This is a genomic window from Pseudomonas syringae group sp. J254-4 (assembly GCF_032586855.1).
Taxonomy (GTDB): domain Bacteria; phylum Pseudomonadota; class Gammaproteobacteria; order Pseudomonadales; family Pseudomonadaceae; genus Aquipseudomonas; species Aquipseudomonas amygdali.
Genome location: NZ_JAWHOO010000005.1, coordinates 56824 through 171212 on the forward strand (window position 1 = coordinate 56824; position 114389 = coordinate 171212).

Sequence of the window (114389 nt, forward strand, 5' to 3'; positions counted from 1 at the left end):
GCGCAAGGTGCTCGACCTGCTGCTGGAGATCATGACCAGAACCGAGCTCAGCCAGGCACGACTGGACGGCGTCAAACGCGTTGTAGAGCGCGAAGACGGCGGGCACTTTTCACATTTGCAGCGCCTGCTCGACCGGCGTGACTCGGGGCGCAGCGCCAGCAGTCAACTGGCGGTGGAGCTGGGCCTCAAATGCGCCGAGCGTCCTGAAGTGGATGGTATCAAGCTGGGCCATATCGAAGACGTATTTGCCAACTGGTACGCGCCCAATAACATGACGCTGATCGTGGTTGGCGATCTGGACAAGCTGCTGCCGGCCTATCTGGAGCGCACTTACGGCAAACTGGCACCCACCGACCCGATCGATCACCCGCCGCTGGCGCAAAGCTCGGGTTCAGCCGAGCCGCGACGCGAGCTTGAGCGCGGCGGGCTGGGCGAGAGTGCCAGGCTGCACCTGATCTACCCCGAGCCACAGCTCGACGACCAGCACGACGAAACCTGGGAGCTGGTCAAAGCCTATCTTGACTGGACGCTCTACACCGAGCTGCGTCTGAAACACAGTTTGTCGTACGGTCCTTCTGCCGAGCGGGAAGTGTTCGGCGATGTCGGGTTTTTGAGCCTGAATGCCGATGTCGAACGTGACGATGCCGATGAAGCCGAGCGGGACATCCGCAATATGGTCGAGCGCCTGCAAAAAGAAGGCATGCAGCCCGCTACATTTGCGCGGTTGCAACAGCTCGCCATCGACCGGCAATCGTGGGCCACACAGGGCAATAGTGCGCTGGCCGACTATTATTGGAGCGCGCTCAATGATTACGAAAACGGGCGCTTTGAGGACCCGGCCAAACGCATCAAGGCGGTGAAACTGGAGACAGCCAGTCAGGCCATGCGCCAGCTGCTCGCCCAGCCGGGCTACATGCGAATTGAAAAGCCTCTGTTCAGTTATGACGGCCTGTATTGGCTGATTGGCGGGGTGCTGGGCCTGATAGCCTTGTTGGCCATGTGGCGCTGGCGTGTACGCAATAAATAGAATTCTGACGCCGAACTACATTGGTGGTGTTGGCTGCGCGCCGCGCTTGTTACGCTGCGCGGTTTTTTGTATGAACAGAACCGAGTGAACCCCCGAATGTTTGACGTGAACCGCTATGTGACGCCCGTGCTCAACTTGATGCAGCGCTATCCGGGGCTCATTGCGGCGTTTGGTTTTGTTTCAGGTATCGCCAGTTTTATCCTGGTCGACCGCCAGGCAGGGCTGGCCACCTGGATCGCCGTGGTAATGCTGATCAGCTGGCTGTGGCTGATGGTCGAAAACACTATGGTCGGGTTGCTCAACAAGGCGCTGGGCCGCGAGATTCCGCAGGGCTTGCTGCGCTACGGCACGCAGATGATCCATCAGGAAAGCCTGTTCTTCGTGCTGCCGTTCTTTTTCATTACCACCACCTGGAACAGTGGTCAGGCGGTATTCACTGCGGTGCTCGGCGCCGCCGGGCTGATCTCAATCATCGACCCTCTCTACTACAAGTGGCTGGCGCCCAGACGCTGGCTGTTCATGACGTTGCACACTCTTACGCTGTTCGCGGCACTGCTGACCGCGCTGCCGATCATCCTGCACCTGACCACCGCCGAGAGTTACAAACTGGCGCTGGGCGTGGCGATGCTGCTGTCGGCGCCCAGCCTGATGTCCAACTTCCCGCTCAACACCTGGCGCAGCGCACTGGCCGTGATCAGCATCATCCTGGCCATCGGCGCGGCGGGCTGGTTGCTACGCTCCTGGGTGCCGCCTGCGACGCTGTGGTTGACTGAAGTGGCGGTGAGCCCGGACTTCGATAACAAGAACCGTACGCCGGGCGACAGTATTTCGCTGATCAGCGCCAAGCAGCTGCGCAACGGCGGCCTGTATGCATACACCGCCATCAATGCGCCGCGCGGGCTGGACGAGCGTATCTACCATGTGTGGTGGCATGAAGGCGAAGAGATGGACCGCATCGCGCTGGATATCCACGGCGGCCGCAAGGAAGGCTATCGCGCCTGGACGCGCAAGCAAAACTTCCCGGAGGACGTGACAGGACGCTGGCAGGTGAGGGTGCTGACCGAGGACGGCCAGATGATCGGCGTGCTGCGTTTTGTCGTCACTGACAATGACCAGCCAGCAGTCAAGCGACCTACCGGGCGGATAATCAAGCTCAAGCCGGGCGGCGACTCGGCCGAAGAGACTACGCCTGAGTCCGCACCGGCTGATGAGCCGAAGCAGGAGAAGCAGGAGGCTGCGCCTGCCGAAGCAGCCCCCGCGGAGTCTGCGCCTCAGGCTCCGGCGCAGTAATGTTTCAGGTCGCGGTCGCGCCGAAGAACCAGTAGCAGACGAAGATCGCGGCCACGACACCGGAAAACTCGGCCAGCAGCGCGCAGCCCACCGCATGGCGAGCGCGCTGAATGCCCACGGCGCCGAAGTACACGGCAAGGACGTAGAACGTGGTCTCGGTGCTGCCCTGAATCGTGGCAGCGGCCAATGCAGCGAAGCTGTCCACGCCCTGGGTCTGCATGGTTTCGATCAACAGGGCACGGGCGGCGCTGCCCGAGAAGGGTTTGACCAGCGCGGTCGGCAACGCATCGACGAAGCGCGTGTCCAGCCCCAGCCACTGCACCAGATGCCGAATGCCTTCCAGGCCGAAGTCCAGCGCGCCGGATGCGCGCAGCACGCCCACCGCACAGAGCATGGCGACCAGATAAGGCAGCAGGCTCTTGGCGACGTCGAAACCTTCCTTCGCACCTTCGACGAAGGCCTCGTAGACCAGCACCTTGCGTAGCGTGCCGATGATCAGAAACATCATGATCAGGCCGAACAGCGTGAGGTTGCCCAGAATCGACGACAGACCCGCCAGCGCAGCCGCCGACAGCGTGCCGAGAAAAGCCATGAAGGTGCCCAGCAACAGGGCGCCGGGGATGAGGTAGGCGAGCACCACCGGGTCCCACAAGCGCAGACGCTGCATGAACGCGACCGACAGCAGGCCGACGATGGTCGAGACACTGGTGGCCAGCAGGATCGGCAGGAATACCAGGGTCGGGTCAGGCGCACCTTGCTGGGCGCGGTACATGAAGATCGTCACCGGCAGCAGGGTCAGGGATGAGGCGTTGAGCACCAGAAACAGGATCTGCGCGTTACTGGCGGCGGTCTTGCTCGGGTTGAGTTCCTGTAGCGAGCGCATGGCCTTCAGGCCAATCGGCGTGGCGGCGTTGTCGAGACCCAGCGCGTTGGCGGCGAAGTTGAGGGTGATCAGCCCCAGCGCAGGGTGGCCGGGCGGCACCTCCGGCATCAGGCGCAGAAACAGCGGCCCGAGAACCTTGGCCAGCCAGTCGACGATGCCGGCCTTCTCGGCGATGCGCAAAAAGCCCAACCACAGGGTCAGTGTGCCGAACAGTAGCACCATGACCTCGACCGACAGCTTGGCCATGGCAAAGATACTTTCGACCATCGCCGCAAAAATGCCGGCGTTGCCGCCCACCAGCCACTGCACCAGCGCGGAAATCGTCGCCACGACAAAAAAACCAAGCCACAGGCCATTGAGCATCGGATAAGTCCCTCACAAGATGCGGCGATGATAGCGGCGGGGTGCGCTGGAGGGAAATCGGCGGAGGCCGTACGGCGCAATCAAGAGCGGACGCAGAGCGTCCAGAACGGCATGCGACGCAGAGCGTCGCACGATAGTTGCGATTATCGTTCCTCACGCTCCAGCGTGGGAATGCCGTGGGTGACGCTCCGCGTCACAAATCTGAGAGACGCCGCATACTCAAGATCGGACGCGGATCGTCCAGAACGGCATGCGACGCGGAGCGTCGCACGGTAGTTGAATGGTCGTTCCTCACGCTCCAGCGTGGGAATGCAGTGGGTGACGCTCTGCGTCACAAATCTGCGCTGCGCCGCACACTCAAGAGCGGACGCGGAGCGTCCAGAACGGCATGCGACGCAGAGCGTCGCACGATAGTTGAATGGTCGTTCCTCAGGCTAAAGGAATGCCTTGGTTGTATTCAGCGCCCGGCCAGCAGTTCCTGACCGCGGACCACGGCGGTGCGGACCTGTTCGGGTGCGGTGCCGCCGATGTGGTTACGGGCGTTGACCGAGCCTTCCAGGGTCAGCACGGCAAACACGTCCTGCTCGATCTGATTGCTGAACTGACGCAGTTCTTCCAGGCTCATTTCTGCCAGGTCCTTGCCGGTTTCCACACCATATTTCACGGCATGGCCGACGATTTCGTGGCAGTCACGGAACGGCAGACCACGACGGACCAAATAGTCGGCCAGATCGGTCGCGGTCGAGAACCCGCGCAGCGCCGCTTCACGCATGATGGCGTGCTTCGGTTTGATTGCCGGGATCATGTCGGCGAACGCACGCAACGAGTCACGCAGGGTGTCGGCGGCATCGAACAGCGGTTCCTTGTCTTCCTGATTGTCCTTGTTGTAGGCCAGAGGCTGGCCTTTCATCAGGGTCAGCAGGCCCATCAGGGCACCGAACACGCGGCCGCTCTTGCCGCGTACCAGCTCAGGCACATCGGGGTTTTTCTTCTGCGGCATGATCGAGCTGCCGGTACAGAAGCGATCCGGCAGATCAATGAACTGGAACTGCGCACTGGTCCAGAGCACCAGCTCTTCGGAGAAGCGCGACAAGTGCATCATCGCGATGGACGCCGCCGAGCAGAATTCGATAGCGAAGTCGCGATCCGAGACGCCGTCCAGCGAGTTACCGCCCACGACGTCGAAGCCCAGCAGTTTGCAGGTCAGTTCGCGGTCGATCGGGTAGGTGGTGCCTGCCAGCGCAGCGCTGCCCAGAGGCATGCGGTTGAGACGCTTGCGGCAGTCGACCAGACGCTCGTAGTCGCGGCTGAGCATTTCGAACCATGCCAGCATATGATGACCGAATGTAACGGGCTGGGCGGTCTGCAAATGGGTGAAACCGGGCATGATGGTTTCAGCTTCGCGCTCGGCCTGGCCCAGCAGGCCTTGCTGCAGACGCGTGATTTCGCTCAGGATCAGGTCGATTTCGTCGCGCAGCCACAGACGGATATCGGTGGCGACCTGATCGTTGCGGCTGCGACCGGTGTGCAGCTTCTTGCCGGTGATACCGATGCGATCGGTCAGGCGTGCTTCAATGTTCATGTGCACGTCTTCCAGATCGACGCGCCACTCGAACTGGCCGGCCTCGATCTCGGCCTGGATGGTGTTCAGGCCGTCAACGATGGTGTCACGCTCGGCGTCGGTCAGAACGCCCACCTTGGCCAGCATCGTGGCGTGGGCAATGGAGCCCATGATGTCGTGGCGATACAGACGTTGATCGAAGGTGACGGAGGCAGTGAAACGCGCGACAAACGCGTCGACGGGTTCACTGAAGCGGCCGCCCCAGGACTGATTGGTCTTGTCGGTGCTCATGGATTCGCTCGTTGCTAACAGAAAGTGGCGTGCCCGTTACCTGGCACAAGGGCGATTGCGATGATAACAGGGTTGATGCATTTTTATCCCCGGACAGCTTGCCGCTGACGAGGCCAGGGCAGAGACTGGAGGCATGCGAATCGAACCTGTGAAACACGATGCCCGGCCTGTGCCCGGCAAAGACTTTTTCCTCCCCGAACTGTGCCTGCCGCAGGCATTGCTGGTGCTTGTCGTTCTGGCGGAGCTGCTGGTGCTGGTTCTGGTGCTGGTAGAACCGATGCGTACCGGCTTCGACTGGGTACGTCTGGCGCTGATGTCGCTGTTCGTGCAATGGATCGTACTGCTCTCCGCAGCGCTGCTGTGTGGTTTGCGACCCTGGCTGGCGCGCCTGACACCGGGGCTGGCAGGCATGCTCAGCTGCCTGCTGGTGGTCGGCCTGACGTTGCTGTGCACAGCCGTCACCGATGTCTGTCAGCTCACCGGACGGATCTCGATCGGCGGGATGGTCGAGCGCTACCTGCGCTACTCGACCATCGCGTTGATCATGTCCGCCCTGATGCTGCGCTATTTCTATCTGCAGAGTCAGTGGCGCAAGCAGCAACAAGGCGAGCTGCGCGCCAGGATCGAATCGCTGCAGGCGCGGATCCGCCCGCACTTTCTGTTCAATACCCTCAACAGCATTGCCAGCCTGGTTGCCAGCAACCCGGTCAAGGCAGAGCAGGCGGTACTCGACCTTTCAGACCTGTTTCGCGCCAGTCTGGCCAAGCCCGGCAGCCTGGTAACGTGGGGCGAGGAGCTGGCATTGGCAAAACGATATTTATCGATTGAGCAATATCGTCTTGGCGAGCGTCTACAGTTGGACTGGAGGGTGAGTGCAATTCCCGATGACTTGCCGATTCCCCAGCTAACCTTGCAGCCATTACTTGAAAACGCTTTGATTTATGGCATTGCTCCGCGAGTCGAGGGGGGCGTTGTAACGGTCGAAGCGAACTATGAAGGGGGAGAGTTCATATTGAGCGTCAGTAATCCCTATGAAGAAGTTGCCAATCGGCAGACTTCCAACGGTACTCAGCAGGCTCTGACGAATATAGGCGCACGTATTGCGGCACTTTTTGGCCCGCATGCCAGTCTGAGCGTGGAGCGCCGTGACGGTCGTCACTACACCTGTCTACGCTATCCTTGTGCGAGACTCACGCAGGAAGCCAGAGCTATATGAATGTCCTGATCGTTGATGACGAACCCCTGGCCCGCGAGCGATTGAGCCGCATGGTCAATGAGATTGAGGGTTATCGAGTACTGGAACCCAGCGCCTCCAATGGTGAAGAAGCCTTGGCGCTGATTGAAACTCACAAACCGGACGTGGTGCTGCTCGATATCCGCATGCCGGGTCTCGATGGCCTGCAGGTTGCAGCGCGCCTGTGCGAGCGGGAAGCGCCGCCTGCGGTCGTGTTTTGCACTGCCCACGATGAATTCGCCCTGGAAGCTTTCCAGGTCAGTGCAGTCGGCTATCTGGTCAAGCCTGTGCGCTCCGAGCACCTCGTCGAAGCATTGAGGAAAGCCGAGCGGCCAAACCGCGTGCAACTGGCGGCGTTGACCCGTCCGGCTGCAGAAAGCGGATCGGGCCCGCGCAGCCATATCAGCGCGCGGACCCGCAAAGGTATCGAGCTGATTCCACTTGACCAGGTTATCTACTTCATCGCCGATCATAAGTACGTGACCTTGCGTCATGAGGGTGGCGAAGTGCTGCTGGACGAGCCGCTCAAGGCGCTGGAAGACGAATTCGGCGACCGTTTCGTGCGCATTCACCGCAATGCACTGGTGGCCCGCGAGCGAATAGAACGGTTGCAGCGCACGCCGCTGGGGCATTTTCAGCTGTTTCTCAGAGGGCTTAATGGCGATGCGTTGATCGTCAGTCGCCGCCATGTAGCCGGTGTACGCAAGATGATGCAGCAGCTCTAGAGCTCCCCGCTCTGGAGCCTGGGCATCAAAACCGAGTCACGGAACTGGTCGGTTTTTCAGATCTGTGTGTTCTCCGGTTTGTCTGCGGGGCACCGTCCTGCCCCCTCAGCCGCTGGCCGATTCGGTGATCGAAGTCAGTGGGCTGACGCAAGTTTTCAGTCGGCGCTGAAGCCACCCTGGCTGAGCTGTTATTATCCGTCGCATTCACTCAGTACGGATTGTTCAATGTCCTCTCGCGAAATCCGCATCGCCACGCGCAAAAGTGCGCTGGCACTCTGGCAGGCAGAATACGTAAAGGCCCGTCTCGAACAGGCTCATCCCGGCCTGCTCGTGACGCTGGTGCCCATGGTCAGCCGTGGTGACAAGCTGCTCGACTCCCCACTGTCGAAAATCGGCGGCAAGGGTCTGTTCGTCAAGGAGCTGGAAACAGCGCTTCTGGAAGACAACGCCGATATCGCCGTGCATTCGATGAAAGACGTGCCGATGGATTTTCCACAAGGCCTGGGCCTGTTCTGCATCTGCGAGCGTGAAGACCCACGCGATGCGTTCGTGTCCAACACCTTTGCCAGCCTGGACGAACTGCCAGCCGGCAGCATCGTCGGCACCTCCAGCCTGCGCCGTCAGGCGCAATTGCTGGCGCGTCGTCCCGATCTGCAGATCCGCTTCCTGCGTGGCAACGTCAATACGCGCCTGGCCAAGCTCGATGCCGGCGAGTACGACGCCATCATTCTTGCCGCCGCGGGCCTGATCCGCCTGGGCTTTGAAAATCGTATCACCTCGGCAATCAGCGTTGACGACAGCCTGCCAGCGGGCGGCCAGGGTGCGGTGGGTATCGAATGCCGCAGCGTTGATGCCGAAATTCATGCCTTGCTTGCCCCCCTGCATCACGAAGACACCGCCGTGCGCGTGATTGCCGAACGCTCGCTGAACAAGCACCTCAACGGTGGCTGCCAGGTGCCTATCGCCTGTTATGCCGTGCTGGAAGGCGATGACGTCTGGTTGCGCGGGCTGGTGGGCGACCCGTCCGGTAGTGTATTGCTGCACGCCGAAGCCCGCGCGCCACAGACATCCGCCCAGGCGCTGGGTGTGCAGGTGGCCGAAGCACTGCTGGCGCAGGGTGCCGCCGACATTCTGAAAGCGGTGTATGGCGAGGCCAACAACGAATGAACACCTGGCGCCTGTTGCTGACCCGCCCGGCCGAAGAATCGGCAGCGCTGGCAAACGTGCTGGCCGAGGCCGGTATCTTCAGCAGCAGCCTGCCTTTGCTCGAGACAGAGCCATTGCCCTTGACGCCTGCACAGCGTTCGATCATTTTCGAGCTGCTCAATTATTGTGCAGTGATCGTGGTCAGCAAACCTGCGGCGCGGCTGGCCATCGAGCTGATCGACGAAGTGTGGCCACAGCCACCCATGCAACCCTGGTTCAGTGTGGGTTCAGCAACCGGGCAGATACTGCTTGATTACGGGCTCGATGCGAGCTGGCCGGAGCAGGGCGATGACAGCGAAGCCTTGCTTGAGCTGCCACGTTTGAAACAGGCGATTGCCGTACCGGGAAGCCGTGTGCTGATCATGCGCGGTGACGAAGGACGCGAACTGTTGGCCGAGCAATTGCGCGAGTTGGGGGTGGGAGTTGATTACCTGCCGTTGTATCGTCGCTACCTGCCGCAGCATGCCCCCGACGCCCTGCCGCAACGTGTTGCGGTGGAACGCTTGAACGGGCTGGTGGTCAGCAGTGGGCAGGGTTTTGAACATTTGCTTCAGCTGGCGGGTGATTCATGGCCGGACCTGGCCGATTTGCCACTGTTCGTACCAAGCCCCCGGGTTGCCAGCATTGCGCAGGCAGCTGGAGCCCGGACCGTTATTGATTGTCGTGGCGCCAGCGCCACGGCATTGCTGGCAGCGTTGCGGGATCAACCTCAGCCTGCCGTCAAGGCGTAATGATCGACACTTGTCGTTTACGCTATTACGCCAAAATGCAAAGGATGGGATACGTGAGCGAAACAGCCTTGCCTAAAGACGATGAATCGGTGTTGAAAACGCCTGCACCCAAGCCTGACCCAGTACGTGCCGAGCGCACCGGCAGCCGCAGCAGTGGCCTGGTATTCCTGGCCTTGCTGCTGGGTATCGCGGGTGTCGCGGTCGCAGGCTGGGGGGTCTGGCAACTGCGCATGCTGCAAGCCGGCCACCAACAGCAGCGCGGCCAGGTTGAAGACATCGCCGAGCAGACGCTGGTACTGGCTCAGAATGATCAGCAGCTGAGCGCACGCCTTGCGCAATTCCCGCCTGCCGATCAGTTGGCAGACAGCAGACGTCTGGTCGCGCAATTGCAGGGCGATCAGCAGCGTCTCAGCCAGCGACTCGAAACCGTGCTGGGCGCGAGCCGCAAGGACTGGCGCCTGGCCGAGGCCGAGCATTTGCTGCGTCTGGCCAGCCTGCGTCTTTCAGCGCTGCAGGACATCAACAGTGCTCAGGCGCTGGTTCAGGGTGCCGACGAAATTCTGCGTGAGCAGGACGATCCCGGCTCCTTTGCGGCCCGCGAGCAACTGGCCAAGAGCCTTGCCGCCTTGCGCAGCGTTGAGCAGCCAGACCGCACCGGACTGTTCCTGCAACTGGCCGCCCTCCGCGAACAGGCTGAGCAGCTCAACAAGCTGGCACCTGAATACGAAGACAAGGGCGAGTCTCTTCTGGGCCTGACCGCCGACAAGACTGAACAAAGCCGGTGGACGCAGTGGTGGGACGAAATTTCCCACTACTTCCGTATCGATTTCAACGCCGACAAGGATATCCGCCCGGTATTGGCAGGCCAGAGCCTTTCCCAAGTGCGCCTTGCCCTGAGCCTGGCGCTGGAGCAAGCGCAATGGGCGGCGCTCAACGGTGAGCCGCAGGTCTACACCAAGGCCATCACCGAAGCACAGAGCGTTCTGAAGGCCAACTTCGATCAGGACGACCCACAGAGCAAAGTGCTCGGCCAAGGGCTTGAGGCTCTGGCCAAACAGCCCGTATCGGTCAAAACCCCTGATCTGGCGCAGAGCCTTAGCTCGGTGCAGGCCTACCTTGAACGCCGTCATGCCGCGGGCCAGCCAGCCGAGGCGCAACAGGGGACCAGCCGATGAAGCGCTTTTATGTGCTGTTATTCATCGCTATCGCCGCCGCGGCGCTGATTGGTGTCGCCATCGCCGAGCATTCCGGCTACGTGCTTATCGCCTATCAGAACTTCCGCTATGAATCGAGCCTGTGGGCAACGCTGGCGCTGCTGGTCGCAGTTCTGCTGGTGATCGCCCTTCTGCGGCTGGTCATCACGCTGCTGACGACGTCAGGCCGCGTGGTCAACCCATGGTCGCGCCGTAACCGCCGTCGCCGTGTGCAACTGGCTATCGAGCATGGCCAGATGGACCTTGCCGAGGGACGCTGGGCCAGCGCACAACGTCATCTGCAACGGGCGGCCGAAGCCGATGCCCATCCACTGCTTTACTACATTGGTGCCGCCCGCGCGGCCAATGAGCAGGGGCGTTACGAAGACTGCGATGCCTTGCTGGAGCGTGCGCTGGAGCGTCAGCCACAAGCCGAACTGGCAATTGCCCTGAATCACGCTCAACTGCAACAGGATCGTGGCGACACCGAAGGTGCGCTCACCACGCTGCTGGCAATGAAAGAGCGTCATCCACATAACCCTCAGGTGCTTCGCCAGTTGCAGCGTCTGTATCAGCAACGTGGCGACTGGTCCGATGTTGTTCGTCTGATGCCGGAGCTGCGCAAGGACAAGGTCCTGCCAGCCAAGGAGCTTGCCGAGCTGGAACGCCGCGCCTGGGGCGAGAACCTGACCCTGGCGGCGTACCGCGATGGTATCGAAGGCTCACCCACCGGGCTGCCATCGCTGGAAAGCGCCTGGCAAGGACTCGCCTCCGCACAGCGTCAGGAGCCGCAACTGGTGCTGGCGTATGCCGATCAATTGCGTCGTCTGGGCGCCGAAGCACAGGCTGAAGAAGTGCTGCGTAGCGCCCTCAAGCGCGAATACAACAGCCATCTGGCGCGTCTGTATGGCTTGGTGCGCGGCAGCGATCCGCTGAAACAACTGCAAACGGCAGAAGGCTGGCTCAAGCACCATCCTGCCGATCCAAGCCTGTTGCTGAGCCTGGGGCGTATCTGCCTGCAAGGCCGACTGTGGGGCAAGGCGCGGGATTATCTGGAGAGCAGCCTGCGTCTGGAACGCAACCCCGAGACCTGCGCAGAGCTGGCTCGTCTGCTGGCCCAACTGGGTGAGACGGATCGCAGCAATACGCTGTTTCAGGAAGGCCTGGGCCTGCTCGACGAGCGCTTCCTGTCGCGCCCTGTGCCTACGCTGACCAAAGCATAAAGCTGTCGGAGAGCCCCATGAGAGGGCTCTCCATGCTGTCTCGGCGACAGCAGAAACCAGTGCGTGAGAATCTTCCTACGCCAATGTGTAAAAGAACCACGTAGTAGTGTGTTTGTTTTCCCAGATAAACAGCGAAGTATCCGCACGCCGCCACCTTGAATGCGCCGCACCCTTTCCTCTACCGTAATCGCCTCGTCCTTTGTTACGGATTTGCCATGTATCTGGCTCGCACACGCTTCCTGTTTTTCCTGGCATCGCTGGCCTGTGCATCAATCATTGGCACCGCCTTTTATCTGCAGCAAACCTTCGGCCTCGACCCTTGCGTCCTTTGCCTGATACAACGCGCGGCAATCATCGCCTGCGGTGTGTTGGCATTGTGCGCTGCCTGCCAAGCTCCCGGCCCGACAGGCATGCGGCGCTACAGCCTGGGCTTTCTGCTGATCGCGCTGACAGGGCTTGTTACGGCAGGCGCTCAGGTATGGCTGCAAACCGCCTCGGCAGATCAATTGATACCTTTCATTACCAGACTGGAGCATCTGTTAAGCCTGCTCTCACTGGACATGTGCATTGACCGGCTGCGAAGCGATGCAATGTTTTGCGCAGAAATCACCTGGACCCTGTTCGGTATAAGCCTGCCGGAGTGGAGTCTGCTGGCATTTACCGGCCTTGCGCTGTTACCCCTGTATCCTCTTTTCAGCGAATTCAGCCACTGGCTGGCGACCAAAGATCGGGCCAGGTATTAAACGCTTGTATGAACTTTATCTCCTGCGTACCTTGAAGGCCTTGTCGAGCGGGCATAATCTGGCCCGCACGCGTCACTGGAAATATGCTGTCCTGGCGCATCTATCAGGCCAGGTACAGGCTAACCGCCAGGACCGGCCCAGGACTGCATGCCCCTGAAGGGAAGAGAGAAGACCATGCTGGAAAGTTGTCAGAATGCTCAGGAACGCTGGGGCGGAGTCAATAAGCTGATTGATCGCTGGCTTCAAAGCCGCCTCGAACTGGTCGAAGCCTACGATGCGCTGGGCGACACGCCCCAGGCTTTGGCAGCCGACCTTGAAGGCTTGCAGAACTTCTGTGGAGTTCTTGTCGATTACGTCTCGGCCGGACACTTTGAGGTCTATGAACAGCTGGGTGATGAAGCCCGCGCGTTCAACGACGAGCGTGGGCTTGAGCTGGCTGACACGATCTACCCGCGCCTGGACGTCATTACCAAGTTTGCGTTGACGTTCAATGATCGCTGCGACAAGGGCGACTGCTCGGACGCTACGGTGGTGGCTAAGGAATTCAACCAGCTGGGGCAACTGCTGCACGAGCGCTTCGAGCTGGAAGACTGCCTGATTGAAGTGCTGCACAACTCCCACAAGGAAGAGATCGCCGCGCAGGTGTGACCGCTCGCGTGCAAAGGCTACAAACCGCCAAGGGTGCTTTTGCACCCTTTCGCGTTTCTGAATTCCGGATTTACATCCGCTTACTGTGAAACGGCAATCAGCTCGATTTCAAATACCAGCGGAGTGAACGGATCGATCAGGTCGCCAGCACCCTCGGCGCCGTAGGCTTGATCCGAAGGAATCACCAGTCGCCATTTCGCGCCAGTCGGCATGGTCTGCAATGCGCTGGTCCAGCCGCTGATCACGCTGTCGAGCCGGAACCATTGCGGCTGAGTGCTCTGATCGAAGATCGTGCCGTCCGGCAAGCGCCCCACATAGCGTACTTCAACCCTGCCATTGGCATCAGGTTTGGGGCCCGTGCCGGGTGTCAGCTCGGTCATGAGAATCCCGTCAGCCAATACCTTCACACCCGGCTTGGCCTTCTCGCTGTCCATGAACGTGCGCTCGGCCTTCAGGGCTGCCTCGGTAGGCGCGTCTGTGCCTGCGGTCTCGGCCTGCGCGATTGCCGCGTCATGCTCACGCAGGACCTGGTCGATACGTTCCTGCTTGAGTGCCAGCGGCTTGCCCTGATAAGCCTGCTTCAGACCGTCGACAAGCGCCTTGAGGTCAAGGTCAGGGACTTCCTGATGCAAGCGTTCACCAAGGCTTGCACCCAGGCTGTAGGCGAGATCGTGACCATCATCGGCCGCCGCAGGTGGTGCTTCGGCAGCTTGAGCCAGGGGTAGCAAGAGGAACAACGACGTTAACAGGTAGCGCGACATTAATGCTCTCCGGCCTGGGAAGGCAGCGATTATGCCAGCGCCAGCGCGTGTAGTGACGAGTCTTGCGAAGTGAATTTCACAATGCCTGTGCATCGTGTCGGGCAATCATTTTTTGCAGTATGCAACAGCGCCCCTTGGATGCTGTCAAGATGCGCTAGCGGCGATGCGCGCAGAAGCCTAGTATGAGCCGCAATTTCGTCACCCAGGAGGTAAGTCATGTCGGCCAAAAAGAAGCCAGTAAATACTCCGTTGCATTTGCTCCAACAATTATCGGGCAGCTTGCTTGAACATCTGGAAGACGCCTGTTCCCAAGCCTTGGCTGATGCCGAGAAACTGCTCGCCAAGCTTGAGAAACAACGCGGCAAGGCGCAGGAAAAACTGCACAACTCCCGCATCAAACTGCAGGACGCTGCCACCGCCGGAAAATCCAAGGCACAGGCCAAGGCCAAAGACGCCGTTTCCGAGCTGGAAGAGTTGCTCGATGCCCTCAAGGATCGCCAGACCGAAACCCGCACCTACATTCTGCACCTCAAGCGCGATGCCCAGGAGAGCCTGAAGCTGGCCCAGGGTATCGGTCGCGTGAAAGAGGCGGTCGGCAAGATCCTGACCACTCGCAATGCCAAGCCTGCTGCCCCTAAAGCCGCCGCCAAAGCAGCGAATGCCGCTACAGCAAAAGCACCTGCAAAAACCGCAGTGAAAGCGGCCGCTGCCAAGCCTGCCGCCAAAACTGCTGCCAAGCCTTCGACGGTCGCCAAGCCTGCAGCCAAACCTGCGGCAACCAAGGCCCCGGTCAAAGCTGCTGCCACCCGGGCAGCGGCAGCAGCGAAGCCTGCCGCGGCAAAAACAGCCGCCGCCAAGCCGGTTACGGCTAAACCTGCTGCCACCCGGCCGGCTGCCAAAGCGGCTGCGGCCAAGGCACCTGTCGCCAAAACGACGGCAAGCAGCGCTGCCAAACCAGCAGCAGCAAAAACACCGGTAGCCAAACCAGCGGCGAAAGCCCCGGTGAAAGCGCCCGCGAAGGCCGCGACCAAAGCACCAGTCAAGGCACCTGTGAAAGCAGCAGCCAAGCCTGTCGCCAAACCTGCGGCCAAGCCAGCAGCGAAGCCGACCGCCGCCAAACCGGCTACGCCAGCGCCTGCTGCCGCTGCCAAGCCGACGACGCCTGCACCTGCCGCGCCATCTGCTGCACCGGCAACACCTGCCAATGGCGCAACGCCAACCAGCGCTTCCTAAGTCTGGTCGACGGCAAGATCAACCGCGATGCGCAGCAACTGCAGCGCATCGCGGTTTTTTTCTGCCTCTCCGTCAGCGAGCTCGATCAGCCATTCCTCTGCATTTCTCGCCTCACCCGCTGGCCAGTCTCCAGTCAGTGCCTCAAGCTTCAGCATCAGACTCTGTTCGGCCTCCAGCTCCAGCGTCTTGACCTTCATTCGCAACGTCATCAGCACCGCGTCCTCAAGCGCTGCATTGCGCCATTGATTACGCAAATCCCGCAGCGGACGCACCACTTCATCGTGCCAGGGGGTCGCCAATTGCCTTATTTGCGCTAATCGCTGCGCATTGCACGCCACGTCGCGCGTGCCGAGCCATACCCCGCAAAGCACCATGCACACGTTGGCCCCGTTGGCTTGCAGCGTCAGACAAGCCTGCTCTACACCCGGACGGGCATAGAAATCGAGGGTGAAACTCCAGAGCGCTGAAGGCATAGTGATCCACCTGTTCAGGACGAAGCTGGTAGACTCCGCCGCCATTATGATTCGACTTCAAAGCCTTACCTTACAGCGTGGTCCGCAACGTCTGCTAGAAGACGCCGAGCTGACCCTGCACGCCGGCCATAAAGCCGGTCTGATCGGTGCCAATGGCGCCGGTAAATCCAGCCTGTTCGCCTTGCTGCGTGGCGAGCTGACGCCCGACGCCGGTGACTGCCTGCTGCCCGCCGACTGGCGTATCGCGCATATGCGTCAGGAGGTCGACACCCTTGAGCGCCTGGGCGTGGACTACGTGCTCGACGGCGACGAGCGCCTGCGCGAGGTTCAGCGTCTGCTGGCCGAAGCGGAAGCCGCGCAGGACGGCGCTGCTCAGGCGCGTCTGCATTCGGAGCTCGACAGCGCCGACGGTTATACCGCAGACGCGCGGGCGCGCAAGCTGCTGGCCGGGCTGGGTTTCACCAACGAACAGATGGAACGTCAGGTCGGCAGTTTCTCCGGCGGCTGGCGTATGCGCCTGAACCTCGCGCAGGCGCTGATGTGCCCGTCCGACCTGTTGCTGCTCGACGAACCGACCAACCACTTGGACCTCGACGCCATTCTATGGCTTGAAGACTGGCTCAAAAGCTACCCCGGCACCTTGCTGCTGATTTCCCACGACCGGGATTTTCTGGACGCTGTGGTCGATCACATCGCTCACGTCGAGCAACGCAAGATCACCCTCTATCGTGGCGGCTACAGCGCGTTCGAGCGCGCTCGTGCTGAACGTCTGGCCCAGCAGCAACAGGCCTACGAGAAGCAGCAGGCGCAACGCGCGCACATGGAAAAGTACATCGCGCGCTTCAAGGCCCAGGCCACCAAGGCCCGTCAGGCACAAAGCCGGATCAAGGCACTGGAGCGCATGGAAGAGCTGTCCGCCGCGCACGTCGATTCGCCGTTCAACTTCGTTTTCCGTGAATCCGACAAGATCTCCAGCCCGTTGCTGGATCTGTCAGACGCGCGTCTGGGTTACGGCGACAAGACCATCCTCGAGAAGGTCAAGCTGCAACTCACGCCGGGCGCGCGCATCGGCCTGCTGGGCCCCAACGGCGCGGGCAAGTCGACGTTGATCAAAAATCTGGCTGGCGAGCTTGAGCCGCAGAGCGGTCGACTGGTTCGAGGTGAAAACCTCACCGTCGGCTACTTCGCCCAGCATCAGCTTGACTCACTGGATGCCAAGGCCACGCCATTGCTGCACTTGCAGCGTCTGGCACCGACTGAACGTGAACAGACACTGCGCGACTTCCTCGGCGGCTTCGATTTCCGTGGCGCGCGTCTGGATGAGCCGGTGCTGAATTTCTCCGGTGGCGAGAAAGCGCGTCTGGCGCTGGCGCTGATCGCCTGGGAAAAGCCCAACCTGTTGCTGCTCGATGAACCGACCAACCACCTGGACCTGGAGATGCGCCTGGCGCTGACCATGGCCTTGCAGGAGTTCGGTGGCGCGGTACTGGTGGTGTCTCACGATCGGCACTTGCTCAAGAGCACCACCGATGACTTCCTGCTGGTGGCTGACGGCCGCGTACAGGAGTTCGACGGCGATCTGGATGACTACACGCGCTGGCTGGCCGATTACCGCCTGCGCAACGCCCCGGTCAGCACCACGCCAGTCAACGCCGACAAGACTGACAAGAAAGCCCAGCGTCAGCAGGCAGCGGCCTTGCGTCAGCAACTGGCACCGCACAAGCGTGAAGCCGACAAACTGGAGCGTGACCTTGGGCTGGTGAATGAAAAACTCGCCAAGGTCGAGGAAGCGCTGGCGGACAGCACCAACTACGAGGCGGCCAACAAGGACAAACTGCGCGACCTGCTGGCCGAGCAGGCAAAGTTGAAAGTACGTGAGTCCGAGCTGGAAGACGCCTGGATGCAGGCACTGGAACTGCTGGAGTCCATGCAAGCCGAACTGGAAGCATTGTCGTGAGTGGGGCGGGAAAGTGATGGATATGTTGGGCTTGCCGGTATCCGCGTACTGGCTTGAACCGTTGCTGATCGGTGTGCAGATTCTGCTGATCCTGTTGGCCGGTTATGTATTGCAGCGCATCGTGGGCGGTTTTCTGACCGGTCTGGGCGAGCGCTACCCATTGCCGCCAGAGCTGCTGGTGCCGGTGCGTGGCGGCTTGCGCTGGTTGATCATGGGCAGCGCTTTCGTCTTCGTCCTCGGCCGGCTCGGGGTATCGGCTACGGTGCTGTGGACGGCCCTGTCCGGCTTTGTCGCCGTCGCGGCGGTAGCATTCTTCGCGATGTGGAGCGTGCTGTCGAACCTGCTCTGCGCCATTTTGATCTTCACCATCGGCCCGTTCCGCATCGGTGACATGGTCGAGCTGGTCGATACGCTGGACAAGCCCGGCGTAAAGGGTCGCGTGGTCGCCATCAATCTGATGTTCACCACCCTGATCGAGACCCCGGAAGCCGGTGGCGCGCTGGTTCAGGTGCCCAATAGCCAGTTTTTTCAGAAGTCGGTCCGGCGCTGGCGTGGCAGTGATCTGTTTCCACAGATGGTGGTTGCTAAGCAGCCTGACGAGCAGGATTAAAAATAGTTAGCCTTCCAAAGCGTTAACCACTAATTTATCGGGCATTCGACTTTGCTTGAGGTGTGTGATGGCGCTTGAAACGTGGCTGGGCTTCTTTGCGGCCTGCTGGATTATCAGCCTTTCCCCCGGTGCAGGCGCTATCGCCTCGATGTCCTGCGGCCTGCAATACGGTTTCCTGCGCGGCTACTGGAATGCCCTGGGGCTGCAAATTGCGTTGGTGGCGCAGATCGCGATTGTTGCTGCCGGGCTCGGCGCGGTATTGGCAGCTTCCGAGATGGCCTTCACGTTGATCAAGTGGTTCGGCGTGGCATACCTGGTCTATCTCGGCATCAAGCAATGGCGTGCATTGCCTACTGACCTTGGCGACGAGTCTGCCGTGCGTCCTGTCGGCAAACCGATGACACTGGTGATCCGCGGTTTTCTGGTCAATATCAGCAACCCCAAAGCCCTGATCTTCATGCTGGCGATTTTGCCGCAATTCATCGAACCGGCTGCTCCGCTGCTCATCCAGTACGTCATCATCGCGGCGACCATGGTTGTGGTCGATCTGATCGTGATGGCGGGCTACACCGGGCTGGCGTCGAAGGTGCTGCGCATGCTCAAGACGCCTCGCCAGCAGCGCCGCCTGAACCGTACGTTTGCCAGCCTGTTCGTAGGGGCGGCGGGGTTTCTGGCCACGCTGCATCGCGGTACAGCGTAAACCTGCCTACCTCTTCAAGCCTTTGAACGGGCAAGCGTCCTGTTCAAAGGCTATATGAAGGCCGAACGTAAGATTCTGTAACAAAAACAGACCTCGACTCTTGAGTAGTGCTCTTGCGGCGTTAACAATGCACCGCATCGCATTCCTGTCGAGATTCTGCAATGCCCCTCCGTTCTCGTTTCCTTGCCTGGCTGCTGATGCCGCTACTGGTGCTGTGCAGCGGCGTCACGCTGGCTGATCCTGTCGAGGGCGCAGCCCAGGCGTTGCATCTGCTGGATTATCTGGGTGCCGACTATCCGGCCACTGTGGCGGATGGCAAGGTCGTGAATACCGCGGAGTATCAGCAGCAGGTCGACAACCTGGCAGCGCTGCAAAGCCTCGTCGTGGCCCTGCCGCAACGCGCAGAGCGTGCTGATCTGGAGCAGGCCGTCACGCAGCTGAAAAACGCCGTGGCGAGTCGACAGGACGGCGTACAGGTAGCTCGTCAGGCGCGGCAGTTGAGTGCGAAGCTGGCACTTGCCTACGAAGTCAGCCAGGCCCCGGCCATTACGCCGGACCCGGCCCGTGGTGCGCCCCTTTACGCTCAGCATTGCTCGGTCTGTCATGGCGATAGCGGCGCAGGTGATGGCCCGGCAGGCATCGGCCTGGAACCGCCTCCCTCAAACCTGCGTGACACGGCACGGCTGGATCGCCTGAGTCTTTATGATCTCTACAACGCGACCGGGCTGGGCATCGCCGGTACCGATATGCCCGCATTTGCCGACCAGCTGGACGACCGCCAGCGCTGGGACATCGCGACCTATATCGCCAGTTTCAGTGCACAACCGGTTGCCAACCCGGCCAAGACCTTCAACATCGCCGACCTGGCTCGTCAGACACCTGCCGAAGTTCAGGCAGCCGAGGGTGCGGATGCCAGCGCAACCTTCCGTGTCCAGCGCGCGCAGCCGCCACAGGTGCAGCGCGGCCCGGCGCAACTGCTGGATTACACCAGTGTAACGCTGGACAAAAGCCTGGCTGCCTACAAGGCCGGTGATCGCGAGCAGGCCTATGACTTGTCGGTGGCAGCGTATCTGGAAGGTTTCGAACTGGTCGAAAGCTCGCTGGATAACGTAGACGCCAATGTGCGCAAGGACACTGAAAAAAGCCTGATGGCTTACCGACAGTCCTTGCAGGACAGCCTGCCGCTGGCGCAGGTTGCCCAAAAGCTGGAAGCAGCCAAAGGCAAGCTCAAGGAATCGGCGGGGCTGTTGGGCAGCGATGGTCTGAGCCTGTCGCTGAGCTACGTTTCGGGGCTGTTGATTCTGCTGCGTGAAGGGCTGGAAGCGATTCTGGTGCTGGCGGCGATTCTGGCGTTTCTGCGCAATACCGGCCAGCAGTCTGCGGTGCGCAGCGTCAACATCGGCTGGGGTCTGGCGCTGCTGGCCGGGCTGGGCACCTGGGCGCTGGCGGCGTATGTCATCGACGTCAGCGGCGCACAGCGTGAATTGCTGGAAGGTGCCACCGCGCTATTTGCCAGCGTAATGGTGCTCTGGCTTGGTGTGTGGATGCACGACCGTCGCCATGCCGCCGCATGGCAGGACTATGTCAAAAGCAGTCTGGTCGGCGGCGGTGGCCGTTTCGGCTTCGCGGTGCTGGCGTTCTTCTCGGTGTATCGCGAACTGTTCGAAGTCATCCTGTTCTACGAGACCCTGTGGTTGCAGGCAGGACCCGCCGGGCACGATGCCGTGCTGGCGGGTGGTGCCACGGCGCTGGTGCTGCTCGTGGGCCTGGCGTGGGTCATCCTGCGCGGTTCGGCGAAGCTGCCGCTGTCGCTGTTCTTCGGCATCAACGCTGCGCTGCTGTGCGCGCTGTCAGTGGTGTTTGCCGGTCATGGCGTCAAGGCACTGCAGGAAGCGGGCATATTCGGTACAAGGCCCGTGCCGTTCTTCGAGTTCGACTGGCTGGGCATTCATGCTGACCTGTACTCGCTGAGCGCACAGGCCATTGCCCTGACCGCCATTGCGGTGCTGTACGGCAGAAGTCGTCTGGCAGAGAAACGCAGGCTCCAGGCGGCAGGCTGAGGCTTCGCCTTCTTCATGGGCAAGCGGTGCACGCCGCTTGCCCATGAACGAGTCGATACCGTTCCAGCCTGTTACTCGCGTGTTTTAACTTCCTGTACAAACAACCACCTGCCATTTCTGTCAGTAGACGCATTTTTAGTCGCGCCCTACTGTAGGGAAACGCCAACTCGGCTGCCGGGTAATGGCGCATTTACCTGAGAACGAGGTGGGTGATGGCAAAGTATGAGATACGGTTGTGGGCTGAAGATATCGAGCAACATAACCATCCTGTAATAGCCATCCAGTTTTATGAGGACGACGACCTGCAAGAGCAAGCCTGGGTCAGGCTGCACCCGCACGGAAATCACAAGATTTTCGGCGAGCTGGGCAGGGATGAGGAAGTGCTGACGGTTCTGGCGCTAGCCTTCAGGAAGAAGGTGGCTGAATTGGCCGATTGGTAATTTCTGTCGCTGATAACCTGAGGCGGCGAGCTATAAAAAAGGTTCGTTCAAACGAACGAACCTTTCAGTTTGACCCGACCGATCACGTCACTCAGGATCCACCGGCTTCTTCAACTTCGGATTCGGAAAAAACTGCACACCCTGCACCTTCGGGTCTGCCGGTTTGACCACCACCTTGTTGACCCGCGTACCCAGCTCCTTCGGTATCGAAATACCTTGTTCGTTGAGCGTATCGCTGTAGCCGCAACCCACGCATTCGCGGTGCGGCACGTCGTTTTCGCTCCACATCATGAGCTTGTCAGGCTCGCTGCACGCCGGGCAAACAGCCCCGGCGATGAAGCGTTTCTTGGTAATGATTACCGGTGTATCGGTCATGCTGCCGCGTCCTCACTCAAGCCACTGTGACGCAAGAGTGCGTCAATCGACGGCTCGCGTCCGCGGAAGTCGACGAACAGCACCATCGGCGCCTGTGAACCGCCACGGGCCAGAATGGCTTCGCGGAAGGCACGGCCGGTTTCAGCGTTGAGCACACCGTCTTCCTCGAATTTCGAGAACGCATCGGCAGACAGCACTTCGGCCCACTTGTAGCTGTAATAACCGGCTGCATAGCCGCCTGCGAAGATGTGCGCGAAGCTGTTCGGGAAGCGGTTGTAGGCAGGCGGACGCATGACCGACACTTCATCACGAACGCCTTCCAGCACTTCAAGTACGCTGCGGCCATCGCCGTGGGTGGCGTGCAATTCAAAGTCGAACAGCGAGAACTCCAGCTGACGCACCATCATCAGGCCGGACTGGAAGTTCTTGGCGGCGAGCATTTTCTCCAGAAGGTCCTGCGGCAATGGCTCGCCGGTTTCGTAATGACCGGAGATCAGCGCCAGGCCTTCGGGCTCCCAGCACCAGTTTTCCATGAACTGGCTCGGCAACTCGACTGCGTCCCAGGCCACGCCGTTGATACCGGATACGCCGGCATGATCGATGCGGGTCAGGAGATGATGCAGGCCATGACCGAATTCGTGGAACAGCGTGGTGACTTCATCGTGGGTCAGCAGTGCAGGCTTGCCCGCGACAGCAGGCGTGAAGTTGCACACCAGATTGGCCACCGGGCTTTGCAGCGTGCCTTCAGCTGTGCGACGGCGATCACGAGCGCCGTCCATCCAGGCACCGCCACGCTTGTTGGCGCGCGCGTACAGATCGAAGAAGAAACGCCCGACGTGCTGGCCGTTTTCCTTGATCTCGAACAGACGAACATCCGGGTGCCAGGTGTCGAAGCCTTTTTGCTCGGCAATCTCGATGCCGTACAGACGCTGGACGATGGCGAACAGACCGCCAAGCACTTTATCGATAGGGAAGTAGGCGCGCAGGGTTTCCTGGGAAACGCTGTAGCGCTGTTCGCGCAGCTTCTCGCCATAGAAACCGCTGTCCCAGCTTTGCAGATCCGGGCAGCCCTGTTCGGCGGCGTAGGCCTTGAGCTGCTCCAGGTCCTGGGCCGCGAAAGACTTACTGCGTTTGGCCAGGTCACGCAGGAAGCTCAGCACCTGATCGCTGGACTCGGCCATCTTGGTTGCCAGGCTCAGCTCGGCGAAGTTCGCGTAGCCAAGCAGTTGCGCCAGTTCCTGGCGCAAGTCGAGGATCTGCTCCATGACAGGGGTATTGTCGTTCTTGCCCGCATTCGGGCCTTGATCCGACGCGCGGGTGCAGTAAGCCGCATAGACTTCTTCACGCAGTGCGCGGTCTTCGGCGTAGGTCATCACCGCGTAGTAGCTCGGGAATTCCAGCGTGATCAGGTAGCCTTCCAGATCCTTGGCCTTGGCGGCGGCAGCCATCTGCTGTTTGGCAGAATCGGTCAGACCGGCGAGGGCGGACTCATCGGTAACCAGCTTGGTCCAGGCCTGAGTGGCATCGAGCAACTGGTTGGAAAACTGGCTGCCCAGCTCCGACAGTTTGCTCTGCACTTCGGCGTAACGCTTCTGCTGTTCAGGCGGCAGATCGATGCCGGACAGGCGGAAATCGCGCAGCGATTGCTCCAGAATGGTCTTCTGACCGACGTCGAAGGTGGCGGCTTCAGGACCGTTGGCCAGCGCTTCATAGGCCTGAAACAGTGCGCGATTCTGGCCCATCTCGGTGGAGTAGGCGCTCAACGCCGGCAGGCACGACTCATACGCTTCGCGCAGCTCAGCGCTGTTGCACACGGCGTTCAGGTGGCTGACCGGGCTCCAGGCAGCGCCCAGGCGGTCATTCAATTCGTCCATCGTCAGGACCAGCCCGGCCCAGGTCGGTGTCGACCCCTGTTTAGCGAGGATGTCGGCAATCGCGGCACGGTTGTCCGCCAGGATTTTTTCAACAGCAGGTTTGACATGTTCGGCACGAATCGCCGAAAAGGGTGGCAGGTCGTACGATTGCAGAAGAGGGTTGTTCGCGCTCACGGTTTTGCACCTTGGCTGGAAGAAACACCCAGCCATCTTAATTACAATCGACGCCGACCGCAGCAACCAAACCCGCTCTGCACGCCTATCACTGCCAAAGAAGGAGCCTATCGTGGCCATTCGCAAGTTTCAGGAACACACCCCGGCCCTCGGCGAACGGGCCTTTGTCGACCATTCAGCAGTGGTTATCGGTGATGTTGAAATAGGTGCCGACAGCTCCGTCTGGCCGTTGACGGTGGTACGCGGCGACATGCATCGCATCCGCATTGGTGCCCGCACCAGCGTGCAGGACGGCAGCGTGCTGCATATCACCCACGCAGGCCCCTTCAACCCGGACGGTTTCCCGCTGCTGATCGGCGACGAAGTGACCATCGGCCACAAGGCCATGCTGCATGGCTGCACAATCGGCAACCGCATCCTGGTCGGCATGGGCACGACGATCATGGACGGCGCGGTTGTCGAAGACGAAGTCATCATCGGCGCAGGCAGCCTGGTACCGCCCGGTAAAGTGCTGGAAAGCGGCTTTTTGTACGTCGGCCGTCCGGTCAAACAGGTGCGTGCATTAACCGACAAGGAAATCGCCTTTTTTCCGTACAGCGCCACTAATTACGTGAAGCTCAAGGATCAGCATCTGGCTGAGGGGTTTGATCAGGCCTGACTATCGTTCCTACGCTCCAGCGTAGGAATGCATCCCGTGGCGCTCTGCGTCACAAATCTGCACAGCGCCGCTCACTCAAGATCGGACGCAGAGCGTCCAGAAAGGCATTACCACGCGGAGCGTAGTAACGAGAATCCATCAAGGCATCAACCGCTGTAGCGCCGCCTTGCGCGCCTCGACCGGCATCCCTCCCAACTTCTCCACAGCATTGAAAAACGCCACCCAATCGCCATTCACCTGCCTGAACAACGCCGCAAACGCTGGCACCCACTGATCATAAAGGCCAAACGGCAGCAGCTTGGCGTTGTTCATCGGGCTGTTGATCCAGGCATCAAAACGCTTGTCGCCCGCCCATTGCTCATCACGCAATTTGCGGTAGTCACTGCGCAACCGCTCAAACTCTTCAGCCTTGCGCGCGCGCATCACTTCAGCAGACAGCGGCTGGCGATACAACGCCTTGAGCCGCTCCCGAGTATCGAGCACCAGTTGCGTAAACTGATCACGCCGTTCGGACTGCGAAACACTCTCCGGCGGCAACCCCCGTGCCGCACGCCACTGCCGCGTACCTTCCTGTTCGACGAAGCTGGCGTAGGACTCGTTGAACTCGGTGTCGTCTTTCACATAAAACCGCTGATGCGCCAGTTCATGGAAAATCAGCGTGGCCAGACGCTCGTCACCCCAGCCCATCATCGAACTGAGAATCGGGTCATTGAACCAGCCCAGTGTCGAATAGGCTTCCACACCACTCAAATACACATCCTTACCCGCCTGCCGCTGCAACGCCGCCTCACCACGCGCCCCGCCAGGGCTGTAATAACCGCGATACGCGACACACCCGGCAATCGGAAAACAATGCGTGACAGGCTCCAGCGAAAACTCGTCGGTCGCGAACACATTCCACACCACATAAGGCCGCCCCAGATCCGCATACAGGCGATAGCTCTGGTTATCCGGCAGATGCAAATGCTCAGTGGCAAACGTCCGCGCCAACTGTGAACGGGCCAGACGCTCACGCAGCCCGGCATCCCGCTTCGGGTCAGCGACGATCTTCGCCACCGGTTCGCGAGCCTGCAGCAATTGCCACTGTCCTTGAGCCAACTGACCGTAGTAGGAAACGCTGGAACAGCCGGCAAGCAGCGTGACGGCCATCAGTGAAATGACGCGACAAAGGCGTGGAGCGGTCAGTGTGGACATGAGCGGGAGGGCTTTGGTGATTTGGACAGGGTGATGTTATGCCGGACGGGCAGGGAGATGTGCAACTGTCGAGATTCGCCGATTAAAAAGTGATTCGACAAGATCGAACCTTGCGCCGATAGCCGGGCGTTGCACCTGTGGTTTATGAAGCGCTTACGGCGAACGCTGGAACCGGAGGGCACAGCAGAGCCTGAAGAAAGTACGTCAGCCCGGGCGTACGCTCACCAGGAGAGTGCGCCCGGGCTGCCAGGTTAGGGGAGTGCTATCCGTGAATGGTCGGATCAGGACGTTGTTCTGGCCAGCCACGGGAATGTGGACCGGGGCAGGTAATAAACGTGAAGGCTCCAGTTGCAGCCTCGATCATAGTTGCTTTCAACGTAGAAGGACCCTGATGTTTTCCCAATCATCGCACCGTTGCACTTCCAGTCGCCGTTGGTTTCACTGTTCCAGCCGTTTTGAATGTACCAGCCGGTAATAATAGCCCCCCCTTCAGACGGGTCGAACGGGAACGAGAAGGTGTGGCTTTGGTGGCCGATTGTCCAGTCAGCGCTGTAATGCTGACTGTCCTCCTGAATTGAAACATTGGTAAGTTCGGTGGATTTGATCCCGGCCGACGTCGAATAGACACCGCTCGCTGACTCATTCGGCGGTGAGAGCGTCAGGCTCTGATAGAAAGAGAACAACGCGAGCGAAGGTTGAAGGCTTCTGGTCAGCTCAGAGACTTGCTGACTTAACTGACTTGCCGCGTCAGGCTCGTAAAGCAACGTGCCGATACGTGCGCTGTACTGATTCGTTAAGTATTGCTGCGTGTCCGCTACAGTATTGATGCCTTGAACGGGCGGGGTGAGGCTGTAGGGCTGGGTGGAGTAATAGCCCGGAATGGCCGACGTGAGTGACTCCAGTTCCTGCAACTGAAACGCGATGGTCTTGACCTTGGCAAAGTTATCGGGGTTTAGCGGTAACGTATTGGGAATGTGGTTATCGATCTGGGAATAATGAATCAGCCTGGCACGACGCGGAACAGGCTGCAGGTTTTCTGTAAACCACTTCAATATAGTGGGAATGCTGTTAGCGTCAGCCCCGACAGGAGGCGCTTTTCCTGACGTCCCGTTCATGGTGACCGCCACCTTCACATGAACATCGCTTGAGCTTGCCAGCGACTCGAATTCCGCAGCCCCGGACGCGCTTAATATGTCTTTCTTACCCGCAACGGCTGCTTTGAAAGTCTGCAGCGCAGTAGTCGTCGTTGTGCTGCACGTATAAGTAGCCACGAAGCGCGAGCCGAATTTCGCGGTGGCAACGAAGTAATCGCCATACGTGTCCCGAAAGCCAGCAGGGTTCGAGCTTGCCAACTCACTGGCTTGAGGGGTGAAGGCTGGCGCTGGACTCAGCGAGGCATAATCCGCGTCTGTCACGTCATAGAAAGCCAATATCGTCAACGAGGTTTCAGAGTACGTGACATTGGACAAATATGACGCGGATGCCGATGCACTGGCGGCACCTACATTGTATTCGCCCTGAGCTTCCGCTTTGAAAAGTCGGCTATAGTCGTCAGCGGTCGCAATCACTTCGTACTTCTGAACGGTATTTTTCGCCCTACCAGGTTCTGGTGTAATGGGGCTAACTGCTTGTACAGCAAACGCACCACTTTCGGCGTTGATTCCCAAGCCGAAAGAATAGTCATTCCATGGCTGATCATTCAAAGTTCCCGCCAGATTGGTAACTAGCGACTCGCTTTTTTCACCCCGTTTACTCCACATTTTTCACATCCCTAATGTTTTTTTGATTGAGACAGGTTCTGCCATCAACAAAAGCTGTCTATTCCTCGACACATGCTTTGAGGTCACAAGGCACTTAATAAAAATGCACAATCGACAATCAGGAATCAAGAAAATTTTATAGAGCAGTAATAAAATTATTCTATCAATTGACTGTAGAGATCAAAATTCGCGGCTGACTATTCAAACGGTTTTATATAGGCGCACGCAAAGGTGCCAACGCATGAAGCCGATTCACACGCACTTTGAAATGCCATCTTTGTGTGCGAGCTTGCTCGCGAACGCTAATTTTCATTCGAAGTATCTTCAGATGCCTGTCACGCTTATGGCAGGGTAGGCCTGCCGCCTTACATAAACTCACACATCCCGGAACCGCCAAAATGCGCATCACAGCCCCGATAACCGCATTAGCCCTGACAGCTCTCGCCGGATGCGCCGGCCCCTTGCCCACCGTCAACCCGGACATGGCGTGGGTCGACATGCGCACCATCACCGGCCAGTTGATCATGGGCGACAAGCTGGATGGCAAGAACACCTACGACGGGCGTTACTTTCAGGTGACGCCGGGCAGCCATGAGCTGCAGGTGCGTTATGACTATGAGTACCGGTCGGGCGGGCTGGGGATGATCAGTGACGAGTACACCGAGATCACTTGTTACGTCAGTGTTCGATACGACCACTTCGCTGCCGGGCAGCGCTATATGCTGGAAGTACGCTCACTGGCGAACAGCGTCGACGCCTGGCTTTACGATGCAGAGCGCAAGGTGGTGGCCGAAGAGGAAGAAGAGGGCGGGGTGCACTGCATCTGATCAGCGATCGTTACGCTGGTAGATGATCTTTTTACTGCCGTTGTCGCAGCTGCCGACGACCATGTTGGGGTCGGTGGCTTCTTCGTTGCTGACGATTTCAAGCGTGTAGGACGTGACGTTGTTGGCCTGGATCTTGGCTTCGATTTCATCCTTGAGTTCTTCACAGGATTTCGGTGCCGCCAGGGCGCTGGTCGCAAGCAGGGTACAGGTCACTGCCAGAATAAAACGTTTCATGCTCGACTCCTGATCAAAATCAAACCATGCGCCAATGAACGCATGACCGATGAAGCAAGCCAGCTTTATACAGGAGATGAAGGAGCGCACAAGGCGCTCCCGCAAAGCTCGCTGTGAATCAGCTCAACAACGTAGCGTCCAGAGTGATCTTGGCGTTCAGCACCTTGGAAACCGGGCAGCCTTCTTTGGCTTGCTTGGTCAGTTCGTCGAACTTCTCCTGCGTCGCGCCTGGCACTTTGGCCTTTAGGGTCAAATGCACAGCGCTGATTTCAAAACCGCCTTCAATCTGGTTAAGTGTCACGTCAGCCTGAGTGTCGATGCTCTCAGCAGTCAGGCCTGCACCGCCCAGAATCATGGACAATGCCATCGAGAAGCAGCCTGCGTGGGCCGCGCCGATCAATTCTTCAGGGTTGGTGCCTTTACCGCCTTCAAAACGAGCCTTGAAGCCGTAAGGGGCTTCTTTCAACACGCCGGTTTCCGTGGAAATGCTGCCGATACCGTTTTTCAGATCACCTTCCCAGTGGGCGGATGCTTTCTTGACGATGCTCATGGTGGCTCCTTCTTGAGATGAATTTGGATCAATGCTGTTACAAGGTTCTGAGGATAGACGGCTCTGGAAAGTTCAACCGTCGGAAAGACCAAGCGTTTAAGTAGGTTTTTATCCGCCTGCCATTGAAAAGCCAGACTTGCGCCCGCACTGCTGTTTCATCGTGGGCAGCTCTAGCAGCCAGCCCATCACAATTTGAGGAGCTACCCCGGCCTATGAAACGTCTGGCAGATGTAAAAATTTCCACCCTTGATCTGGTGCCGGTGCGCCACGACAAAGGGCCCGCCGATTCCCTGCGCAACTCGCTCAACCTTGCCCAGCATGTTGAAAAGCTGGGTTACAACCGCTTCTGGGTGGCCGAGCACCACAACATGGACGGCATCGCCAGTTCAGCGACCTCGGTGCTGCTCGCCTACCTGGCAGGCGGCACGTCGACCATTCGTGTCGGGGCTGGCGGAATCATGCTGCCCAACCATGCGCCGCTGGTGGTTGCCGAGCAGTTCGGTACGCTGGCCAGCCTGTATCCCGGTCGAATTGATCTGGGGCTGGGTCGCGCACCAGGTTCCGATCAGATGACCGCTCGCGCCCTGCGCCGCGAACGCTCCGGCAGCGCCGAAGATTTTCCGGATGACGTCACCGAGCTGATGGAATATCTGGGGCCGCGCACACCTGATCAAAAAGTGATCGCTGTTCCGGGCTCAGACACCAACGTGCCGATCTGGCTACTGGGCTCGAGCCTGTTCAGTGCTCAACTGGCAGGCATGCGCGGTTTGCCGTATGCCTTCGCGTCGCATTTTGCGCCGCGTTATATGCATGAGGCGATTCGCGTGTACCGCAATCACTTCCAGCCATCGGCCGTGCTCGACAAACCCTACGTGATGCTCGGCGTTCCGCTGTCCGCGGCAGACACCGACGAGCACGCCGAATACCTCGCGACATCTGTTTACCAGCGCATCCTCGCGCTGATGCGCGGGCACAGTCTGATGCAGCGCCCACCGGTCGAATCCATGGACGGCCTGTGGCTGCCGCATGAACGTGAAGCGGTGGCGAGCTTCCTGGGGCTGGCGATGGTTGGCGGCCCGGACAAGATCCGCGCCAAACTGGATGTGCTGCTTGAACAGACCGATGCCGATGAACTGATCTTCACGTGCGACATGTATGAGCACGAGGACAGGCTGCGTTCCTACGAGATTCTGGCGCAGGTCGCACAAGGCTGATAGCAACCTTTCGGGTCACAACGCGGGCTTCAAAAACAGCATCGCCCCGGACTGGATGACAGTCCGGGGCGATGCTGTTCGTGAAACCTGCAAACGGGATTAGCCGGCGAACCGACCTGAGTCAGGCCCGGCTGGCAATCAACCGCGCTGGTAAACGACTTCCTTGGTGCCGCCTTCGCAGGTGCCGACGACTTGCTTGTCGGACGCGCTGCCTTTCTCGACCACTTCCAGCGTGTAGGACGTTACGCCCTTCGCCTGGAGTCTGGCGTCGATTTCACTTTTCAACTCTTCACATGGCTTGCCTGCCGCGAGGGCAGTACCTGCAATGCTCAGCAAGCCTACAGCCAACAAAAACTTCTTCATGGGTAATCCCTCTCGTCCGGCCAAATGAAGACGCCATCGGAACAGGCGCCCATTGAAAACCCCCACGCCCACACATCAACCATGTGGTCATATCAGTGTGTGTGTAGCGCAGGTTATGGCAATCGGCCAGCCGAAAGGTTCAGAAGAGCATCAGCTGTTGGTAATGCGGAAGCCGACTTTCAAGGTGACCTGGAAATGCGCGACTTTGCCGTTTTCGATATGGCCGCGGGTTTCGGTCACCTCAAACCATTCCATCAGGTCGAGGCTTTTGCTGGCTTCGGCCAGGGCGTTGTTGATGGCGTCTTCGATAGTGGTAGTGGAAGAGCCTACGATTTCAACTTTTTTGTACGTGTGATGATCGGTCATGGCAGTTCTCCTGAAGGTCTGGAAAAGACGCGATATAGACCGCGCTCCCTGCTTCTGTCAGGAGAACGCGCGCAAAAGTTCAGCGCTTTGCAAAAATCCCATCGCACTTTCCAAAAAGCCCGGAGTCGGAAACAACACGCCCACTCATCATTGCAGGAGAAACACCATGGCTACTACGTCACTTCGCAAAGCCTCGTTGCAGAGTATGGAAGCTGAGATCGAGAGCCTCCTGAAGTCCCTCGAGGGCCTGAAAGCCGACGCTACCGACGAGTCGCGCAAGACACTGAAAAATCTGAAAGCCAACGCTGAAAGCGCACTGAGCCATTCGCGCAGCCTGCTCAGCGATGTCTACGAAGACGTTAAAGAGAAAACCCGCGAAAATGCATTGGCAACTCGTGACTATGCTCAGGAGCACCCTTGGACCACCGCTGGTGTTGCGGTAGGTGCCATTGGCCTGATCACTGCCTACATGCTGTTCAAGCGCGGTAACTGATCAGATTCTGATCGGGTCCTCAGACCGCTTCAGCTCATTTTTCAACCACTGAGCAAGCTGTCGCGCCCGTCCATCGGCCGCACGTCTGGGTACCCAAAGCGCCAACTGCGCCGGGGTTTCGCTGAAACCCCATGGCGCAGCCAGGCGACCGGCTTTAAGGTCATCGATGACCAAAGGCTCCGGCGCAATCGCAATGCCCAGGCCCGCCACAGCCGCCTCCAGCAAATAATACAAATGCTCGAAACCCTGCCCGTAACGTAATGATCGCGGATCGATGCCGTTGTGCTGCGCCCAGCTTGGCCAGGCTTGCGGACGTGAGGTGGTTTGCAACAGTGATTCTTTGAGCAGCGCTGCGGCGGGTGCATCGCGCAGACTTTCGAATCGCGCGAAGCGTGGGCTCAAGACCGGCCCTATTCGTTCGCTCGCCAGTTCGAAAACCTGCATGTCTGCAGGCCACGGCGGCTCGGCGAATACCAGCAATGCATCCAGACCGGGCCGGCGCGGATCAAGGTCGCCTTCACCTGCCGACAGGTGCAGGCGCAGGTCTGGCAACTCGGCATTAAGACGGCTCAAACGCGGTATGAACCAGCGCGCCAGCAGGCTGCCGGAACATCCCAACACGAATGGCGCGTCTGCGCTGCCCTTGCTCAGCTCGACGCATACGCCGCGCAATCGATCGAATGCTTCGCCACTCACATCGCGTAACCGAATGCCTGCATCTGTGAGTTTCAAGCCTCGTCCGTCCTTGCTGAACAGGCTTACACCCAAGTGTTCTTCAAGCACTTTTAATTGGCGACTGACAGCACCATGCGTCACGTTCAGCTGTTCGGCCGCCTGACTGACACTGCCAAGTCGGGCAGTGCTTTCGAAAGCACGCAGGGCGTTGAGGGGAGGAAGGTCGCGGCTCATGATCTGTGAGTTTTCCTGACAGGTTGCAGCGATCTTATCGGTTTTCATCGAGCCGTGCGCTGGTTAAAGTGGACCCATTGCCGATCCGGCTCAATTCATTCGCCCAATACTGCAACTGGAGCACTTCATGACCCAGACCAACTTCCGCAGCGGCCCCGACGCCAACGGCCTGTTCGGCTCATTCGGCGGCCGCTACGTGGCTGAAACCCTGATGCCGCTGGTGCTAGACCTCAACCGCGAGTACGAAGCCGCCAAGGCCGACCCGGAGTTCGCCAAGGAAATGGCCTACTTCCAGCGCGATTACGTGGGCCGTCCAAACCCGCTGTACTTCGCCGAGCGCCTGACCGAATTCTGTGGCGGCGCGAAGATCTACTTCAAGCGCGAAGAGCTGAACCACACCGGCGCGCACAAGATCAACAACTGCATCGGCCAGGTATTGCTGGCCAAGCGCATGGGCAAAAAACGCCTGATTGCGGAAACCGGCGCGGGCATGCACGGCGTTGCTACCGCTACCGTCGCTGCGCGCTTTGGCTTGCCTTGCGTGATCTACATGGGCGCGACCGACATCGAACGTCAGCAGGCCAACGTGTTCCGCATGAAGCTGCTGGGCGCTGAAATCGTACCAGTCACTTCCGGCACTGGCACCCTGAAAGATGCGATGAACGAAGCCCTGCGTGACTGGGTGACCAACGTCGACGACACCTTCTACCTGATCGGCACTGTGGCAGGTCCGCATCCGTATCCGGCGATGGTGCGTGATTTCCAGGCCATCATCGGCAAGGAAACCAAAGAGCAGATGCAGGAGAAGGAAGGTCGTCTGCCGGACAGCCTGATCGCCTGCGTGGGTGGCGGCTCCAACGCCATGGGCCTGTTCCATCCGTTCCTCGATGACGCCAGCGTAGAAATCATCGGCGTTGAAGCGGGCGGTCACGGCGTGAATACCGACAAGCACGCGGCCAGCCTCAATGGCGGCGTACCGGGCGTGCTGCACGGCAACCGTACCTACCTGCTCCAGGATGGCGACGGGCAGATCACAGACGCGCACTCGATCTCTGCTGGTCTGGACTATCCGGGTATCGGCCCGGAGCACGCCTTCCTGCACGAAGTGAAACGCGTCGAGTACGTCAGCATCACCGATGACGAAGCGCTGGATGCCTTCCATCAATGCTGCCTGCTCGAAGGCATCATCCCGGCACTGGAAACCGCTCACGCACTGGCCGAAGCCATGAAGCGGGCAACCAACCTGCGCGACGACCACCTGATGGTCGTGTGCCTGTCCGGGCGCGGTGACAAAGACATGCAAACCGTCATGAACCATATGGCAGCCGCCGAAAAAACTCAGGAGAAGCTGGTATGAGCCGTCTCGAACAACGTTTCGCCCAGCTGAAAACCGAAGGTCGTGCGGCGCTGGTCACTTTCATCACCGCCGGCGACCCAGGCTACGACACCTCGCTGCAAGTCCTGAAGGGCCTGCCTGCTGCGGGTGCTGACTTGATCGAGCTGGGCATGCCGTTCACTGATCCGATGGCAGACGGTGTGGCGATTCAGCTCGCTACGCTACGCGCTCTGGACGCGGGCCAGACCCTGCAGAAAACCCTGCAGATGGTCAGCGAATTCCGTGTCGACGATCAGACCACGCCGATTGTGCTGATGGGTTACTACAACCCGATCCACCGCTTTGGCGTCGAAGCCTTCGTGGCGCAGGCAAAAGAAGCGGGCGTCGACGGTCTGATCATCGTTGACCTGCCTCCCGAGCACGACGCCGAACTGGCAACGCCTGCACAGGCATCCGGTATCGACTTCATCCGCCTGACCACGCCAACCACCGACGATGCGCGCTTGCCGCGTGTGTTGGAGCGCAGCTCCGGGTTTGTCTACTACGTGTCGGTTGCCGGTGTAACTGGTGCTGGCTCGGCGACCACCGAGCACGTTACTGAAGCCATCGCACGCCTGCGTCGCCACACCAGCCTGCCGATCAGCGTCGGTTTCGGTATCCGCACACCCGAGCAGGCAGCGGCCATTGCTCGTCTGGCAGACGGCGTTGTAGTGGGCTCGGCGTTCGTCGATAAGATCGCCACTGCTGAGTCGCCTGAAAAGGCAATCGATGGCGTGTTGACTCTGTGCGCCGCATTGGCCGAAGGCGTACGTAACGCACGCATCGGCTGAGGGTAAAGTTTCTGATACAGAGGAATCAAAGCGCTATCAGCGGTTCTATGTAGCACGACACAAGGGGTTCATGACCAATGTCATGAACCCCTTTTTGCTGCATTGAGTGAAGCTGAGGAAGCACCATGAAACTGCCAAACCGTTTTATCACCGGGCTGGGTATCTTGATGATCAGCGCCAGCCCGCTACTGCAAGCGGCGCCGCCTGACCAGCGCGGTGATGGCCCGGACGACAATCGTGGCGTTCAACAGCCGGGGCCGCAGAACAATGGCGGGCATAACGAGCGTGGCAATGACCGTGGACCGGGCAACGATAACGGCAGGGGTCCAGACAAGGGCCCGGGTAGCCAGCCAGGCAGACAGGCCCACCAGGACAACCGCGGCGGCAACCGCCCACCGCAGGATTTCGGCCCGGTACGCGAGACCTTCCAGCAGCACCGCGACGTCATCGGCCGAGGCCAGCCGCTGCCACCTGGTGTACACATCGCCAAAGGCCGTCCGTTGCCACCTGGTTACGGTAAACGCCTGGACAGCCGCTCGCTGCAATACCTGCCACATTATGACGGCTACGAATGGCGACGCCTGGGCACCGACGTCGTACTGATCGCCGTGGGTTCGGGAATTGTTTACGCGATTCTGGATGGTGTGTTGAATTGATGGTCTGCTGACGCCCTTGAATGCGCGGTGACACACAGACTTGTGACGCGGAGCGTCACGAGCGGCATTCCCACGCTGGAGCGTGCGGAACGATAATCTCAACTATCGTGCGACGCTCCGCGTCGCATGCCTTTCTGGACGCTCCGCGTTCGATCTTGAAGGCCCAGCGCAGAAACCAGCCCACCTCAACCCTGCTGCTGATTAACCCGCGCCAAAAACGTCATCAGCGCCCCTGACACAAAATCCGGGTTTTCCAGATTGGCGATATGACCCGCTTCAGGCACCAGCACGTAAGGGCAGCCAATCAGGCTGGCCATCTCACGGGTTTCTTCAGGCGGACGCGGGATGTCAGCATCGCCACACATCACCAGCGTGGTGTCTGCATTCAATTGCTCTATCAACCCAAGCCGATCGTCACGACCAAAGATCATTCGCCCCAGAGGCACTACAGTCTGGCGCAACTGCTCTGCATGCATACCCGCCAACGCCGAGCGGAACGCCTGATACACCGGCGACTGCGGGTCAATGCCAGGCCGGAAGAAGATCGGCACCACAATGTCCAACAGCGGCTCAGGAAAGGCACCGGCCTCTTCCAGCTTGTCGAGCAACGAGAAATAGTAGGCTTTCTTGGCTTCCGACTCTTTGCCCAGATAAGTGTCCATCAGCACCAGCCCGGTGATCCGCTCTGGCGCGAGCAGCGCAGCAATCGCACCCCACATGCCGCCCACCGACAGCCCGACGATGCTGCAACGCTCGATATTCAAATGATCCAGCAGCGCCAGCGCATGGCGGGCGAGATCATCGAGATTGCGGGTGCCTTCCGGAAAACCGCTGGAATCCCCATGCCCCCAAAGGTCCGGCACAACCACCCGATACCGGCTGGCCAGCGTGTCGATCTGCGCACTCCACATCGCCTTGTCCCAAAGGTAACTGTGACCGAGCAAGACAACCGGCCCGGTGCCTTGGTCAGCGTAGTGAAGGGTCTTACCGTCGATGAGTAGATCCGGCATTTCTGATGATCCTCTGTCTGGTCTTTCAGCATTCATTTCAGGCAGCCCGTGAAAGGCGGCTTATCGATGTTGACGCGTATGCATGACCATTTTGTTGAAATTTGCGCTGCAACGGACCGAGTGGTCATTTTTCAGCGGAGCTATCTTACACCGATCTTTTCGACGAGGAATGCGCTTGTAATTGCTGAAGGAAAACGGTCGAGAAGCTGGCTATCAGCCACTTAGAGCGCCCAGATTCAAAGGCCGAACCGCGCCCATCCAGATGGCATGGTCGGTATGGTCGCGCAGCTCATCGCCCGTCAACGGATGCAGAAAAACCACCAATCCATCGCGATTAAGCGCGAGCCATAAAGTGACATCAGCCAACTGCTCATGCCCGAACGCCAACTGGCAACTCCAGTCCGGATGCGGCCCAACCAGTTTTTGGTGAACGCGGCCCATCTGCATGGCAAATTTCTCGGTCGCGGCTTCGCACAGGGCTCGGGCCTGGTCCAGGGTCTGGGCGTTGAAATAGATATGGGCGTGGTAGCCGTGGGTGTCTTGCATGTATGAGTCCTTCCTGACCAAAAAATGAACGCCTGCTTACACCGCAATCGACGGCAAAGGCCTGCCCGCCAGCGAAACCCCGCTCAACGCCTGCTCACTCGCCAGCCAGTCCATGAACTGCTGGACGATCTGCACGCGCCGTTTGCGCTGGGGCAAAACCACGTAATAGCCCTGGCCGGAAATGGCGGCTCCGGCGATGGGGCGGCAGAGCAGGCCTTGGTCGAGGAGGTCGTCGACCAGGTGTTTCCAGCCGATGGCGACGCCTTGTCCGCCAATCGCGGCCTGGATGAGCAGGGTGTAGTTGTCGAAACGCAGCTGGCCGGGCGTAGGGGCCTGGGGGATGTCGAGGGCGCGGAATACGCCTGCCCAGTCGAACCAGTTGTTGCTGCTTTCGCCGCGCAGGTGCAGGAGCGGAAAGTCGCGCAGTGCTTCGTTGGGCAGCGGCGTCTGGCGACCCGCGATCAGTTGCGGGCTGCACACTGGAAAGACTTCTTCGCTGAACAGCCAATGGCTTTCGCCTTGCTTGAAGCGCCCGTCGCCGAACAGTACGGCAACGTCGATATCTGCGCGTAACATGCTGTGGGTACGCTCGCTGGTGACCAGGCTGACATCCACGTCCGGGTTGACCTTGTGGAAACGGTGCAGGCGCGGCATCAGCCAGTAGGCGGCGAAGGCGAAGTCGGTCGCCACTTGAAGCACTTCGTGCTGGTGCTGTTCGGTGATCGCTATCAGCCCGCTGTCTATCGATTGCAGGCCAGCCTGCACATGACTGAACAATATTTCGCCGGCTTCGGTAAGCTCGATACCGCGATAGATCCGGTCAAACAGGCGGGTGGCCAGCTGTTCTTCAAGGCGCTTGATCTGCTGGCTGACGGCAGGCTGGGTAGTGCCCAGTTCGATAGCCGCCGCAGTGAAGCTGCGCAAGCGAGCCGCGACTTCAAAGGCACGCAGCAGGTCGAGGGACATATCGCCAAAAGCTTCAAACATAAGCGGTGCTTATCCTAGGCATTGCTGCGCATGGGCTTTACCATCAAACACGAGGACTTCATCCTCGTATCCAGCACTTTCGCATAACTTTTCACAATGGGATGCAGCGATTACATGAAGCGCAAAAATATTCTGTTCATCATGGCCGATCAAATGGCCGCGCCAATGTTGCCGTTTTACGCCCGGTCTCCAATCCTGATGCCGAATCTGAGCCGCCTTGCTGCCGACGGCGTGGTGTTCGATTCAGCGTATTGCAACAGCCCTCTGTGCGCGCCATCGCGTTTCACACTGGTCAGCGGTCAGCTGCCAAGCAAGATCGGCGCGTACGACAACGCAGCCGACTTCCCGGCTGATATTCCAACCTACGCTCACTATCTGCGTGCGCTGGGCTACAAGACTGCTCTGGCAGGCAAGATGCATTTCTGTGGGCCGGATCAACTGCACGGTTACGAAGAGCGCCTGACCAGTGACATTTACCCGGCCGACTATGGCTGGTCGGTCAACTGGGACGAGCCTGATGTGCGTCCGAGCTGGTACCACAACATGTCTTCGGTGTTGCAGGCCGGTCCGTGCATTCGAACCAACCAGCTGGATTTCGACGAAGAAGTGCTGTTCAAGTCCCAGCAGTATCTGTACGACTACGTACGCCAGGACGGCAACGCGCCTTTCTGCCTGACCGTTTCCATGACTCACCCTCACGACCCGTACACCATCCCCATGCCGTTCTGGGACCTGTACAGCAACGACGAAATCCCGATGCCCACGCCGCATGCCAATCAGGCCGCGCTGGACCCGCATTCGCAACGGCTGCTCAAGGTCTATGACCTGTGGGACAAGCCAATGCCGACCAACAAGATTCGTGATGCGCGCCGCGCCTACTTCGGCGCGTGCAGCTATATCGATCTGAACGTCGGCAAGCTGATGCAGACGCTGGATGAAGTCGGGCTGGCGGAAGACACCATCGTGGTGTTCTCCGGCGATCACGGCGACATGCTGGGCGAGAAGGGCCTCTGGTACAAAATGCACTGGTTCGAAATGGCCGCCCGCGTGCCGTTGGTGGTGTACTCGCCGGGCCAGTTCAAGCCGGGACGGGTCAGTGCGTCGGTGTCGACTGCCGACTTGCTGCCGACCTTTGTCGAAATGGCCAACGGCAAGCTGGACGCCGGGTTGCCACTGGACGGACGCTCGCTGATGCCGCACCTGAAACGCAAGGGTGGGCACGATGAGGTGTTCGGCGAGTACATGGCCGAAGGCACGACCAGCCCGTTGATGATGATCCGTCGCGGCGCTTACAAATTCATCTATTCGGAGCAGGACCCGTGCCTGCTCTTCGATGTGAAGAAGGACCCGAAAGAGCAGAAGGATCTGAGCCAGTCACCCGCCCATGAAAAGCTGTTCAATGACTTCCTGGCTGAAGCTAGAGCCAAGTGGGATATACCGGCGATACACCAACAGGTGCTCGCCAGCCAGCGCAGAAGGCGCTTCGTCGCCAAATCGCTGGCAACCGGCAAGCTGAAGAGTTGGGATCACCAGCCACTGGTCGACGCCAGTCAGCAATACATGCGCAACCACATTGATCTGGACGATCTGGAGCGTAAGGCACGTTTTCCGCAACCTTGACCCTGCCCACACCAAAAAAATCAAAAGGGGTACATCAATGAAGAAGTTATCCACAGCCGTTGCGGTCGCGGTCATGACGTTCGGCAGCCTTACGGCGCAGGCAGAGGACGCAAGTTGCAGCACCGTGAAAATGGCCGATCCGGGCTGGAGTGACATTGGGGCCACCAATGCTATCGCCAGCGTGGTGCTTGAAGGTCTGGGCTACAAGGCCAAGGTCGACACCCTGGCCGTGCCGATTGCCTATGGCGGCCTGAAAGACGGCAAGCTGGATGTTTTTCTGGGTAACTGGATGCCGGCGCAGCAGGGCTTTTACGACAAGTTCGTGGCGACCGGCGATGTAACGCAATTGGCCAGGAATCTTGAAGGCACCGAGTTCACCCTGGCGGTGCCGGATTACGTCTGGGATGCGGGTGTGCATGATTTTGCCGACCTGAATAAATTCGCTGACAAGTTCGACCAGAAGATCTACGGCATTGGCTCTGGCGCACCTGCCAACTTGTCGCTGCAGGAAATCATCAAGAAGAATGAATTCGATCTGGGCAAATGGAAGCTGGTCGAGTCGAGCGAGACCGCGATGCTCGCCGAGGTCAATCGCAATGTGAAGAAGAAGGCGTTTGTGGTCTTCCTCGGCTGGACCCCGCATCCGATGAACGTGCAGATCAAAGGTATGCATTACCTCAAGGGCGGCGAGAAATACTTTGGCGATACCGGCTCGGTCTTCACCCTGACTCGCAAGGGTTATGCGCAAGCCTGTCCGAACGTCGGCAAGCTGCTGACCAATCTGAGCTTCACCCTGGACATGGAAAACAGCATCATGGCCGAAGTGGCGAACAGCAAGGTCAGCAACAGCGCAGCGGCAAAGGCCTGGATCAAGGCCAATCACGCAGTGCTGGACACGTGGCTGGAGGGCGTGAAGACGTTTGATGGCAAGGATGGGCTGGCGGCGGTGAAGGCCAGGTTGTAGGCGTAAGGTCTTGAGCACGCGGCGTGGCGCAGATTTGTGACGCGGAGCGTCACCCAAGGTATTCCCACGCTGGAGCGTGAGGAACGATAGGTGTCCAACTATCGTGCCCATGCTCCGCGTGGGTATGCCGTTCTGGACGCTCTGCGTCCTCTACGTTCAATTCACTCGAGGGACCGATGCGCTGGCTCAATCGCCATAAAATTCTACCGTTTCTAGCCTGGCTGCCGCAGCAGAGCCGCGCCAGTGTCGGGCGTGATGCGCTGGTGGGCCTGAGCGGTGCCATTCTGGCCCTGCCGCAGTCCATCGCTTACGCACTGATCGCCGGGCTGCCTCCGGAGTACGGTCTGTACGCCGCGATTGTTCCTGTTCTGATCGCCTGCCTGTGGGGCTCGTCCTGGCACCTCATCTGTGGGCCGACCGCGGCTATTTCCATCGTGCTGTATGCCAGTGTCAGTCCGCTCGCCGTCCCGGCCAGTCAGGACTACATCATGTTGATCCTGCTGCTGACCTTCATCGCTGGCGTATTTCAGTTGTTGCTGGGGATGATGCGCTTCGGTGCACTGGTAAATTTCGTTTCGCACTCGGTGGTGCTGGGTTTCACGCTGGGCGCTGCGGTGGTGATTGCGCTGGGGCAGATGCCCAATCTGCTGGGCATTGATCTGCCGAGTCAGACCACCGCGCTCAAAAGCGTGAGCGCCGTGCTCGAGCATCTGCGTGAGGTCGATCTGTCTTCGCTGATGCTCGGTCTGTTGACCCTGGCGCTGGGTATCGGACTCAAGCTTCTCGTGCCTCGCTGGCCGACGCTGTTGATCGCACTGGCGTCGAGCAGCCTGCTGGTGTGGCTGTGGCCGGCGATGTTCGGCCATGTCCGTGTGGTCAGCGCCTTCGTCGGCCATCTGCCGCCCTTCAGCCCGTTGCCGCTGGATCTCGAACTGATCCTCAAACTGCTGCCGACCGCCGTGGCGGTGGGCATGCTCGGGCTGGTCAACAGCCTGTCGATTGCCCGCTCGCTGTCGGCACGTTCGCAGCAGATGCTCAACGCCAATCAGGAAGTCCGTGCGCAAGGTCTGTCGAATATGGTCGGCTCGCTGTTTTCCGGCTACCTCTCAGCGGGCTCGTTCACCCGTGCGGCGCTGAGTTACGAGGCGGGTGCGCGTTCGCCGTTGGCCGGCGTTTTTTCGGCACTATGGGTGGCATTGTTCGCGGTCGCCGGAGCCTCGTTGATCTCGCACATTCCAATCCCGGCCATGGCCGCCTCAATTCTGCTGATCTGTTGGGGCCTGGTGGATCGCCGTGGCATTCGTGCACTGTTCCGTGTCAGCCGCGCCGAGTTTTTCGTGATGGCGCTGACCTGTCTGGCCACCCTGCTGCTGGAGCTGCAAACCGCGATTTATGCCGGTGTGCTGGCCTCGCTGTTCTTCTACCTCAAACGCACTTCACAACCGCGCGTGCAGCAATGGCGCGAAGGCGATGAGGATGTGCTGCGGGTCGGCGGCTCGATCTTCTTCGGTGCCAGCCATTATCTGCAAACTCGCCTGCAACGCACTGAAGGGCTGCGTGTAGTGATCGATGCGCAGCAGATCAACTTTATCGATTACTCAGGCGTGGAAATGCTTCATCAGGAAGCCAGGCGCTTGGATCAGCAGGGGCGAGTGCTGGTAATGCGAAATGCCAGACCCCAAGTGATCGAGGAATTGCACAAGCTGGAAGGGCCGCAGAACTGCCCGATTCTGTTTGAGGATTGAGCCATAACTCATCGTCCCGACGCTCTGCGTCGCAAGAGGACGCGGAGCGCCCAGAACGGCATGCCAACGCGGAGCATTGGCACGATAGTCTCTCAGTCAACCAGCCGCCAGCAGCCTGCGCAACTCGGCCAGTACCGGAGCCGAGTCCGGGCGCACGCCGCGCCATAGCAGGAAAGCTTCTGCCGCCTGCTCCACCAGCATACCCAAGCCATCAACCGACTGTGCCGCACCCTGTTCAGTGGCCCAGCGGCAAAAGGCGGTGGGCTCTTTGCTGTACATCATGTCGTAGCAGAAGGTCGCACCGGGCTGGATAAGGCTCGGGGAAATCGGTGGCAGCTCTCCGGCCAGGCTGGCAGAGGTGGCATTGATGATCACATCCACCGGTTCTTCAAGCCAGTCGAAGCTGCTGGCAAACACAGGACCCAGATCCGCAAATTCCTGAGCCAGTCGTTCGGCTTTTTCAACGGTGCGATTGGCAATCACCAGCACTGCGGGTTGCTCCGCCAGCAAGGGTTCAAGCGCGCCACGAACCGCGCCACCCGCGCCCAGCAACAGAACCCGCTGACCACGAAGGCTGCGCCCGCAGTTGACTGTCAGGTCGCGCACCAGCCCGGCACCGTCGGTGTTGTCACCCAGTAGCGTACCGTCATCGAGCTTGCTCAAGGTGTTCACCGCTCCCGCACGCTGACCGCGCTCGGTCAGGCTATCGGCCAGGCGATAGGCTTCTTCCTTGAACGGCACAGTCACGTTGGCACCACGTCCGGTCTGGAAAAACGCCTGGGCAAACGCGGTGAAATCATCCAGCGGTGCCAGCGACGTCTGGTAATCCAGCGCCTGCCCGGTTTGCTCGGCGAACAGGCGATGAATCAGCGGCGACTTGCTGTGACCGATGGGGTTACCAAAGACGACGTACCGGTCCATCAGTTGTCCGCCAGCCAGTCGCGATCAGTCAGGAAGTAATCGGTCAGGCGCGCTTCTTCGCTGCCCGGCGCGGCTTTCCAGTCATAACCCCAGCGCACTTGCGGCGGCAGCGACATGAGGATCGATTCGGTACGGCCACCCGATTGCAGACCGAACAGCGTGCCGCGGTCGTACACCAGGTTGAACTCGACGTAGCGCCCCCGACGGAACTCCTGAAACTCGCGCTGCTGCACGGTATAGGCCGCAGCCTTGCGACGCCGCACGATCGGCAGGTAGGCATTGATAAACGCATCGCCGATGGCGCGGATGAAGGCGAAGCTGGTGTCGAAATCCCACTGGTTCACGTCATCGAAAAACAGACCACCGATACCGCGTGGTTCATCACGATGCTTGAGGTGGAAGTAACTGTCGCACCACGCCTTGTAGCGCGGGTAGACATCATCGCCGAAGGGCGCACAGGCACGTTCGGCCACCCGGTGCCAGTGCACGCAGTCTTCCTCGACGCCGTAGTAGGGCGTCAAATCGAAACCGCCACCAAACCACCAGACTGGCTCCTCGCCTTCTTTCTCGGCAATGAAGAACCGCACGTTGGCGTGGGACGTCGGCACATGCGGGTTGTGCGGGTGAATCACCAGCGACACGCCCAGCGCCTCGAAACCACGCCCGGCCAGTTCAGGCCGATGGGCGCTGGCCGACGGAGGCAGGTTGCTGCCGAACACGTGGGAAAAATTGACACCACCTTTCTCGATGACCGCGCCATTCTCGATCACCCGCGTGCGACCACCGCCGCCCGCCGGACGCGTCCAGGCATCTTCCACAAAGTGTGCGTTGCCATCTTCCTGCTCGAGCGCGGTGCAGATCCGGTCTTGCAGGTCGAGCAGGTAGGCTTTTACGGCCTCGGTACGGGTACTCATGAGGATCCCTTACGGCTGACGTCAAACGGCTGAGCCCCCGCAGCAAAAGAGGCGCAGGCAAATTGGCGCGTAGCATACCATCGGCAGCGCGGGCTGGCAGTTGACGAAGACCGGGGGAAGGAGTCCGATGGGGCTTTCGCAGTTTGTATTACTTGGAAAACTGCCTGATTAATCGAACTCCGACTTACGCGAGGAGAACCTGACGTGAAGGCCGTCTGCAATGTCGAAGAGCTGGCTATCGAAAAAATGCGCTCCGGCAATTCATGCCTCAATCTTTCAGCGGAAGTCGATTGGGAGGATTTCCCTCGCTATGCTGACTTCGTTCTAGGCCTGCTGGGGGGCACCGTTACGTCGAAGTCCGACGCTGTGGATGTGCGCGTCTGGGACGTGCAGATAAAAGGCGAAGCGTTTTTTCTGTCCTATGAGGACTTTCCGTCGATGGTGAGCCTGGAATCAAAAAGCGCCAAGGGTGATGCGCTGATCGAAGACTTCCTGTCTGTCCTCTCTCAAAGCCCCCAAAGCTGAACGCCACGCAGTGCTTTCGTTTTAACGGTAGCGCAGCATGAGCATGCTACTTTTGTTTGTCTGACGCATAAGATATTGGGTCACCATCAAGGAGAGAGCACATGGCAAAGCGTATCCAGTTCAGCACTGTCGGAGGACCCGAGGTTCTTGAATATGTCGATTTCGAGCCAGAGGCTCCAGGGCCGCAGGCGGTGGTTGTGCGCAACAAGGCCATTGGCCTGAATTTCATTGATACCTATTACCGTAGCGGGCTGTATCCAGCGCCTGAGTTGCCTTCAGGGCTCGGTGCTGAAGGGGCGGGTGTGGTCGAGGCGGTGGGCGATGAGGTGACGCGCTTCAAGGTCGGTGATCGTGTTGCCTACGGCACCGGGCCTTTGGGCGCGTACAGCGAGTTGCATGTGCTGCCTGAGGCGAATCTGATGAAGCTGGCGGACTCGGTCAGTTTCGAGCAGGCCGCTGCGTTGATGCTCAAGGGCCTGACCGTGCAATACCTGCTGCGCCAGACCTATCAGGTGAAGCCGGGCGAGATCATTCTGTTTCATGCGGCGGCTGGTGGTGTCGGCTCGTTGGCCTGTCAGTGGGCCAAGGCATTGGGCGCGAAACTGATCGGCACGGTCAGTTCACCGGAGAAGGCCGCTCACGCCAAGGCGCTGGGTGCCTGGGAAACCATCGACTACAGCCACGAAGACGTCGCCAAACGTGTGCTGGAACTCACCGACGGCAAGAAGTGCCCGGTGGTCTACGACGGCGTGGGGCAGGACACCTGGCTGACCTCGCTCGACAGCGTGGCACCACGCGGGCTGGTGGTGAGCTTCGGCAATGCGTCAGGGCCGGTCTCAGGTGTGAATCTGGGGATTCTGGCGCAAAAGGGCTCGGTGTATGTCACCCGCCCGACACTGGGCACCTACGCGAACAATGCGCAGAACCTGCAGACCATGGCTGACGAGCTGTTCGACATGCTCGCCAGCGGCAAACTCAAGGTCGACAACATTCAGCAGTACGCGTTGAAGGACGCCGCCAAGGCGCAAACCGAGCTGTCCGCTCGGCGCACCACTGGCTCGACCATTCTGATTCCCTGAGCCAGCGTCAGCCAGCGCGCATGACCTGGCCGGTCGCGATATCACGGATCACGCTGGGGTTTCGGCGGCCGCCCAGGCTGCCGCCCAGCACACCGTCGATCTGACCCCGGAAGTACTGCTCGACGCGCAGCCGCGAACGGGCAGCCGGACGACCTGCCGGGTTGGCCGATGTGGAAATCAAAGGGCCGACCAACGCGCACAGTTCGCGCACCGTAGGGTGGTCGGTGACGCGCAGCGCCACGGTTTCATGAATGCCGGTGATCCACTCGGGCAGCAGGTTCTGATGCGGCACCAGCCAGGTATTGGGCCCCGGCCAGGTGCTGGCCATTCGGTCGAGCCACAATTCGGGGAAGTCTTCGAACAGAAAGTCGAACTGGCGAATGTTGTCGGCGATCAGGATCAGGCCTTTTTCCACTGGCCGTGACTTGATCGCCAGCAAACGATAAACCGCTTCTTCATCCCATGGATCACACCCCAGGCCCCAGACTGCCTCGGTCGGGTAAGCAATCACCGCACCGGCTCGAATATTCTGAGCGGCTTGTTGCACACGCCAACTGCTGACCATTGTTTGTCTCTCCGCTAAATCCTGACGGCAGTTTAACCTCAGGGCGCTCTGGCGAACCATCGTCCCGCTTCACAGCTTATTCTGCCGTCCAGTTCCAGCTCGGTCAGGCCCGCCAGTACCTTGGGCAACGGCCAGCCGCTGGAGACCGATAACCCCTCGCTGGTATGCGGCGCAGCGTGCAACAGCGCCAGAAGTGGATGGTCGCAAGGCACCGGTTTGGCAGGTGTCTCGGGCGCTGCAGCGGGCGCAACGCTCTTCCAGTGCTGCAAGCCTTCAAGAATGTGCTCAACGGTCTCGACCAGCGTTGCGCCGTCGCGTATCAACTGGTGGCAGCCCTTGGCACCCGGGTGGTGAATCGAACCCGGTATCGCATACACCTCTCGCCCATGCTCGGCGGCCAGTCGCGCGGTAATCAACGAGCCGCTGGCAACACTGGCCTCGACCACCAGCACGCCGAGCGACAGGCCGCTGATGATTCGGTTGCGCCGCGGGAAGTTGCTGGGCTGTGGTTCAGCGTCCAGCGGGAACTCGGAAATCACCGCGCCACCTTGCGCCGCCATCTGCGCGGCGAGCGCACGATGCTGCTGTGGATAAAGTTTTTCAAGCCCGGTGCCCAGTACACCAATTGTATGCCCACCGACATCCAGTGCGCCCTGATGCGCAGCCCCGTCAATGCCGCGCGCCAAACCGCTGGTGATCACAAAACCGGCGCCCGCCAGGCTGCGCGCAAAAGCTCTGGCAGTGTCCAGCCCGGGTCTGGAAGCGCGACGACTGCCGACCATGCCCAGCTGCGGACGCTCAAGGATAGAAGGGTCGCCGGCAATGAAGATCAGCGGCGGTGGGTCGGCGATCTCGGCCAGCAGCGCGGGGTAGCAAGGGTCGTCCCACATCAGCAAATGCTGGGCCGGACGCTCCAGCCAGGCCAATGCAGCACTGGCACCGTCCCTGACGGAAGGGGCTCGACGCGCCTCGGCGCAGGCACCTGGAATACCCAGCGCACGCCACGCACTGGCCGGTGCGCTCAGCGCAGACGACGCAGAACCGAAGGCTTCGATCAGCCTGGAAAAGCGTTTCGGTCCTATCTCGGGCAAGCGATGCATGCGCAGACGGGCTTCCAGCTCTGCTGGCGAAGAGAGGGCATTTTCGAACAGTGGCATAAGATCGTCCCTGATCCATTGTGCATCTCAGATGATGCACAAACCTGTGGATAACTCTGTTGACAACAATTTGATAAGTGTCTGGCTCGTCACACAAATCCGTCGCAGAACTGAAACATACCTTTAGGGATTTCGAACCTTGTCCATGATGGCCAAAGATCGGTTGGCTTGCAGGACCAAGGCGTAACTAAGCTTGTCGTACGTACGGAAAACCATGAGCAGGCCAGACCGTTCGTCAGGGATTTTTACCTGTTCACCGGTGATCCGGTCGCGCACTGTCTCGCTGGTTTTGTAGATCGCCAGCACGTTGCCCTCGGCCAGCCCGTCACGTTTGCCTTTGTTGAGGGTGACCACATCCAGCACGCTGACCTGGGTCACCCCGCGTGGCACATCCAGAATCAAACCTTCTATCGGCGTTTGCGGGGCGCTGGGCAGGAAAGTCGAGTTGATCGCTCGCTCTTCGCTGCTGAACAATCGGTCGCCCAGGCGCACTTCCTGCGTAGAGCGCTGCAGAACCAGAGTCGAGACGTCGCCCTCGGAGGCAACCACCTCAGCGCTGCCGATGTCATCCGCGTTGATCCCCAGCACTTCCTTGGTCTGTGGGTCGGTGTAGGTCTTGCCCTGTCGGAAAATGCCGTAGACGGTGTGCGCCGGGTCCAGCGTGCCCCGTGCATAGGCCCGGTCACCGCTACCGCTGAGCACGCGCTCGGCATTGCCCGCGACGATGTAGGGGGCCTTTTCGAACTGCTCGGCATTGTCGACGATGCGATTGCTGATCAGGAATGCGTTGATCGCCCCCAGCGGAATGCTCGGAATGGCCTCGACCATCGGCGTACTGCGCACACGCGGTGACAATTTGATGGTCCCGCGCGACTCGCCGCGGTTGAGCGTCACGCGCGGCTGACCATCGACCCAGGTCAACGCGAGAGTGTCACCGGGGTAGATCAGGTCGGGATCATGGACTTGCGGATTGGCCCGCCATATCTCGCGCCATTTCCACGGTTCACGCAAAAACTTGCCGGAAATGTCCCAGAGTGTGTCCCCGGCGACAACGGTGTAGCTCTGCGGATAGCCTTCCCTGAGTTGCACTTGCGCCTGCGCAAGACCGCTGGCGGTCAGCAGCAGCAGGGCGAGTAGTGATTTCCTCATGCGGTGAATCCCTTTATCATGTTGCCTCACGCGAACCCTAGAGTCCTGTCCTGGGCTGCCTGCCTTGAACTCCCGGGCCCGGCACCCAACATTGACTTTACCTTAACAGTGCAGCTCTTACGTATATGGCCATTCTAAACATCCTCGAATTTCCCGATTCGCGCCTGCGCACCATCGCCAAACCTGTGGCGATGGTAGACGAAGGCATTCGCCAGTTGGTCGACGACATGTTTGAAACCATGTACGAAGCGCCCGGCATCGGGCTGGCAGCCACGCAGGTCAATGTCCACAAGCGTGTGGTTGTCATGGACCTGAGCGAAGACCGCAGCGAACCGATGGTCTTCATCAACCCTGAAATCGAAAAACTGACCGATGAAATGGATCAGTATCAGGAAGGCTGCCTGTCGGTACCCGGTTTCTACGAGAACGTCGACCGTCCGCAAAAGGTCCGCGTCAAAGCGCTGGACCGTGACGGCAAGCCTTACGAAATGGTTGCCGAAGGCCTGCTCGCCATCTGCATCCAGCATGAGTGCGATCACCTGAACGGCAAGCTGTTCGTTGATTACCTCTCTAACCTCAAGCGCGACCGGATCAAGAAAAAACTCGAGAAACAGCACAAGCTGAACGCTTGATCCTTCGTCCCTCCAAAAGGCCTGCACAAGGCCTTTTTGTTTTTTTAGAACGAGAAGCCCATGACTGAGCCACTGCGCATCGTCTTCGCCGGCACCCCGGAATTTGCCGCCGAACACCTCAAGGCCCTGCTCGACAGCCCTTACCAGATCGTCGCCGTGTACACCCAGCCTGATCGCCCGGCCGGTCGTGGACAAAAGCTGATGCCCAGCCCGGTCAAGCAACTGGCACTGCAGCATGATATCCCGGTCATGCAGCCGCCCACGCTGCGCGCCCCTGAGGCGCAGGCAGAACTGGCTGCGCTCAAGCCTGATTTGATGGTGGTGGTCGCCTACGGCTTGATTCTGCCGCAGGTGGTGCTGGATATCCCGCGGCTGGGCTGCATCAACAGCCATGCGTCGCTGCTGCCACGCTGGCGCGGCGCTGCGCCGATTCAGCGCGCGGTGCAGGCCGGTGATGCCGAGAGCGGTGTGACCGTGATGCAAATGGAAGCAGGTCTGGACACCGGGCCGATGCTGCTCAAGGCCGTCACTCCGATCACCGCACAGGACACCGGTGGCACGCTGCATGACCGTCTGGCCGAACTCGGCCCACCAGCGGTGTTGCAGGCCATTGCCGGTCTGGCGGACGGTTCGCTGGTCGGAGAGGTTCAGGATGACAGCCTGGCCAATTACGCTCATAAATTGAACAAGGATGAGGCGCGTCTCGACTGGACACGTCCGGCCGATGAGCTGGAACGTCTGATCCGCGCCTTCAACCCGTGGCCGATCTGCCACAGCATGCTGAACGAAGAAACCCTGAAAGTGCTGGCAGCCGATCTGGCCGAAGGGCAGGGCGTACCGGGAACTATCCTCAGCGCCAGCAAGGACGGCCTGATCGTCGCCTGCGGCCAGAACGCCCTGCGCCTGACCCGTCTGCAACTGCCGGGTGGCAAGCCGCTGAATTTTGCTGATCTGTTCAACAGCCGTCGCGAGAAATTCGCCATCGGCACGGTGCTGGGCCAATGAACCCGCGTCTGGCCGCCGCCAAGGCCCTGGCTGCTGTGCTCAGCGGCAAGGCGTCGCTGAACAGTTCGTTGCCTGCTCAACTGGACAAGGTCGAGGTGCGTGATCGCGGTCTGACTCAGGATCTGGCGTTCGGCACCGCACGCTGGCAGCCACGCCTGTCGGCACTGGCAGCCAAACTGTTGCAAAAACCCTTCAAGACCGCTGATGCCGACGTCGAAGCGTTGCTGCTGGTGGGGCTTTACCAGCTGTTTTACAGCCGAATTCCTGCGCATGCGGCCATTGGTGAAACCGTTGGCTGCGCTGACAAGCTGAAAAAACCGTGGGCCAAAGGCTTGCTCAACGCCGTGCTGCGCAACGCGCAACGTGATGGCGAGGCACTGTTGATCGAGCTGGAACACGACCCGGTGGTGCGCACCGCCCACCCGCGCTGGCTGCAAAAAGCCCTGAAAGCCGCCTGGCCGGAGCAATGGGAAGCGATCTGCGCAGCCAATAATGCGCATCCGCCGATGATTTTGCGGGTCAACCGTCGGCATAACAGCCGCGACCAGTACCTTGAGCTGCTGAACACTGCCGGGCTGCAAGCCAGCGCGTGCACCTTCAGTCAGGACGGCATCGTACTTGCCGAGCCCTGCGACGTGCGCTCGCTGCCGGGCTTTGCCGAAGGCTGGATCAGCGTTCAGGACGAAGCCGCGCAACTGGCCGCCGACCTGCTGGAGCTCGCGCCCGGGCAACGGGTACTCGACGCCTGTTGCGCGCCAGGTGGCAAGACCTGCCATTTGCTGGAAGTGCAGCCGCAATTGAGCGGCGTAGTGGCGGTGGACCTCGAAGCCAAGCGCCTGGTGCGCGTGCGTGAAAACCTTGATCGTCTGGGGCTGGACGCCGAGCTGATCGCTGCCGACGCCCGCGAAACGGCGCAGTGGTGGGACGGCAAGCCGTTCCAGCGCATCCTGCTCGACGCGCCGTGCTCGGCAACGGGTGTAATCCGTCGCCACCCGGACATCAAGCTGACCCGCCAACTGGATGACATCGCCGCGCTCGCTAGCCTGCAGGGCGAACTGCTCGACGCGTTGTGGCCTACGCTGCAAGTAGGCGGCATGCTGGTTTACGCGACCTGTTCGACACTACCGACTGAAAATACCGACGTCATCGAGGCGTTTCTGGCCCGCACCTCCGGGGCCAGAGAACTGGATATCGCCGGTCAGGCCGGACAGCCACCCGCAGGTATCAAGCAAGCCCATGGTCGCCAGCTGCTGGCCCAGCAAGGCGGCCACGACGGTTTCTACTACGCCAAACTGATCAAGATCGCAGCGGCGCGGGAGTAAGCAGGTGAAAATCATCATTCTGGGTGCAGGTCAGGTAGGCGGTACGCTGGCCGAGCATCTGGCGGGCGAAGCCAACGACATTACCGTGGTCGACACCGATGGCGACCGGTTACGCGATCTGGGCGACCGCCTGGATATCCGTACCGTGCAGGGCAAGGGCTCCTATCCCGCAGTTCTGCGCCAGGCGGGCGCGGACGACGCCGACATGCTGGTCGCGGTGACCAGCAGCGACGAAGCCAATATGATCGCCTGCCAGGTGGCCCACACGCTGTTCCACACGCCGACCAAGATCGCGCGCATCCGCGAAGCGGCGTACCTGACACGCGCGGGCCTGTTCGATAAAAACGCGATTCCGGTCGACGTGTTGATCAGCCCGGAACAGGTGGTCACCAATTACATCAAGCGCCTGATCGAGTACCCCGGCGCGCTACAGGTCATCGATTTCGCCGAAGGCAAGGCACAACTGGTCGCGGTCAAAGCCTATTACGGCGGCGCATTGGTAGGCCAGCAGCTGCGCCAGTTGCGCGCGCACATGCCCAATGTCGACACCCGTATCGCGGCGATCTATCGGCGCGACCGGGCGATCCTGCCCCACGGCGATACGGTCATCGAAGCCGACGACGAGGTGTTCTTCATCGCCGCCAAGGCCGACATTCGTGCGGTGATGGGTGAACTGAGGCGTCTGGACGAGAACTACAAGCGCATCGTCATTGCAGGCGGCGGCAACATCGGTGAGCGTCTGGCTGAAGCCATTGAAAGCCGCTATCAGGTAAAGATCATCGAAGTAAACCCGGCGCGCTGCCGCTATCTGTCGGAGCATCTGGACAGTACGGTGGTGCTACAGGGCAGCTCATCGGATCGTGATTTGCTGATGGAAGAAAACATCAACAATACCGACCTGTTCCTGGCGCTGACCAACGACGATGAAGCCAACATCATGTCGTCGCTGCTGGCCAAGCGTCTGGGCGCGCGCAAGGTGATGACGCTGATCAATAACCCGGCCTACGTCGATCTGGTCCAGGGTGGCGAAATCGACGTTGCGGTCAGCCCGCAGCTGGCAACCATCGGCACGCTGCTGGCTCATGTGCGACGGGGCGATATCGTCAGCGTGCACTCGTTACGGCGCGGTGCAGCCGAAGCTATAGAGATCGTCGCACACGGCGACCCGAAATCCAGCAAAGTGGTCGGTCGCGCCATCAAGGACATCAACCTGCCGACCGGCACGGCAATCGGTGCGATCATCCGCGACGAACAGGTGCTCATCGCCCACGACATCACCGTGATCGAATCCGGTGACCATGTGATCATGTTCCTTGTGGATAAAAAGTGCATCCGTGAAGTGGAGCGGCTGTTTCAGGTGGGGTTGAGCTTTTTCTGAACAGGCCCTGAACAGCCTGCTCCCTGACTGAACCTCTTGCCGACCTGTCTGGTCGGCAACGCTCGTCGACTCGGACGAATTCTCTCTAAGCGCGCGTATCACACATACGCGCGCTATGCCTTTGACGGGCGTTACCAGAGAGAACATAAGCAATGCCTGAATCCAAAGTCACCCTTCAAGGCTCACAAACCGACGGCACACCTGCGGGTGGCTGGCCTGCGCTCAGCGCGGTCAATAAGCACCTGTTGCACCAGCATGTGCTGATCAAGGGCAACCGCACGCTGATGTCCATGAACAAGCCTGGCGGCTTCGACTGCCCGAGTTGCTCCTGGCCGGACCCGAAGAAGCCGCACACCTTTGAATACTGCGAGAACGGTGCCAAGGCACTGGCCTGGGAATCGACCAAAAAACGCGTGACGCCTGAGTTTTTCGCCCGGCATACGGTCAGCGAACTGGCGACCTGGAGCGATCACGAGCTGGAAGCAGAAGGCCGTATCACCGAGCCGATGCGCTACGACGCCGCCACTGACAAATACCTGCCCGTCACCTGGGACGAAGCGTTCGCCGAGATCGGCGAAGAGCTGCGCGGCTTGAGCGATCCGTGGAAGCTGGAGCTGTACACCTCCGGGCGCACGTCGAACGAAGCCGCCTTTCTGTATCAGCTGTTCGGTCGGCTGTACGGCATGGCCAACTTCCCTGACTGCTCGAACATGTGCCATGAAACCACCACTGCGGCGCTGCCCGAGTCGATCGGGGTCGGCAAGGGCACCACGACGCTGGAAGATTTCGAGAACGCCGACGCGATTTTCATCATCGGCCAGAACCCCGGAAGCAACAGCCCGCGCATGATGTCCGAACTGCACGCGGCCGCAAAACGGGGTGCCAGCATCATCTCGTTCAACCCCCTGCGGGAAAGGGCGCTGGTACGCTTTGCGGCGCCGCAGGACCCGCGCGACATGCTCAGTCTGCATGGGGTGGAAATCAGCTCGCAGTATCATCAGGTCAGGATCGGCGGCGACATGATCGCCCTGCAAGGCGTTTGCAAGGCCGTGATCGAAGCCGATGACGTGGCGCAGCGTGAAAACCTGCCGCGCGTCCTTGATGTGGCGTTCATTGAAGAACACACCCATGGCTTTGAGCAGTACGCCGATTATTGCCGACAGTTGCCGTGGGACATCATCGAGCGCCATTCGGGTCTGACGCGTCAGGCCATCGAAGAGGTAGCGGCAGTCTATAAACGCTCGAAGGGGGTTATCTGCTGCTGGGGGATGGGCGTCACTCAGCACAAGCGTGGCGGTGATGCGATGCAGCAGATCATCAACCTGCTGCTGTTGCGCGGCAACATCGGCAAGCTCGGTGCGGGGGCTTGCCCGGTGCGTGGGCATTCCAACGTACAGGGCGACAGGACGATGGGCATCTATGAAAAGGCCGGCGAACCGTTTCTGGCCAGCATGAGCAAAGTGTTCTGTTTCGAGGCGTCCAGAAAAAAAGGCCATGCCGTGGCCCAGACCTGCGAAGCCCTGTTGCGTGGCGAGGTGGAAGCCCTTATTTCCATGGGCGGTAATTTATTCCGCGCTATTCCGGACACTGATGTGATCTGCCCGACCGTCAGCCGCCTGAAAATGACGGTGCTGGTCAACACCAAACTCAACCGCAGCGCGACGGTGCATGGACAGAAGGCCTTTCTGCTGCCATGCGTGGCGCGTTCGGAACGCGACCTGCAGAACGGCGTGGCGCAGACCATTACGGTGGAAGACGCGATGTCGATGGTGCACGGTTCGACCGGCATGCTCGAGCCTGCGTCGAAACATCTGATTTCCGAAGTCGCCATCATTGCCGGTATCGCCAAAGCGACGCTTGCGCCCAATCCTAAGGTGGACTGGGACAGCTATGTGGGTGACTACGCCAGGATTCGCGACAAGATCGAAGAAGTGTTGCCCGAGCAGTTTTATGACTTCAATCAGCGAATTCTTGAGCCTGGAGGTTTTCGTCTGCCCAACGCCGCCAGCGAGCGCAAGTGGGACACCGAGTCGGGCAAGGCCAACTTCCTCTTTCCCGAAGGCGTCTACGACGAAGACGACACGCCACCGGGCGCGGAGCATTTGCAGTTGATGACGATCCGCAGCCATGACCAGTTCAACACCACGGTGTATTCCAACGATGACCGTTATCGGGACATCTTTGGCGACCGCATGGTGGTGATGCTCAACCCACAGGACATCGAACGCCTGGGGCTGAAGGCCGGAGACTACATTGAGTTTCAGACAGCGCTCGACCCGACCACGACGCGGCGTGCAGCGGGTTTCAAAGTCATCCCCTACGACGTGCCGCAAGGCTGCTGCGCGGCGTACTACCCGGAAACCAACGGCCTGCTGCCACTGGCCAATCGGGATAAACACGGCAACACCCCTGCGGCCAAATCCATCCCGGTGAATCTGGTGCGGATGAGTTCGGAGGGGACGCAAGTGGCACTGGAACGGCGCGGGTTGATTGCGGCGGCCAGTTGAACCCAGTGCGGAACGATAACCTTAACCATCGTGCGGCGCTCCGCGTCGCATGCAGTTCTGGACGCTCTGCGTCCGATCTTGAATGCGAGGCGAGGCGCAAATCTGTGACGCGGAGCGTCACGCACGGCATTCCCACGCTGGAGCGTGAGGAACGATAACCTGACTATCGTGCGGCGCTCCGCGTCGCATGCAGTTCTGGACGCTCCGCGTCCGATCTTTCCTAGTACCAGCGCGCTTCGCCTGGCGGGCGTTTCTTGAAGCGTTTCATGGTCCACATGTACTGGCTCGGGTAGGCTCGCACGTATTTCTCGACCACTTTGCTCATCGCCGCTGCCGAGGTTTCGGTGTCGGTGCTGTACATGGCTTCAGGGGCCGCTTCGAGTACCACTTTGTAACCCGAGCCGTCCGGCAGGCGCATGGCGTGCAGGAATACGCCGACAGCCTTGCCTCCAGCGAGCATGTTCGGTACGAATTTGCTGGTCAGCGCCTGGGTGCCGCAGAAGGGCACGAAAATGCCCGCTGATTCAGCCGGCTCCGGATCGGCCGGAATACCCACCGAGCCGCCTTTGCGCACTTCCTTGATGACACTGAGAATGCCTTCCTTGGTCGACGCCGCCACGCGGTTGCCCAACTGCACACGCTGCTTGCGCAACAGGTCGTCCACGGCTTTCAGCTTGGGAGGACGATAGAAAATGATCGGCTTGCACTGGCTGCAGTAGAAGTGATTGAGCACTTCCCAGTTGCCCAGGTGACTGGTGATACCAACCACGCCCTTGCCGGAAGCCAGCGCTTCCTTGAGCACATCAAGCCCTTCGACTTCACGCACCAGGTTGATCGATTTCTGCGCAGGCCAGATCCACGCACAAGCGCTTTCGGTCAAGGTCTTGCCGATGTCCATGAGGCTGCGGCCAACGAGCTTTTCCAGCTCGGGCTCACTCAACTCGGGGAAGCACTTGGACAGGTTGATCCGTGCCACTTCACGCGAGCGGTTGGGCAGCTTCCACATCAGCCAGCCAATCGCGGTACCTGCCCATTGCACCGCGCGCCACGGCAACAGCGCAAACAATCGCAACGCCCCGACCATTACGGCGCCTTTGAACTTATCCACAGATGACTCCCAGATTCTCGAGGCGGGTAGTGTAACCGTCAGCGGCTCAGGATCGCATACCGATCACAATCCACAGTGTGATCCATGACCATACCGCTGGCCTGCATATACGCATAACAGATGGTCGGGCCGACAAACGTGAAGCCGGCCTTTTTCAGCGCCTTGCTCATCGCTTCGGCCTCGGAGGTAATCGCCGGCACCTCACTGCGATCCTTGAAATGGTTGATCTTCGGCTCGCCACCGACAAACGACCAGAGCAGACCGACCGGGTCTTGCAGCGCCAGCCAGGCTCGCGCATTGGTGCGCACGGCCTTGAGCTTGAGGCGATTGCGGATAATGCTCGGATCGAGCATCAGCGCCTCTATTTCGGCATCGCTCAGCTGCGCCAGGCGCTCGACGTCAAAGCCGTGCAGCACTTCGCGATAACGCGCCCGACGCTTGAGAATCGTGATCCACGACAGCCCGGCCTGGAACCCTTCGAGCAAAAGCAACTCGAAGAGCTTCTGCGCATCGCGCAGCGGCACTCCCCACTCCTGATCGTGATAAGCGATGTACAGGGGGTCTTCGTTGCACCAAAAGCAGCGTGTCATAGGGCTCCCAAGGAGTGGACGTGCGGCCGAATCGGGTATACTCCCGCTCTTTGAATCGCAGCCCAGCACAGGTGAAATTTGTGAGCCAGCCTACGCCAGCCGTGCGTACCTTCCAAGACTTGATCCTCGCCCTCCAGCAATACTGGGCAGAACAAGGTTGCGTGGTACTTCAGCCCTACGATATGGAAGTAGGCGCCGGCACGTTCCACACTGCCACGTTTCTGCGCGCCGTAGGCCCGGAAACCTGGAACGCCGCTTACGTACAGCCAAGCCGTCGCCCGACTGACGGCCGCTACGGCGAAAACCCCAACCGCCTGCAGCATTACTATCAGTTCCAGGTAATTCTCAAGCCCAACCCGGACAACTTCCAGGAACTGTACCTGGGTTCGCTCAAGCACATCGGCCTCGATCCGCTGGTGCACGACGTGCGTTTCGTCGAAGACAACTGGGAATCGCCGACGCTGGGCGCCTGGGGTCTGGGCTGGGAGATCTGGCTCAACGGTATGGAAGTCTCGCAGTTCACCTACTTCCAGCAGGTCGGCGGCCTGGAGTGCTACCCGGTTACCGGCGAAATCACTTACGGCCTTGAGCGTCTGGCCATGTACCAGCAAGGCGTGGACTCGGTCTACGATCTGGTCTGGGCTGACGGCCCGTTCGGCAAAGTGACCTACGGCGACGTGTTCCACCAGAACGAGGTGGAGCAGTCGACCTACAACTTCGAACACGCCAACGTCGACAAACTGTTCGAGCTGTTCGACTTCTACGAAAGCGAAGCCGCACGCCTGATCGAGCTGGAGCTGCCATTGCCCGGCTACGAAATGGTCCTCAAGGCCTCGCACACCTTCAACCTGCTGGATGCCCGCCGGGCGATTTCCGTGACCGCGCGTCAGCAATACATCCTGCGCGTACGCACGCTGGCCCGCTCGGTGGCTCAGGCCTACCTGCAGGCCCGCGCCCGTCTCGGTTTCCCGATGGCGCCGCCCGATCTACGCGATGAAGTGTTGGCCAAGCTGGAGGCAGCGCAATGAGTGCTCAAGATTTTCTGGTTGAACTGGGCACTGAAGAACTGCCACCCAAGACCCTCGTTTCCCTGGCAGATGCATTTCTGGCCGGTATTGAAAAAGGCCTGTCGGGCGCAGGTCTGACCTACAGCGCCAAACAGGTCTACGCCGCACCGCGTCGCCTGGCCGTGCTGATCACCGAGCTGGCCACGCAACAACCGGATCGCAGCGTCAACCTCGACGGCCCGCCGCGTCAGGCAGCGTTCGATGCGGACGGTAACCCGACGCAGGCTGCTTTGGGCTTTGCCAAGAAGTGCGGCGTCGATCTGAGCGAAATCGATCAGAGCGGCCCGAAACTGCGCTACAGCCAGACCATCCTCGGCAAGCCGACCACGTCGCTGCTGCCAACCATCGTCGAAGACTCGCTGAACGACCTGCCGATTGCCAAGCGCATGCGCTGGGGTGCCCGCAAGGAAGAGTTTGTGCGTCCGACTCAGTGGCTGGTAATGCTGTTCGGTGATCAGGTGGTTGACTGCACGATCCTCGCCCAGAGCGCGGGTCGTCATTCTCGCGGTCATCGCTTCCATCACCCGCAAGACGTGCGTATTTCTTCGCCTGCCGGTTACCTCAGCGACCTGCGCGCCGCTCATGTGCTGGCCGACTTCAATGAACGTCGCCAGATCATCAGCAAGCGCGTCGACGAGCTGGCCACCCAACAGGAAGGCACCGCCATCGTACCGCCAAGTCTGCTGGACGAAGTGGCCGGTCTGGTCGAATGGCCGGTTCCGCTGGTGTGTTCATTCGAAGAGCGCTTCCTGGAAGTCCCTCAGGAAGCCTTGATTACCACCATGCAGGACAACCAGAAATACTTCTGCCTGCTAGATGTCGACGGCAAGCTGCTGCCGCGCTTCATCACCGTGGCCAACATCGAGAGCAAGGACCCGGCACAGATCATCGCCGGTAACGAGAAGGTGGTTCGTCCACGCCTGACCGACGCCGAGTTCTTCTTCAAGCAAGACAAGAAGCAGAAGCTGGAAACCTTCAACGATCGTCTGAAAAACGTCGTGTTCCAGGCGCAATTGGGTAGCGTGTTCGACAAGGCCGAGCGCGTCTCGAAACTGGCTGCCTACATCGCCCCACGCATCGGCGGCGACGCCCAGCGTGCTGCACGCGCTGGTCTGCTGTCCAAGTGCGACCTGTCGAGCGAAATGGTCGGCGAGTTCCCGGAAATGCAGGGTATCGCCGGTTATTACTACGCCAAGGCCGACGGCGAGCCTGAAGATGTCGCGCTGGCGCTCAACGAGCAGTACATGCCACGTGGCGCGGGCGCCGAACTGCCGACAACGCTGACTGGCGCTGCGGTGGCCATCGCCGACAAACTCGACACGCTGGTCGGTATCTTCGGTATCGGCATGCTGCCCACCGGCAGCAAAGACCCCTATGCGCTGCGTCGTGCTGCGTTGGGTATCCTGCGTATTCTGATCGAGAAGAAGCTCGACCTGAACCTGGTCGAAACGGTGAAATTCGCAGTCACGCAGTTTGGCGCGAAGATCAAGCCTGCCGGTCTGGCGGAGCAGGTACTCGACTTCATCTTCGACCGTCTGCGTGCGCGTTATGAAGACGAAGGCGTCGATGTGGCTGTGTACCTCTCGGTACGTGCGCTGCAACCTGCTTCGGCGCTGGATTTCGATCAGCGTGTTCAGGCGGTCCAGGCTTTCCGCAAACTGCCACAGGCCGCTGCACTGGCCGCGGTGAACAAGCGCGTATCGAACCTGTTGAGCAAGGCCGAGGGCAGCATTGCCCAGACCGTCGAGCCCAAGTATTTCGACAACGCCAACGAGTTTTCGCTGTACTCGGCTATTCAGCAGGCTGACCACGCGGTCCAGCCGATGGCTGCCGAGCGTCAATACAGCGAATCGCTGGCGCGTCTGGCGATGCTGCGTGAGCCGGTCGATGCATTCTTCGAAGCGGTAATGGTCAACGCGGAAGACGCCAATGTGCGCGCCAACCGCTATGCCTTGTTGTCGCGTTTGCGCGGCCTGTTCCTTGGCGTTGCCGATATTTCGCTGCTGGGCTGAGAAGGGGTCGATGGTGAAACTGCTGATACTTGATCGAGACGGAGTCATCAACCATGACTCCGATGCTTACATAAAGTCCGTGAAGGAGTGGGTGCCTATTCCCGGCTCGATCGAGGCTATCGCAGATCTGAGCAAGGCCGGCTGGACGGTGGCGGTCGCCACCAACCAGTCGGGCATTGCCCGAGGTTATTATGATCTGGCCACGCTGGATGCCATGCATGCGCGCTTGCGCAAGCTGGTGGCAGAGCAGGGTGGCGAGGTCGGTTTGATCGTCTATTGCCCGCATGGGCCAGACGATGGCTGTAGCTGCCGCAAGCCTAAACCCGGCATGCTGAAGGCCATCGCCCTTCATTACGCAGCAGACCCCAAAGGTCTCTGGTTTGTGGGCGACAGTAAAGGTGACCTGCAGGCCGCATTGGCCGTCGATTCTCAGCCTGTGCTGGTGATGACCGGCAAGGGTCGTAAAACGATGGACGACGGAGTGCCAGCAGGCACGTTGATTTTTGACGATCTGGCGGCGGTTGCCGCAGAGCTTATCCACAACAGCGCCTCACTGAACAATTAGCTCGTCAGGTTCAGGACGCTCAAGGAGCGGGCACCTGCCCGTACGGTAAACGTAACTATGTCGATCATGCAGGCAATCAGGACCTTCTTCTTTTACCTGTTGCTGGGCACCAGCTCGCTGTTGTGGTGCACGTTGAGTTTTTTCATTGCGCCTTTTCTGCCGTTCAAAGCCCGCTATCGCTTCATTAACGTCTATTGGTGCCGCTGCGCCATCTGGCTGACCAAGGTGTTTCTGAACATCCAGGTTGAAGTGACTGGCGCCGAAAACGTACCGAAAACCCCCTGCGTGATCATCTCCAACCATCAGAGCACCTGGGAGACTTTCTTCCTGTCGGCGTACTTCGAGCCGATGAGCCAGGTCCTCAAGCGTGAACTGCTGTATGTGCCGTTCTTCGGCTGGGCCATGGCGATGCTGCGCCCCATTGCCATTGACCGTGATAACCCTAAAGCCGCACTGCGGGAAATCGCCAAGAAAGGCGACGAACTCCTAAAGGATGGCGTCTGGGTGCTGATCTTCCCGGAGGGTACACGCGTACCTTATGGCCAAGTCGGAAAATTCTCTCGCGGCGGTACTGCGTTGGCGGTAAACGCTGATCTGCCAGTCCTGCCTATCGCGCATAACGCTGGCAAATACTGGCCTCGAGATGGCTGGGCGAAAAAGCCGGGCACTATTCAGGTGGTGATTGGCGAACCGATGCACGCAGAAGGCACAGGCCCGCGCGCCATTGCTGCGTTGAATGACCGTGTGCAAGCCTGGAACGAGGACGCACAGCGCGCGATGGGCTCGCCTGTTGCACCGGCAGCAAGCCCTGAAAAAGTCCCAGCGTGATTTTGTGGATAACCTGTGTACGGTTTTTCTGAAATCCGTCAGAAACCTTGGCTAACTCTCTAATTCGTATACATATTTTTTCAGGCTATAAAAACCGGAAAAACGTGCATAAGTTTTGGTGATGTATCAAAAACCGACCTGCAAAAGGTCGGTTTTTTATTGCTTGGGCTAACGCACGAGGCGAAGCCGATTTCAGTCAGGCCAACGTACCGCTCCAATATTTCTGGAAGGGCAGAAGGGGAACATGTCCCGTTCAATCTGGCTGCAACGTTCCCTCAAATCCTCGCGCTTGGACCACTCTTATTGCTGCCATAACGCCTACCTTCAGGTAATCTTGCATTTTTGTAATGGAGTACGGCGATGAGCAATTTACCTTTTACAGCCAAAGGGTCTAACGGCGAGATTACATTCACCGGATCTGAGGTTCTAATTCGCCGCACAGGATTGTTTGGTGCACTGCGACAATTCTCAGGCATGGGCAAAGGTAACAAAGATATTCCAATATCAGCCATTTCAGCTATTCGCCTGGAGCCCGCCTCACTGCTTAATAAAGCTTTCTTCCAAGTGATCCACGCTGGTGATCTGGCTTTTCGCGGCGGTTCAACAAATATTGCAAACGATGACAATTCCGTATTCTTCGGCAAGGGCAGCAACGCGGATTTTGAGCAGATCAAGAAAATGATTCTGGAGGCAGTAGCAGCGTCGCACCAACCAGCCAAGACCTCGTCGGCTTCGACAGAGGACATCCCTGCAATGTTGAAAAAACTCTCCGACTTAAAGGACCAAGGCGTCCTGACCGAAGATGAGTTTCTGATAAAGAAAGCAGATCTGCTTTCACGGATGTAGACCGTAACGAGCCTATTAGGTAGTGGACACCTGATTCCGGACACGACGTTAAATTTCCGCTAGGACTGAGCGGTTGCCTGGTCCGTTATTGAAAGGGCGTCGCCGGCATCCATTGATGCGTAAAATAGTCACTGATATCCCAAAACCATGGTGTTCCACGTGGAACACCAGTCGTAAGTTTTCTCAGCTCCAATGCGCGCACAATTATCGCTGTGACTACGCCGATGTAAGCACAGCAGTCACTGTGGATCCGCTCGTCGTTTCAATCAAAAATCTGCCACCTTACCCCAAGATGAACCGTGGAAACGGTCTGGGTGATAAGGTTTAGGGTCAACGATAGGGGCGACACCACTGACAATGTCAGCGATCAGATGACCTGCTCCTGGTCCAATACCGAAACCATGGCCGCTGAATCCGGCGGCGAGGACGAGGCCGGGCAGGCTGGCGATTTCACCGATCCCGGGCACACCATCAGGTGTGCTGTCGACATAACCAGCCCAGGCAGCAGTGACCGACGATTGTTTGAGAGCGGGGACCATCGCCACCGCACGCTTGTAGGTCAACTCCACCGCAGAGGTATCGACCTTGGGGTCGAGTATGCGCATTTTCTCCATAGGTGTCGGCTGGTCGAGACGCCACTTGCCGCGGCCCTCGTGGCCTGAGCGCAAGCCTTCCAGGCCTCCCGGTGCAAGGTTGCGCCAACGACGCTGAAACATGGGCAGGAACTGTGTCGCAAAACCAAATAACTGCGGCGTAGGATCAACCCTTCCACGGCCGCTGATTGCCAGTGTGTAGCTACCGTCATAGCGGCGAGTCATGGAGATATTTGAAGTATGCAACGCCGCCACCAACTCGTCGGTCGGCGGGGACACTGACATTACCGTCTGGCGAATAGTGGCTTGGGGAAAACTGATACCGTACTGGCGACAGAACGAAGAAGCCCACGCGCCTCCGGCAAGTACCGCGAGCCGGGTACGAATGGTGCCGTGCTCAGTGACCACAGCGGACAATCGCCCACCTTCGGTTTCCAGACCCCGAGCAGCGCAACCCTGATGCACGGTGCCGCCCAGCGCCATGATCGCTCTCGCAACAGCTGGCGCTGCACGAGATGGATCGGCAGTACCATCCGTAGGCGCATAGACTCCGCCCTTCCATTGCTTACCTGTAGCCTTGCCGCGTTCGGCAGCCTGCTGCGCGGTCAACATGTAGGTCTGGACATCTACGGTACGAGCAAACTCTCCCCAGCGTGCCCATCCCGCCAGTTCTTTCTCGTCGTTGCTCAAGTAGAGCAGGCCGCAGCGGGTGAAGCCTGTCTGCTCACCGCTCTGCTTGGCAAACTGCTCCCACAGGTCCAGGCTTTTGGTTGCCATCGGCAGCTCCCGGGCATCCCGATTCTGCTGCCGGCACCACCCCCAGTTACGACTCGATTGCTCGGCACCGATACGGCCTTTTTCAACCAGAGCGACCTTCATGCCGCGCAGGGCGAGGTAGTAGGCGGTGAAGCTGCCTATTATGCCGCCGCCAATGACAACTACATCTGCCTCCAAGGGAAGCTTGGAGGAGGTCTCGACGGGGATCAGAGGTGCGGGCATTTTTGCTATTCCTGCCAATATCGTAGTGATATGTGCAGCCTTGAGCGGCTGCGATATTGATCAGGTTAATCGCTCAGCGAAATCATCTGCGCCGAAGTTTCCTGTGTAAACATACGGATCGACTGTTTTAGCCACTATAAACGGCAGATTGCTTCAACGTTCATTGTGATCAAGTCGATGAGATCGTTGCAACACAGGACAGGCCTGGAAGATCCTCAAATGAAAAAGGCCAACCCCAGGGTTGGCCTTATCAAGTCGAAATCACCATTGCGGGATAACGGCTAGCTTTTCTGTGAAGCTACAACTGAATCAGAAGTCCAGGTTGGACACTGCCAGCGCATTGCTCTCGATAAAGTCACGGCGTGGTTCGACCGCATCACCCATAAGGGTGTTGAAGATCTGGTCAGCGCCAATGGCGTCTTCGATGGTCACTTTCAGCATGCGACGCACACTCGGGTCCATGGTGGTTTCCCACAGTTGGTCCGGGTTCATCTCACCAAGACCCTTGTAGCGCTGGATGGTGTGGCGCTTGGTGCTTTCGGCCATCAACCAGGCGAGGGCTTCCTTGAACTCGGTGACGGGCTTCTTGCGCTCGCCACGTTGCACGTAGGCACCTTCTTCCAGAAGCGTGCTGATCTGCAGTCCCAGAGCGGTAACGGTCTTGTAGTCATTGCTGCCGAAGAAGTCACGGTTGAAGGTGACATAGTTCGACAGACCATGGGAGATCAGTTCGACCTCTGGCAGCCAGACGTTACGTTCACGGTCTTCACGCAGGCTGGCCTTGTAGACCAGACCTGACTTCTCACCGGTACGCAGACGCGCGTCGAACAGTGCCAGCCAGGCCTGCATGCCCTCGTGGTCGGACAGTTGTTCCAGCGTGATCGGCGGCAGGTAGACGAAGTGTTCGGTCAGTTCCTGTGGATAAAGACGCGACAGACGCTTGAGGGTCTTCATGACCATGCGGAAGTCGTTGACCAGTTTCTCCAGCGCAGTACCAGAGATGCCCGGTGCCGATTCGCTGAGGTGCAAGCTGGCGTCTTCAAGGGCCGATTGGGTCATGTATTCTTCCATGGCCTCGTCGTCCTTGATGTACTGCTCCTGCTTGCCTTTCTTGACCTTGTACAGCGGCGGCTGAGCGATGTAGATGTAGCCACGCTCGATCAGCTCTGGCAGCTGACGGAAGAAGAAGGTCAGCAGCAGGGTACGGATGTGCGAGCCGTCGACGTCCGCATCGGTCATGATGATGATGTTGTGATACCGCAACTTGTCGATGTTGTACTCTTCACGACCGATGCCACAGCCCAGCGCGGTGATCAAAGTGCCCACTTCCTGAGAAGAGATCATTTTGTCGAAACGCGCTTTTTCAACGTTCAGGATCTTGCCCTTGAGTGGCAGGATCGCCTGGGTTCTACGGTTACGCCCCTGCTTGGCTGATCCGCCAGCAGAGTCCCCTTCCACCAGGTACAGTTCGGAGAGGGCAGGGTCCTTCTCTTGGCAGTCGGCAAGCTTGCCCGGCAAGCCAGCGATATCCAGCGCACCTTTGCGGCGAGTCATCTCGCGAGCCTTGCGCGCTGCTTCGCGGGCACGGGCTGCGTCGATCATCTTGCCAACGACGGCTTTGGCTTCGTTCGGGTTTTCCAGCAGGAAGTCGGAGAAGTACTTGCCCATCTCCTGTTCCACGGCAGTTTTGACTTCAGAAGAAACCAGTTTGTCTTTAGTCTGCGAGCTGAATTTCGGGTCAGGTACTTTGACCGAAATGATCGCAGTCAAACCTTCACGCGCATCGTCGCCGGTAGTCGCGACCTTGTGCTTCTTGGCCAGACCTTCCTGCTCGATGTAGTTGTTCAGGTTACGCGTCAACGCGGAACGGAAGCCCACCAGGTGAGTACCGCCATCACGCTGCGGAATGTTGTTGGTGAAGCACAGCAGGTTCTCGTTGAAGCTGTCGTTCCACTGCAGCGCAATCTCGACACCAATGCCGTCGTCGCGTTGAATATTGAAGTGGAACACCTGATTGACCGGCGTCTTGTTGGTGTTCAGGTATTCAACGAATGCACGCAGACCACCTTCATATTTGAACAGCTCTTCCTTACCGCTACGTTCGTCCTTGAGGACAATGCCGACACCGGAGTTAAGGAAGGACAGTTCGCGAATCCGCTTGGCCAGGATGTCCCAGCTGAAGTGGATATTCTTGAACGTTTCAGCGGAAGGCTTGAAGTGGATCTGGGTGCCCGTGGTGTCACTTTCACCGACGATTTTCATCGGTTCCTGTGGAACACCATGCACGTAAGTCTGCTCCCAGATCTTGCCGCTGCGACGAACCGTCAGCAACAGAATTTCTGAAAGGGCGTTAACAACCGACACACCTACACCGTGCAAACCGCCGGATACCTTGTAGGAGTTGTCATCGAACTTGCCGCCAGCGTGGAGCACGGTCATGATGACCTCGGCTGCCGACACGCCTTCTTCTTTATGCACGTCTACCGGAATACCGCGGCCGTTGTCGCGCACGGTGATAGATTCGTCTGGGTGGATGATGATGCTGATGTCGTCGCAATGGCCTGCCAATGCTTCGTCGATCGAGTTATCAACCACCTCGAACACCATGTGGTGCAGACCGCTGCCATCGTCTGTATCACCGATGTACATTCCGGGACGCTTGCGTACGGCATCAAGTCCTTTCAGCACCTTAATGCTGGACGAGTCGTACGTTTGGTTTTCGCTCATGCAATCACTCCCGATGGTCGTGGGTCTGGGTGATACGGCCTTGTTCCACGTGGAACAAAGCGACTGGCGTTTCCGTCTGCCAGCCTTCCCTCAAAAATTCTTGATCTACACAGGTGATAAACACCTGGCAGCGTAATTCTTCCAGCAAGCGGCAAAGCGCGCGTCGATGGTTGTCATCCAGTTCGGAGGGCAAGTCATCTACCAGGTAAATACACTGGCCGCGACGGACCTGGCTAACCAGGTGTCCCTGAGCAATACGCAATGCGCAGACCACCAGCTTTTGCTGACCGCGAGACAATATGTCCGCCGCGTTATGAGCGCCTAATCTAAGGCGCAGGTCAGCTCGTTGTGGTCCGGCCTGGGTGTGGCCCATTTGCTGATCACGATGCAGGGAAGAGGCGAGCACTGTACTCAGCTCTTTTTCCTTGTCCCATCCTCGGTAGTAGCTCAGGGTCAAACCTTCAAGCTCAACAAGTTCGCTCAAAGTCTGTTCAAAGACGGGCTTCAATGCCTTGATATAGGCGCGACGGAATTCATCTATTTCGTCACTTGCCGAGCATAGCTCTCGGTCCCATGCCGCCTGTGAAGCGGCGTCAAGTGTACCATGCCGAAGCCACGAGTTTCGCTGCTTGAGGGCCTTCTGCAGGCGCTGCCAAGTAGCCATGAAACGAGGTTCCACGTGGAACACTCCCCAATCCAGAAACTGCCTGCGTATCTTCGGAGCGCCTTCCAGCAATCGGAAGCTGTCCGGATTGATCAACTGCAGTGGCAATATTTCAGCAAGCTGAGCGGCACTTTTCGCATTTTGCCCGTCAATACGAATCTGGAATTCGCCTTGTCGGTCGCGCGAAACACCGAGATTGCTGTGACCACCTTGCGCGAGATCGACTTGTCCGAATACGGTGCAAGAGGGCTGCTCGTACTGGATGACAGGAAGCAGGCGACTGCTACGAAACGAACGCGCGATCCCCAGCAGGTGGATGGCTTCCAGAACACTGGTTTTACCACTGCCGTTTGCGCCGTAGAGGATATTGATACGCGGGGAGGGGGAGAGGGTCACCGGGTGCAGATTGCGCACCCCGGTGACCGAGACGCGACTAAGAGACATCTAGGTTGCGCTGGACATGAAGTTACAGACGCATCGGCATGACAACGTAGGCGGAATCGTCGTTATCGGACTCTTGCACCAGGGCGCTGCTATTGGAATCCGACAGAATCAGGCGCACCTGCTCGGTCGTCATCACGCCCAACACGTCGAGCAGATAGCTCACGTTAAAACCTATTTCCAGCGAATCGCCGTTGTACTCTACGCCGATTTCTTCCTCTGCCTCTTCCTGCTCAGGGTTGTTGGCCTGAATTTTCAATTGACCACTGGCCAGTTGCAGGCGGATACCGCGGTACTTCTCGTTGGACAGAATAGCGGTGCGACTGAACGCTTCGCGCAATGCCTGACGATCGCCCAGCACCAGCTTGTCGCCACCTTTAGGCAGCACGCGCTCGTAATCCGGGAATTTGCCATCGACCAGTTTGGAAGTGAAGGTGAACTCGCCGGTAGTCGCCCGGATGTGATGCTGACCCAGAACGATGCTGACCATACCGTCCTGCTCGGTCAGCAGACGGGCCATTTCGAGAATACCTTTGCGCGGGACGATCACCTGATGACGATCGGCATGTTCGATATCGGCAGACATCGAGCACATCGCCAGACGGTGACCGTCAGTGGCGACCGCCCGCAAAATACCCGCACTGACTTCAAGCAGCATGCCATTGAGGTAGTAGCGAACATCCTGCTGAGCCATCGCAAAGCTGGTGCGCTCAATCAGGCGGCGCAACTTGCTCTGCACCAGATTGAAGGTCAGCGAGCCCGGGCCTTCTTCCACTGTCGGGAAATCATTGGCAGGCAATGTGGACAGAGTGAAACGGCTACGACCTGCCTTGACGATCAGCTTGGAGTCATCGAGCTTGATGTCGATCAGCGCGTCATTGGACAGGCTTTTGCAAATGTCCATGAGCTTACGCGCAGGAACCGTGATTTCTCCAGGTTCTGCGGGCTCTTCCAGCTGGACGCGGCCAACCAGTTCGACTTCCAGATCCGTACCGGTCAGCGACAGTTGCTGACCTTCGACGACCAGAAGCACATTGGAAAGAACCGGCAAGGTCTGGCGGCGTTCTACCACGCCGGCGACCAATTGCAGGGGTTTCAACAGGGCTTCGCGTTGAATGGTGAAATGCATGGTCTAGTCCCTTGCCTTAATAAGCTGCACTGGCGTTATCACGTAGTCAGAGTGCGCAGCAGGTTCTTGTAGTCCTCGCGGATATCCGCATCGGATTCCTTGAGCTCGTTGATCTTTCTGCAGGCGTGCAAGACAGTCGTATGGTCCCGACCACCAAATACGTCACCGATTTCCGGAAGACTGTGGTTGGTGAGTTCCTTGGAAAGCGCCATCGCCACCTGGCGAGGCCGGGCAACAGAACGGGACCGACGCTTGGACAGCAGATCGGAGATCTTGATCTTGTAGTACTCGGCGACAGTACGCTGAATGTTATCCACACTCACCAGCTTGTCCTGCAACGCCAGCAAATCTTTCAGCGATTCGCGAATCAGTTCGATGGTGATGTCGCGCCCCATGAAGTGCGAGTGAGCGATGACGCGCTTGAGCGCGCCCTCCAGCTCTCGAACGTTGGAGCGAATCCGCTGGGCAATGAAGAACGCCGCGTCATGAGGCAGATCGACCTTGGCCTGATCCGCTTTCTTCATGAGGATAGCCACGCGGGTTTCCAGCTCCGGAGGCTCGACAGCAACCGTCAGACCCCAACCGAAACGCGACTTGAGCCGTTCTTCAAGGCCTTCGATTTCTTTCGGATAGCGGTCACTGGTCAGAATGACCTGTTGCCCACCTTCCAGCAGCGCGTTGAACGTGTGGAAAAACTCTTCCTGCGACCGTTCCTTGCGAGCAAAAAATTGAATGTCATCGATCAGCAGTGCATCGACTGAGCGGTAAAAGCGCTTGAACTCGTTGATTGCATTGAGCTGCAAAGCCTTGACCATGTCTGCGACGAAGCGCTCCGAATGCAGGTACACGACCTTGGCGTTCGGGTTCTTCTTCAACAGGTGGTTACCCACAGCATGCATCAAGTGAGTTTTACCGAGACCTACGCCACCGTAAAGGAACAGCGGGTTGTAACCGTGCTTGGGGTTATCGGCAACCTGCCAGGCTGCAGCACGTGCCAGCTGGTTGGATTTACCCTCGACAAAATTCTCGAACGTGAACGTGCGGTTCAGGTAACTGGTGTGCTTGAGCGCGCCTTCGACCTGCACGGTACGTTGCTCCGCACGAGCGGGTGCCTGCTGCGAGCTGGCACCAGCCATTGGGTCGAAGCTGTCGCGTGAAGGCTCATCGTGTGCTGCAACGTTCTGAACCGGTGCAGGCACCGCGACAGGAGCAGCCGGAGCAGCCATGGCGGGTGCAGACGACGAGACGCTGCTGACCGAATTGGCAGACAGCGCCTGGGACGCCGCGGCGGCCAATGGCGCATTCGGAGCGGCACGTGGTGCAGAGCTGCGCTTGCTTCCTATTAATAAGGAAAGGGCAGGCGCCATGCCTTGACCATGCTCGCCAAGAAGCTCCAGCAAACGGCCGAGGTATTTTTCGTTGACCCAATCGAGAACAAAACGATTCGGTGCGTACACACGCAACTCGTCGCCTTCGGCTTCGACCTGTAGCGGACGGATCCAAGTGTTGAATTGCTGGGCAGGCAGCTCATCGCGCAAAAGCTCCACGCACTGCTGCCAAAGTTCCACTGACACGGATATCCCCTGAGTTGAAAGCCGGTGAGGCAAAAACAGCCGCCATTGTAACGATCCGCAGACGACTTATCCACATGTAGGTTGCTCACAGGCAGCTATAAATCAACGATTTATGCAGTGGTCACACGACAAACGGTCAAATCGTAAGCTCTGTGGATAACCCCTCTTCAGCCCATTGCATAAGTCAGGGCTAAACTCTGTGCATAACTCGCCTGTGGATAAAACCGCATTCCATGCACAGCTTTTCCGACCGTGTGGCACAGGCAAAGCACCGCTTCTGGACAACCTTTCTTTTCGCTGTACACATTGAATTACAAGGGCTGTAGGATTTTATCCACAGAAAGCGTCTACGTAAGAGTTATAAGCTTTATAAAGAAGCTTTAAATACTCTCTTCTTTTTATTTCTATAACTGACCAGAGCCTGAGTGCTCCCAAACGGGTTCCAGAGGAAAATTGCCTATAAAAGACGCGTATGAAGAAAAGCTGGTTGGAAATTGACCTGCGGGCCTCCTTTCTCTAGAATCCCCGGTCTCTTAAAACGGGGGCCATTCCGGCCCGTAGTGGACGAACCAGGTAACACGCCATGAAACGTACTTTCCAACCCAGCACTATCAAGCGCGCCCGCACCCACGGTTTCCGTGCACGTATGGCCACCAAAAACGGCCGCGCAGTCCTTTCGCGTCGTCGTGCCAAAGGCCGTAAGCGTCTGGCAGTTTGATAAATCGGCACAGGAGGTGAGTCGAGACTTCAGTCGGGAAAAGCGTTTGCTGACTCCCCGGCATTTCAAGGCAGTCTTTGACTCCCCTACCGGCAAGGTTCCGGGGAAAAATCTCCTGCTCCTTGCGCGCAACAACAACCTTGATCATCCCCGTCTGGGGCTGGTGATAGGTAAAAAGAGCGTGAAGCTCTCCGTCGAGCGCAATCGCTTGAAACGCCTGATGCGCGAATCATTTCGCCAACACCAAGACAGTTTGGTCGGTTGGGATATCGTTATCGTCGCGCGTAAAGGTTTGGGTGACGTAGAAAACCCTGAACTGATTCAGCATTTCGGCAAGCTCTGGAAACGTCTGGCGCGTAGCCGACCCATTCCGGAAGAAAAATCCGAACCTGCAGGGGTAGACAGTCCAGATGCGTAAACTGGCACTCGTTCCGATCCAGTTTTATCGCTATGCCATTAGCCCGCTGATGGCCAGTCACTGTCGTTTCTACCCCAGTTGCTCCTGCTACGCGTATGAAGCCATCGAAAATCATGGCCTTTTGCGCGGTGGCTGGCTGTCAATTCGTCGCCTGGGTCGCTGTCACCCATGGAATCCCGGTGGTTATGACCCGGTTCCAGCTGTCCCCACCTCCCGTTCTTCTTCGATGGCCGAGTAATCATGGATATTAAACGCACGATCCTGATCGTCGCCCTGGCAATCGTGACCTACGTCGGGGTTCTGAAATGGAACCAAGACTATGGCCAGGCTGCCATGCCGACCCAGAATGTTGCAGCCAGCACCACCGCACCGGGTATTCCGGACACGGCCGCTGGTACTAATGGTTCTGCAAGTGCCGATGTTCCAAGCGCAAGCGCTACGGCCAATACGGCTGCAGCACCTCTTGAAACTCCGGCCGTAGCCAGCAAAGACCTTATCCACGTCAAGACCGATGTGCTCGATCTGGCGATCGATCCGGTGGGTGGCGACGTCGTTCAGCTTCGTTTGCCTCTGTACCCGCGTCGTCAGGATCGTCCTGATGTTCCGTTTCAGTTGTTCGACAACGGCGGCGAGCGTACTTTTCTGGCACAAAGCGGCCTGACCGGGACCAATGGTCCTGATGCACGCGCTGCCGGTCGTCCGGTTTACACCTCCACACAAAAGACTTATCAACTGGCTGACGGCCAGGATTCGATGGTCGTGGATCTGAAATTCTCGGAAAGCGGCGTCAACTACATCAAGCGCTTCACCTTCAAGCGCGGTCTGTACGATCTGGTCATGACCTACGTTGTGGATAACCAGAGCGCACAACCCTGGTCCGGTAATCTGTTCGCGCAATTAAAGCGCGATGCCAGCTCTGACCCTTCTTCGACGACTGCTACCGGCACGGCTACCTACCTGGGCGCTGCCCTGTGGACTGCGGCCGAGCCGTACAAGAAAGTGTCGATGAAAGATATCGACAAGGGCCAGGTCAAGGAAACTGTTCAGGGCGGTTGGGTTGCATGGCTGCAGCACTACTTCGTGACTGCGTGGATTCCGGATCACAACGCCACCAACGCTGTTCAGACCCGTAAAGACAGCCAGGGCAACTACATCATCGGCTTCACCAGCCCGACTCTGTCGGTTGCACCCGGTGCACAAGGTGAAACCAGCGCTACCCTGTATGCAGGTCCGAAAAGCCAGGCGGTACTCAAAGAGTTATCCCCAGGTCTGGAGCTGACCGTCGATTATGGTTTCCTGTGGTTCATTGCCCAGCCTATCTTCTGGCTGCTGCAACATATCCACGCCATCCTCGGCAACTGGGGCTGGTCGATCATTGTCCTGACCATGCTGATCAAAGGCCTGTTCTTCCCGTTGTCCGCAGCAAGCTACAAGTCGATGGCACGCATGCGCGCCGTGGCTCCGAAGCTTGCACTGCTGAAGGAACAACATGGCGATGATCGCCAGAAAATGTCCCAGGCAATGATGGAGCTGTACAAGAAAGAAAAGATCAACCCATTGGGTGGATGCTTGCCGATTCTTGTCCAGATGCCGGTTTTCCTTTCGCTGTACTGGGTACTCCTGGAAAGCGTGGAAATGCGTCAGGCACCGTGGATCCTGTGGATAACCGACCTGTCGATCAAAGACCCGTTCTTCATCCTGCCGATCATCATGGGCGCGACGATGTTCATCCAGCAGCGTCTGAACCCGACTCCGCCGGACCCGATGCAGGCCAAGGTCATGAAAATGATGCCAATCATCTTCACGTTCTTCTTCCTGTGGTTCCCTGCCGGTCTCGTTCTGTACTGGGTTGTTAACAACACCCTGTCGATCGCTCAGCAGGCTTACATCACTCGCAAGATCGAAGCAGCTACCAAGAAAGCAGCTGCCTGATCTAACCTGTGAATAAGTTCTACAAGACGCCCCCTCGTGGGGCGTTTTGCTATCCGTCATTTGTCCGGGAGCCGGAGCATGAACGTTCCTCGTGAAACCATTGCCGCCATCGCCACAGCCCAAGGGCGTGGCGGTGTCGGTATCGTTCGGGTGTCAGGTCCTTTGGCCGGCAAGGCTGCTGAAGCCATTATCGGTCGGGTGCCAAAACCACGATTTGCGCATTACGGGCGTTTTGTCGACGAAGCGGGGCAGACCCTCGATGAGGGGATCGCGCTGTATTTTCCGGGACCCAACTCGTTCACCGGCGAAGACGTACTTGAGCTTCAGGGCCACGGCGGCCCCATCGTTCTGGATATGCTGCTGCAGCGCTGCCTGCAACTGGGCAGCCGACTGGCTCGTCCGGGCGAGTTCAGTGAGCGTGCCTTTCTCAATGACAAGCTCGATCTTGCCCAGGCAGAAGCCATTGCTGACTTGATTGAGGCGAGTTCTGCACAGGCAGCGCGCAATGCACTGCGCTCATTGCAGGGCGCTTTTTCGCGGCGTGTGGATAACTTGACCGAGAAATTGATCAGCCTGCGCATCTATGTGGAAGCTGCAATCGACTTCCCCGAAGAGGAAATCGACTTCCTTGCCGATGGCCATGTCCTGAACATGCTCGATGACGTACGTGCCGAGTTATCCACAGTGCTGCGTGAAGCGGGGCAGGGTGCCTTGTTACGCGACGGGATGACCGTTGTGATTGCCGGGCGTCCCAATGCGGGCAAATCCAGCTTGCTGAATGCCTTGGCGGGCAGAGAAGCGGCCATCGTCACCGAGATTGCCGGCACTACGCGCGATGTGTTGCGTGAACATATCCACATCGATGGAATGCCGTTGCACGTCGTCGACACAGCAGGTCTGCGTGATACCCAGGATCAGGTGGAAATGATCGGCGTGCAGCGCGCACTCAAGGCCATCGGTGAAGCTGACCGGATTCTGCTGGTTGTGGATGCAACGGCACCGGAGGCAGCAGACCCGTTTGCACTGTGGCCCGAATTCCTTGAGCAACGTCCGGACCCGGCGAAAGTCACTCTGATCCGTAACAAGGCAGATTTGAGTGGAGACCCCGTCGATCTACAAACCAGCGTTGATGGCCATGTCACCATCAGCCTGAGCGCCAGGTCAGGGGGCGAGGGGCTTGAACTGCTGCGTGACCATCTCAAGGCCTGCATGGGCTACGAGCAAACCTCTGAAAGCAGCTTCAGCGCACGTCGACGCCACCTTGAGGCACTGCGCCACGCCAGTGACTCGCTGGAGCACGGCAGGGCTCAACTCACCCTGGCAGGCGCTGGAGAGCTGCTGGCCGAAGATCTGCGTCAGGCACAGCAAGCGCTTGGCGAGATTACCGGTGCATTCAGCTCAGACGATCTGCTTGGTAGAATCTTCTCCAGCTTCTGCATCGGCAAGTAAACCTTCTGGCATGGCCCGCCCTGGGTCATGCCTTCCAGCACCACAAGACGCTTCTTTTCAGCGGTAGCGTTATCCAAATACTCCGCCATTCTTCCTTTAACTTCGCCTCGACACCTGAATCTGACGAGCAGAAATGCCCGAGTGAGGGATTTTCTGTGCCTGATTTTTGCTGAAGAGCGGTTTTTTTGTGAATTAAGCCCTGTGAATAACTGCCCTTTAGCTCGGTGGGTAAGCGGGGTGCAAACCTGAAGATAAATCCCCCTGTGGACAAGTGGCTATCTTATCAACAGGCTCAGGACGGTTATCCAAACCCCTCATCCCCACATGAACACAGACTTTTTAAACTCTGTACACATTGGAAATAAAGGCCTGTAGCGATCTATCCACAGAAAGTTGGCTCAGTAAGAATAAACATAAAAACAAGGCTTTATAAACTTTCTTTCCTTTTTATTTTCTTTATCCGCGAGTTTTCCACAGCTGGTTAAATTTTGTCCAACGGGTTTCATTCAGGTGGGGTAAGTCCCTATACTTGTCAGCTATCCCAATTTCTCATCGACAACAGGCACGAGGTGCGTGGTGGATTTCCCTTCCCGTTTTGAAGTGATCGTCATCGGTGGCGGTCATGCCGGTACCGAGGCCGCACTGGCGTCGGCACGTATGGGTGTAAAAACCCTGCTGCTGACCCATAACGTGGAAACACTCGGCCAGATGAGTTGCAACCCGGCCATCGGTGGCATTGGCAAAAGTCACCTGGTCAAGGAAATCGACGCCCTCGGCGGTGCGATGGCCATGGCTACTGACAAGGGTGGTATCCAGTTCCGTGTGCTGAACAGTCGCAAAGGCCCGGCTGTACGGGCTACTCGTGCTCAAGCAGATCGCGTGCTGTACAAGGCAGCCATTCGTGAAATCCTGGAAAATCAGCCGAACCTGTGGATATTTCAGCAAGCCTGTGATGACCTGATCGTCGAACAGGATCAGGTGCGCGGTGTAGTGACCCAAATGGGTATGCGCATATTTGCCGATTCGGTGGTGTTGACCACCGGTACGTTCCTGGGTGGACTTATCCACATCGGCATGCAGAACTATTCTGGCGGACGCGCAGGCGACCCCCCATCGATCGCACTTGCTCACCGGCTACGTGAACTGCCGCTGCGCGTCGGCCGCCTGAAAACCGGAACCCCGCCACGTATTGATGGGCGTTCTGTGGATTTCTCGGTGATGACAGAACAACCAGGTGACACACCTATCCCGGTCATGTCGTTCCTGGGCAACAAGGAACAGCATCCGCCGCAGGTCAGTTGCTGGATCACGCACACCAACGCGCGGACTCACGAAATCATTGCGTCCAACCTCGATCGCTCGCCGATGTATTCGGGCGTGATCGAAGGTATTGGTCCACGTTACTGCCCGTCGATCGAAGACAAGATCCACCGGTTTGCCGACAAGCAAAGCCATCAGGTTTTCATCGAGCCGGAAGGGTTGACCACGCACGAGCTGTACCCGAACGGCATTTCCACATCGTTGCCATTCGACGTGCAACTGCAGATCGTTCAGTCGATTCGCGGCATGGAAAACGCACATATCGTTCGCCCTGGTTATGCCATCGAATACGATTATTTCGACCCGCGTGATCTGAAATACAGCCTGGAAACCAAGGTCATCGGTGGTCTGTTCTTCGCTGGCCAGATCAACGGCACGACCGGTTACGAAGAGGCCGGTGCCCAGGGTTTGCTGGCCGGGACCAATGCCGCGCTGCGCGCACAGGGTCGAGACAGCTGGTGCCCGCGTCGCGATGAAGCGTACATCGGTGTTCTGGTCGATGACCTGATCACACTCGGTACCCAAGAGCCTTACCGGATGTTTACCTCCAGGGCCGAATACCGTTTGATCCTGCGCGAAGACAACGCGGACCTGCGACTCACCGAAAAAGGCCGCGAGCTGGGTCTGGTCGACGACGCCCGCTGGGCTGCGTTCTGCACCAAGCGTGAAAGCATCGAGCTGGAAGAACAACGTTTGAAAAGTACCTGGGTGCGCCCTGGTACCGAGCAGGGCGATGCGATTGCCGAACACTTCGGCACGCCACTGACCCATGAATACAATTTGCTCAACCTGCTGACCCGTCCGGAAATCGATTACGCCAGCCTGATTTCAATCACTGGCCAGGGCTGCATCGATCCCCAGGTCGCCGAGCAGGTAGAGATCAAGACAAAATACGCCGGTTACATTGATCGCCAGCAGGACGAAATCGCCCGTCTGCGCGCCAGTGAAGACACCCGTCTGCCGGAAGACATCGATTACGCCGCGATATCCGGCCTGTCGAAAGAAATCCAGAGCAAGCTGGGGATAACTCGTCCGGAAACACTCGGACAGGCATCGCGTATACCCGGCGTCACGCCTGCAGCGATATCGTTGTTGATGATCCATTTGAAAAAACGCGGCGCGGGCCGTCAGTTGGAGCAAAGCGCTTGAGTTCTATGGTCACCCCGCAACACGCCCAAGAGTTATCCACCGGTGCCCGGGAATTGGGGATCGACCTCAGTCCGGCGCAGCACGAGCAATTGCTGGCGTATCTGGCGTTGTTGATCAAGTGGAACAAGGCCTACAACCTGACTGCGGTACGCAACCCGGACGAAATGGTATCCAGACATCTGCTCGACAGTCTCAGTGTGGTGCCCTTCATCGAAGGTGCACGCTGGATCGACGTCGGCAGCGGCGGTGGGATGCCTGGCATTCCCATGGCCATCCTGTTTCCGGAGCGCAAAGTGGCGCTGCTGGACAGCAACGGCAAGAAGACCCGGTTTCAGACACAGGTCAAACTTGAGCTGAAACTGGATAATCTTGAAGTTATCCACAGCCGTGCAGAAAATTATCAGCCTGATGCGCCGTTCGACGGGATCATTTCCCGTGCGTTCAGCAGCCTTGAAGACTTCACGGGCTGGACTCGCCATATGGGTGACGTGAATACACGTTGGCTGGCAATGAAAGGGCTGCATCCTGATGATGAGCTGGTAGCATTGCCCTCGGATTTTCACCTCGATAGCGCACAAGCCTTGACCGTTCCGGGTTGCCAAGGCCAACGCCATCTGCTGATACTGCGCCGCACGGCATGACGGGGAACACAAGCAAGAATGGCTAAGGTATTCGCGATAGCGAACCAGAAAGGTGGGGTCGGCAAGACCACCACATGCATCAACCTCGCTGCGTCGCTGGTCGCGACCAAACGCCGTGTGCTGTTGATCGATCTCGATCCCCAGGGCAATGCGACCATGGGCAGCGGTGTGGATAAACATAATCTGGAAAACTCGGTCTATGACCTGTTGATCGGCGAATGCGATCTGGGTGAGGCCATGCAGTTTTCCGAACACGGCGGGTATCAGCTGCTTCCGGCCAACCGTGATCTGACAGCGGGTGAAGTGGTTCTGCTGGAAATGCAGATGAAAGAGAGTCGTCTGCGCAATGCGCTGGCGCCGATCCGCGAAAATTACGATTACATTCTGATCGACTGCCCACCCTCATTGTCGATGCTGACCCTGAACGCACTGGTTGCGGCAGACGGTGTAATTATCCCCATGCAGTGCGAATACTTCGCGCTCGAGGGTCTCAGCGACCTTGTGGATAACATCAAGCGCATCGCTGAACTGCTCAATCCGCAGCTGAAAATCGAAGGTTTGCTGCGCACCATGTATGACCCGCGTCTGAGCCTGATCAACGATGTTTCGGCGCAGCTCAAGGAACATTTTGGCGAGCAGTTGTACGACACCGTGATCCCGAGGAACATCAGGCTGGCCGAGGCGCCGAGTTTCGGCATGCCGGTGCTGGCGTATGACAAATCGTCTCGCGGTGCGCTGGCCTATCTGGCCCTGGCAAGTGAACTGGTTCGTCGTCAACGTCGCGGCGCAAAAACCGCTCAGCCAACCTAAGGAATTCCCATGGCCGTCAAGAAACGAGGTCTCGGACGTGGGTTGGACGCACTTCTGAGCAGTCCAACCGTCAGTTCGCTGGAAGAGCAGGCCGTCAAGGCTCCGCCAAGTGAGTTGCAGCATGTGCCGCTGGACCTTATCCAGCGTGGCAAGTATCAGCCGCGCCGCGACATGGATCCTCAGGCGCTCGAAGAACTGGCGCAGTCGATCAAGTCACAGGGCGTGATGCAGCCGATCGTTATTCGACCTATCGGCGACAACCGCTTTGAAATCATCGCCGGTGAACGTCGCTGGCGTGCCAGTCAGCAGGCAGGTGTCGAGACGATTCCGGCGATGGTCCGTGATGTTCCGGACGAAACCGCGATTGCGATGGCGTTGATCGAGAACATCCAGCGCGAAGACCTCAACCCTATCGAGGAGGCCATGGCGCTGCAGCGCCTGCAGCAGGAGTTTCAGCTGACCCAGCAGCAGGTGGCGGATGCCGTCGGCAAGTCGCGTGTCAGTGTGGCCAACCTGTTGCGCCTGATTGCCTTGCCTGAAGCCATCAAGACCATGCTGTCCCACGGCGACCTGGAAATGGGGCATGCCCGTGCCTTGCTCGGTCTGAGTGAAGATCGGCAGGTCGAAGGTGCGCGACATGTTGTCGCACGGGGGCTTACCGTGCGCCAGACTGAAGCACTGGTCAGGCAATGGCTGAGCGGCAAGCCGGAGGCTGCCGAACCAGTCAAGGCCGACCCTGATATCAGCCGCCTCGAACAGCGTCTGGCCGAGCGTTTAGGCTCTGCGGTGCAGATTCGTCACGGGCAGAAGGGTAAAGGCCAATTGGTCATCCGTTACAACTCGCTGGATGAGCTGCAAGGAGTGCTCGCTCACATCCGCTGAAACAATTGCTCTGTAGCGTATAGTCGGAAATCACTACCCGACTGTTGAATAGGGGCTGAACCGCCCCTATACTCTGCGCGCATTTTGTCGGCACAAATTATGCCAAGTTATTGATTATGGCGACCGACATCAAAGGAGCAGTTGCGATGGAATCCCGCATGCCAGACCGCTTGCCGTTCTATCGCCTGGCGGTTTTTCCGCTATTGCTGGCTCAATTGATCGTGCTGCTCATGGCCGCATTGGTGCTGTGGCAGTGGCAAGGAGTCGTTGCAGGATATTCGGGACTCTGCGGAGGCCTGATAGCCTGGCTACCCAATTTATACTTTGCTCACAAGGCATTCCGGTTTTCCGGGGCCAGAGCAGCGCAAGCCATCGTGCGGTCGTTCTACGCCGGCGAGGCAGGCAAACTGATTTTCACGGCAGTGCTTTTTGCATTGACGTTCGCAGGTGTGAAGCCACTGGCACCGCTGGCGGTATTCGGTGTGTTCATGTTGATCCAGGTGGTCAACTGGTTCGCTCCCCTGCTTACGAGAACAAGACTTTCGAGACCTTAGGGCGTTTGAGGCAACCATGGCAGAGCAAACAGCTTCGGGCTATATCCAGCACCACTTGCAGAACCTTACATTCGGGCACCTGCCCAATGGCGAATGGGGCTTTGCCCACACCGCAGCAGAAGCCAAGGAAATGGGTTTCTGGGCCTTCCACGTCGATACCCTCGGCTGGTCGGTTGCGTTGGGTCTGATTTTCGTTCTGATCTTCCGCATGGCGGCCAAGAAGGCAACTTCCGGTCAGCCTGGCGCACTGCAGAACTTCGTCGAAGTGCTGGTCGATTTCGTCGACGGCAGCGTGAAAGACAGCTTCCACGGCCGCAGCGCGGTTATCGCACCACTGGCGCTGACCATTTTCGTCTGGGTTTTCCTGATGAACGCGGTCGACCTGGTACCGGTGGACTGGATTCCGCAACTGGCGATGCTGATCTCGGGCGACGAGCACATTCCGTTCCGTGCCGTTCCGACGACTGATCCGAACGCCACACTGGGCATGGCCCTGTCTGTGTTCGCACTGATCATTTTCTACAGCATCAAGGTCAAGGGCATCGGCGGTTTCATCGGCGAACTGACCCTTCACCCGTTCGGCAGCAAAAACCTGTTCGTTCAGGCGCTGTTGATCCCGGTCAACTTCCTGCTGGAATTCGTGACGCTGATCGCCAAGCCTATTTCCCTGGCTCTGCGTCTGTTCGGCAACATGTATGCTGGCGAGCTGGTCTTCATTCTGATCGCCGTAATGTTCGGCAGCGGTCTGTTGTGGCTCAGCGGTCTGGGTGTAGTGCTGCAGTGGGCGTGGGCTGTTTTCCACATCCTGATCATCACCCTGCAAGCGTTCATCTTCATGATGCTGACCATCGTCTACCTGTCGATGGCTCACGAAGATAACCATTGAGATTCGTCTCAGGACGTGTCTGATGACCGTCTCGCCATCGGCGGGACGGTGCCCGCAAGGGCTGATGTAGAAACGATTTTGTTTTACCGCTTCAATTAAAAAAACCTAACCAATACGACGTAAAAGTCGGGAGGAAAGATGGAAACTGTAGTTGGTCTAACCGCTATCGCTGTTGCACTGTTGATCGGCCTGGGCGCACTGGGTACTGCAATCGGTTTCGGCCTGTTGGGCGGCAAATTCCTGGAAGGCGCTGCGCGTCAGCCGGAAATGGTTCCAATGCTGCAAGTTAAAATGTTCATCGTTGCGGGCCTGCTCGACGCCGTGACCATGATCGGTGTTGGTATCGCTCTGTTCTTCACCTTTGCGAACCCCTTCGTTGGTCAACTCGCTGGCTGATCACTCGAATTTTCGAGTTGATTGGTGTGATGGACAACGAACGAGCGAGGTGTTGGCGTGAACATTAATGCAACCCTGATTGGCCAGTCCGTTGCGTTCTTCATTTTTGTGATTTTCTGCATGAAGTTCGTGTGGCCTCCGGTCATCGCGGCTTTGCACGAACGTCAGAAGAAGATCGCGGATGGACTGGACGCTGCTTCCCGAGCAGCTCGCGACCTGGAGCTGGCCCAAGAGAAAGCGGGTCAACAACTGCGCGAAGCTAAGGCTCAAGCAGCTGAAATCATTGAGCAAGCCAAGAAACGCGGTACTCAGATTGTCGACGAAGCCCGTGAAACGGCACGCGTTGAAGCTGACCGTGTGAAGGCCCAGGCTCAGGCCGAGATCGAGCAGGAACTGAACGGTGTCAAAGACGCCTTGCGCGCCCAGTTGGGCAGCCTGGCAGTCAATGGCGCAGAGAAGATTCTGGGTGCCACAATCGATCAAAACGCGCACGCGGAGCTGGTTAACAAACTGGCTGCTGAAATTTAAGCGAGGGCGATCATGGCAGAACTGACCACGTTGGCCCGACCTTACGCGAAGGCGGCCTTCGAGCACGCGCAGGCCCACCAGCAGCTGGCCAATTGGTCAGCCATGCTCGGCCTGGCTGCTGCGGTGTCGCAAGACGACACCATGCAGCGCATGCTCAAGGCCCCGCGACTGACGAGCGCACAAAAGGCCACCACTTTTATTGAAGTGTGTGGCGAAAAGTTCGATGCCAAGGCACAGAATTTCATTCACGTCGTTGCTGAAAACGACCGCCTCCCGCTTCTGCCGGAGATCGCCGAACTGTTCGACCTGTACAAGGCCGAGCAGGAAAAATCGGTCGATGTGGATGTCACCAGTGCTTTCGCATTGAACCAAGAACAGCAAGACAAACTCGCCAAGGTTCTCAGTGCACGGCTCGGCCGGGAAGTGCGCCTGCATGCTGCGGAGGATGCCTCTCTCATAGGGGGTGTCGTAATCCGCGCCGGCGACCTGGTTATCGATGGCTCAGTTCGTGGCAAGATCGCGAAACTAGCCGAAGCATTGAAATCTTGAGTTTGAAGGGGCAGCAGAGCAATGCAGCAACTCAATCCTTCCGAAATAAGTGAAATCATCAAGGGTCGCATCGACAAGCTCGATGTAACCTCCCAAGCCCGTAACGAAGGCACAGTCGTCAGCGTGTCTGACGGTATCGTGCGGATTCACGGTCTGGCCGACGTAATGTACGGCGAGATGATCGAGTTTCCGGGCGGCGTCTACGGTATGGCGCTGAACCTTGAGCAAGACTCCGTGGGTGCCGTTGTACTGGGCGCTTACACGACTCTGGCTGAAGGCATGAGCGCCAAGTGCACTGGCCGCATCCTCGAAGTTCCGGTTGGTAAGGAACTGCTGGGTCGCGTTGTCGATGCACTGGGTAACCCAGTTGACGGCAAAGGTCCGCTGAACAACACCGAGACCGATGCGGTCGAGAAAGTTGCTCCAGGCGTGATCTGGCGTAAGTCGGTAGACCAGCCTGTACAGACTGGCTACAAGGCTGTCGATGCCATGATTCCTGTCGGCCGTGGCCAGCGTGAGCTGATCATCGGTGACCGTCAGATCGGTAAAACCGCTCTGGCCATCGACGCAATCATCAACCAGAAGAACAGCGGCATCTTCTGCGTCTACGTAGCAATCGGTCAGAAGCAATCGACCATCGCCAACGTTGTTCGCAAGCTCGAAGAAAACGGCGCACTGGCTAACACCATCGTCGTGGCTGCAAGTGCTTCCGAATCCGCTGCGCTGCAATTCCTTGCACCGTACTCGGGTTGCACCATGGGCGAGTTCTTCCGCGACCGCGGTGAAGACGCGCTGATCGTTTATGACGATCTGTCCAAGCAAGCAGTGGCTTACCGCCAGATTTCCCTGCTGCTGCGCCGTCCACCAGGCCGTGAAGCTTACCCAGGCGACGTGTTCTATCTCCACTCCCGTCTGCTGGAGCGCGCATCGCGTGTTTCCGAAGAGTACGTAGAGAAGTTCACCAACGGCGCAGTGACCGGCAAAACCGGCTCGCTGACCGCACTGCCGATCATCGAAACCCAGGCTGGCGACGTTTCCGCGTTCGTTCCGACCAACGTGATTTCCATCACCGACGGTCAGATCTTCCTGGAATCGGCCATGTTCAACTCCGGCATCCGTCCGGCTGTGAACGCCGGTGTTTCGGTATCCCGTGTGGGTGGTGCCGCTCAGACCAAGATCATCAAGAAGCTTTCCGGTGGTATCCGTACCGCTCTGGCTCAGTACCGTGAACTGGCGGCATTCGCCCAGTTTGCTTCTGACCTGGACGAGGCGACCCGCAAGCAACTTGAGCATGGTCAGCGCGTTACCGAGCTGATGAAGCAGAAGCAATACGCACCAATGTCGATTGCTGACATGGCGCTGTCGCTGTATGCCGCTGAGCGTGGGTTCCTGACTGACGTCGAAATCGCCAAGATTGGCAGCTTTGAACAAGCGCTGATTGCTTACTTCAACCGCGATCACGCCGATTTGATGGCGAAGATCAACGTGAAGGGTGACTTCAATGACGAAATCGATTCTGGCATGAAAGCCGGCATCGAGAAGTTCAAGGCCACCCAAACCTGGTAAGCCGCAGCGGGGGCCGCAAGGCTCCCGCTTGCTAACCTGATAGGTGTTACATGGCAGGCGCAAAAGAGATTCGCAGCAAGATTGCGAGCATCAAAAGCACGCAAAAGATCACCAGCGCCATGGAAAAAGTGGCGGTCAGCAAAATGCGCAAGGCTCAAATGCGCATGGCTGCTAGCCGTCCTTACGCGGAGCGCATTCGTCAGGTGATTGGTCATCTGGCAAACGCCAACCCGGAGTACCGCCACCCGTTCATGATCGAGCGCCCTGTGAAGCGCGTGGGTTATGTCGTAGTGAGCAGTGACCGTGGTCTGTGTGGTGGATTGAATACCAACCTGTTCAAGACTCTGGTCAAGGACATGGCGGTGAACCGTGAAAACGGTGTAGAGATCGATCTGTGCGTGGTCGGCAGCAAAGGTGCGGCATTTTTCCGCAACTTCGGCGGTAACGTCGTCGCTGCGATCAGCCACCTGGGCGAAGAGCCGTCGATCAACGACTTGATCGGCAGCGTCAAGGTGATGCTGGATGCCTATCTGGATGGCCGTATTGATCGCCTGTCCGTGGTATCCAACAAGTTCATCAACACCATGACCCAGCAACCAACAGTGGAGCAATTGATTCCGCTGGTGGCAACCCCGGATCAAGGGCTCAAGCACCACTGGGACTATCTCTACGAACCCGATGCCAAAGAGCTGCTAGACGGCCTTATGGTTCGCTACGTGGAATCGCAGGTGTACCAGGCGGTGGTCGAGAACAACGCAGCTGAACAAGCAGCGCGGATGATCGCGATGAAGAACGCCACAGACAACGCCGGTGATTTGATCAGCGATTTGCAGCTGATCTACAACAAGGCGCGTCAGGCAGCGATCACCCAAGAGATCTCGGAAATCGTCGGCGGCGCTGCCGCGGTTTAACGGTTCAAATATTAGAGGAACCAGCTAATGAGTAGCGGACGTATCGTTCAAATCATCGGCGCCGTGATCGACGTGGAATTCCCACGCGATAGCGTACCGAGTATCTACAACGCGCTGGAAGTTCAAAGCGCGGCAGGAACCACCCTGGAAGTTCAGCAGCAGCTGGGCGACGGTGTGGTTCGTACCATTGCGATGGGCTCCACCGAGGGCTTGAAGCGTGGTCTGGAAGTAACAGACTCTGGCGCAGCCATCTCCGTACCGGTCGGTAAAGCGACTCTGGGCCGGATCATGGACGTGCTGGGCAACCCGATCGACGAAGCTGGCCCGATTGCCACCGAAGAGCGCTGGGGCATTCACCGTCCTGCACCGTCCTTCGCTGAGCAGGCTGGCGGCAACGACCTTCTGGAAACCGGCATCAAGGTTATCGACCTGGTCTGCCCGTTCGCCAAAGGTGGTAAAGTCGGTCTGTTCGGTGGTGCCGGTGTCGGCAAGACCGTAAACATGATGGAACTGATCCGTAACATCGCCATCGAGCACAGCGGTTATTCCGTGTTCGCCGGTGTGGGTGAGCGTACTCGTGAGGGTAACGACTTCTACCACGAGATGAAGGATTCCAACGTTCTGGACAAAGTGGCACTGGTTTACGGTCAGATGAACGAGCCGCCGGGTAACCGTCTGCGCGTAGCACTGACCGGCCTGACCATGGCCGAGAAGTTCCGTGACGAAGGTAACGACGTACTGCTGTTCGTCGACAACATCTATCGTTACACCCTGGCCGGTACCGAAGTATCCGCACTGCTGGGCCGTATGCCTTCCGCAGTAGGTTACCAGCCGACTCTGGCTGAAGAGATGGGCACTCTGCAAGAGCGCATCACTTCCACCAAGAATGGTTCGATCACCTCGATCCAGGCCGTATACGTACCAGCGGACGACTTGACTGACCCGTCGCCTGCGACCACGTTTGCCCACTTGGACGCCACCGTCGTACTGTCCCGTGACATCGCTTCCCTGGGTATCTACCCTGCGGTAGACCCGCTGGACTCGACTTCGCGTCAGCTGGACCCGAACGTCATTGGCCAGGAACACTACGACACCGCTCGCGGCGTTCAGTATGTGTTGCAGCGTTACAAAGAGCTGAAAGACATCATCGCGATTCTGGGTATGGACGAGCTGTCGGAGACCGACAAACAGTTGGTTAACCGTGCTCGTAAGATCCAGCGCTTCCTGTCCCAGCCTTTCTTCGTGGCAGAAGTCTTCACCGGTGCTTCGGGTAAATATGTTTCCCTGAAAGACACCATTGCTGGCTTCAAAGGCATCCTCAACGGTGACTACGACCACCTGCCAGAACAAGCGTTCTACATGGTCGGCGGCATCGAAGAAGCGATCGAGAAAGCCAAGAAACTGTAATCCCGGCGCCCGGAAACGGGCGCTAATTAGGTTGAGGCAAGCAAATGGCTATGACAGTCCATTGCGACATCGTCAGCGCGGAAGGGGAAATCTTCTCCGGTCTGGTCGAGATGGTGATTGCGCACGGCAACCTGGGTGATCTCGGTATCGCTCCAGGCCACGCGCCGCTGATCACTGATCTGAAGCCGGGCCCGATCCGCTTGATCAAGCAGGGTGGGGAAGCCGAGGTGTTTTACATCTCCGGTGGTTTCCTTGAGGTTCAGCCGAACATGGTCAAGGTGCTTGCCGATACTGTGCAACGTGCTGCCGACCTGGATGAAGCTTCTGCTCAGGCTGCCGTACTGGCTGCCGAGAAGGCCCTGAACGAGAAAGGCGCAGATTTCGACTACGGCTCTGCAACTGCTCGTCTGGCCGAGGCTGCAGCTCAGCTGCGCACCGTTCAGCAAATTCGCAAGAAGTTCGGCGGCTAACCCCGCTGCATTCGATGCGCGATTGAGAAAAAGGGTAGCCTCGGCTACCCTTTTTCTTTTTTCAGATTTCCTCTTTCAAGTCAGCCCGCCTTCGGTCCGGTTGCCGCTCAGTTGGTAGTCCTATCATGTCTCTCGATATCGTTATTCTCGCTGCTGGCCAAGGTACCCGGATGCGTTCCGCCTTGCCCAAGGTCCTGCATCCCGTGGCTGGCAACTCCATGCTCGGTCATGTTATCCACAGCGCGCGTCAGTTATCCCCAAGTGGAATACACGTCGTGATCGGACACGGCGCGGATGCTGTTCGTGAACAGCTGGCAGCCGATGACCTGAATTTCGTGATGCAGGACAAGCAACTGGGCACAGGCCACGCCGTTGCTCAGGCGCTGCCTGCACTTACGGCTGAGACCGTGTTGATTCTTTATGGCGATGTGCCGTTGATTGAAGTGGAGACGCTTGCGCGCCTGCTCAAACTCGTCAATCCGCAGCAACTGGGCCTGTTGACCGTCACTCTGGACGACCCCACCGGTTACGGCCGCATTGTTCGCGACGAGCAGAATCGTGTCTGCGCGATTGTCGAGCACAAGGATGCGAACGATGCACAGAAGGCAATCACCGAAGGTAACACGGGCATTCTCGCGGTGCCTGCCAAGCGTCTCGCTGACTGGCTGGGGCGGCTGTCCAACAACAACGCCCAAGGCGAGTATTACCTCACTGACGTAATCGCCATGGCCGTCAATGACGGGCTGATTGTTGCCACAGAGCAGCCTTACGACGCAATGGAAGTGCAGGGCGCCAATGATCGCAAACAGCTCTCCGAACTGGAGCGCCATTATCAGATGCGCGAAGCCCGCCGGTTGATGGCAGGTGGTGTGACCCTGCGTGACCCTGCGCGATTCGATGTGCGCGGCGAAGTCAGCGTCGGCCGCGATGTGCTGATCGACATCAACGTTATCCTCGAAGGGAAGGTAGTCATCGAGGACAACGTGGTCATCGGCCCTAACTGCGTGATCAAGGACAGCACCCTGCGCAAAGGGGTCATCGTCAAAGCCAACAGCCACATCGAAGGCGCAATTCTGGGCGAGGGCAGCGATGCCGGCCCGTTTGCACGCCTGCGCCCTGGCAGTGTGCTGGGCGCCAAAGCGCATGTGGGTAACTTTGTTGAACTCAAGAATGCGAATCTGGGCGAGGGTGCCAAGGTCGGCCACCTGACTTACTTGGGCGATGCCGAGATCGGCGCACGTACCAATATCGGTGCCGGCACCATCACCTGCAATTACGATGGGGCCAACAAGCACAAGACCAAGTTGGGTGCAGACGTGTTCATTGGTTCTAACAACTCACTGGTTGCGCCTGTGGATATCTTTGATGGTGCTACGACCGCAGCCGGTTCGACCATCACGCAGAACGTGCCCGCTGAACAACTCGGCGTAGCTCGTGCTCGCCAACGCAACATCGAAGGCTGGAAGCGTCCGGTAAAAATCAGGAAAGACTGAGTTATCCACAGCTCCCGGTGACTCACGTGCCAATGCTCAACATTGGCACGTGTCCATAACTATCCACACCTGACGCTCAAGATAGGACGCGGAGCGTCCAGAACTGCATACCCACGCGGAGCATGGGTACGATCAGGCACAGATACCGAAACCTTGACCAAACCCAAAAAATAGGTTTTGATTGCCTTCGTTATATTTCGAAACGAAACTTAAGGCTGTCATGTCGAAGCGCAATACACCACAACGTCGCCACAACATTCTCGCCCTGCTCAATGAGCTGGGTGAAGTCAGTGTCGACGATTTGGCCAGACGCTTTGAAACTTCTGAAGTTACGATTCGAAAGGATCTGGCGGCCCTCGAAACCAATGGTTTGTTGTTGCGCCGTTACGGGGGCGCAGTGCCGCTTCCTCACGAGCTGATCAGCGAAAGCAGCCAGCCGGTTTCCCGTTACAAACAGGCCATTGCCCGCGCTGCGGTTTCCCGAATTCGCGAGCACGCCAGAATTATTGTCGACAGTGGCAGCACCACGGCTGCGTTGATCCCTGAACTGGGCCAGCAACCTGGTCTGGTGGTCATGACCAACTCACTGCATGTGGCGCGAGCCCTTACTGAGCTGGAACACGAACCGGTCCTGTTGATGACCGGCGGAACGTGGGATCCGCACTCGGAGTCTTTTCAGGGGCAGGTCGCTGAACAGGTACTGCGCTCCTACGATTTCGATCAGTTGTTCATCGGTGCCGACGGCATCGATCTGACTCGTGGCACCACCACGTTCAATGAGCTGCTGGGTTTGAGCCGGGTCATGGCGGAAGTCGCCCGGGAAGTCGTTGTCATGGTCGAGGCCGACAAGGTCGGTCGCAAGATCCCCAATCTGGAGCTGCCCTGGAGCAGTATCCACACCCTTATTACTGATGATCGCCTGCCCAGCGAGGCTCGCGATCAGATACAGGCCCACGGCATCAATCTGATTTGTGCTGCTGTCAGCTAGGAGATAACCATGTGTGGAATCGTCGGCGCCGTTGCTGAACGTAATATCACGGCCATTTTGCTCGAAGGCCTCAAGCGTCTTGAGTACCGCGGCTACGACAGCGCAGGCGTTGCTGTTTTCAGTAACGAAGGCACCCTTGAGCGCCGTCGTCGCTCGGGCAAAGTCAGTGAGCTGGAGCAGGCACTGGAAGGCGAGCCGCTGATCGGCCGTCTGGGTATTGCCCACACCCGTTGGGCGACCCACGGTGCACCGTGCGAACGTAACGCTCATCCACACTTCTCGGCCGATAAACTGGCAGTTGTCCACAACGGCATCATCGAGAACCACGAAGCGCTACGTGAACAGCTGAAAAGCCTGGGTTACGTCTTCGCATCCGATACCGACACCGAAGTCATCGTTCACCTGCTGCACCACAAGCTCAAGGACACGCCAGATCTGGCGGTTGCCCTGAAGGCTGCCGTGAAAGAATTGCACGGTGCCTACGGTCTTGCCGTTATCAACGCTGCACAACCGGATCGCCTGCTGGCCGCCCGCAGTGGCAGCCCGCTGGTGATCGGCATGGGCCTGGGTGAAAACTTCCTGGCCTCCGATCAACTGGCGCTGCGTCAGGTGACCGACCGTTTCATGTACCTGGAAGAAGGCGATATTGCCGAGATCCGTCGCGACAGCGTGCAGATCTGGAACGTCGAGGGTGTGTCGGTCGAGCGTGAAGTGGTGCAATACCATGAAGGCGCCGAAGCCGCTGACAAGGGCGAATATCGTCACTTCATGCTCAAGGAAATCCACGAGCAACCCAAGGTCGTGCAGCGCACCCTCGAAGGTCGCCTGGGGCAACAGCAAGTGCTGGTCCACGCATTTGGTCCACAGGCTGCCGAATTGTTCGCCAAAGTACGCAATGTTCAGATCGTGGCGTGTGGCACCAGCTACCACGCAGGCATGGTCGCGCGTTACTGGCTTGAAGGTCTTGCCGGTATCCCTTGCCAGGTGGAAGTGGCCAGCGAGTTCCGCTACCGCAAGGTCGTGGTTCAGCCGGACACCTTGTTCGTTTCGATCTCGCAATCCGGCGAAACCGCCGACACACTGGCAGCGCTGCGCAACGCCAAGGAACTGGGCTTTCTGGCCAGCCTGGCTATCTGCAACGTCGGCATCAGCTCACTGGTACGTGAATCCGACCTGACCCTGCTAACCCAAGCCGGCCCGGAAATCGGCGTGGCATCGACCAAAGCCTTCACCACCCAACTGGTCGCCTTGCTGCTGCTGACCCTGTCACTCGGTCAGGTCAAAGGATCGTTGGAGGAGGGCGTTGAGGCACAACTGGTCGAGGAACTGCGCCGCCTGCCAACCCGACTCGGCGAAGCCCTGGCAATGGACGGCACCATCGAGAAAGTCGCCGAGCTGTTCGCCGAGAAGCACCACACCCTGTTCCTCGGTCGTGGCGCGCAATTCCCGGTAGCAATGGAAGGCGCACTCAAGCTCAAAGAAATCTCCTACATCCACGCCGAAGCCTATCCGGCTGGCGAGCTGAAACACGGCCCGCTGGCGCTGGTCGATGCCGACATGCCGGTCGTCACCGTCGCGCCGAACAACGAACTGCTGGAAAAACTCAAATCCAACCTGCAGGAAGTACGCGCCCGCGGCGGCGAACTGATCGTGTTCGCGGATGAGCTGGCTGGGCTCAAGAACGGCGAAGGCACTCACGTCATCGCCATGCCGCACATCATCGATGCCTTGGCACCGATTCTGTACACCATTCCGTTGCAGCTGCTTTCGTATTATGTGGCGGTGTTGAAAGGGACGGATGTTGACCAGCCGAGGAACCTGGCGAAGTCGGTGACGGTGGAGTGAGTTATCCACAGGGGGAAATGTTTGGTATTTGTGAATTAACATCGTCGCAAGCGGCCGCTTTTCCCCCACCTGTTTCCCTTAAGCCACGAACATCGCTGGCTTAGGTCCCTGAAAAGCACCGGTCCGGAGTGTTCTGCATCCGCGGTGATGTTCCTTAAATGGCCTATCACCGCGCCGCGTTACCTAAGTAGGGATGTCGCGGAAGACGTCATGGCCCCATGCTCCTGAGCACTTTTCGCTCAAGCTGCCCAAGGGCCTGTCGCTTTATCCACGCTCCGCCATCAAGCCATTCAACTTCCCATACGTAAAACCCGTAAGCGCCTGCGTATCCAGCTGCCCGCGCTCGATGAAAGAGCGGGCCAGCCCTTCCATCGCGCCGTACAGGAACTCCGCAATACTGGAACCAGCGCTCAGGCGTCTAACGCCTAGGCGCTGCAGTTCTTTGGGCGCTGACAGCCCATCGCGTGCAAGCAGGTTCACCGGCAGTGGGGAGGCGTTGCAGAGTGTGGAAATCTCGGCGGGCGTGACCATACCTGCGGCGAAAAGGCCGTTGGCTCCTGCTTGTGCATAAAGCGCTGCACGCCGGATGATTTCATCGAGACGCTGGGAGGCGGGCACCAGGCTTTTCAGATAGACGTCACTGCGCGCATTGATGAATAGGTTAACGCCGTGCTTGTTGGCGACTTCTCGGGCAACTCCGATTTTGCGCACAAGTACCTCCGGTGGTGCGGCACCGTCTTCGATGTTGATACCCACGGCACCTGAAGCGACAACTGCTTCGACAACCTTGGCAACGTGTTGGAGGTCGTCGGAGTAACCGGCCTCAATGTCTACGGTCAGGGGGACGTGCAGTATTCGCGTCATGGATTCAACGCTGGCCGCCAGCCGCGTAAGGGGGAGCTGGTTACCATCGGCGTAACCATGCCCCCATGCCATGCCCGCACTGCTGGTAGCGATCGCGGCGGCACCCAATGACTCTACGACTCTTGCGCCGCCTGCATCGCTGACATTGGCCAGGATCAAAAGGCCATTCTTGTGCAACTCATGAAAAACATTGTCCAGTGGTTTCATAACACTTCCTGTCTGAAAGTTGCCATCTGTTGACCTTGGCAGGCAGGCGACTGGAGGTAGAAGCCGTCCGCTATACAAGCGTGGTTACTCCGCGTTGAGGCGCGATCCAGCCCACACAAGCCCTTCATTTCATAACGATTCCCTCACCACAAGCGGGCAATCTACCGGCTGGGCACCCGAGACTTCGAGGCCATCGATCAAGTACCGGGCGGCATTGCGACCGATCTCGTAATACGGCAGTTGCACGGTGGTCAGCGCAGGGATGAACAGTTCGGAGATGCCGATCATATTGTCATAGCCCAGCACGGCGACATCACCGGGGATTTTCAGGCCACGACCCAGCAGCAATTGATAGGCACAAAAGGCTATGCGGTCATTGCCGCAGATCAGAATATCGAACTGCGGACGGCCATCAATCATGTGCCGTTCGAGGATGGCTGCGGTTTCCCCATAGGCGTCGTGCTCGGAGAGGTCGTACTGCAAGAGTTCGCCGGTAGCCATGCCGAATGCCTGGCAGGCACGCTGCATACCCGCCTGGCGAATTTTCCAGGCCAGGCTCTTTTTTGGCAGATTGATAAACAACGGACGTCGGTAGCCCTGGCTGAACGCATGGTGCAAGGCGCGGTACTGCCCTGTTTCGTCGTCTGGCACATAACTGACGAGGCTGCTGTCATCGGCTACGCAGTTGGCGAGCACCAGCGGTTTGCTTTTCAAGCGCTGGGGAATAGTCACTTCGCGCAACCCCATGGCGCTGAAGATCAACCCGTCAGGTCGGTGGGACAGCATCAGGTCGACGTTCTGGTCGGTGGGCGGGTTGCTTAGCAGGTTGAGGATAAATACGTTCCAGCCTGCTTGCTGTGCGGTCTGTTCGATGGACAGCAGCAGCTCGACCGCGAACGGCGTTGTCGCGGTGTCCAGCGCAAACACTCCGATGGTTCGTGTCTGCAAGTTGTCGCCGCGAATCCTGCGCGCTGACAGGCTGGGTACAAATTGAAGCTCGTCAATCGCGCTACGGACTCGCTGATACGTCTCGGGGCTCAGTTTTTCCGGATTATTGAGTGCCCGAGATACCGTCATCAGGGACACACCGGCCAATCGTGCAACGTCTTTAACTGAGGTCATGCAAGGCGGGGCCTGTCAGGTTGACTGATAATTATCATGCTACAGAGGCCTGATTTTTTTCGCGACTTCAATGATTTACCTGTAAGTATCCCGAGGAGAGTTCCCAGGCGTTGGCAATGCGCACCCGGCCTCCAGTTCCATTGGCAATAAGCTTGACCCCCAGGCTGTCGGTCTGTGGATAAAGGCGGCTACTGAAGCTGAAGCGGCCGTTTTGCTCGAATACCTCAATGGATGAGCGATCCAGGAAGACTCGCAACTCAAGCCGCTCCTGTTGTGGGTCTATTGCCACGCTGCGTTGACCGCTGACGTGGGTGCCCGACTGATCGCGGTCCAGTATCAAACGTTTTAGCGACGCATCGTAGTAAAGCAGAGTTTGCTCCTTGCCATCTGAACTACAACGCAATGCCACTCCCAGGTGACCATCGATGCAGTCGAGCAGGTCCAGGTACACGTGGATTTCGAGCAGATCGCCGTGTACGTCGGTCAGCCACTGGGTGCCCGCTTCGCTCCACCAGGGAGTGCCTGGCAATGACGTGTTGCGCAACGCTGTCAGTTCGCGCGCGGGGTGTACGCAAAGGCGATCGTCATGCAATTCGAGTTCGCGTGGCAGGCCGAGCATTCCGCGCCAGTGATGGTTTGCAGTGGGGGTCGGGCTTTCCCACATATCGAGCCACGCCCACACCAGACGTCTGCCATCGGCAGCCACAAGGGTCTGCGCAGCATAGAAGTCGTGGCCGTTATCCAGTTCGATAAAGGGCCCGCCGTTGAACTGCCATTGGCTGTCGATTTGGCCCACTCGGTAGCCGGTATGAAACTTGTTTAGTCGCTCGTAGCCCTGGGCTGGCATGCCTTGCGGGGAGTAAAGCAGTACATCGCGTCCATCAAGGCGAAACAGGTCTGGGCATTCCCACATATAACCATCGCCTTCGTTGCCACTGGACACATAGCTCACGAATTCCCAGGCGTGCAGGTCCGCAGACCGGTACAACGGCAGCAGCGGCTCGTCGCCCAGGCGCGCGCCGGCAATCAGGTACCAGTGGTCATCCTGCTGCCAGACCTTCGGGTCACGGAAATGAATGATCGTGTCTTGCGGCGGGCTGTCGATGACGGCGCCGTGTTTGACGAAGTTGATGCCGTCCAGACTGGTGGCCAGGCACTGCACCTGACGGATGAAACGCTCGTCGCCCACATCACCCAGCCACGTGTGCCCGGTGTAGATCAGCGCCAGGGTGTCGTCATATACCACTGCACTGCCGGAAAAACAGCCGTCCCGGTCGAAGTCATCACCGGGTGCCAGGGCAATGGGCAGGTGCTGCCAATGGACCAGATCGGCACTCTTTGCATGGCCCCAGTACATCGGGCCCCATTTCGCGTCGAACGGGTGGTGCTGATAGAACACGTGATATTCGCCACGAAAGAACACTACCCCGTTAGGGTCATTCATCCAGCCCGCAGGCGGGGCTAGGTGATAACCGGGTCGATAATCGTGGATTACCTGCGCCAGGCTATCCCTCAATGCATGGTGCGCGCGCTCAAGGGCGGTGGACATTGGACCTTTCATGGCATTCACAGAAAAACTCATAGGGAACCCGCTTGTACGAAGTGCGGCGTGGTGTCGTGGGCCAGGTGTTGGTCGGCGTCAGAGTGGCGTTTCAAGGCCAGGCCATCGGCGTCGAACACGTGCAGATTTTCGGTATCGAAATGCAGCGCGACCCGGTCGCCCACCTGCCATCCGGCTTTTGCTTCGCACCGGCAGATCAAGGGTTCGTTCTCGTCTGTAGCGAGGTGCACGTAGACCTCGCTGCCCAGGTATTCGACACCGGTCACGGTGACGCCAGTGCCACTGTTCGCTGCACTTAGAGATATGTGTTCCGGACGGACACCCAGGGTCAATTGCGCGTCTTCGGCAAGGCTCGAGCTGTCGAAGGGCAGGGATGTCATGCCCAGTGCCGGGATATCGATCAGGCTGTTGCGGCTTGGTACGTGCAAGCGTACTGACAGAAAATTCATTCTCGGCGAGCCCAGAAAACCGGCGACGAAGTGGCTGGCGGGGCGCTCGTAGAGTTCGCGTGGTGAGCCAACCTGTTCGACCTGACCGCCGTTGAGGACGACAATTTTGTCAGCCAGGGTCATGGCCTCTACCTGATCGTGAGTGACGTAAATCATGGTCGAGCCCAGCCGTTTGTGGAGATGGGCGATTTCGTTGCGCATCTGCACCCGCAACGAGGCATCGAGGTTGGAGAGCGGTTCATCGAACAACAAAATGTCCGGTTCCCGCGCCATGGCTCTGCCCATTGCAACACGCTGGCGCTGCCCACCGGACAGCTCTCTGGGTTTGCGTTGCAGCAGTTTTTCCAGTTGCAGGATCTGTGCGGTTTTCAGCACGCGTTCGCGCAGGCTGCCTTTTTCAGTCTTGGCCAGCTTGAGACCGAAACTGATGTTGTCGTAGACGCTCATGTGCGGATACAAAGCGTAAGACTGAAAGACCATGCCGACGCCACGCTCGCGCGGTTCCAGGTCATTGACCCGGCGTCCGTCGATCAGCAGGTCGCCACCACAGATCGAGTCCAGTCCGGCAATCAAGCGCAGCAGCGTCGACTTTCCGCAGCCCGAAGGGCCAACGAACACAACGAACTCACCTGCAGCGATCTCCAGGCTGACGTCGCGCAGAATACGTGTGCCGCCCAATTGCTTGTTGATGTTGGCTAGCTTCAATTTCATCATGATGCTGTTCCTCGTCAGTTGTGTGCATCAACCTTTCAACGCGCCTGCAGTGAGGCCGGAAACGATGCGGCGCTGGAAGATCAGCACCAGAATCACCAAGGGGACGGTCACCAGTACCGACGCCGCCATCAACAGACCCCAGGGCAATTCGTGAGAGCTGCCACCTGAAATCAGGGCGATGGCGACCGGGACCGTTCGTTGGGCATCTGTCAGGGTGAAGGTCAGGGCAAACAGGAATTCGTTCCACGCGGCAATAAAAGCCAGCAGGCCGGTGGTGACCAGCGCGGGCCACAGCAGTGGCAACAGCACACGGGTGAGCGTGACCCAAGGCGAGGCACCATCCATGATTGCCGCTTCCTCCAGTTCATGCGGCAGTTGCCCCATGAACGTGGTCAGCACCCAGACGGTGAAGGGCAGGGTGAAAATCGTGTAGCTGAGGATCAACGCCCATGAGGTGTTATAGAGACCCAGCGCGCGGATGACTTCAAACAGCCCCGACAGCACCGCGACCTGAGGAAACATGGAGACGCCGAGAACCATCATCAGGACCGTGCCGCGCCCACGGAACTTGACCCTGCCCAAGGCATAGGACGCGGTCAGACCGAGAAACAGCGCCAGCATCACGACACTCAGCGCAACCACCAGCGAGTTGGCGATGGCCTGCAGGAATGACGGCTGGCTGAGAACTGCCGCGTAATTGGAGAAGTCGGGTTTGGCAATCCAGTAGCTAGCCTCGAACAAGGCACTGGAAGGCTTCAGCGATGTCACGATGGCGTAGTAGAAAGGGAAGATCGCGTAGAGCAGCAAGATCCCGATCAGGCACCAGAAACCTGCACGTAAGAGTGCTTTCTTCAGTTGGCGCAGGTTCATGAACGCACCTCCAGTTGGCGACGGCCGAGGTACAGATAAAGCATGGCAATCACTGCCACGACCAGAAACAGCAGGGTCGAGGCTGCGCTGCCGTAGCCTACGTCCTGGAATTCCACCAAATGCTGGCGGGCATAGACCGACATGCTCATGGTGCTCGAGGAATTGGAGGTCAGCACATAGATGACGTCGAACACCCGTAGTGAGTCGAGGATGCGAAAGATTGCCGCGACCAACAAGGCCGGCATCAGCAACGGCAACGTGACACGCCAGAACACCCGCAGCGGATGAATGCCGTCAACCCTGGCAGCCTCGTAGCAATCGCTTGGCAGCATCTGCAGGGCCGCCAGCATCAGCAAGGTGACGAAGGGCACGGTCTTCCAGACGTCGACAATGATGACAGCCCACATCGACAGGTCCGCATCTGCCGTCCAGGCCAGCGGCGCGTCGATCAGGCCCAGGCTCAGCATCATGTGGTTGATGATGCCGAACTGGTCATTGAGCATCCATGACCAGATCTTCGCCGAGACAATAGTCGGAATCGCCCAAGGGATCAGGATCAACGCACGGACCAGCGCGCGGCCGGTGAACTTGACGTTCAACAGCAACGCCACCAACAGGCCCAGGACCATTTCCAGCCCTACCGACACCACGGTGAAATGCAAGGTGTTGCGCACCGCGTTCCACCATTGCGGATCGACCAGGACGCCTGACCAGAGGTTGCCGTCGTAGAGCAGATAATTGCTCAGGCCAATGAATGCGCCGCCTTCAGTGTCCGACAGGTCGGCGTCGGTAAGGCTGAACCAGAAAGTGCTAAGTAACGGCCAGGCCGCCACCAGCGTCAGGCACACCAGCATCGGCGTCAGAAACAGCCAGGCGGCACGTAACCTGCGACGTTGCACAGGCGTTTCCCGGGTAATCAGGACGTCGTCACCGGGAAAGTCGATAGAAGAGGAAGGCATGTTGATCTCCTTACATGTGGCTTACCAGTTCCGGCGTTTGATGCGCGTCAGGTCGCGCTCCAGGTCGACCAGTGCCTGATCGACCGGCAAATCGCCCGCCAGCACGCTATGCACTCGATCAAAGAACGCGTTGGAGACACGCGGGTAGCCGCTGGCGGTGATGGCGGCAGGGCGCATGACCCCATTGCTGAGGATGCCGTGCAACTGGGTGTAGTAAGGCATCGCCGCGAGCAACTCGGGGTCGGTATAAAGCGACTCGATAACCGGGTTGTAAGCGCCTGCCAGGGCACGCTGTTTTTGCTGTTGGGCACTGGTCAGGTACGCCACCAGTTCTGCGGCAAGCTTGGGGTTGCTGCTGTATCGCGATACCGCCAGGCCCCAGCCTCCGAGCGTGGAAGCATGAGTACCGTTCGCACCGCCACGCGGCAGGGGAGCGACGCCAACCTTGTCTTTTACCGCGCTGTCCTTGCTTTGCACCAAGGCCCAGACGTAAGGCCAGTTACGCATGAACAGCGCGTTACCCGACTGGAATACACCGCGCCCTTCTTCCTCGGTGTAATTGAGTACGCCGCGCGGGGAGATGTCGCCGACCCAGCTTTTTGCCAGGGTCAATGCGGCTCTTGAGGCCTGGCTGTTCACCACGATGTCTCCTCGTGGGCTGATCAGTCCGCCGTCCGGCTGGCTGCTGATCCATTCCAGGGCGTTGCACGTCAGGCCTTCATAGGCGCGCCCCTGGAAAACATAGCCCCACATATTGGCGTTGCCCGCATCGCGCTCGGCCTGTTGCACTTGCCTGGCGGTAGCGGTCATGTCCTCCCAGGTCTGGGGGATAGGCTTTTGGTATTTTTCGAGCAAATCCTTGCGGTAGTACAGCAGCCCCGAGTCGGTGAACCAGGGCATTGTCACCAGCCGGCCGTCGACCGTGGCGTTGTCCACCTGTGCCTGGAAATAGCCTTGTGTCGCATTCGCTGGAAGCAGCTCGCGCAGGTCCGTCAGGTGCGTGGCGAGCATGCCCGGCCACACCATGTCGATCTGGATGATGTCGATGTCGGTGGACTTGGCGCTGAGGATCTGCTGGTAGAACGACAGGCGCTCGGTTGCAGAGTTAGGCGTGGAAACCACCTGAACGTTGTTGCCGGTCTGTTTTGACCAGCTATCGACTGCCTCCTTGCACAGTTGCAATTCAGCGCCGACGGCCCCGCACGAGATCGTCAGATCGGCTGCGTTCGACAGCGCAGAAAACCCGGCAGACAGGGTGAGCAGCGCGGCGGGAAGAAGAGATTTCAGCTGTTTCATAGAGCCCTCTTTATTTTTGTTTTTATAAAAGTTAACGTTAACATCGTCAATGTAACAGCGTATTTTCGATGTGGCACCCTTTTTTCTCCGATTTGCACAATTTTGTGCTGAAGGAAAAAGGCTCGGCCAACGTCACGAAAACAATAAAAACAAAACAGGAAGTCCACATGCAGAACGCATCAAGATGGCTACTCGCAGGGGTACTCGGCACCTCGACAACCGTCTCTCAGGCCGCGACTCTGGAAGAGCGGATGGCCGCATTCGAAGCCCGTGCCAGCGCTGCGGAAAAACGTGCAGCCGCAGCCGAACAGCAAACCCAGGCGCTCGCCAGGGAACTTCAGCAACTCAAACTCTCGACCCCCGTTGCGCAGCCTGCCGCACCCACTTCTGCGTCCACCGTTGCGGCCAGTTCACAGCCGGCTCTGGATGATCGCGTGGCAAAACTCGAAGCCCGCCAGCAAAGCATGGACAAGCCAGGCAGTGCCGGACACCTCACCGACGGGTTCAGCTTCAAGGGCTACGCTCGCTCCGGTCTATTGATCAACGACGGTTTGGGCGGCGGTCGCGGTGGGCCTTATACAACCCCCGCAGGTTCAGTCGGTGGTGCGGTCGGGCGGCTGGGTAACGAAGACGACACCTACATGCGCTTCGATCTGTCGAAAGAAATCTACGCGCAGAACGGCACGCGTTCCAAATTCACGGTCTCCATCGCCGACGGCGTTGAAAGCTATAACGACTGGACGGCCACCGAAAGCAGCCTGAACGTGCGTCAGGTATTTACCGAACTCGACCACATTGCCGCCTTCAAGGGTAATTCGGTGTTCGAGAACGCCACGCTGTGGGCCGGCAAGCGCTTCGACAGGGATAATTTCGATATCCACTGGCTGGACTCGGACGTGGTCTTTCTGGCCGGTACCGGTGGCGGTATCTACGATGTGCAGATGAACAAGGACTGGCGCTCGAACTATTCCCTGATTGGACGTAACTACGGAGATTTCAGTGAGGGCGGCGTCGATGCCGATGTGGAAAGCTACATCCTGACCTCCAACCAATTCTTCGCCAATGGTCAGTGGCAGTGGATGTTCAACGCCATTGGCGCAAAGAAAAACGACGTCGGTACGCGCACTAATCAAGCGGGTTTTGCGCCCGCAGATTCAGGCCTGCACACCATGTTGGCCAATCACCAGAAAGACTTTTTCGGCAGGGAAGGCTTCTTCAAGACGGCGTTGCTCTATGGGCAGGGCCTGGGGGCTCAGGTCAAGGACATTGGCGCAGATGGCGAACTGATCGACGACGCCCGCGCGGTGCGTCTGGCGATGTACGGCGAGACGCCTGTTGCGCCGGGATGGCGCATCGGCCCGAGCTTGCTGGCCGAGCAGAGCAAAGACCGCTACGTCAAAGGCGACGATTACCGCTGGCTCACTCTGAACATGCGCCTGGCCAACGAGATCAACAGTAACTTCGAGATGGCCTACGAGTTGAGTTGGCAAACCATGGACCTTGACCCCAAAGGCTACCTGCAACGCAATGCAGTCGACGGCAACTTCTGGAAGTTTACGGTTGCGCCGACCTTCAAGCCGGACATGGGTGACCTGCTAACGCGTCCCGAATTGCGAGTGTTCGCAAGCCTCATGAACTGGTCTTCGGATCTGGACCGCTACAGCACGACCGGCAACTTCGGCAAAAGTGATTTCAACTCCGGTGGTGTCTGGCAGTTCGGCATCCAGATGGAAACCTGGTTCTAGTGCGGTAGTTCAGATGTGCCAGTGAAAATTCAGGCTCTCAATTCATTGCTGCGCTCAGGGCCTGATTTCTTCAACGGGTTGTTTCGGCACTTTAGAGAACTTGTAAAACAGATTTGGCTCGCTGACGACGTACAAGTTGCCGTCGCGATCCATGGTCAGGCCTTCAGGTTGGGGAGCGCTGTTCTGGAGGTCGGAAAATGTACCCAGCAGTGATCGAATGCTGACGAAACGCCCTTTACCGTCCAGTTCTGTGATCGAGCGTGACTGATCGCTGAGCAGCAGTAAATGACCGGTTCGCGGATCGTAGTAACCGTCTGAAAGGTCGCGTGCAGCGACACTTTTCGTTATCCAGTCCAGCCGGTCGGCAATTTTGATCTGCAAACGGCCCTGATCGATGGAGAGCAGAACTCCGGAAACCTCGAACATCTGGCGCGGATCGCGTTCCTTGATCGCGAACAGGCGGTCGTTGGCAGGATCATAGGTCACGCCCTCAAATCCCTTGTTCTGGTTACTTGGGTTGATCAGTAGCGCAATGAACTGGGCTTCCTCGACGTGGATTGGGCGTGCTTGCGTCGGCAACGTGATGATGTCCAGTTGCTGGAGATCTTCATCGCACAGCACGATGCGACCGTTACCCAGATAAGCCACGCCTTCTGTGTCGTCGAAACCGATCAATGGGTAGCGAGCGATTATGTCGCCGTTCGCGTCCAGCGCCAGCAGTTGCATGGGGCCTTTGTTGGTCACTGCCAGCAGTCGATCATTGTCGTAGTCGTAGGTTATCCCGGAGATATTGGCGACGTCCGGGGCAAGTGGTTTGGCGTCGATAACCACATGGAAATCCGGCAACCAGATATTCTTTTCGGCTGCCGTATTGCCCTTCAACCAGGTACGACCGTAATGGTACAGCTGTTGGTGGACCTGAAAGTGTGCCGACACGGCGTAAGCCAGCAGCAGAACCCCCAGAGCACCTGCACTCAGCACTATCTGTGCGAGTGATACCTGCCTTCGAGCGACATTCGACCACGTCAGCCGCTTTGCCTTGATCGTTTCCAACTGCATGGCTTCAGGCACTCCCGCGTGTTGGGCGGCTGGGCGGGCGATTAATCAACATTCTGCTGCCAGGCGAAGCGATAGGCTTTCATGAGCGGTTCCGGTTTACACAGGCCGTTGTCGGCATCGGCATCGACGATGAACCAGTCAGCTCTGGAGGTCTGACCCAGCGGCCGGGCTTTTTCCGGCAAGAAGCAATTGGCCAATTGTTCATCCGGGACCAGAGCAAAGGTGCCGGGATGTTCTCGTAGCCAACGGGCTGACTGTTCGATTGCCGATGGCTTGGCAAAACCGAAATGCACGATGGGTTGGCGTGCATACAGCCAGTGGCCCTCTCGCCAGTTGACCAGTACCAGGTCGGCTCCCTGGGTGACGCTGGCGGCTTGTTCCATCAGGTTCTTGTGTGGATTTTCTCCCTCTATGACGGGTTCGATGAACCCTCTGGCGAACCACAGGCTGAGCCAGACAACCACCACTGCGGGGACCAGTCGCCCAGCCCTGACGCGGTCGTGGAACCAGCGTTTCAACAACCAGGGCAGCAAGGGGGCGGCGACCAGTACCAGACCGGGCAGCGCCGGAAAGATGTAGATCTTGCGTTTGCCACTGGAGAGGCTGAAGAACAACAGCACCAGCAAGACCCAGCCGAGCAGTACCAGAACCCGGCCATCCCGCTTGCTCAGTTGTCGGCGCCATGCCGGGATCAGCCAGGGCAGCACCAGCACCAATGGCAGCCAATACTGGGGGATGACTTTGACGAAGAAATACCAGAATGGCTCGCGATGGTCCCAGGCGCTGGCGTAGCGATTAGCCGTCTGGTGCAAGAGTATTTCCTGCACATAGGCGAAGCCTTCCGGCCCGCCATCACGCACGACCGAGATAACCATCGGCACCAGCCACAGGCAGCATGCAAGTAATAACGCCAGTAGACCCAGCGCCCAGCGGCCTATCTGTCCAGGCATGGCCACGACACCGGGCCAGCCTTTACGCGTGGCATAGGCGTAAGGGATCAACATCAATGCGGGAACAAAACCGACGCCCTTGGTGATAATGCCCAGGCCCATGGCCGCACAGCTGAAATAAAACCAGCCCCAGGCCGGTCCGAGCAACAAGTGGCGAACCAGCCCATAGAAGCCCAGCGCAATCCATAAGCACAGGAAGCTATCGATTTGTCCGGTGCGCAGGATGCTGTAGGTCTGATAGGTCGCCAGGAACAGCAAGGCGGCGTACCGTCCGATACGTCGGTTCCACAGACGGCTGCCCAGATCGTAGAGGACTGCGGTGGTCGCGCCTGCAGAGAGCAGCCCGGGCAGGTAAAGCGCGATGTTCGGGCTGCCCGTCAACCAGATGAAGAATGCGGTAGCCCACATGAACAGCGGCGGCTTGTCGGCATAAATCTCCCCGGCCCTGTGCGGGACGAACCACGAGCCGTTCTGCAGCATTTCCAGAGCAACGCCCAGAAAACGTTCTTCGTCCACGTTCTGCGGTAGACGCAGGCCCAGGCCGGCACCGACCAGTAAAACGGCCAGTGCGACCAGTAGCCATCCCTCGAGGCGAGGCGAAAGTTGAGTTCGCAACGTCATTGCTCCTCGGGTGTCTTGGCCTGTCGGCTGATCAGCTGCAGGTTGCGCATGTACACCAGCAGACCAAAGGACTGGCCGGCAATGAAGACCGGGTCCTGTCGATAAATGGCGTAGGCCAGCAAGATAGTGCTGCCCAGCATGCTCAGGTACCAGAAGCCCACCGGAATGATGCTGCGCTTCTTGAATTCGCTGTACAGCCATTGCAGGACAAAGCGTCCGGTAAAGACGGCCTGCCCGACAAAGCCGAGGATCAGCCAGAAGGTTTCGTTGTCCGGTTTCATGACCGTAGTTCCTGTGCCTCAACATCCAGGCGGGTGCGGCGGATCAACCACCAGACCCCGACCAGATCCAGAATGCCCACCAGTGCGCGGTCCAGATTGCCGTACTTGGACACGCCGGCCTGGCGATGGCGGTGGTTGACGGGGTGCGTGACCATACGGCCGTTATGCCGCTGAATCAGCGCTGGAATGAACCGGTGCATATGGTCGAAGTACGGCAGGCGCAGAAAAGCTGCTCGCTCAATCAGTTTCAGACCGCAACCGGTGTCTGGGGTAGCGTCCTTGAGAAGGCGACTGCGCAGGCCGTTTGCGAATCGCGATGCCCAGCGTTTACTGGCCGTATCGCGACGATTCACACGGTGCCCTGCCACCAGCTGGATCGCCCCGGGGCCTGCTTCGTGAGCGCGTACCAACGCCAGCATTCCTGGAATGTCCGCAGGGTCGTTCTGACCGTCACCGTCCAGGGTCGCCAGCCAGGTGCCGTTGGCCGCCAGTGCCGCGTGATAGACCGAGGTGCTCTGCCCGAGCGACTGCTCGTGGCGCAGGATCCGCAACACGGTCAGCCCGCTGTCCTTGAGGTGAGTCAGCACTTTCAAGGTGTCGTCTGTGCTGCCGTCATCAACGACCAGGATCTCGTAGCGCTCACCGTCCAGCGCTGTGCAAATCTCTTTTATCAGGCTGGGCAGGTTATCGGCTTCATTTTTGGCCGGTATCACGACGGAGAGAAAGGTGGGCGTGGTCATGGAAGTCCTTGTTATTGAAGTGGCACACAGAGCCGGGCCTGATAATGCTCCCGATACCAGTCGACGAAGGCCCTGACGCCGGTGTCAACCGAGACCTGTGGTTGAAAGTCGATCCATTGGCTCAGCGCACTGACGTCAGCCCAGGTTTTCAATACGTCGCCTGCTTGCAAAGGCAGGTAGCGTCGCTCGGCGCGCAGGCCTAGCGCGGCCTCCAGGCAATCTACGAACTCCAGCAGCTTGACGGGCTGACCGCGGCCGATGTTGAAGAGTTGATGAGGCGGCTCGCTGCCAACGGTGTCGGGCGGCAGCAAGCGCAGACGCAGGATGCTTTCGACAATATCGTCGATGTAAGTGAAGTCCCGGGCCATTTCGCCATGGTTGTAGATATCCACAGGCTGCCCGGCCAACATGGCTTTTGTGAACTTGAACAGCGCCATGTCAGGCCGGCCCCAAGGTCCGTAAACAGTGAAAAAACGCAGCCCTGTGGCGCGCAGGCCGTACAGGTGGGAATAGCTGTAGGCGGTGAGTTCATTGGCGCGCTTGGTGGCGGCATACAGGGACAGCGGCCGGTCGACGGCATCCTCAACCTGAAACGGCATGCGCGTATTGGCACCGTAGACCGAGCTGCTCGACGCGTAGATCAGGTGCGCGGGTCGATACTGCCGACAGGCCTCGAGCACGTTGATAAAGCCGACCAGGTTGGATTGGGCATAAACATTCGGTTGCTCAAGCGAATAACGCACACCGGCCTGGGCTGCCAGGTGGATGACCTGTTCGAATTCATTGCGCGAGAACAGGGCGGACAGACCTTCGGCATCGGTGATGTCCAGCCTGTTGAACGTGAAACCAGGCAAGCGCTGGAGTATGGCCAGTCGCGATTGTTTAAGTTCGACGCTGTAATAGTCGTTGAGGTTGTCGATACCGACGACCTCTATACCGAGCTCGCACAGACGTTTGGCGACATGGAAGCCAATGAATCCGGCAGCACCTGTCACGAGCACCGTCATGGCTGGATCGCCTGGCCACGACCAATGCCATAGTAGGCAAATCCGGCATCACGCAATTGCGACGGGTCGAACAGGTTGCGGCCATCGAAAACCGCTCGATCCCGCAGTTTCTCGCCGAGCTGGTCCAGATCCAGAACCCGGTAGTCCTGCCATTCGGTCACCACTACCAGAGCGTCTGCACCTTCCAGAGCATCTTGCTTGCACTGCACCAGTTGCAGGTCATCACGCTCGCCATAATGATGCCTGATAGCTTCGATCGCCTGCGGGTCGTGGGCCTGAACCCTGGCACCGGCTGCCCAGAGTGCTTCAAGCAGGGCATGGCTGGATGCTTCGCGAATATCGTCGGTATTGGGTTTGAAGGCCAGCCCCCAGACAGCGAAGACCTTGCCCCTGAGTTCGCCGTGATAATGAGTGTGGATATTTTTAAACAGACGGAGCTTCTGGCGGCGATTGACCTGTTCGACAGCATTGAGCAGCGCTGTCTCCACCCCGTTCTCGCTGGCTGTGCCGATCAGCGCCTGCAAGTCCTTGGGAAAGCATGAGCCACCGAAGCCGCAGCCTGGGTAAATGAAGTCGTAGCCAATGCGAGGGTCGGAGCCAATGCCAAGCCGGACCTGTTCTATGTCGGCACCCACCTGTTCGGCCAGGTTGGCCATCTCGTTGATGAACGAAATCTTGGTCGCCAGCAGGCAGTTGGCAGCGTACTTGGCCAGTTCCGCGCTACGGGCATCCATGATCACAAACTTCTCGCGGTTGCGACTAAACGGCTGATACAACTCGCGCATCTGCTCCAGCGCTCGCGGGCTGGCCCCGCCGACGATAATACGATCCGGACGCAGGCAATCACTGACCGCGCAGCCTTCCTTGAAAAACTCTGGGTTGCTGATCACTTCAAAGCCGTCATCGCGTCGTGGACTGGCAGCGATTTCAGCGAGCAGGCGGTCAACTGTCCCCACGGGCGAAGTGGACTTGTTGACAATGATCCGAGCACCGTCAGCGTGTCTGAGCACGGAGCGCAGCACGGCAAACACCTGGCTCAGGTCTGCTTTGCCGTCGGCTTGCGCTGGTGTGCCAACTGCGATGAATACCAACTCTGCAAAGCGGCTGGCGTGCACTTCATCGGTCGTGAAACTTAGTCTTTTGCAGTCCAGGCCGTTGCGGAGAAGTTCGCCAAGACCGGGCTCGAATATAGGACATATGCCTTCGCGCAGCGCATCAATGCGTTTGCTGTCGACATCCATGCAGCATACGGTGTGGCCCACTTCCGCCAGGCAGGCGGCAAGGGTAAGCCCCACATAACCGGTTCCGAACACTGTCACTTTCAAGTGCTGCTCCTTCTGCTCCATGAATTGAGGAGCCTGGTTTGTTTCAGGCGCCCGAACGCGTCTTGAACAACTAGCGCAAGATAAATGTCATAAATGTGTTAAGAAACGATGACATGAGTTTGTCATGTAGTGAAAAAGCCAAGGGCGGTCATACTTCAAGTGATCAGTTGGCAGCCTCTAGCTTCGCTTCATCATGAAAATAAAAAACAACCCTCCCAACAAAGCCGTCGCAATACCGATAGGCAGATCTTCTGGCGCGATAAGCGTGCGGGAAATGACATCCACCCAGATCATCAACAAAGCTCCCAGAAGCGTGGCGACAGGCAGCAGTCGTCGATGCTCCGAGCCCACCAGACGTCTGGCGATGTGCGGCACCATCAGGCCGACGAAACCTATGGAGCCGCACAGCGCGACCAGTACGCCGGTCATCAGTGAGGCGATCAGGAAAACCAGCAGGCGCACATTGCGTACTTGCAGACCAAGGCTTGTGGCGGTCTGATCGCCGCCCATCAGTGCGTTCAGGGAACGACCCAGCCCTTGCAAAAGAACCCAGCCAGACAGAACCGTGATCAGTGGCACAACAAGCAGCTCCCAGCGCGCCAGACCCAGCCCGCCAAGCATCCAGAACAGCACTGAAGAGCTGGCGCGGTGGTCGCCCAGAAACAGCGACAGGTTGGCGATTGCCATCATCACGAAGGACACGGCCACACCGCCGAGCAGCAGGCGTTGGCTGTCCAGGCGGCCTTTGTGGCTGGCCAGCCACAGCACCAGGCACAGGCTGACCAGCGAGCCGACAAATGCAGCCAGTGGCAATGTCAGTGTGCCAAGCACTTCCCCTACATGCATGACCACGATAACTGCGCCGAGTGTCGCGCCCGAGGTCGCTCCCAGCAGGTGAGGGTCGGCCAGCGGGTTGCGCGTCGCGGCTTGCAGGACGCTGCCGATCAGGGCCAGTCCCGCGCCTGCCAGCACGCCCAGTAATACACGGGGCGTGCGTATCAGCCAGACGATGGTTTCCTGTCCCGCGGTCCAGAGGGGTGGGTTTTCGCTCGCGCCGAACAGCTTGAACATCAGGATATCCATCACCCGGTTCAACGGCACAGGGGCCGCGCCGAAGGTGATGCACACCAGGCATGAGAGCAGCAGCACGAGCGTCAGAGTGATCAGCAAACCCGTGTACCGGCGAGGACGCTCGGTCAGCCACTGCGCCAGGGTCATCGCGTCACGTCATGAAATGCCGCTGCAAGCGTCTCGATGGCTGTGACGTTATCGATACCAGGCGTCACCGCCACGTAGGGCAGCACGACATAGCGTCGGTTGCGGATCGCGTCGATGGATTGCAGCGCCGGGTTGCTTTCAAGGAAGTGCTGTTTCTGCGCGGCGCTGACTTCGCCGTAGTCGACGATCACAATAACCTCGGGGTTGCTTTGCACAACCGACTCCCAGTTGACGTGGGTCCAACTGGCCGCGACGTCGCCCATGACATTCTGCCCGCCCGCGGCGCTGATCAGTGCCTGGGGGATTGCCAGCCGCCCAGCGGTCATGGGCCGGTCTTCACCGCTGTCATACAGGAAAACCCTAGGCGGCGATTTGCCTGCCACGCTTGCCTGAACCTTGCTTACGCTGTGGCGCATTTGCGCAACCAGCGTCTCTGCGCGAGCCTGTACGTCGAATATCCGGCCCAGGTTCAGCAAGTCGTTGTAGACATCCGCAAGCGTCGCTTCAGCGCGCGGCATTATCTGCGCGCAGGACTCGGTCAGCTCATAGGCCTGAATACCCAATGGGGCCAGGCTCTGCGGCGTGACGTCGCCTCCCACCCGCATGCCATAGTTCCAGCCGGCAAAATAGAAGTCGGCGTTGGCATTGAGCAGTGTTTCCAGAGACGGGTATTTGCTGGCCAGCTCGGGCAGATTGCCAAGGTCGCGCAGCAGGCCCTGATCAGGTTTGTTCCAGCCGGTGATGCCGCTGTAGCCCACCATGTGTGATTGCAAACCCAGGGCAACCATCATTTTGGTGAGGTTTACATCATTGCTGACTGCACGCTGCGGCGCAGCCGTGAAGGTCACCGAGCGGTCGCAGCTTTGCACGGTGACGGGGTAGGCGCTGGGTTGCGCTTGCACCATCGGGCTGCACAACAAGGTGATCAAAGCCAGGCGGGTGAGCAGGGCGTTCATTTCAGGGTATCCAGGTAATGCGCGGGTAATCACGCAGAGGGTGGCTGTCGACCAGCGCCTTGGCGCCGAATACGTTGAGCAGCATTTCCGGGGTCAGCACTTCCTGGGGCGTGCCTTGCGCAATGAGCCGGCCGTGATGAATGACACACAGGCGATCACAGAATGCCGCCGCCAGGTTCAGGTCATGGATACTGGCCAGCGTCGCCACGCCGAGCTGTTTGACCAGCCCCAGCAGTTCCAGTTGATGGCGCGGGTCGAGGTGATTGGTCGGCTCGTCCAGCACCATCAACCGAGGTTCTTGCACCAGTGCCCGCGCGAGGAGGCAACGCTGTTTCTCGCCGCCGGACAATGTGTCGAACCGATGCTGTTCATAGCCCGCCAGCCCTACGGCGCTCAAAGCACTCTGCACAATCGCGCGGTCGTGGGCGCTGTCCGCAGCGAAGAAGCCCTGATGAGGCGCGCGGCCCATGCTCGTCACGTCCAGCAGTGTCAGGCCGAATGCATCGGGAAATTCCTGGGCAACCACTGCTACGTGCCTGGCGCACCAGCGTGGGCTGCGGGACCAGATATCGTGAGCGCTGATCGCGACCTTGCCGCTGTGCGGACGGCTGTAGCGGAATGCACAACGCAGCAGGCTGGTCTTGCCGCTGCCATTGGGACCGATCAGGCCGACAAACTCGCCGGCAGCGATTTGCAGGTCGATATCTTTCAGGGCGAAGTGTTCGTGCGCGCAGACCGACGCCTGTTCCGGTGCCCACGCGAGACGCTCTAGCGCGAGCATCAGAAACTCAGGTCCGCAGTCACGTACAGCGAGCGGGGTTCACCCAGAATCCATTGCTGGCCCTCGTTGTACTGACTCGCTGCGTATTGCCGATCAAACAGATTGCGCGCCTGCAAGCCGAGCGTGGTATTGCGCAGTGCTTTCCATGACAGGCTGGCGTCGGCCACGGTGTAGGCGGGCAGTTCGCGGGTGTTGGCGATATCGGCGTATCGGCTGTCGACGTAGCGCAGCCCGGCGCCAATCTGCACAGCACTGCCGAGCTGTTTGTCGAGCCACAGGTTGGCCGTGCGCTTTGGCACATCGACGGGCGTATTGCCGTCACGCGAGACGGCCACGCCCGCTACGCTCTGATCAAATTGGTCATAGCGTGCACGAACGAAGGCCGCGTTGGCGGTCAGGGCCCAGTCCTGTGGCAGTTGCAGCTTCATGCTGGCCTCAAGCCCGTCGGAAGACTGCTGGCCTACCTGTTGGGTGAGGTCAGGATTGCCGGCATCGGTGGTGAGCAGCTTTTTCTTGACGATATGGTAAGCCGCCAGCGTCCACTCCAGGCGCTGGTCCCACAGTGACTGTTTGAAACCTACCTCCGATTGCCTGGCGGTGGCCAGGTCGAATTGTTGCTGTGTGGGGTTGAGAGAGACAAGGCTGCCAACGCCATCGGTGCTGGTCGAGTATTGAGCGTAGGCAGAACTGTCCGGCGTCAGCGCGTAAACCAGTCCGATTTTCCAGTTGTTGCCGATCAGGTCCTTTTCTGTGCGGCTGTCGTCACGCAGGGCGTTGCGTTCGATATCCACGTAGTCACGCCGCACGCCTGTGATTATCGAGAGTTGCTCGCTCAGTTGCGTGCGGTTTTCCCCGAAGACCGACAGTTGTCGGGTCGTGCTTTTGAACAGCTCCGAATAGGGCGACGCACTCTGAAAATTGCCCGGTGCGGGATGTTCGATATCAATGGGGTCTCCCGCCGGATTCACATCGTTGTAGGGGGAATTGTTGGTCAACTTGAAACGGATACGGTTGACGTCCATTCCCAGCACACTCTGGCTATCCAGCCCGCCCAGACTGTGTTTGAAGGTGAACGTCTGCCGATCTCCCACCTGCTCCTGATTGTGCTTGATGCTGAAATAGCCGCTGCGCGACAGCTGCTGAGTAGCAGCGTCCCAGTTGTAGTTCTCGGCGTTCTGCCAGCGTCGGTGCGAGGTCAGGTAGTAAAGCTCGTTGGATGAAGTGAGCCGGTCGGAGATCTGCCAGTCGGTGGTCAGCCGCGTCCATTGGTCATCGTAATGTTGCTTGTCGTTCTCGATGTTGTAGTTCTTGTCTCGCAAGCCTTCGTGATAACGGCCGTTGATCATCGGCACGCCGAAGTAGTTCATCGGGCGCTGTTTGCCGCCGTCATGGGCGAGGGTGAACGACAGGTCTTCGCTGGCCTGCCAGCGCAGGGCACCGCTGAAGAACGTGCTTTGCGAGTCGCCGTCATTGATCCAGCCGTTGCTGCGCAGCTGATTGAGGTTCAAGCGATAGCTCAATTGATCGGTTAACGAGCCGCCGCTGTCCAGCGCAGTTTGCTGGCTATCGTACGAACCGTAGCCAAGGCGCAGGTGGTTTTCGATATCGCCTTCAAAAGGCTTCTTGGGGATGACATTGATCACTGCCCCGGTAGCACCTTCGCCATAGAGCACGGAGGCCGGGCCGCGCAGTACTTCAATGCGGTCGATTGCCCAGGTATCGACCGGCATGGTGACGGTGCCCATGGCGCTGTACATGCGGCTGCCGTCATACAATTGCATCACCGAGCCCTGACCTGTGAAACCACGCGCGGACAACGCCGTGCCTCCGTCGCCGGGCGTACCGATCGCCGTGATGCCGGGGCTGCGGGCCACGGCCTGCTGCACATTGGCGTCACCGCGACTGCGAACCTCGTCGCCATCGAGCGAGCTGGTGCTGGCCGGGGTCTGCAAGGCCGTCAATGGCAGGCGAGAACCTGCATGCGTAACTGAATCGAGATGCTCTGCATCTTGCGACAGGGCCGTAGCGTTAATCGTGGACGGAGCAAGCTCGACCTGTTCGGAAGCGTTTGCGTAGCTCGCGCTGCTGGCCAGCAGGCAGAGCGTTGCGACTGCACGGCGGGAATGGAAACGAGGGCTGATCATGGATTGAAGGGTCGCTTTGGAGGACTGCGTTTGATAATTTGTTAGTGTTATAACATAACATTTTGGCGGCGATATACACGTCTGTTTTTCTCCAAGGATGTGAGAAGACCTACGCTTATCACTGGTTAATCAAGAAAAAACGAGCACAGTCGCTCGAAGTCAGGATTTTCTTTGCTGAGTAAGAAAAACCTGGACGCGTAGACTGACAAAGGATTTTCCCATGCATCTGGCTGGATATGCCCGGCATCAGGAATCGCTAAAGCTCGCGGGCTTCCCTCTGCATCGACCGGCAAGGGTTCAGCATGTCACGAGGATTGAGCAAACCGGCGAAACCCTGGCCGTGCCTCCAGGCGTTGCGCCCGATCCGGAGGATCTGCCGGGTCATTTACTGTCTCCAAAAACCGCCGCGAGCATTACGTATATTCAGTGCAGGAAGAGGTGTTTGATTACATCGAAAAAATCACGAACGCCATGCTCGCTGAGCAGCATGCGGCAAAGAAATATGCTGGGGTCACTGATCAATAACGACTCAATAAATCGCCCAGCATCCTGGCGTCAGCAATTCGACGAGATTTTCATCGGGGTCGCGGAAGTAAATACTTGATCCGCCCTGAGGCCATTCAGTCCGGCCTTCGATGGCGACTCCGGCCTGAGCAAGGCGATCAGCCCAGGGTTGCATCTGGTCGGCGTTGATAGCGAAGCACACATGAATTCGCCCTTGCGCATCATGAGGCGGTATTTCTCCGCCGCTCAGATACTGCGTCTGCAGTGAAGCTCCGCATTTGAACAGCAGCAAGGTACTCACACCGCCCACATTGAATGCCACTAATGTGGGGCTTTCAAACATGACCTCCAGTTCAAGGGTGTCGGAATAAAAGTCCTTGGCCTTGGCGAGATTCTCTACATAGAGCGCCGTTTCGATAATCTTGTTGAGTCGTAGCATGTGGTGTCATCCCTTCCGTTTTGCGACAAGTCTTCCTTGATCAGCGACGTTTCGTTGATCAAAGGCTTGTGGCAAGTTTCACGGGAGACCGACACGCTGACCAATGCTCTGTTCTTATGTGCGTTATAAGACTGAACTATTGAAGAAAAACGAAATGGCCTGCGGGGACATTTCTATGCCCGCCTTGTTACCACCAACTCCACCGCTGCAATACGGTCCACGTCTTCGTAACCCTCTTCAAGCAGCTCTTCGCCAAACACATCCGGGTCCAGTTCGCGGTAGGTCCATGCCAGGGCCGCATGATCGATATCGTCGCGCACGGCCTCGAAGAACGGGTCGTGCTCGCCCACCATGGCCACACCGGTATAGAGCACCAACGAGCCGCCCGGGGTAAGGCGATCCAGCGATTCGCGCAGGATGCGCACTGACAGGTCCGCGCCCAATGCGTCACCGCCGTGGCGGTAGGCGCGGCGCTTGGCGTCTTTCATGTACGGCGGGTTGGCAACGATGAGGTCGAAGTTGCCTGTCAGGCCCGAGAGGATATCGCTGTGGCAGCATTGCATGTTTTCCAGCCCGGCCACCCTGGCGTTGGTCTGAGCGAAATGCAGGGCCTTGGGGTTGATGTCGACGGCGCAGACCTGCGCCTGCGGGCGCGCAACTGCGATCAGCAGGGCACCAGCGCCGGTGCCACAGCCGATGTCGACGGCGCGGTTGATGGAGTGCGAAGTGCTTTGCAGATGGCGATTGATGGAGTGCGCAAAGCGATAGGTATCCGGACCGAAAAACACCGAGTCTTCATCGCCGGTAGGAAATGCGGAATGCACCAGTAACAAGTCATCCAAGCTTGAAAATCTCACCCGGCTCTTCAAGCCGTCTTCGCTGCGTTGAAGAATACCGGCTTCCAACAGCCCCTGAGCCTCTGCAACCGGAAGCATGGACTCCGGTATCGTACGGCTCCAGCCGAACACATCCCGCAGCGATACCGCAGTGCGGTTTTCCGGGCGTTGATTGACGTGTTGATGAGTCAACGGCGTGGGCGTGATGAAACGATAGCCACTGGTTTTGAGGCGCTGGGCGAGCGCAATCAGCGCTGCGCTGTCGGGCAATGAATGACTCATGGGCGGGCTCCTGTCACTCGCTCGGCCATGCTGCTGACAAACAGGCGAGTGGCATGTAGCCCTGCGGCCGACGCGTGCCTTGCCGGGGACATGCTCTCGATCAACGTGGACATCTTCTCGGACGCCGCTGCCGACTCGAGTTTCATGTGCAGCTCGCGCACATCCGGGTCAGCATCCGCCGACGCAGGCCCCGCAAGAACCGGCGACGGCTGA

The 114389-nt window shown here is 58.6% G+C and carries 108 protein-coding genes (2 of these 108 only partly in view); 60 read left to right on the forward strand and 48 right to left on the reverse strand.

Features of this window, described 5'->3' with window-relative positions; genetic code table 11:
* Both RYB09_RS08375 and RYB09_RS08380 read left to right on the forward strand, forming a co-directional pair.
* Positions 1-1027, forward strand: partial view of a pitrilysin family protein gene (locus RYB09_RS08375; RefSeq protein ID WP_316887915.1) — the 3' portion only. 350 nt of this gene lie to the left of the window's left edge; 1027 of the gene's 1377 nt are visible here — the last part of the coding sequence; the start codon falls outside the window, past its left edge; the stop codon is at positions 1025-1027.
* Positions 1028-1123: 96 nt separating this feature from the next.
* Positions 1124-2317, forward strand: a complete 1194-nt coding sequence (locus tag RYB09_RS08380) for a DUF5924 family protein (protein WP_058402443.1) — start codon at positions 1124-1126, stop codon at positions 2315-2317.
* Positions 2318-2321: 4 nt separating this feature from the next.
* Here RYB09_RS08380 and RYB09_RS08385 read toward each other — a convergent pair whose 3' ends face one another.
* Both RYB09_RS08385 and argH read right to left on the reverse strand, forming a co-directional pair.
* Positions 2322-3563, reverse strand: a complete 1242-nt coding sequence (locus tag RYB09_RS08385) for a nucleoside recognition domain-containing protein (protein WP_316887918.1) — start codon at positions 3561-3563, stop codon at positions 2322-2324.
* A gap of 457 nt (positions 3564-4020) precedes the next feature.
* Positions 4021-5415 (reverse strand): argininosuccinate lyase, encoded by a 1395-nt coding sequence (argH, locus tag RYB09_RS08390; RefSeq protein ID WP_219170696.1) that lies wholly within the window; start codon positions 5413-5415, stop codon positions 4021-4023.
* A gap of 133 nt (positions 5416-5548) precedes the next feature.
* On the opposite strand from argH, the gene RYB09_RS08395 reads away from it, so the two are divergent.
* The 8 genes from RYB09_RS08395 (at position 5549) to RYB09_RS08430 (ending at position 13118) form a co-directional block, all read left to right on the forward strand.
* Positions 5549-6631 (forward strand): sensor histidine kinase, encoded by a 1083-nt coding sequence (locus RYB09_RS08395; RefSeq protein ID WP_044321083.1) that lies wholly within the window; start codon positions 5549-5551, stop codon positions 6629-6631.
* Entirely contained in the window at positions 6628-7374 is a 747-nt protein-coding gene (locus RYB09_RS08400) for a LytR/AlgR family response regulator transcription factor (protein ID WP_002551374.1), read from the forward strand. Before RYB09_RS08395 ends, RYB09_RS08400 begins: the two co-directional genes overlap by 4 nt.
* 225 nt (positions 7375-7599) lie before the next feature.
* Positions 7600-8541: a hydroxymethylbilane synthase gene (gene hemC / locus RYB09_RS08405; protein WP_058402445.1), complete on the forward strand. Its 942-nt coding sequence runs from the start codon at positions 7600-7602 to the stop codon at positions 8539-8541.
* Complete coding sequence (locus RYB09_RS08410; protein WP_058402446.1) at positions 8538-9311, forward strand: uroporphyrinogen-III synthase; 774 nt, start codon at positions 8538-8540, stop codon at positions 9309-9311. The genes hemC and RYB09_RS08410 overlap by 4 nt, the downstream gene beginning before the upstream one ends.
* 53 nt (positions 9312-9364) lie before the next feature.
* A complete protein-coding gene (locus tag RYB09_RS08415; RefSeq protein WP_057403653.1) occupies positions 9365-10486 on the forward strand; it encodes a uroporphyrinogen-III C-methyltransferase in 1122 nt (373 codons plus the stop codon).
* On the forward strand, positions 10483-11727 hold the full coding sequence (locus tag RYB09_RS08420; RefSeq protein WP_122259342.1) for a heme biosynthesis protein HemY: 1245 nt from the start codon (positions 10483-10485) through the stop codon (positions 11725-11727). The genes RYB09_RS08415 and RYB09_RS08420 overlap by 4 nt, the downstream gene beginning before the upstream one ends.
* A 215-nt stretch (positions 11728-11942) precedes the next feature.
* Complete coding sequence (locus RYB09_RS08425; protein WP_122259341.1) at positions 11943-12470, forward strand: disulfide bond formation protein B; 528 nt, start codon at positions 11943-11945, stop codon at positions 12468-12470.
* A 174-nt stretch (positions 12471-12644) separates the two neighbouring features.
* Entirely contained in the window at positions 12645-13118 is a 474-nt protein-coding gene (locus tag RYB09_RS08430) for an Rsd/AlgQ family anti-sigma factor (RefSeq protein ID WP_057405717.1), read from the forward strand.
* 80 nt (positions 13119-13198) lie between these two features.
* On the opposite strand, the gene RYB09_RS08435 is transcribed toward RYB09_RS08430, so the two are convergent.
* On the reverse strand, positions 13199-13879 hold the full coding sequence (locus RYB09_RS08435; protein ID WP_002551367.1) for an FKBP-type peptidyl-prolyl cis-trans isomerase: 681 nt from the start codon (positions 13877-13879) through the stop codon (positions 13199-13201).
* 216 nt (positions 13880-14095) lie between these two features.
* On the opposite strand from RYB09_RS08435, the gene RYB09_RS08440 reads away from it, so the two are divergent.
* The gene (locus RYB09_RS08440; protein ID WP_316887925.1) at positions 14096-15112 is read left to right on the forward strand and encodes an AlgP family protein; all 1017 of its coding nucleotides are present in this window, start codon (positions 14096-14098) and stop codon (positions 15110-15112) included.
* Here the strand turns inward: RYB09_RS08440 and RYB09_RS08445 are convergent.
* Positions 15109-15585 carry a TIGR02444 family protein gene (locus RYB09_RS08445; protein WP_057403657.1) on the reverse strand — a complete coding sequence of 159 codons (477 nt, stop codon included), beginning with the start codon at positions 15583-15585 and terminating at the stop codon, positions 15109-15111. The two genes, RYB09_RS08440 and RYB09_RS08445, sit on opposite strands and share 4 nt — an antisense overlap.
* 46 nt (positions 15586-15631) lie before the next feature.
* On the opposite strand from RYB09_RS08445, the gene abc-f reads away from it, so the two are divergent.
* From abc-f to RYB09_RS08470, 5 genes are all read left to right on the forward strand, one after another.
* On the forward strand, positions 15632-17542 hold the full coding sequence (gene abc-f / locus RYB09_RS08450; protein ID WP_005743916.1) for a ribosomal protection-like ABC-F family protein: 1911 nt from the start codon (positions 15632-15634) through the stop codon (positions 17540-17542).
* A 16-nt stretch (positions 17543-17558) separates the two neighbouring features.
* Positions 17559-18152 carry a mechanosensitive ion channel family protein gene (locus RYB09_RS08455; RefSeq protein WP_058402450.1) on the forward strand — a complete coding sequence of 198 codons (594 nt, stop codon included), beginning with the start codon at positions 17559-17561 and terminating at the stop codon, positions 18150-18152.
* A 67-nt stretch (positions 18153-18219) separates the two neighbouring features.
* Entirely contained in the window at positions 18220-18852 is a 633-nt protein-coding gene (locus RYB09_RS08460; RefSeq protein ID WP_058409844.1) for a LysE family transporter, read from the forward strand.
* A 161-nt stretch (positions 18853-19013) separates the two neighbouring features.
* On the forward strand, positions 19014-20912 hold the full coding sequence (locus RYB09_RS08465; RefSeq protein ID WP_316887928.1) for a cytochrome c/FTR1 family iron permease: 1899 nt from the start codon (positions 19014-19016) through the stop codon (positions 20910-20912).
* A gap of 212 nt (positions 20913-21124) precedes the next feature.
* A complete protein-coding gene (locus tag RYB09_RS08470) occupies positions 21125-21352 on the forward strand; it encodes a hypothetical protein (protein ID WP_002551360.1) in 228 nt (75 codons plus the stop codon).
* 87 nt (positions 21353-21439) lie between these two features.
* On the opposite strand, the gene RYB09_RS08475 is transcribed toward RYB09_RS08470, so the two are convergent.
* Positions 21440-21727 (reverse strand): YheV family putative zinc ribbon protein, encoded by a 288-nt coding sequence (locus RYB09_RS08475; RefSeq protein WP_005732774.1) that lies wholly within the window; start codon positions 21725-21727, stop codon positions 21440-21442.
* Positions 21724-23775: an oligopeptidase A gene (gene prlC, locus RYB09_RS08480; protein WP_122259338.1), complete on the reverse strand. Its 2052-nt coding sequence runs from the start codon at positions 23773-23775 to the stop codon at positions 21724-21726. The genes RYB09_RS08475 and prlC overlap by 4 nt, the downstream gene beginning before the upstream one ends.
* Positions 23776-23887: 112 nt before the next feature.
* Between prlC and RYB09_RS08485 the strand changes: the two genes are divergently transcribed.
* Complete coding sequence (locus tag RYB09_RS08485) at positions 23888-24433, forward strand: gamma carbonic anhydrase family protein (protein ID WP_058402455.1); 546 nt, start codon at positions 23888-23890, stop codon at positions 24431-24433.
* A 138-nt stretch (positions 24434-24571) separates the two neighbouring features.
* Here RYB09_RS08485 and RYB09_RS08490 read toward each other — a convergent pair whose 3' ends face one another.
* Together RYB09_RS08490 and RYB09_RS08495 are read right to left on the reverse strand one after the other, a co-directional pair.
* Positions 24572-25627: an aminopeptidase gene (locus tag RYB09_RS08490; RefSeq protein ID WP_122259337.1), complete on the reverse strand. Its 1056-nt coding sequence runs from the start codon at positions 25625-25627 to the stop codon at positions 24572-24574.
* A 281-nt stretch (positions 25628-25908) separates the two neighbouring features.
* Positions 25909-27387, reverse strand: a complete 1479-nt coding sequence (locus tag RYB09_RS08495; RefSeq protein ID WP_316887931.1) for a hypothetical protein — start codon at positions 27385-27387, stop codon at positions 25909-25911.
* A gap of 461 nt (positions 27388-27848) precedes the next feature.
* On the opposite strand from RYB09_RS08495, the gene RYB09_RS08500 reads away from it, so the two are divergent.
* Positions 27849-28214 (forward strand): hypothetical protein, encoded by a 366-nt coding sequence (locus RYB09_RS08500; RefSeq protein ID WP_230018989.1) that lies wholly within the window; start codon positions 27849-27851, stop codon positions 28212-28214.
* Here RYB09_RS08500 and RYB09_RS08505 read toward each other — a convergent pair whose 3' ends face one another.
* A complete protein-coding gene (locus tag RYB09_RS08505) occupies positions 28215-28448 on the reverse strand; it encodes a DUF1161 domain-containing protein (RefSeq protein WP_057403677.1) in 234 nt (77 codons plus the stop codon).
* Between the two features lie 118 nt (positions 28449-28566).
* Positions 28567-28998, reverse strand: coding sequence for an OsmC family protein (locus RYB09_RS08510; RefSeq protein WP_002551353.1), 432 nt, complete (start codon positions 28996-28998; stop codon positions 28567-28569).
* Between the two features lie 212 nt (positions 28999-29210).
* Between RYB09_RS08510 and RYB09_RS08515 the strand changes: the two genes are divergently transcribed.
* Positions 29211-30212: an LLM class flavin-dependent oxidoreductase gene (locus tag RYB09_RS08515; RefSeq protein WP_004660365.1), complete on the forward strand. Its 1002-nt coding sequence runs from the start codon at positions 29211-29213 to the stop codon at positions 30210-30212.
* Positions 30213-30350: 138 nt separating this feature from the next.
* Here the strand turns inward: RYB09_RS08515 and RYB09_RS08520 are convergent, their stop codons facing one another.
* Together RYB09_RS08520 and RYB09_RS08525 are read right to left on the reverse strand one after the other, a co-directional pair.
* The gene (locus tag RYB09_RS08520; protein ID WP_002551351.1) at positions 30351-30575 is read right to left on the reverse strand and encodes a DUF1161 domain-containing protein; all 225 of its coding nucleotides are present in this window, start codon (positions 30573-30575) and stop codon (positions 30351-30353) included.
* 150 nt (positions 30576-30725) lie between these two features.
* A complete protein-coding gene (locus RYB09_RS08525; protein WP_002551350.1) occupies positions 30726-30941 on the reverse strand; it encodes a dodecin in 216 nt (71 codons plus the stop codon).
* Between the two features lie 166 nt (positions 30942-31107).
* Here RYB09_RS08525 and RYB09_RS08530 point away from each other — a divergent pair, with 166 nt between their 5' ends.
* The gene (locus RYB09_RS08530) at positions 31108-31434 is read left to right on the forward strand and encodes a YqjD family protein (protein WP_002551349.1); all 327 of its coding nucleotides are present in this window, start codon (positions 31108-31110) and stop codon (positions 31432-31434) included.
* Here RYB09_RS08530 and RYB09_RS08535 read toward each other — a convergent pair whose 3' ends face one another.
* Positions 31435-32391 (reverse strand): LysR family transcriptional regulator, encoded by a 957-nt coding sequence (locus tag RYB09_RS08535; protein ID WP_005732767.1) that lies wholly within the window; start codon positions 32389-32391, stop codon positions 31435-31437.
* A gap of 79 nt (positions 32392-32470) precedes the next feature.
* Here RYB09_RS08535 and trpB point away from each other — a divergent pair, with 79 nt between their 5' ends.
* The 3 genes from trpB (at position 32471) to RYB09_RS08550 (ending at position 35165) form a co-directional block, all read left to right on the forward strand.
* On the forward strand, positions 32471-33700 hold the full coding sequence (gene trpB / locus RYB09_RS08540; protein WP_219170690.1) for a tryptophan synthase subunit beta: 1230 nt from the start codon (positions 32471-32473) through the stop codon (positions 33698-33700).
* The gene (trpA, locus tag RYB09_RS08545) at positions 33697-34509 is read left to right on the forward strand and encodes a tryptophan synthase subunit alpha (RefSeq protein WP_316887933.1); all 813 of its coding nucleotides are present in this window, start codon (positions 33697-33699) and stop codon (positions 34507-34509) included. Before trpB ends, trpA begins: the two co-directional genes overlap by 4 nt.
* 125 nt (positions 34510-34634) lie before the next feature.
* Complete coding sequence (locus tag RYB09_RS08550) at positions 34635-35165, forward strand: anti-virulence regulator CigR family protein (RefSeq protein ID WP_122259335.1); 531 nt, start codon at positions 34635-34637, stop codon at positions 35163-35165.
* 185 nt (positions 35166-35350) lie between these two features.
* Here the strand turns inward: RYB09_RS08550 and RYB09_RS08555 are convergent, their stop codons facing one another.
* The 3 genes from RYB09_RS08555 to RYB09_RS08565 all read right to left on the reverse strand — a co-directional run bounded on the left by RYB09_RS08555 (position 35351) and on the right by RYB09_RS08565 (position 37708).
* Positions 35351-36175, reverse strand: a complete 825-nt coding sequence (locus tag RYB09_RS08555) for an alpha/beta fold hydrolase (protein ID WP_122259334.1) — start codon at positions 36173-36175, stop codon at positions 35351-35353.
* A gap of 213 nt (positions 36176-36388) precedes the next feature.
* Entirely contained in the window at positions 36389-36721 is a 333-nt protein-coding gene (locus tag RYB09_RS08560; RefSeq protein WP_122259333.1) for a DOPA 4,5-dioxygenase family protein, read from the reverse strand.
* A gap of 36 nt (positions 36722-36757) precedes the next feature.
* Positions 36758-37708, reverse strand: coding sequence for a choline sulfate utilization transcriptional regulator (locus tag RYB09_RS08565; protein ID WP_058402467.1), 951 nt, complete (start codon positions 37706-37708; stop codon positions 36758-36760).
* Positions 37709-37822: 114 nt separating this feature from the next.
* On the opposite strand from RYB09_RS08565, the gene betC reads away from it, so the two are divergent.
* The 3 genes from betC to RYB09_RS08580 all read left to right on the forward strand — a co-directional run bounded on the left by betC (position 37823) and on the right by RYB09_RS08580 (position 42037).
* A complete protein-coding gene (betC, locus tag RYB09_RS08570; protein WP_058402468.1) occupies positions 37823-39328 on the forward strand; it encodes a choline-sulfatase in 1506 nt (501 codons plus the stop codon).
* Between the two features lie 37 nt (positions 39329-39365).
* Positions 39366-40292: a choline ABC transporter substrate-binding protein gene (locus tag RYB09_RS08575; RefSeq protein WP_122259331.1), complete on the forward strand. Its 927-nt coding sequence runs from the start codon at positions 39366-39368 to the stop codon at positions 40290-40292.
* Between the two features lie 176 nt (positions 40293-40468).
* On the forward strand, positions 40469-42037 hold the full coding sequence (locus tag RYB09_RS08580) for a SulP family inorganic anion transporter (protein ID WP_316887937.1): 1569 nt from the start codon (positions 40469-40471) through the stop codon (positions 42035-42037).
* Between the two features lie 96 nt (positions 42038-42133).
* On the opposite strand, the gene aroE is transcribed toward RYB09_RS08580, so the two are convergent.
* Both aroE and hemF read right to left on the reverse strand, forming a co-directional pair.
* Positions 42134-42958, reverse strand: coding sequence for a shikimate dehydrogenase (gene aroE / locus RYB09_RS08585; RefSeq protein ID WP_057405201.1), 825 nt, complete (start codon positions 42956-42958; stop codon positions 42134-42136).
* A complete protein-coding gene (gene hemF, locus RYB09_RS08590; protein ID WP_054985572.1) occupies positions 42958-43872 on the reverse strand; it encodes an oxygen-dependent coproporphyrinogen oxidase in 915 nt (304 codons plus the stop codon). Before hemF ends, aroE begins: the two co-directional genes overlap by 1 nt.
* A gap of 204 nt (positions 43873-44076) precedes the next feature.
* On the opposite strand from hemF, the gene RYB09_RS08595 reads away from it, so the two are divergent.
* Positions 44077-44397 carry a DUF3630 family protein gene (locus RYB09_RS08595; RefSeq protein WP_227449392.1) on the forward strand — a complete coding sequence of 107 codons (321 nt, stop codon included), beginning with the start codon at positions 44077-44079 and terminating at the stop codon, positions 44395-44397.
* A gap of 101 nt (positions 44398-44498) precedes the next feature.
* Positions 44499-45476: an NADPH:quinone reductase gene (locus RYB09_RS08600; protein WP_122259329.1), complete on the forward strand. Its 978-nt coding sequence runs from the start codon at positions 44499-44501 to the stop codon at positions 45474-45476.
* 7 nt (positions 45477-45483) lie between these two features.
* On the opposite strand, the gene RYB09_RS08605 is transcribed toward RYB09_RS08600, so the two are convergent.
* From RYB09_RS08605 to RYB09_RS08615, 3 genes are all read right to left on the reverse strand, one after another.
* Complete coding sequence (locus RYB09_RS08605) at positions 45484-46041, reverse strand: L-threonylcarbamoyladenylate synthase (protein WP_003379455.1); 558 nt, start codon at positions 46039-46041, stop codon at positions 45484-45486.
* Between the two features lie 38 nt (positions 46042-46079).
* On the reverse strand, positions 46080-47198 hold the full coding sequence (gene dprA / locus RYB09_RS08610) for a DNA-processing protein DprA (protein ID WP_058402473.1): 1119 nt from the start codon (positions 47196-47198) through the stop codon (positions 46080-46082).
* A 123-nt stretch (positions 47199-47321) separates the two neighbouring features.
* The gene (locus RYB09_RS08615) at positions 47322-48347 is read right to left on the reverse strand and encodes a LysM peptidoglycan-binding domain-containing protein (protein WP_002551334.1); all 1026 of its coding nucleotides are present in this window, start codon (positions 48345-48347) and stop codon (positions 47322-47324) included.
* Between the two features lie 125 nt (positions 48348-48472).
* Between RYB09_RS08615 and def the strand changes: the two genes are divergently transcribed.
* The 5 genes from def (at position 48473) to RYB09_RS08640 (ending at position 55191) form a co-directional block, all read left to right on the forward strand.
* Positions 48473-48979 (forward strand): peptide deformylase, encoded by a 507-nt coding sequence (def, locus tag RYB09_RS08620; protein WP_058402474.1) that lies wholly within the window; start codon positions 48473-48475, stop codon positions 48977-48979.
* 60 nt (positions 48980-49039) lie between these two features.
* Complete coding sequence (fmt, locus tag RYB09_RS08625; protein WP_058407684.1) at positions 49040-49984, forward strand: methionyl-tRNA formyltransferase; 945 nt, start codon at positions 49040-49042, stop codon at positions 49982-49984.
* Entirely contained in the window at positions 49981-51306 is a 1326-nt protein-coding gene (gene rsmB / locus RYB09_RS08630; protein WP_122259326.1) for a 16S rRNA (cytosine(967)-C(5))-methyltransferase RsmB, read from the forward strand. The genes fmt and rsmB overlap by 4 nt, the downstream gene beginning before the upstream one ends.
* Positions 51307-51310: 4 nt before the next feature.
* Positions 51311-52684, forward strand: a complete 1374-nt coding sequence (trkA, locus tag RYB09_RS08635) for a Trk system potassium transporter TrkA (protein WP_005732751.1) — start codon at positions 51311-51313, stop codon at positions 52682-52684.
* A gap of 152 nt (positions 52685-52836) precedes the next feature.
* Entirely contained in the window at positions 52837-55191 is a 2355-nt protein-coding gene (locus tag RYB09_RS08640) for an FdhF/YdeP family oxidoreductase (protein WP_316887946.1), read from the forward strand.
* A gap of 220 nt (positions 55192-55411) precedes the next feature.
* On the opposite strand, the gene RYB09_RS08645 is transcribed toward RYB09_RS08640, so the two are convergent.
* Positions 55412-56299: a lysophospholipid acyltransferase gene (locus RYB09_RS08645; RefSeq protein ID WP_316887948.1), complete on the reverse strand. Its 888-nt coding sequence runs from the start codon at positions 56297-56299 to the stop codon at positions 55412-55414.
* A 38-nt stretch (positions 56300-56337) separates the two neighbouring features.
* On the reverse strand, positions 56338-56889 hold the full coding sequence (locus RYB09_RS08650; RefSeq protein ID WP_044324732.1) for a DNA-3-methyladenine glycosylase I: 552 nt from the start codon (positions 56887-56889) through the stop codon (positions 56338-56340).
* Positions 56890-56969: 80 nt separating this feature from the next.
* On the opposite strand from RYB09_RS08650, the gene glyQ reads away from it, so the two are divergent.
* The 5 genes from glyQ (at position 56970) to RYB09_RS08675 (ending at position 62207) form a co-directional block, all read left to right on the forward strand.
* Entirely contained in the window at positions 56970-57917 is a 948-nt protein-coding gene (glyQ, locus tag RYB09_RS08655; RefSeq protein WP_002551326.1) for a glycine--tRNA ligase subunit alpha, read from the forward strand.
* A complete protein-coding gene (gene glyS, locus RYB09_RS08660) occupies positions 57914-59968 on the forward strand; it encodes a glycine--tRNA ligase subunit beta (protein ID WP_219170680.1) in 2055 nt (684 codons plus the stop codon). Before glyQ ends, glyS begins: the two co-directional genes overlap by 4 nt.
* Before the next feature lie 10 nt (positions 59969-59978).
* A complete protein-coding gene (gene gmhB / locus RYB09_RS08665) occupies positions 59979-60533 on the forward strand; it encodes a D-glycero-beta-D-manno-heptose 1,7-bisphosphate 7-phosphatase (RefSeq protein ID WP_044318634.1) in 555 nt (184 codons plus the stop codon).
* Positions 60534-60590: 57 nt separating this feature from the next.
* Positions 60591-61361 (forward strand): lysophospholipid acyltransferase family protein, encoded by a 771-nt coding sequence (locus tag RYB09_RS08670; RefSeq protein ID WP_219170679.1) that lies wholly within the window; start codon positions 60591-60593, stop codon positions 61359-61361.
* Between the two features lie 360 nt (positions 61362-61721).
* Entirely contained in the window at positions 61722-62207 is a 486-nt protein-coding gene (locus RYB09_RS08675) for an SHOCT domain-containing protein (protein WP_005756448.1), read from the forward strand.
* Between the two features lie 266 nt (positions 62208-62473).
* Here RYB09_RS08675 and RYB09_RS08680 read toward each other — a convergent pair whose 3' ends face one another.
* The 5 genes from RYB09_RS08680 to dnaA all read right to left on the reverse strand — a co-directional run bounded on the left by RYB09_RS08680 (position 62474) and on the right by dnaA (position 70334).
* Positions 62474-63799 carry an NAD(P)/FAD-dependent oxidoreductase gene (locus tag RYB09_RS08680; protein ID WP_122280132.1) on the reverse strand — a complete coding sequence of 442 codons (1326 nt, stop codon included), beginning with the start codon at positions 63797-63799 and terminating at the stop codon, positions 62474-62476.
* A 309-nt stretch (positions 63800-64108) separates the two neighbouring features.
* A complete protein-coding gene (gene gyrB / locus RYB09_RS08685) occupies positions 64109-66526 on the reverse strand; it encodes a DNA topoisomerase (ATP-hydrolyzing) subunit B (protein ID WP_044318840.1) in 2418 nt (805 codons plus the stop codon).
* 4 nt (positions 66527-66530) lie between these two features.
* Positions 66531-67634 (reverse strand): DNA replication/repair protein RecF, encoded by a 1104-nt coding sequence (gene recF / locus RYB09_RS08690; RefSeq protein WP_058402481.1) that lies wholly within the window; start codon positions 67632-67634, stop codon positions 66531-66533.
* A 22-nt stretch (positions 67635-67656) separates the two neighbouring features.
* A complete protein-coding gene (dnaN, locus tag RYB09_RS08695) occupies positions 67657-68760 on the reverse strand; it encodes a DNA polymerase III subunit beta (protein ID WP_054070950.1) in 1104 nt (367 codons plus the stop codon).
* Positions 68761-68798: 38 nt separating this feature from the next.
* On the reverse strand, positions 68799-70334 hold the full coding sequence (gene dnaA, locus RYB09_RS08700; RefSeq protein WP_005744955.1) for a chromosomal replication initiator protein DnaA: 1536 nt from the start codon (positions 70332-70334) through the stop codon (positions 68799-68801).
* 583 nt (positions 70335-70917) lie between these two features.
* On the opposite strand from dnaA, the gene rpmH reads away from it, so the two are divergent.
* The 21 genes from rpmH to glmS all read left to right on the forward strand — a co-directional run bounded on the left by rpmH (position 70918) and on the right by glmS (position 91246).
* Positions 70918-71052: a 50S ribosomal protein L34 gene (gene rpmH / locus RYB09_RS08705; protein WP_002551315.1), complete on the forward strand. Its 135-nt coding sequence runs from the start codon at positions 70918-70920 to the stop codon at positions 71050-71052.
* 16 nt (positions 71053-71068) lie between these two features.
* Positions 71069-71470, forward strand: coding sequence for a ribonuclease P protein component (gene rnpA / locus RYB09_RS08710; RefSeq protein ID WP_316888057.1), 402 nt, complete (start codon positions 71069-71071; stop codon positions 71468-71470).
* Positions 71463-71708 (forward strand): membrane protein insertion efficiency factor YidD, encoded by a 246-nt coding sequence (yidD, locus tag RYB09_RS08715; RefSeq protein WP_002551313.1) that lies wholly within the window; start codon positions 71463-71465, stop codon positions 71706-71708. Before rnpA ends, yidD begins: the two co-directional genes overlap by 8 nt.
* A gap of 2 nt (positions 71709-71710) precedes the next feature.
* Positions 71711-73402: a membrane protein insertase YidC gene (yidC, locus tag RYB09_RS08720; protein WP_122280134.1), complete on the forward strand. Its 1692-nt coding sequence runs from the start codon at positions 71711-71713 to the stop codon at positions 73400-73402.
* A gap of 78 nt (positions 73403-73480) precedes the next feature.
* Entirely contained in the window at positions 73481-74851 is a 1371-nt protein-coding gene (mnmE, locus tag RYB09_RS08725) for a tRNA uridine-5-carboxymethylaminomethyl(34) synthesis GTPase MnmE (protein WP_122280135.1), read from the forward strand.
* 576 nt (positions 74852-75427) lie between these two features.
* Positions 75428-77320: a tRNA uridine-5-carboxymethylaminomethyl(34) synthesis enzyme MnmG gene (gene mnmG, locus RYB09_RS08730; RefSeq protein ID WP_122280166.1), complete on the forward strand. Its 1893-nt coding sequence runs from the start codon at positions 75428-75430 to the stop codon at positions 77318-77320.
* On the forward strand, positions 77317-77961 hold the full coding sequence (gene rsmG, locus RYB09_RS08735; RefSeq protein ID WP_057401324.1) for a 16S rRNA (guanine(527)-N(7))-methyltransferase RsmG: 645 nt from the start codon (positions 77317-77319) through the stop codon (positions 77959-77961). Before mnmG ends, rsmG begins: the two co-directional genes overlap by 4 nt.
* Positions 77962-77979: 18 nt before the next feature.
* Positions 77980-78771: a ParA family protein gene (locus tag RYB09_RS08740; protein ID WP_002555991.1), complete on the forward strand. Its 792-nt coding sequence runs from the start codon at positions 77980-77982 to the stop codon at positions 78769-78771.
* Positions 78772-78780: 9 nt separating this feature from the next.
* Entirely contained in the window at positions 78781-79653 is an 873-nt protein-coding gene (locus RYB09_RS08745; RefSeq protein WP_002555990.1) for a ParB/RepB/Spo0J family partition protein, read from the forward strand.
* Positions 79654-79799: 146 nt separating this feature from the next.
* Positions 79800-80207 carry a F0F1 ATP synthase subunit I gene (locus tag RYB09_RS08750; RefSeq protein ID WP_002555989.1) on the forward strand — a complete coding sequence of 136 codons (408 nt, stop codon included), beginning with the start codon at positions 79800-79802 and terminating at the stop codon, positions 80205-80207.
* 16 nt (positions 80208-80223) lie between these two features.
* Positions 80224-81093: a F0F1 ATP synthase subunit A gene (gene atpB, locus RYB09_RS08755; protein WP_002555988.1), complete on the forward strand. Its 870-nt coding sequence runs from the start codon at positions 80224-80226 to the stop codon at positions 81091-81093.
* A gap of 138 nt (positions 81094-81231) precedes the next feature.
* Complete coding sequence (gene atpE / locus RYB09_RS08760; protein WP_002555987.1) at positions 81232-81489, forward strand: F0F1 ATP synthase subunit C; 258 nt, start codon at positions 81232-81234, stop codon at positions 81487-81489.
* A gap of 57 nt (positions 81490-81546) precedes the next feature.
* Positions 81547-82017: a F0F1 ATP synthase subunit B gene (locus tag RYB09_RS08765; protein ID WP_002555986.1), complete on the forward strand. Its 471-nt coding sequence runs from the start codon at positions 81547-81549 to the stop codon at positions 82015-82017.
* A 12-nt stretch (positions 82018-82029) separates the two neighbouring features.
* Positions 82030-82566, forward strand: coding sequence for a F0F1 ATP synthase subunit delta (locus RYB09_RS08770; RefSeq protein WP_003315956.1), 537 nt, complete (start codon positions 82030-82032; stop codon positions 82564-82566).
* Positions 82567-82587: 21 nt separating this feature from the next.
* Positions 82588-84132 (forward strand): F0F1 ATP synthase subunit alpha, encoded by a 1545-nt coding sequence (gene atpA, locus RYB09_RS08775; RefSeq protein WP_002555984.1) that lies wholly within the window; start codon positions 82588-82590, stop codon positions 84130-84132.
* Positions 84133-84182: 50 nt separating this feature from the next.
* Positions 84183-85043: a F0F1 ATP synthase subunit gamma gene (gene atpG / locus RYB09_RS08780; protein ID WP_003367855.1), complete on the forward strand. Its 861-nt coding sequence runs from the start codon at positions 84183-84185 to the stop codon at positions 85041-85043.
* Positions 85044-85070: 27 nt separating this feature from the next.
* Positions 85071-86450 carry a F0F1 ATP synthase subunit beta gene (gene atpD, locus RYB09_RS08785; RefSeq protein WP_002555982.1) on the forward strand — a complete coding sequence of 460 codons (1380 nt, stop codon included), beginning with the start codon at positions 85071-85073 and terminating at the stop codon, positions 86448-86450.
* 44 nt (positions 86451-86494) lie between these two features.
* Positions 86495-86920, forward strand: a complete 426-nt coding sequence (locus RYB09_RS08790; protein ID WP_002555981.1) for a F0F1 ATP synthase subunit epsilon — start codon at positions 86495-86497, stop codon at positions 86918-86920.
* 125 nt (positions 86921-87045) lie between these two features.
* A complete protein-coding gene (gene glmU, locus RYB09_RS08795; protein WP_316887958.1) occupies positions 87046-88413 on the forward strand; it encodes a bifunctional UDP-N-acetylglucosamine diphosphorylase/glucosamine-1-phosphate N-acetyltransferase GlmU in 1368 nt (455 codons plus the stop codon).
* A gap of 220 nt (positions 88414-88633) precedes the next feature.
* Positions 88634-89401, forward strand: coding sequence for a DeoR/GlpR family DNA-binding transcription regulator (locus RYB09_RS08800; RefSeq protein WP_219170677.1), 768 nt, complete (start codon positions 88634-88636; stop codon positions 89399-89401).
* Between the two features lie 9 nt (positions 89402-89410).
* Positions 89411-91246 carry a glutamine--fructose-6-phosphate transaminase (isomerizing) gene (gene glmS, locus RYB09_RS08805; RefSeq protein ID WP_122259320.1) on the forward strand — a complete coding sequence of 612 codons (1836 nt, stop codon included), beginning with the start codon at positions 89411-89413 and terminating at the stop codon, positions 91244-91246.
* Between the two features lie 264 nt (positions 91247-91510).
* Here the strand turns inward: glmS and RYB09_RS08810 are convergent, their stop codons facing one another.
* The 7 genes from RYB09_RS08810 to RYB09_RS08840 all read right to left on the reverse strand — a co-directional run bounded on the left by RYB09_RS08810 (position 91511) and on the right by RYB09_RS08840 (position 99288).
* Positions 91511-92317, reverse strand: a complete 807-nt coding sequence (locus RYB09_RS08810) for an isocitrate lyase/phosphoenolpyruvate mutase family protein (RefSeq protein ID WP_316887960.1) — start codon at positions 92315-92317, stop codon at positions 91511-91513.
* Positions 92318-92446: 129 nt separating this feature from the next.
* Complete coding sequence (locus RYB09_RS08815) at positions 92447-93439, reverse strand: LacI family DNA-binding transcriptional regulator (protein WP_057401615.1); 993 nt, start codon at positions 93437-93439, stop codon at positions 92447-92449.
* A gap of 67 nt (positions 93440-93506) precedes the next feature.
* Positions 93507-95021: a glycoside hydrolase family 32 protein gene (locus tag RYB09_RS08820; RefSeq protein ID WP_316887963.1), complete on the reverse strand. Its 1515-nt coding sequence runs from the start codon at positions 95019-95021 to the stop codon at positions 93507-93509.
* Complete coding sequence (locus tag RYB09_RS08825) at positions 95018-96163, reverse strand: sn-glycerol-3-phosphate ABC transporter ATP-binding protein UgpC (protein ID WP_316887965.1); 1146 nt, start codon at positions 96161-96163, stop codon at positions 95018-95020. Before RYB09_RS08825 ends, RYB09_RS08820 begins: the two co-directional genes overlap by 4 nt.
* Positions 96164-96190: 27 nt before the next feature.
* Positions 96191-97033 (reverse strand): carbohydrate ABC transporter permease, encoded by an 843-nt coding sequence (locus tag RYB09_RS08830; RefSeq protein WP_058407670.1) that lies wholly within the window; start codon positions 97031-97033, stop codon positions 96191-96193.
* Positions 97030-97992 carry a sugar ABC transporter permease gene (locus RYB09_RS08835; protein ID WP_316887969.1) on the reverse strand — a complete coding sequence of 321 codons (963 nt, stop codon included), beginning with the start codon at positions 97990-97992 and terminating at the stop codon, positions 97030-97032. The genes RYB09_RS08830 and RYB09_RS08835 overlap by 4 nt, the downstream gene beginning before the upstream one ends.
* A 21-nt stretch (positions 97993-98013) precedes the next feature.
* Positions 98014-99288 carry an ABC transporter substrate-binding protein gene (locus tag RYB09_RS08840; RefSeq protein ID WP_316887971.1) on the reverse strand — a complete coding sequence of 425 codons (1275 nt, stop codon included), beginning with the start codon at positions 99286-99288 and terminating at the stop codon, positions 98014-98016.
* A 167-nt stretch (positions 99289-99455) separates the two neighbouring features.
* Between RYB09_RS08840 and RYB09_RS08845 the strand changes: the two genes are divergently transcribed.
* The gene (locus RYB09_RS08845; protein WP_316887972.1) at positions 99456-101033 is read left to right on the forward strand and encodes a carbohydrate porin; all 1578 of its coding nucleotides are present in this window, start codon (positions 99456-99458) and stop codon (positions 101031-101033) included.
* Between the two features lie 54 nt (positions 101034-101087).
* Here the strand turns inward: RYB09_RS08845 and RYB09_RS08850 are convergent, their stop codons facing one another.
* From RYB09_RS08850 to RYB09_RS08910, 13 genes are all read right to left on the reverse strand, one after another.
* A complete protein-coding gene (locus RYB09_RS08850; RefSeq protein WP_316887974.1) occupies positions 101088-102092 on the reverse strand; it encodes an SdiA-regulated domain-containing protein in 1005 nt (334 codons plus the stop codon).
* Between the two features lie 41 nt (positions 102093-102133).
* Positions 102134-103663, reverse strand: a complete 1530-nt coding sequence (locus tag RYB09_RS08855; RefSeq protein ID WP_316887976.1) for an ArnT family glycosyltransferase — start codon at positions 103661-103663, stop codon at positions 102134-102136.
* Positions 103660-103944, reverse strand: a complete 285-nt coding sequence (locus RYB09_RS08860) for a lipid-A-disaccharide synthase N-terminal domain-containing protein (RefSeq protein ID WP_010213815.1) — start codon at positions 103942-103944, stop codon at positions 103660-103662. Before RYB09_RS08860 ends, RYB09_RS08855 begins: the two co-directional genes overlap by 4 nt.
* Positions 103941-104684 carry a glycosyltransferase family 2 protein gene (locus RYB09_RS08865; RefSeq protein WP_010213812.1) on the reverse strand — a complete coding sequence of 248 codons (744 nt, stop codon included), beginning with the start codon at positions 104682-104684 and terminating at the stop codon, positions 103941-103943. Before RYB09_RS08865 ends, RYB09_RS08860 begins: the two co-directional genes overlap by 4 nt.
* Positions 104685-104695: 11 nt before the next feature.
* Complete coding sequence (locus RYB09_RS08870) at positions 104696-105691, reverse strand: NAD-dependent epimerase (RefSeq protein ID WP_316887981.1); 996 nt, start codon at positions 105689-105691, stop codon at positions 104696-104698.
* Entirely contained in the window at positions 105688-107016 is a 1329-nt protein-coding gene (locus tag RYB09_RS08875; protein WP_316887982.1) for a UDP-glucose/GDP-mannose dehydrogenase family protein, read from the reverse strand. The genes RYB09_RS08870 and RYB09_RS08875 overlap by 4 nt, the downstream gene beginning before the upstream one ends.
* Positions 107017-107193: 177 nt before the next feature.
* The gene (locus tag RYB09_RS08880; protein WP_122259309.1) at positions 107194-108234 is read right to left on the reverse strand and encodes a FecCD family ABC transporter permease; all 1041 of its coding nucleotides are present in this window, start codon (positions 108232-108234) and stop codon (positions 107194-107196) included.
* On the reverse strand, positions 108231-109190 hold the full coding sequence (locus RYB09_RS08885; protein WP_316887990.1) for an ABC transporter substrate-binding protein: 960 nt from the start codon (positions 109188-109190) through the stop codon (positions 108231-108233). The genes RYB09_RS08880 and RYB09_RS08885 overlap by 4 nt, the downstream gene beginning before the upstream one ends.
* A gap of 1 nt (position 109191) precedes the next feature.
* On the reverse strand, positions 109192-109971 hold the full coding sequence (locus RYB09_RS08890) for an ABC transporter ATP-binding protein (protein ID WP_219170664.1): 780 nt from the start codon (positions 109969-109971) through the stop codon (positions 109192-109194).
* A complete protein-coding gene (locus RYB09_RS08895; protein ID WP_316887993.1) occupies positions 109971-112115 on the reverse strand; it encodes a TonB-dependent receptor in 2145 nt (714 codons plus the stop codon). Before RYB09_RS08895 ends, RYB09_RS08890 begins: the two co-directional genes overlap by 1 nt.
* 529 nt (positions 112116-112644) lie before the next feature.
* The gene (locus RYB09_RS08900; protein ID WP_316887995.1) at positions 112645-113058 is read right to left on the reverse strand and encodes a VOC family protein; all 414 of its coding nucleotides are present in this window, start codon (positions 113056-113058) and stop codon (positions 112645-112647) included.
* 173 nt (positions 113059-113231) lie between these two features.
* Positions 113232-114176, reverse strand: coding sequence for a class I SAM-dependent methyltransferase (locus tag RYB09_RS08905; RefSeq protein ID WP_316887998.1), 945 nt, complete (start codon positions 114174-114176; stop codon positions 113232-113234).
* Positions 114173-114389, reverse strand: partial view of an iron-containing redox enzyme family protein gene (locus tag RYB09_RS08910; protein WP_316888000.1) — the final stretch only. 1235 nt of this gene lie beyond the right edge of the window; the window shows 217 of its 1452 coding nt (coding positions 1236-1452); its start codon lies beyond the right edge, outside the window; the stop codon is at positions 114173-114175. Before RYB09_RS08910 ends, RYB09_RS08905 begins: the two co-directional genes overlap by 4 nt.

Bases quoted from the DNA above. Each gene is read 5' to 3' on its own strand.
- RYB09_RS08380 (WP_058402443.1), top strand. From the start codon at position 1,124: ATGTTTGACGTGAACCGCTATGTGACGCCCGTGCTCAACTTGATGCAG.
- RYB09_RS08385 (WP_316887918.1), bottom strand. From the start codon at position 3,563: ATGCTCAATGGCCTGTGGCTTGGTTTTTTTGTCGTGGCGACGATTTCC.
- argH (WP_219170696.1), bottom strand. From the start codon at position 5,415: ATGAGCACCGACAAGACCAATCAGTCCTGGGGCGGCCGCTTCAGTGAA.
- RYB09_RS08395 (WP_044321083.1), top strand. From the start codon at position 5,549: ATGCGAATCGAACCTGTGAAACACGATGCCCGGCCTGTGCCCGGCAAA.
- RYB09_RS08400 (WP_002551374.1), top strand. From the start codon at position 6,628: ATGAATGTCCTGATCGTTGATGACGAACCCCTGGCCCGCGAGCGATTG.
- hemC (WP_058402445.1), top strand. From the start codon at position 7,600: ATGTCCTCTCGCGAAATCCGCATCGCCACGCGCAAAAGTGCGCTGGCA.
- RYB09_RS08410 (WP_058402446.1), top strand. From the start codon at position 8,538: ATGAACACCTGGCGCCTGTTGCTGACCCGCCCGGCCGAAGAATCGGCA.
- RYB09_RS08420 (WP_122259342.1), top strand. From the start codon at position 10,483: ATGAAGCGCTTTTATGTGCTGTTATTCATCGCTATCGCCGCCGCGGCG.
- RYB09_RS08425 (WP_122259341.1), top strand. From the start codon at position 11,943: ATGTATCTGGCTCGCACACGCTTCCTGTTTTTCCTGGCATCGCTGGCC.
- RYB09_RS08430 (WP_057405717.1), top strand. From the start codon at position 12,645: ATGCTGGAAAGTTGTCAGAATGCTCAGGAACGCTGGGGCGGAGTCAAT.
- RYB09_RS08435 (WP_002551367.1), bottom strand. From the start codon at position 13,879: ATGTCGCGCTACCTGTTAACGTCGTTGTTCCTCTTGCTACCCCTGGCT.
- RYB09_RS08440 (WP_316887925.1), top strand. From the start codon at position 14,096: ATGTCGGCCAAAAAGAAGCCAGTAAATACTCCGTTGCATTTGCTCCAA.
- RYB09_RS08445 (WP_057403657.1), bottom strand. From the start codon at position 15,585: ATGCCTTCAGCGCTCTGGAGTTTCACCCTCGATTTCTATGCCCGTCCG.
- abc-f (WP_005743916.1), top strand. From the start codon at position 15,632: ATGATTCGACTTCAAAGCCTTACCTTACAGCGTGGTCCGCAACGTCTG.
- RYB09_RS08455 (WP_058402450.1), top strand. From the start codon at position 17,559: ATGGATATGTTGGGCTTGCCGGTATCCGCGTACTGGCTTGAACCGTTG.
- RYB09_RS08460 (WP_058409844.1), top strand. From the start codon at position 18,220: ATGGCGCTTGAAACGTGGCTGGGCTTCTTTGCGGCCTGCTGGATTATC.
- RYB09_RS08465 (WP_316887928.1), top strand. From the start codon at position 19,014: ATGCCCCTCCGTTCTCGTTTCCTTGCCTGGCTGCTGATGCCGCTACTG.
- RYB09_RS08470 (WP_002551360.1), top strand. From the start codon at position 21,125: ATGGCAAAGTATGAGATACGGTTGTGGGCTGAAGATATCGAGCAACAT.
- RYB09_RS08475 (WP_005732774.1), bottom strand. From the start codon at position 21,727: ATGACCGATACACCGGTAATCATTACCAAGAAACGCTTCATCGCCGGG.
- RYB09_RS08490 (WP_122259337.1), bottom strand. From the start codon at position 25,627: ATGTCCACACTGACCGCTCCACGCCTTTGTCGCGTCATTTCACTGATG.
- RYB09_RS08495 (WP_316887931.1), bottom strand. From the start codon at position 27,387: ATGTGGAGTAAACGGGGTGAAAAAAGCGAGTCGCTAGTTACCAATCTG.
- RYB09_RS08505 (WP_057403677.1), bottom strand. From the start codon at position 28,448: ATGAAACGTTTTATTCTGGCAGTGACCTGTACCCTGCTTGCGACCAGC.
- RYB09_RS08510 (WP_002551353.1), bottom strand. From the start codon at position 28,998: ATGAGCATCGTCAAGAAAGCATCCGCCCACTGGGAAGGTGATCTGAAA.
- RYB09_RS08515 (WP_004660365.1), top strand. From the start codon at position 29,211: ATGAAACGTCTGGCAGATGTAAAAATTTCCACCCTTGATCTGGTGCCG.
- RYB09_RS08520 (WP_002551351.1), bottom strand. From the start codon at position 30,575: ATGAAGAAGTTTTTGTTGGCTGTAGGCTTGCTGAGCATTGCAGGTACT.
- RYB09_RS08525 (WP_002551350.1), bottom strand. From the start codon at position 30,941: ATGACCGATCATCACACGTACAAAAAAGTTGAAATCGTAGGCTCTTCC.
- RYB09_RS08530 (WP_002551349.1), top strand. From the start codon at position 31,108: ATGGCTACTACGTCACTTCGCAAAGCCTCGTTGCAGAGTATGGAAGCT.
- RYB09_RS08535 (WP_005732767.1), bottom strand. From the start codon at position 32,391: ATGAAAACCGATAAGATCGCTGCAACCTGTCAGGAAAACTCACAGATC.
- trpB (WP_219170690.1), top strand. From the start codon at position 32,471: ATGACCCAGACCAACTTCCGCAGCGGCCCCGACGCCAACGGCCTGTTC.
- trpA (WP_316887933.1), top strand. From the start codon at position 33,697: ATGAGCCGTCTCGAACAACGTTTCGCCCAGCTGAAAACCGAAGGTCGT.
- RYB09_RS08550 (WP_122259335.1), top strand. From the start codon at position 34,635: ATGAAACTGCCAAACCGTTTTATCACCGGGCTGGGTATCTTGATGATC.
- RYB09_RS08555 (WP_122259334.1), bottom strand. From the start codon at position 36,175: ATGCCGGATCTACTCATCGACGGTAAGACCCTTCACTACGCTGACCAA.
- RYB09_RS08560 (WP_122259333.1), bottom strand. From the start codon at position 36,721: ATGCAAGACACCCACGGCTACCACGCCCATATCTATTTCAACGCCCAG.
- RYB09_RS08565 (WP_058402467.1), bottom strand. From the start codon at position 37,708: ATGTTTGAAGCTTTTGGCGATATGTCCCTCGACCTGCTGCGTGCCTTT.
- betC (WP_058402468.1), top strand. From the start codon at position 37,823: ATGAAGCGCAAAAATATTCTGTTCATCATGGCCGATCAAATGGCCGCG.
- RYB09_RS08575 (WP_122259331.1), top strand. From the start codon at position 39,366: ATGAAGAAGTTATCCACAGCCGTTGCGGTCGCGGTCATGACGTTCGGC.
- RYB09_RS08580 (WP_316887937.1), top strand. From the start codon at position 40,469: ATGCGCTGGCTCAATCGCCATAAAATTCTACCGTTTCTAGCCTGGCTG.
- aroE (WP_057405201.1), bottom strand. From the start codon at position 42,958: ATGGACCGGTACGTCGTCTTTGGTAACCCCATCGGTCACAGCAAGTCG.
- hemF (WP_054985572.1), bottom strand. From the start codon at position 43,872: ATGAGTACCCGTACCGAGGCCGTAAAAGCCTACCTGCTCGACCTGCAA.
- RYB09_RS08600 (WP_122259329.1), top strand. From the start codon at position 44,499: ATGGCAAAGCGTATCCAGTTCAGCACTGTCGGAGGACCCGAGGTTCTT.
- RYB09_RS08605 (WP_003379455.1), bottom strand. From the start codon at position 46,041: ATGGTCAGCAGTTGGCGTGTGCAACAAGCCGCTCAGAATATTCGAGCC.
- dprA (WP_058402473.1), bottom strand. From the start codon at position 47,198: ATGCCACTGTTCGAAAATGCCCTCTCTTCGCCAGCAGAGCTGGAAGCC.
- RYB09_RS08615 (WP_002551334.1), bottom strand. From the start codon at position 48,347: ATGAGGAAATCACTACTCGCCCTGCTGCTGCTGACCGCCAGCGGTCTT.
- def (WP_058402474.1), top strand. From the start codon at position 48,473: ATGGCCATTCTAAACATCCTCGAATTTCCCGATTCGCGCCTGCGCACC.
- fmt (WP_058407684.1), top strand. From the start codon at position 49,040: ATGACTGAGCCACTGCGCATCGTCTTCGCCGGCACCCCGGAATTTGCC.
- rsmB (WP_122259326.1), top strand. From the start codon at position 49,981: ATGAACCCGCGTCTGGCCGCCGCCAAGGCCCTGGCTGCTGTGCTCAGC.
- RYB09_RS08640 (WP_316887946.1), top strand. From the start codon at position 52,837: ATGCCTGAATCCAAAGTCACCCTTCAAGGCTCACAAACCGACGGCACA.
- RYB09_RS08650 (WP_044324732.1), bottom strand. From the start codon at position 56,889: ATGACACGCTGCTTTTGGTGCAACGAAGACCCCCTGTACATCGCTTAT.
- glyS (WP_219170680.1), top strand. From the start codon at position 57,914: ATGAGTGCTCAAGATTTTCTGGTTGAACTGGGCACTGAAGAACTGCCA.
- gmhB (WP_044318634.1), top strand. From the start codon at position 59,979: ATGGTGAAACTGCTGATACTTGATCGAGACGGAGTCATCAACCATGAC.
- RYB09_RS08670 (WP_219170679.1), top strand. From the start codon at position 60,591: ATGTCGATCATGCAGGCAATCAGGACCTTCTTCTTTTACCTGTTGCTG.
- RYB09_RS08675 (WP_005756448.1), top strand. From the start codon at position 61,722: ATGAGCAATTTACCTTTTACAGCCAAAGGGTCTAACGGCGAGATTACA.
- RYB09_RS08680 (WP_122280132.1), bottom strand. From the start codon at position 63,799: ATGCCCGCACCTCTGATCCCCGTCGAGACCTCCTCCAAGCTTCCCTTG.
- gyrB (WP_044318840.1), bottom strand. From the start codon at position 66,526: ATGAGCGAAAACCAAACGTACGACTCGTCCAGCATTAAGGTGCTGAAA.
- recF (WP_058402481.1), bottom strand. From the start codon at position 67,634: ATGTCTCTTAGTCGCGTCTCGGTCACCGGGGTGCGCAATCTGCACCCG.
- dnaN (WP_054070950.1), bottom strand. From the start codon at position 68,760: ATGCATTTCACCATTCAACGCGAAGCCCTGTTGAAACCCCTGCAATTG.
- rpmH (WP_002551315.1), top strand. From the start codon at position 70,918: ATGAAACGTACTTTCCAACCCAGCACTATCAAGCGCGCCCGCACCCAC.
- yidD (WP_002551313.1), top strand. From the start codon at position 71,463: ATGCGTAAACTGGCACTCGTTCCGATCCAGTTTTATCGCTATGCCATT.
- yidC (WP_122280134.1), top strand. From the start codon at position 71,711: ATGGATATTAAACGCACGATCCTGATCGTCGCCCTGGCAATCGTGACC.
- mnmE (WP_122280135.1), top strand. From the start codon at position 73,481: ATGAACGTTCCTCGTGAAACCATTGCCGCCATCGCCACAGCCCAAGGG.
- RYB09_RS08740 (WP_002555991.1), top strand. From the start codon at position 77,980: ATGGCTAAGGTATTCGCGATAGCGAACCAGAAAGGTGGGGTCGGCAAG.
- RYB09_RS08745 (WP_002555990.1), top strand. From the start codon at position 78,781: ATGGCCGTCAAGAAACGAGGTCTCGGACGTGGGTTGGACGCACTTCTG.
- RYB09_RS08750 (WP_002555989.1), top strand. From the start codon at position 79,800: ATGGAATCCCGCATGCCAGACCGCTTGCCGTTCTATCGCCTGGCGGTT.
- atpB (WP_002555988.1), top strand. From the start codon at position 80,224: ATGGCAGAGCAAACAGCTTCGGGCTATATCCAGCACCACTTGCAGAAC.
- atpE (WP_002555987.1), top strand. From the start codon at position 81,232: ATGGAAACTGTAGTTGGTCTAACCGCTATCGCTGTTGCACTGTTGATC.
- RYB09_RS08770 (WP_003315956.1), top strand. From the start codon at position 82,030: ATGGCAGAACTGACCACGTTGGCCCGACCTTACGCGAAGGCGGCCTTC.
- atpA (WP_002555984.1), top strand. From the start codon at position 82,588: ATGCAGCAACTCAATCCTTCCGAAATAAGTGAAATCATCAAGGGTCGC.
- atpG (WP_003367855.1), top strand. From the start codon at position 84,183: ATGGCAGGCGCAAAAGAGATTCGCAGCAAGATTGCGAGCATCAAAAGC.
- atpD (WP_002555982.1), top strand. From the start codon at position 85,071: ATGAGTAGCGGACGTATCGTTCAAATCATCGGCGCCGTGATCGACGTG.
- RYB09_RS08790 (WP_002555981.1), top strand. From the start codon at position 86,495: ATGGCTATGACAGTCCATTGCGACATCGTCAGCGCGGAAGGGGAAATC.
- glmU (WP_316887958.1), top strand. From the start codon at position 87,046: ATGTCTCTCGATATCGTTATTCTCGCTGCTGGCCAAGGTACCCGGATG.
- RYB09_RS08800 (WP_219170677.1), top strand. From the start codon at position 88,634: ATGTCGAAGCGCAATACACCACAACGTCGCCACAACATTCTCGCCCTG.
- glmS (WP_122259320.1), top strand. From the start codon at position 89,411: ATGTGTGGAATCGTCGGCGCCGTTGCTGAACGTAATATCACGGCCATT.
- RYB09_RS08810 (WP_316887960.1), bottom strand. From the start codon at position 92,317: ATGAAACCACTGGACAATGTTTTTCATGAGTTGCACAAGAATGGCCTT.
- RYB09_RS08815 (WP_057401615.1), bottom strand. From the start codon at position 93,439: ATGACCTCAGTTAAAGACGTTGCACGATTGGCCGGTGTGTCCCTGATG.
- RYB09_RS08820 (WP_316887963.1), bottom strand. From the start codon at position 95,021: ATGAGTTTTTCTGTGAATGCCATGAAAGGTCCAATGTCCACCGCCCTT.
- RYB09_RS08825 (WP_316887965.1), bottom strand. From the start codon at position 96,163: ATGATGAAATTGAAGCTAGCCAACATCAACAAGCAATTGGGCGGCACA.
- RYB09_RS08830 (WP_058407670.1), bottom strand. From the start codon at position 97,033: ATGAACCTGCGCCAACTGAAGAAAGCACTCTTACGTGCAGGTTTCTGG.
- RYB09_RS08835 (WP_316887969.1), bottom strand. From the start codon at position 97,992: ATGCCTTCCTCTTCTATCGACTTTCCCGGTGACGACGTCCTGATTACC.
- RYB09_RS08840 (WP_316887971.1), bottom strand. From the start codon at position 99,288: ATGAAACAGCTGAAATCTCTTCTTCCCGCCGCGCTGCTCACCCTGTCT.
- RYB09_RS08845 (WP_316887972.1), top strand. From the start codon at position 99,456: ATGCAGAACGCATCAAGATGGCTACTCGCAGGGGTACTCGGCACCTCG.
- RYB09_RS08850 (WP_316887974.1), bottom strand. From the start codon at position 102,092: ATGCAGTTGGAAACGATCAAGGCAAAGCGGCTGACGTGGTCGAATGTC.
- RYB09_RS08855 (WP_316887976.1), bottom strand. From the start codon at position 103,663: ATGACGTTGCGAACTCAACTTTCGCCTCGCCTCGAGGGATGGCTACTG.
- RYB09_RS08860 (WP_010213815.1), bottom strand. From the start codon at position 103,944: ATGAAACCGGACAACGAAACCTTCTGGCTGATCCTCGGCTTTGTCGGG.
- RYB09_RS08865 (WP_010213812.1), bottom strand. From the start codon at position 104,684: ATGACCACGCCCACCTTTCTCTCCGTCGTGATACCGGCCAAAAATGAA.
- RYB09_RS08870 (WP_316887981.1), bottom strand. From the start codon at position 105,691: ATGACGGTGCTCGTGACAGGTGCTGCCGGATTCATTGGCTTCCATGTC.
- RYB09_RS08880 (WP_122259309.1), bottom strand. From the start codon at position 108,234: ATGACCCTGGCGCAGTGGCTGACCGAGCGTCCTCGCCGGTACACGGGT.
- RYB09_RS08885 (WP_316887990.1), bottom strand. From the start codon at position 109,190: ATGAACGCCCTGCTCACCCGCCTGGCTTTGATCACCTTGTTGTGCAGC.
- RYB09_RS08890 (WP_219170664.1), bottom strand. From the start codon at position 109,971: ATGCTCGCGCTAGAGCGTCTCGCGTGGGCACCGGAACAGGCGTCGGTC.
- RYB09_RS08895 (WP_316887993.1), bottom strand. From the start codon at position 112,115: ATGATCAGCCCTCGTTTCCATTCCCGCCGTGCAGTCGCAACGCTCTGC.
- RYB09_RS08900 (WP_316887995.1), bottom strand. From the start codon at position 113,058: ATGCTACGACTCAACAAGATTATCGAAACGGCGCTCTATGTAGAGAAT.
- RYB09_RS08905 (WP_316887998.1), bottom strand. From the start codon at position 114,176: ATGAGTCATTCATTGCCCGACAGCGCAGCGCTGATTGCGCTCGCCCAG.